Annotated in this window: 116 protein-coding genes and 1 pseudogene (1 of these 117 cut by a window edge); 43 read left to right on the forward strand and 74 right to left on the reverse strand. The window is 62.7% G+C overall.

The genetic code is table 11. The annotated features are described in order from the left end of the window. Positions 1–58: 58 nt before the first annotated feature. The gene (gene rpe, locus E5678_RS15700) at positions 59–742 is read right to left on the reverse strand and encodes a ribulose-phosphate 3-epimerase (RefSeq protein ID WP_136179392.1); all 684 of its coding nucleotides are present in this window, start codon (positions 740–742) and stop codon (positions 59–61) included. Between the two features lie 155 nt (positions 743–897). Here rpe and apaG point away from each other — a divergent pair, with 155 nt between their 5' ends. The 5 genes from apaG (at position 898) to E5678_RS15725 (ending at position 4,945) form a co-directional block, all read left to right on the forward strand. Next, positions 898–1,287, forward strand: coding sequence for a Co2+/Mg2+ efflux protein ApaG (gene apaG / locus E5678_RS15705; RefSeq protein ID WP_136179393.1), 390 nt, complete (start codon positions 898–900; stop codon positions 1,285–1,287). Positions 1,288–1,345: 58 nt separating this feature from the next. Next, a complete protein-coding gene (locus tag E5678_RS15710; protein WP_168708581.1) occupies positions 1,346–2,611 on the forward strand; it encodes a cation:proton antiporter in 1,266 nt (421 codons plus the stop codon). After that, the gene (thiL, locus tag E5678_RS15715; RefSeq protein ID WP_136179395.1) at positions 2,586–3,584 is read left to right on the forward strand and encodes a thiamine-phosphate kinase; all 999 of its coding nucleotides are present in this window, start codon (positions 2,586–2,588) and stop codon (positions 3,582–3,584) included. Before E5678_RS15710 ends, thiL begins: the two co-directional genes overlap by 26 nt. Before the next feature lie 62 nt (positions 3,585–3,646). Next, positions 3,647–4,186 carry a phosphatidylglycerophosphatase A gene (locus E5678_RS15720; RefSeq protein WP_136179396.1) on the forward strand — a complete coding sequence of 180 codons (540 nt, stop codon included), beginning with the start codon at positions 3,647–3,649 and terminating at the stop codon, positions 4,184–4,186. A gap of 192 nt (positions 4,187–4,378) precedes the next feature. Then, positions 4,379–4,945, forward strand: a complete 567-nt coding sequence (locus tag E5678_RS15725; RefSeq protein WP_136179397.1) for a CinA family protein — start codon at positions 4,379–4,381, stop codon at positions 4,943–4,945. 101 nt (positions 4,946–5,046) lie between these two features. On the opposite strand, the gene E5678_RS15730 is transcribed toward E5678_RS15725, so the two are convergent. Then, positions 5,047–6,210, reverse strand: coding sequence for a twin-arginine translocation pathway signal protein (locus E5678_RS15730; protein WP_136179398.1), 1,164 nt, complete (start codon positions 6,208–6,210; stop codon positions 5,047–5,049). 18 nt (positions 6,211–6,228) lie between these two features. Continuing rightward, positions 6,229–7,233, reverse strand: a complete 1,005-nt coding sequence (locus tag E5678_RS15735) for an NAD-dependent epimerase/dehydratase family protein (RefSeq protein ID WP_168708582.1) — start codon at positions 7,231–7,233, stop codon at positions 6,229–6,231. 64 nt (positions 7,234–7,297) lie between these two features. Between E5678_RS15735 and E5678_RS15740 the strand changes: the two genes are divergently transcribed. The 3 genes from E5678_RS15740 (at position 7,298) to E5678_RS15750 (ending at position 10,202) form a co-directional block, all read left to right on the forward strand. Beyond that, complete coding sequence (locus tag E5678_RS15740; RefSeq protein ID WP_168708651.1) at positions 7,298–8,179, forward strand: LysR family transcriptional regulator; 882 nt, start codon at positions 7,298–7,300, stop codon at positions 8,177–8,179. 8 nt (positions 8,180–8,187) lie between these two features. Continuing rightward, a complete protein-coding gene (locus E5678_RS15745; protein WP_136179401.1) occupies positions 8,188–9,333 on the forward strand; it encodes a DNA alkylation repair protein in 1,146 nt (381 codons plus the stop codon). A gap of 479 nt (positions 9,334–9,812) precedes the next feature. Then, positions 9,813–10,202: a CZB domain-containing protein gene (locus E5678_RS15750; protein ID WP_136179402.1), complete on the forward strand. Its 390-nt coding sequence runs from the start codon at positions 9,813–9,815 to the stop codon at positions 10,200–10,202. Between the two features lie 24 nt (positions 10,203–10,226). Here the strand turns inward: E5678_RS15750 and E5678_RS15755 are convergent, their stop codons facing one another. After that, positions 10,227–11,033, reverse strand: a complete 807-nt coding sequence (locus E5678_RS15755; protein ID WP_136179403.1) for a UPF0149 family protein — start codon at positions 11,031–11,033, stop codon at positions 10,227–10,229. Positions 11,034–11,172: 139 nt separating this feature from the next. Between E5678_RS15755 and E5678_RS15760 the strand changes: the two genes are divergently transcribed. Further along, complete coding sequence (locus E5678_RS15760) at positions 11,173–12,792, forward strand: FMN-binding glutamate synthase family protein (protein WP_136179404.1); 1,620 nt, start codon at positions 11,173–11,175, stop codon at positions 12,790–12,792. A gap of 32 nt (positions 12,793–12,824) precedes the next feature. Here E5678_RS15760 and E5678_RS15765 read toward each other — a convergent pair whose 3' ends face one another. The 12 genes from E5678_RS15765 to argS form a co-directional block, all read right to left on the reverse strand. Then, positions 12,825–13,217: a glutathione S-transferase N-terminal domain-containing protein gene (locus E5678_RS15765; RefSeq protein ID WP_136179405.1), complete on the reverse strand. Its 393-nt coding sequence runs from the start codon at positions 13,215–13,217 to the stop codon at positions 12,825–12,827. A 36-nt stretch (positions 13,218–13,253) separates the two neighbouring features. After that, positions 13,254–13,742 carry a DUF1993 domain-containing protein gene (locus E5678_RS15770; protein WP_247596799.1) on the reverse strand — a complete coding sequence of 163 codons (489 nt, stop codon included), beginning with the start codon at positions 13,740–13,742 and terminating at the stop codon, positions 13,254–13,256. A 222-nt stretch (positions 13,743–13,964) separates the two neighbouring features. Continuing rightward, positions 13,965–14,594, reverse strand: a complete 630-nt coding sequence (locus E5678_RS15775; RefSeq protein ID WP_247596800.1) for a DUF3592 domain-containing protein — start codon at positions 14,592–14,594, stop codon at positions 13,965–13,967. A gap of 427 nt (positions 14,595–15,021) precedes the next feature. Beyond that, complete coding sequence (locus E5678_RS15780) at positions 15,022–15,663, reverse strand: 2-hydroxychromene-2-carboxylate isomerase (RefSeq protein WP_136179408.1); 642 nt, start codon at positions 15,661–15,663, stop codon at positions 15,022–15,024. 253 nt (positions 15,664–15,916) lie between these two features. After that, positions 15,917–16,357, reverse strand: a complete 441-nt coding sequence (locus tag E5678_RS15785) for a putative toxin-antitoxin system toxin component, PIN family (RefSeq protein WP_247596801.1) — start codon at positions 16,355–16,357, stop codon at positions 15,917–15,919. Then, complete coding sequence (locus E5678_RS15790; protein WP_136179409.1) at positions 16,354–17,706, reverse strand: THUMP domain-containing protein; 1,353 nt, start codon at positions 17,704–17,706, stop codon at positions 16,354–16,356. Before E5678_RS15790 ends, E5678_RS15785 begins: the two co-directional genes overlap by 4 nt. A gap of 221 nt (positions 17,707–17,927) precedes the next feature. Then, on the reverse strand, positions 17,928–19,577 hold the full coding sequence (gene rpoN, locus E5678_RS15795) for an RNA polymerase factor sigma-54 (RefSeq protein ID WP_136179410.1): 1,650 nt from the start codon (positions 19,575–19,577) through the stop codon (positions 17,928–17,930). A gap of 138 nt (positions 19,578–19,715) precedes the next feature. Then, positions 19,716–20,465, reverse strand: a complete 750-nt coding sequence (gene lptB, locus E5678_RS15800; protein ID WP_136180814.1) for an LPS export ABC transporter ATP-binding protein — start codon at positions 20,463–20,465, stop codon at positions 19,716–19,718. A 38-nt stretch (positions 20,466–20,503) separates the two neighbouring features. After that, complete coding sequence (gene lptA / locus E5678_RS15805; RefSeq protein ID WP_247596802.1) at positions 20,504–21,145, reverse strand: lipopolysaccharide transport periplasmic protein LptA; 642 nt, start codon at positions 21,143–21,145, stop codon at positions 20,504–20,506. Positions 21,146–21,309: 164 nt separating this feature from the next. Beyond that, a complete protein-coding gene (locus E5678_RS15810) occupies positions 21,310–21,951 on the reverse strand; it encodes a thiol:disulfide interchange protein DsbA/DsbL (RefSeq protein WP_136179411.1) in 642 nt (213 codons plus the stop codon). Positions 21,952–22,023: 72 nt separating this feature from the next. Further along, complete coding sequence (locus E5678_RS15815) at positions 22,024–22,707, reverse strand: SPOR domain-containing protein (RefSeq protein ID WP_136179412.1); 684 nt, start codon at positions 22,705–22,707, stop codon at positions 22,024–22,026. Positions 22,708–22,724: 17 nt separating this feature from the next. Next, positions 22,725–24,422 (reverse strand): arginine--tRNA ligase, encoded by a 1,698-nt coding sequence (argS, locus tag E5678_RS15820; RefSeq protein WP_136179413.1) that lies wholly within the window; start codon positions 24,420–24,422, stop codon positions 22,725–22,727. 97 nt (positions 24,423–24,519) lie between these two features. On the opposite strand from argS, the gene E5678_RS15825 reads away from it, so the two are divergent. Beyond that, entirely contained in the window at positions 24,520–25,023 is a 504-nt protein-coding gene (locus E5678_RS15825; protein ID WP_168708584.1) for a DsrE family protein, read from the forward strand. On the opposite strand, the gene argP is transcribed toward E5678_RS15825, so the two are convergent. Further along, positions 25,008–25,928 carry an HTH-type transcriptional regulator ArgP gene (gene argP, locus E5678_RS15830; RefSeq protein ID WP_136179415.1) on the reverse strand — a complete coding sequence of 307 codons (921 nt, stop codon included), beginning with the start codon at positions 25,926–25,928 and terminating at the stop codon, positions 25,008–25,010. The two genes, E5678_RS15825 and argP, sit on opposite strands and share 16 nt — an antisense overlap. Before the next feature lie 157 nt (positions 25,929–26,085). Between argP and E5678_RS15835 the strand changes: the two genes are divergently transcribed. The 3 genes from E5678_RS15835 (at position 26,086) to E5678_RS15845 (ending at position 29,332) form a co-directional block, all read left to right on the forward strand. Then, a complete protein-coding gene (locus tag E5678_RS15835; RefSeq protein WP_136179416.1) occupies positions 26,086–26,733 on the forward strand; it encodes a LysE family transporter in 648 nt (215 codons plus the stop codon). Between the two features lie 86 nt (positions 26,734–26,819). Beyond that, positions 26,820–28,490 carry an NAD(P)/FAD-dependent oxidoreductase gene (locus E5678_RS15840; protein ID WP_136179417.1) on the forward strand — a complete coding sequence of 557 codons (1,671 nt, stop codon included), beginning with the start codon at positions 26,820–26,822 and terminating at the stop codon, positions 28,488–28,490. An 11-nt stretch (positions 28,491–28,501) separates the two neighbouring features. Further along, positions 28,502–29,332 (forward strand): carbon-nitrogen hydrolase family protein, encoded by an 831-nt coding sequence (locus tag E5678_RS15845; protein WP_210731929.1) that lies wholly within the window; start codon positions 28,502–28,504, stop codon positions 29,330–29,332. 37 nt (positions 29,333–29,369) lie between these two features. Here E5678_RS15845 and E5678_RS15850 read toward each other — a convergent pair whose 3' ends face one another. The 5 genes from E5678_RS15850 to E5678_RS15870 all read right to left on the reverse strand — a co-directional run bounded on the left by E5678_RS15850 (position 29,370) and on the right by E5678_RS15870 (position 33,462). Next, positions 29,370–30,161, reverse strand: a complete 792-nt coding sequence (locus E5678_RS15850) for a trypsin-like serine protease (RefSeq protein WP_136179418.1) — start codon at positions 30,159–30,161, stop codon at positions 29,370–29,372. A 115-nt stretch (positions 30,162–30,276) separates the two neighbouring features. Next, positions 30,277–31,215, reverse strand: a complete 939-nt coding sequence (locus E5678_RS15855; protein WP_136179419.1) for a LysR family transcriptional regulator — start codon at positions 31,213–31,215, stop codon at positions 30,277–30,279. Positions 31,216–31,348: 133 nt separating this feature from the next. Further along, positions 31,349–31,735: a DUF4189 domain-containing protein gene (locus E5678_RS15860; protein ID WP_136179420.1), complete on the reverse strand. Its 387-nt coding sequence runs from the start codon at positions 31,733–31,735 to the stop codon at positions 31,349–31,351. A gap of 101 nt (positions 31,736–31,836) precedes the next feature. Beyond that, entirely contained in the window at positions 31,837–33,027 is a 1,191-nt protein-coding gene (locus tag E5678_RS15865) for a CaiB/BaiF CoA-transferase family protein (RefSeq protein WP_136179421.1), read from the reverse strand. Between the two features lie 54 nt (positions 33,028–33,081). After that, positions 33,082–33,462 (reverse strand): thioredoxin family protein, encoded by a 381-nt coding sequence (locus tag E5678_RS15870; RefSeq protein WP_136179422.1) that lies wholly within the window; start codon positions 33,460–33,462, stop codon positions 33,082–33,084. 128 nt (positions 33,463–33,590) lie between these two features. Between E5678_RS15870 and E5678_RS15875 the strand changes: the two genes are divergently transcribed. The 3 genes from E5678_RS15875 (at position 33,591) to E5678_RS15885 (ending at position 36,900) form a co-directional block, all read left to right on the forward strand. After that, the gene (locus E5678_RS15875; RefSeq protein WP_136179423.1) at positions 33,591–34,289 is read left to right on the forward strand and encodes a haloacid dehalogenase type II; all 699 of its coding nucleotides are present in this window, start codon (positions 33,591–33,593) and stop codon (positions 34,287–34,289) included. A 34-nt stretch (positions 34,290–34,323) separates the two neighbouring features. After that, on the forward strand, positions 34,324–36,525 hold the full coding sequence (locus tag E5678_RS15880) for a malate synthase G (RefSeq protein ID WP_136179424.1): 2,202 nt from the start codon (positions 34,324–34,326) through the stop codon (positions 36,523–36,525). 75 nt (positions 36,526–36,600) lie between these two features. Then, the gene (locus tag E5678_RS15885) at positions 36,601–36,900 is read left to right on the forward strand and encodes a hypothetical protein (RefSeq protein WP_136179425.1); all 300 of its coding nucleotides are present in this window, start codon (positions 36,601–36,603) and stop codon (positions 36,898–36,900) included. 12 nt (positions 36,901–36,912) lie between these two features. Here the strand turns inward: E5678_RS15885 and E5678_RS15890 are convergent, their stop codons facing one another. From E5678_RS15890 to E5678_RS15915, 6 genes are all read right to left on the reverse strand, one after another. Next, positions 36,913–37,302 (reverse strand): VOC family protein, encoded by a 390-nt coding sequence (locus E5678_RS15890; RefSeq protein WP_136179426.1) that lies wholly within the window; start codon positions 37,300–37,302, stop codon positions 36,913–36,915. A gap of 10 nt (positions 37,303–37,312) precedes the next feature. Further along, positions 37,313–39,088: a phosphoenolpyruvate--protein phosphotransferase gene (gene ptsP, locus E5678_RS15895; RefSeq protein ID WP_136179427.1), complete on the reverse strand. Its 1,776-nt coding sequence runs from the start codon at positions 39,086–39,088 to the stop codon at positions 37,313–37,315. A gap of 94 nt (positions 39,089–39,182) precedes the next feature. Continuing rightward, complete coding sequence (locus E5678_RS15900) at positions 39,183–39,452, reverse strand: HPr family phosphocarrier protein (RefSeq protein ID WP_136179428.1); 270 nt, start codon at positions 39,450–39,452, stop codon at positions 39,183–39,185. Next, a complete protein-coding gene (locus tag E5678_RS15905; protein ID WP_136179429.1) occupies positions 39,421–39,867 on the reverse strand; it encodes a PTS fructose transporter subunit IIA in 447 nt (148 codons plus the stop codon). The genes E5678_RS15900 and E5678_RS15905 overlap by 32 nt, the downstream gene beginning before the upstream one ends. Positions 39,868–39,879: 12 nt before the next feature. Further along, positions 39,880–41,142: an MFS transporter gene (locus E5678_RS15910; RefSeq protein ID WP_136179430.1), complete on the reverse strand. Its 1,263-nt coding sequence runs from the start codon at positions 41,140–41,142 to the stop codon at positions 39,880–39,882. Positions 41,143–41,206: 64 nt separating this feature from the next. Then, a complete protein-coding gene (locus tag E5678_RS15915; protein WP_136179431.1) occupies positions 41,207–41,707 on the reverse strand; it encodes a hypothetical protein in 501 nt (166 codons plus the stop codon). A gap of 115 nt (positions 41,708–41,822) precedes the next feature. Between E5678_RS15915 and E5678_RS15920 the strand changes: the two genes are divergently transcribed. The 3 genes from E5678_RS15920 (at position 41,823) to E5678_RS15930 (ending at position 44,159) form a co-directional block, all read left to right on the forward strand. Continuing rightward, complete coding sequence (locus tag E5678_RS15920; protein ID WP_136179432.1) at positions 41,823–43,088, forward strand: CaiB/BaiF CoA-transferase family protein; 1,266 nt, start codon at positions 41,823–41,825, stop codon at positions 43,086–43,088. 34 nt (positions 43,089–43,122) lie between these two features. Continuing rightward, positions 43,123–43,542 carry a hypothetical protein gene (locus tag E5678_RS15925; RefSeq protein ID WP_136179433.1) on the forward strand — a complete coding sequence of 140 codons (420 nt, stop codon included), beginning with the start codon at positions 43,123–43,125 and terminating at the stop codon, positions 43,540–43,542. Positions 43,543–43,646: 104 nt separating this feature from the next. Next, positions 43,647–44,159: a TlpA disulfide reductase family protein gene (locus E5678_RS15930; RefSeq protein WP_136179434.1), complete on the forward strand. Its 513-nt coding sequence runs from the start codon at positions 43,647–43,649 to the stop codon at positions 44,157–44,159. 80 nt (positions 44,160–44,239) lie between these two features. Here E5678_RS15930 and E5678_RS15935 read toward each other — a convergent pair whose 3' ends face one another. Continuing rightward, complete coding sequence (locus E5678_RS15935; protein ID WP_136179435.1) at positions 44,240–44,692, reverse strand: cytochrome c; 453 nt, start codon at positions 44,690–44,692, stop codon at positions 44,240–44,242. Between the two features lie 208 nt (positions 44,693–44,900). On the opposite strand from E5678_RS15935, the gene E5678_RS15940 reads away from it, so the two are divergent. Both E5678_RS15940 and E5678_RS15945 read left to right on the forward strand, forming a co-directional pair. Further along, positions 44,901–45,563 (forward strand): cytochrome b/b6 domain-containing protein, encoded by a 663-nt coding sequence (locus E5678_RS15940; RefSeq protein WP_136179436.1) that lies wholly within the window; start codon positions 44,901–44,903, stop codon positions 45,561–45,563. A gap of 78 nt (positions 45,564–45,641) precedes the next feature. Beyond that, the gene (locus tag E5678_RS15945; RefSeq protein ID WP_136179437.1) at positions 45,642–46,157 is read left to right on the forward strand and encodes a GNAT family N-acetyltransferase; all 516 of its coding nucleotides are present in this window, start codon (positions 45,642–45,644) and stop codon (positions 46,155–46,157) included. A 99-nt stretch (positions 46,158–46,256) separates the two neighbouring features. Here the strand turns inward: E5678_RS15945 and E5678_RS15950 are convergent, their stop codons facing one another. The 21 genes and pseudogenes from E5678_RS15950 to E5678_RS16050 all read right to left on the reverse strand — a co-directional run bounded on the left by E5678_RS15950 (position 46,257) and on the right by E5678_RS16050 (position 60,990). Further along, a complete protein-coding gene (locus E5678_RS15950) occupies positions 46,257–46,763 on the reverse strand; it encodes a peroxiredoxin (RefSeq protein WP_136179438.1) in 507 nt (168 codons plus the stop codon). Positions 46,764–46,892: 129 nt separating this feature from the next. After that, positions 46,893–47,162 (reverse strand): 30S ribosomal protein S17, encoded by a 270-nt coding sequence (rpsQ, locus tag E5678_RS15955; protein ID WP_136179439.1) that lies wholly within the window; start codon positions 47,160–47,162, stop codon positions 46,893–46,895. A gap of 11 nt (positions 47,163–47,173) precedes the next feature. After that, positions 47,174–47,380, reverse strand: coding sequence for a 50S ribosomal protein L29 (gene rpmC, locus E5678_RS15960; RefSeq protein ID WP_136179440.1), 207 nt, complete (start codon positions 47,378–47,380; stop codon positions 47,174–47,176). Positions 47,381–47,396: 16 nt separating this feature from the next. Beyond that, positions 47,397–47,813, reverse strand: coding sequence for a 50S ribosomal protein L16 (gene rplP / locus E5678_RS15965; protein WP_066089098.1), 417 nt, complete (start codon positions 47,811–47,813; stop codon positions 47,397–47,399). 2 nt (positions 47,814–47,815) lie between these two features. After that, entirely contained in the window at positions 47,816–48,700 is an 885-nt protein-coding gene (rpsC, locus tag E5678_RS15970; protein WP_136179441.1) for a 30S ribosomal protein S3, read from the reverse strand. 15 nt (positions 48,701–48,715) lie between these two features. Further along, on the reverse strand, positions 48,716–49,051 hold the full coding sequence (rplV, locus tag E5678_RS15975) for a 50S ribosomal protein L22 (protein ID WP_136179442.1): 336 nt from the start codon (positions 49,049–49,051) through the stop codon (positions 48,716–48,718). Between the two features lie 9 nt (positions 49,052–49,060). Further along, a complete protein-coding gene (rpsS, locus tag E5678_RS15980) occupies positions 49,061–49,336 on the reverse strand; it encodes a 30S ribosomal protein S19 (RefSeq protein ID WP_136179443.1) in 276 nt (91 codons plus the stop codon). 12 nt (positions 49,337–49,348) lie between these two features. After that, positions 49,349–50,178, reverse strand: a pseudogene (rplB, locus tag E5678_RS15985) (50S ribosomal protein L2). A 2-nt stretch (positions 50,179–50,180) separates the two neighbouring features. Beyond that, entirely contained in the window at positions 50,181–50,495 is a 315-nt protein-coding gene (rplW, locus tag E5678_RS15990) for a 50S ribosomal protein L23 (RefSeq protein ID WP_136179444.1), read from the reverse strand. Beyond that, the gene (gene rplD, locus E5678_RS15995; protein ID WP_136179445.1) at positions 50,492–51,112 is read right to left on the reverse strand and encodes a 50S ribosomal protein L4; all 621 of its coding nucleotides are present in this window, start codon (positions 51,110–51,112) and stop codon (positions 50,492–50,494) included. Before rplD ends, rplW begins: the two co-directional genes overlap by 4 nt. Continuing rightward, positions 51,112–51,798 carry a 50S ribosomal protein L3 gene (rplC, locus tag E5678_RS16000; RefSeq protein ID WP_136179446.1) on the reverse strand — a complete coding sequence of 229 codons (687 nt, stop codon included), beginning with the start codon at positions 51,796–51,798 and terminating at the stop codon, positions 51,112–51,114. The genes rplD and rplC overlap by 1 nt, the downstream gene beginning before the upstream one ends. Positions 51,799–52,012: 214 nt before the next feature. Next, a complete protein-coding gene (gene rpsJ / locus E5678_RS16005) occupies positions 52,013–52,327 on the reverse strand; it encodes a 30S ribosomal protein S10 (protein ID WP_136179447.1) in 315 nt (104 codons plus the stop codon). An 11-nt stretch (positions 52,328–52,338) separates the two neighbouring features. Then, positions 52,339–53,529, reverse strand: a complete 1,191-nt coding sequence (gene tuf, locus E5678_RS16010) for an elongation factor Tu (protein ID WP_136179379.1) — start codon at positions 53,527–53,529, stop codon at positions 52,339–52,341. A 206-nt stretch (positions 53,530–53,735) separates the two neighbouring features. Further along, positions 53,736–55,838, reverse strand: coding sequence for an elongation factor G (gene fusA / locus E5678_RS16015; protein WP_136179448.1), 2,103 nt, complete (start codon positions 55,836–55,838; stop codon positions 53,736–53,738). A gap of 96 nt (positions 55,839–55,934) precedes the next feature. Beyond that, entirely contained in the window at positions 55,935–56,405 is a 471-nt protein-coding gene (rpsG, locus tag E5678_RS16020) for a 30S ribosomal protein S7 (RefSeq protein ID WP_066095399.1), read from the reverse strand. Positions 56,406–56,579: 174 nt separating this feature from the next. Then, a complete protein-coding gene (gene rpsL, locus E5678_RS16025) occupies positions 56,580–56,957 on the reverse strand; it encodes a 30S ribosomal protein S12 (RefSeq protein ID WP_056266875.1) in 378 nt (125 codons plus the stop codon). A 193-nt stretch (positions 56,958–57,150) separates the two neighbouring features. Next, complete coding sequence (locus E5678_RS16030; protein ID WP_136180817.1) at positions 57,151–58,317, reverse strand: D-alanyl-D-alanine carboxypeptidase family protein; 1,167 nt, start codon at positions 58,315–58,317, stop codon at positions 57,151–57,153. Positions 58,318–58,375: 58 nt separating this feature from the next. Further along, positions 58,376–58,999 (reverse strand): alpha/beta hydrolase, encoded by a 624-nt coding sequence (locus E5678_RS16035; protein WP_136179449.1) that lies wholly within the window; start codon positions 58,997–58,999, stop codon positions 58,376–58,378. A gap of 7 nt (positions 59,000–59,006) precedes the next feature. Further along, on the reverse strand, positions 59,007–59,348 hold the full coding sequence (locus E5678_RS16040) for a (2Fe-2S) ferredoxin domain-containing protein (RefSeq protein WP_136179450.1): 342 nt from the start codon (positions 59,346–59,348) through the stop codon (positions 59,007–59,009). Between the two features lie 84 nt (positions 59,349–59,432). Next, the gene (locus E5678_RS16045) at positions 59,433–60,536 is read right to left on the reverse strand and encodes a VanZ family protein (RefSeq protein WP_136179451.1); all 1,104 of its coding nucleotides are present in this window, start codon (positions 60,534–60,536) and stop codon (positions 59,433–59,435) included. Between the two features lie 25 nt (positions 60,537–60,561). After that, positions 60,562–60,990 carry a CopD family protein gene (locus E5678_RS16050; protein ID WP_136179452.1) on the reverse strand — a complete coding sequence of 143 codons (429 nt, stop codon included), beginning with the start codon at positions 60,988–60,990 and terminating at the stop codon, positions 60,562–60,564. Between the two features lie 76 nt (positions 60,991–61,066). Between E5678_RS16050 and E5678_RS16055 the strand changes: the two genes are divergently transcribed. Further along, a complete protein-coding gene (locus E5678_RS16055) occupies positions 61,067–61,246 on the forward strand; it encodes a hypothetical protein (protein WP_136179453.1) in 180 nt (59 codons plus the stop codon). 39 nt (positions 61,247–61,285) lie between these two features. Here the strand turns inward: E5678_RS16055 and E5678_RS16060 are convergent, their stop codons facing one another. Then, positions 61,286–62,419, reverse strand: coding sequence for a hypothetical protein (locus E5678_RS16060; RefSeq protein ID WP_136179454.1), 1,134 nt, complete (start codon positions 62,417–62,419; stop codon positions 61,286–61,288). Positions 62,420–62,750: 331 nt separating this feature from the next. Here E5678_RS16060 and hemB point away from each other — a divergent pair, with 331 nt between their 5' ends. Beyond that, complete coding sequence (gene hemB / locus E5678_RS16065; protein ID WP_136179455.1) at positions 62,751–63,752, forward strand: porphobilinogen synthase; 1,002 nt, start codon at positions 62,751–62,753, stop codon at positions 63,750–63,752. Positions 63,753–63,776: 24 nt separating this feature from the next. Further along, positions 63,777–64,901, forward strand: coding sequence for a magnesium transporter CorA family protein (locus E5678_RS16070; RefSeq protein WP_136179456.1), 1,125 nt, complete (start codon positions 63,777–63,779; stop codon positions 64,899–64,901). Between the two features lie 52 nt (positions 64,902–64,953). Here the strand turns inward: E5678_RS16070 and E5678_RS16075 are convergent, their stop codons facing one another. Beyond that, the gene (locus tag E5678_RS16075) at positions 64,954–65,637 is read right to left on the reverse strand and encodes a dienelactone hydrolase family protein (protein WP_136179457.1); all 684 of its coding nucleotides are present in this window, start codon (positions 65,635–65,637) and stop codon (positions 64,954–64,956) included. Positions 65,638–65,674: 37 nt separating this feature from the next. Further along, positions 65,675–66,274 carry a 2-hydroxychromene-2-carboxylate isomerase gene (locus E5678_RS16080; RefSeq protein WP_136179458.1) on the reverse strand — a complete coding sequence of 200 codons (600 nt, stop codon included), beginning with the start codon at positions 66,272–66,274 and terminating at the stop codon, positions 65,675–65,677. Between the two features lie 102 nt (positions 66,275–66,376). Here E5678_RS16080 and E5678_RS16085 point away from each other — a divergent pair, with 102 nt between their 5' ends. From E5678_RS16085 to E5678_RS16095, 3 genes are all read left to right on the forward strand, one after another. Continuing rightward, complete coding sequence (locus E5678_RS16085; RefSeq protein ID WP_136179459.1) at positions 66,377–67,123, forward strand: SDR family oxidoreductase; 747 nt, start codon at positions 66,377–66,379, stop codon at positions 67,121–67,123. Between the two features lie 14 nt (positions 67,124–67,137). Beyond that, a complete protein-coding gene (locus E5678_RS16090) occupies positions 67,138–67,626 on the forward strand; it encodes a MaoC family dehydratase (RefSeq protein WP_136179460.1) in 489 nt (162 codons plus the stop codon). A 90-nt stretch (positions 67,627–67,716) separates the two neighbouring features. Then, positions 67,717–68,340, forward strand: a complete 624-nt coding sequence (locus tag E5678_RS16095; protein ID WP_136179461.1) for a MarC family protein — start codon at positions 67,717–67,719, stop codon at positions 68,338–68,340. Positions 68,341–68,613: 273 nt separating this feature from the next. Here E5678_RS16095 and E5678_RS16100 read toward each other — a convergent pair whose 3' ends face one another. The 10 genes from E5678_RS16100 to hpaR all read right to left on the reverse strand — a co-directional run bounded on the left by E5678_RS16100 (position 68,614) and on the right by hpaR (position 76,980). Beyond that, a complete protein-coding gene (locus tag E5678_RS16100; protein ID WP_247596803.1) occupies positions 68,614–69,624 on the reverse strand; it encodes a 2-dehydropantoate 2-reductase in 1,011 nt (336 codons plus the stop codon). A gap of 4 nt (positions 69,625–69,628) precedes the next feature. Continuing rightward, on the reverse strand, positions 69,629–70,414 hold the full coding sequence (locus E5678_RS16105; protein WP_136179462.1) for a class II aldolase/adducin family protein: 786 nt from the start codon (positions 70,412–70,414) through the stop codon (positions 69,629–69,631). A 19-nt stretch (positions 70,415–70,433) separates the two neighbouring features. Then, positions 70,434–71,252 carry an aldolase/citrate lyase family protein gene (locus E5678_RS16110; RefSeq protein WP_136180819.1) on the reverse strand — a complete coding sequence of 273 codons (819 nt, stop codon included), beginning with the start codon at positions 71,250–71,252 and terminating at the stop codon, positions 70,434–70,436. Positions 71,253–71,262: 10 nt separating this feature from the next. Next, on the reverse strand, positions 71,263–72,090 hold the full coding sequence (gene hpaH / locus E5678_RS16115; protein WP_136179463.1) for a 2-oxo-hept-4-ene-1,7-dioate hydratase: 828 nt from the start codon (positions 72,088–72,090) through the stop codon (positions 71,263–71,265). 5 nt (positions 72,091–72,095) lie between these two features. Then, complete coding sequence (locus tag E5678_RS16120) at positions 72,096–72,545, reverse strand: 5-carboxymethyl-2-hydroxymuconate isomerase (RefSeq protein WP_136179464.1); 450 nt, start codon at positions 72,543–72,545, stop codon at positions 72,096–72,098. 14 nt (positions 72,546–72,559) lie between these two features. Further along, positions 72,560–73,486 carry a 3,4-dihydroxyphenylacetate 2,3-dioxygenase gene (gene hpaD / locus E5678_RS16125; protein ID WP_136179465.1) on the reverse strand — a complete coding sequence of 309 codons (927 nt, stop codon included), beginning with the start codon at positions 73,484–73,486 and terminating at the stop codon, positions 72,560–72,562. A 2-nt stretch (positions 73,487–73,488) separates the two neighbouring features. Then, a complete protein-coding gene (hpaE, locus tag E5678_RS16130; RefSeq protein WP_136179466.1) occupies positions 73,489–74,958 on the reverse strand; it encodes a 5-carboxymethyl-2-hydroxymuconate semialdehyde dehydrogenase in 1,470 nt (489 codons plus the stop codon). 74 nt (positions 74,959–75,032) lie between these two features. Continuing rightward, positions 75,033–75,827 carry a fumarylacetoacetate hydrolase family protein gene (locus E5678_RS16135; protein ID WP_136179467.1) on the reverse strand — a complete coding sequence of 265 codons (795 nt, stop codon included), beginning with the start codon at positions 75,825–75,827 and terminating at the stop codon, positions 75,033–75,035. Beyond that, positions 75,824–76,507 (reverse strand): fumarylacetoacetate hydrolase family protein, encoded by a 684-nt coding sequence (locus E5678_RS16140; protein WP_136179468.1) that lies wholly within the window; start codon positions 76,505–76,507, stop codon positions 75,824–75,826. The genes E5678_RS16135 and E5678_RS16140 overlap by 4 nt, the downstream gene beginning before the upstream one ends. Next, positions 76,504–76,980, reverse strand: coding sequence for a homoprotocatechuate degradation operon regulator HpaR (gene hpaR, locus E5678_RS16145; RefSeq protein WP_136179469.1), 477 nt, complete (start codon positions 76,978–76,980; stop codon positions 76,504–76,506). Before hpaR ends, E5678_RS16140 begins: the two co-directional genes overlap by 4 nt. Positions 76,981–77,084: 104 nt before the next feature. On the opposite strand from hpaR, the gene E5678_RS16150 reads away from it, so the two are divergent. After that, a complete protein-coding gene (locus E5678_RS16150; RefSeq protein WP_136179470.1) occupies positions 77,085–78,143 on the forward strand; it encodes a nitronate monooxygenase in 1,059 nt (352 codons plus the stop codon). Continuing rightward, positions 78,131–78,427 carry an antibiotic biosynthesis monooxygenase gene (locus E5678_RS16155; protein ID WP_136179471.1) on the forward strand — a complete coding sequence of 99 codons (297 nt, stop codon included), beginning with the start codon at positions 78,131–78,133 and terminating at the stop codon, positions 78,425–78,427. The genes E5678_RS16150 and E5678_RS16155 overlap by 13 nt, the downstream gene beginning before the upstream one ends. Positions 78,428–78,445: 18 nt before the next feature. Here E5678_RS16155 and E5678_RS16160 read toward each other — a convergent pair whose 3' ends face one another. After that, complete coding sequence (locus E5678_RS16160; protein WP_136179472.1) at positions 78,446–79,573, reverse strand: hypothetical protein; 1,128 nt, start codon at positions 79,571–79,573, stop codon at positions 78,446–78,448. 54 nt (positions 79,574–79,627) lie between these two features. On the opposite strand from E5678_RS16160, the gene radA reads away from it, so the two are divergent. Further along, positions 79,628–81,004 carry a DNA repair protein RadA gene (radA, locus tag E5678_RS16165; protein ID WP_136179473.1) on the forward strand — a complete coding sequence of 459 codons (1,377 nt, stop codon included), beginning with the start codon at positions 79,628–79,630 and terminating at the stop codon, positions 81,002–81,004. A gap of 68 nt (positions 81,005–81,072) precedes the next feature. After that, positions 81,073–81,483, forward strand: a complete 411-nt coding sequence (locus E5678_RS16170; protein WP_136179474.1) for a glycerate kinase — start codon at positions 81,073–81,075, stop codon at positions 81,481–81,483. Positions 81,484–81,844: 361 nt separating this feature from the next. Here E5678_RS16170 and E5678_RS16175 read toward each other — a convergent pair whose 3' ends face one another. Then, a complete protein-coding gene (locus tag E5678_RS16175; protein ID WP_136179475.1) occupies positions 81,845–82,564 on the reverse strand; it encodes a hypothetical protein in 720 nt (239 codons plus the stop codon). 125 nt (positions 82,565–82,689) lie between these two features. Here E5678_RS16175 and E5678_RS16180 point away from each other — a divergent pair, with 125 nt between their 5' ends. From E5678_RS16180 to E5678_RS16190, 3 genes are all read left to right on the forward strand, one after another. Then, positions 82,690–83,631, forward strand: coding sequence for a branched-chain amino acid transaminase (locus E5678_RS16180; RefSeq protein ID WP_136179476.1), 942 nt, complete (start codon positions 82,690–82,692; stop codon positions 83,629–83,631). Between the two features lie 13 nt (positions 83,632–83,644). Next, positions 83,645–83,851, forward strand: coding sequence for a zinc-finger domain-containing protein (locus tag E5678_RS16185; RefSeq protein ID WP_136179477.1), 207 nt, complete (start codon positions 83,645–83,647; stop codon positions 83,849–83,851). A 257-nt stretch (positions 83,852–84,108) separates the two neighbouring features. Continuing rightward, positions 84,109–84,402: a hypothetical protein gene (locus E5678_RS16190; RefSeq protein WP_136179478.1), complete on the forward strand. Its 294-nt coding sequence runs from the start codon at positions 84,109–84,111 to the stop codon at positions 84,400–84,402. Between the two features lie 431 nt (positions 84,403–84,833). On the opposite strand, the gene E5678_RS16195 is transcribed toward E5678_RS16190, so the two are convergent. Both E5678_RS16195 and E5678_RS16200 read right to left on the reverse strand, forming a co-directional pair. After that, the gene (locus E5678_RS16195) at positions 84,834–86,087 is read right to left on the reverse strand and encodes an ATP-binding protein (RefSeq protein ID WP_136179479.1); all 1,254 of its coding nucleotides are present in this window, start codon (positions 86,085–86,087) and stop codon (positions 84,834–84,836) included. Positions 86,088–86,242: 155 nt separating this feature from the next. Further along, the gene (locus E5678_RS16200) at positions 86,243–86,968 is read right to left on the reverse strand and encodes a response regulator transcription factor (RefSeq protein ID WP_136179480.1); all 726 of its coding nucleotides are present in this window, start codon (positions 86,966–86,968) and stop codon (positions 86,243–86,245) included. Between the two features lie 117 nt (positions 86,969–87,085). Here E5678_RS16200 and E5678_RS16205 point away from each other — a divergent pair, with 117 nt between their 5' ends. Beyond that, positions 87,086–88,621: an AMP-binding protein gene (locus tag E5678_RS16205; protein ID WP_168708585.1), complete on the forward strand. Its 1,536-nt coding sequence runs from the start codon at positions 87,086–87,088 to the stop codon at positions 88,619–88,621. On the opposite strand, the gene E5678_RS16210 is transcribed toward E5678_RS16205, so the two are convergent. After that, positions 88,611–90,194, reverse strand: a complete 1,584-nt coding sequence (locus E5678_RS16210) for an MFS transporter (RefSeq protein WP_210731930.1) — start codon at positions 90,192–90,194, stop codon at positions 88,611–88,613. The two genes, E5678_RS16205 and E5678_RS16210, sit on opposite strands and share 11 nt — an antisense overlap. A 135-nt stretch (positions 90,195–90,329) precedes the next feature. Here E5678_RS16210 and E5678_RS16215 point away from each other — a divergent pair, with 135 nt between their 5' ends. Next, complete coding sequence (locus E5678_RS16215; protein ID WP_136179482.1) at positions 90,330–91,196, forward strand: M48 family metallopeptidase; 867 nt, start codon at positions 90,330–90,332, stop codon at positions 91,194–91,196. 18 nt (positions 91,197–91,214) lie between these two features. Here the strand turns inward: E5678_RS16215 and E5678_RS16220 are convergent, their stop codons facing one another. Then, positions 91,215–91,847: an MBL fold metallo-hydrolase gene (locus E5678_RS16220; RefSeq protein ID WP_136179483.1), complete on the reverse strand. Its 633-nt coding sequence runs from the start codon at positions 91,845–91,847 to the stop codon at positions 91,215–91,217. Positions 91,848–91,927: 80 nt separating this feature from the next. Next, positions 91,928–92,395: an Lrp/AsnC family transcriptional regulator gene (locus E5678_RS16225; RefSeq protein WP_136179484.1), complete on the reverse strand. Its 468-nt coding sequence runs from the start codon at positions 92,393–92,395 to the stop codon at positions 91,928–91,930. A 146-nt stretch (positions 92,396–92,541) separates the two neighbouring features. Between E5678_RS16225 and E5678_RS16230 the strand changes: the two genes are divergently transcribed. Then, entirely contained in the window at positions 92,542–93,813 is a 1,272-nt protein-coding gene (locus E5678_RS16230) for a methionine gamma-lyase (RefSeq protein WP_136179485.1), read from the forward strand. On the opposite strand, the gene E5678_RS16235 is transcribed toward E5678_RS16230, so the two are convergent. Continuing rightward, a complete protein-coding gene (locus E5678_RS16235; protein ID WP_136179486.1) occupies positions 93,761–94,234 on the reverse strand; it encodes an Lrp/AsnC family transcriptional regulator in 474 nt (157 codons plus the stop codon). The genes E5678_RS16230 and E5678_RS16235 overlap by 53 nt on opposite strands. 102 nt (positions 94,235–94,336) lie before the next feature. On the opposite strand from E5678_RS16235, the gene aceE reads away from it, so the two are divergent. From aceE to E5678_RS16255, 4 genes are all read left to right on the forward strand, one after another. Beyond that, the gene (aceE, locus tag E5678_RS16240) at positions 94,337–97,087 is read left to right on the forward strand and encodes a pyruvate dehydrogenase (acetyl-transferring), homodimeric type (RefSeq protein WP_136179487.1); all 2,751 of its coding nucleotides are present in this window, start codon (positions 94,337–94,339) and stop codon (positions 97,085–97,087) included. Between the two features lie 175 nt (positions 97,088–97,262). Further along, entirely contained in the window at positions 97,263–99,731 is a 2,469-nt protein-coding gene (locus E5678_RS16245) for a response regulator (RefSeq protein ID WP_136179488.1), read from the forward strand. After that, the gene (locus E5678_RS16250; protein ID WP_168708586.1) at positions 99,721–103,023 is read left to right on the forward strand and encodes a transporter substrate-binding domain-containing protein; all 3,303 of its coding nucleotides are present in this window, start codon (positions 99,721–99,723) and stop codon (positions 103,021–103,023) included. The genes E5678_RS16245 and E5678_RS16250 overlap by 11 nt, the downstream gene beginning before the upstream one ends. Then, the gene (locus E5678_RS16255) at positions 103,020–103,391 is read left to right on the forward strand and encodes a response regulator (RefSeq protein WP_136179490.1); all 372 of its coding nucleotides are present in this window, start codon (positions 103,020–103,022) and stop codon (positions 103,389–103,391) included. Before E5678_RS16250 ends, E5678_RS16255 begins: the two co-directional genes overlap by 4 nt. A gap of 8 nt (positions 103,392–103,399) precedes the next feature. Here E5678_RS16255 and E5678_RS16260 read toward each other — a convergent pair whose 3' ends face one another. After that, complete coding sequence (locus E5678_RS16260) at positions 103,400–105,538, reverse strand: cation-translocating P-type ATPase (protein ID WP_136180821.1); 2,139 nt, start codon at positions 105,536–105,538, stop codon at positions 103,400–103,402. 189 nt (positions 105,539–105,727) lie between these two features. On the opposite strand from E5678_RS16260, the gene cadR reads away from it, so the two are divergent. Both cadR and E5678_RS16270 read left to right on the forward strand, forming a co-directional pair. Further along, positions 105,728–106,255, forward strand: a complete 528-nt coding sequence (gene cadR / locus E5678_RS16265) for a Cd(II)/Pb(II)-responsive transcriptional regulator (protein ID WP_136179491.1) — start codon at positions 105,728–105,730, stop codon at positions 106,253–106,255. 167 nt (positions 106,256–106,422) lie between these two features. Then, positions 106,423–107,010 (forward strand): HD domain-containing protein, encoded by a 588-nt coding sequence (locus E5678_RS16270; protein WP_136179492.1) that lies wholly within the window; start codon positions 106,423–106,425, stop codon positions 107,008–107,010. A 48-nt stretch (positions 107,011–107,058) separates the two neighbouring features. Here the strand turns inward: E5678_RS16270 and E5678_RS16275 are convergent, their stop codons facing one another. Then, positions 107,059–109,662, reverse strand: a complete 2,604-nt coding sequence (locus tag E5678_RS16275; protein ID WP_136179493.1) for a TRAP transporter permease — start codon at positions 109,660–109,662, stop codon at positions 107,059–107,061. A gap of 276 nt (positions 109,663–109,938) precedes the next feature. Next, positions 109,939–110,595 carry the end of a glycoside hydrolase family 94 protein gene (locus E5678_RS16280; protein ID WP_247596804.1) on the reverse strand. It continues 8,280 nt past the right edge of the window, so only the last 657 of its 8,937 coding nucleotides appear in the window; its start codon lies beyond the right edge, outside the window; the stop codon is at positions 109,939–109,941.

Below are 110,595 nucleotides of genomic sequence, written 5' to 3' on the forward strand. Positions count from 1 at the left end.
CCGGCTTTGCCATGCCGCTTGCACCGCCCCAGGGGGTGATGCGAAGCGGCGCAGGCGGTCATTTGGCCAACGCTGTCCGCATCTGGTCGATCACGCTCTTGTAATCGGGTTTGCCAAAAATCGCGCTGCCGGCCACAAAGGTATCGGCGCCTGCATCGGCGACCCGGCGGATGTTGTCGACCTTGATGCCGCCATCCACTTCCAGTCGGATGTCTTTGCCCGAGGCTTCGATGCGTTTGCGCGCATCTTCGATCTTGCGCAAGGCCGAGTCGATGAAGCTCTGGCCACCAAAACCGGGGTTGACCGACATGATGAGGATGAGGTCGATATCGTCGATCACCCAGTCGAGCACGTCCAGGGAATGGGCCGGGTTGAAGGAGAGCCCTGCCTTGCAGCCCTTGGCCTTGATGGCCTGTACGCTGCGGTGTACGTGAGCGCTCGCATCCGGGTGAAAGCTGACCAGATCAGCGCCGGCATCGATGAAGGCGCCGGCCAGGGCATCCACCGGCTGGACCATGAGGTGCACATCGATTGGCACCGGTGTGCCGTCGGACTTGCAGGCATGGGGTTTGAGCGCCTGGCAGATCATGGGCCCAAAGGTGAGGTTGGGCACGTAGTGGTTGTCCATGACGTCGAAGTGGATCCAGTCAGCGCCAGCGGCAATGACATTTTTCACTTCCTCGCCCAGGCGGGCGAAGTCGGCGGACAGAATGGACGGGGCAATGCAAAAAGAACGTGACATGGCTGAGCGGCGCTTTGGGAAACGAAAGTGATCGGTACCGGTATTTTCGCAGGCTCGCAACCGGCTTTGCGCACAAAGTGGGCTGTCCCTATGCCCAGATAAGGTCCGGAAACCTGCTCGGCAAGAATGCACGGCGGCAAGGTAACATGCCGGCCATGCCGAAACACCAGTTTTCCTGCGAAGTCGAACCCCAATACCTGAGCGAACAATCGTCTCCGGAAGAAGGTTTGTTCGCTTTCGCCTACACCATCACCATCACCAACACGGGTGAGGTGGCGGCGCAACTGATTGCCAGGCACTGGATCATTGACGACGCCGATGGGCGCACCGACGAAGTCAAGGGTCTGGGCGTGGTGGGCAATCAGCCCTTGCTCAGGCCCGGCGAATCGTTCCAGTACACCAGCGGTACCCAGCTGCGCACGGCCTCGGGCCAGATGCGCGGCAGCTTTTTCTGCGTGGGCGAGGATGGCGAACGTTTTGACTGTGCCGTCGCGCCTTTCGTCCTGAGCGGTGACGCCAGCAACATCGCCCGCACATTGCACTGATAGACCTCTCCCGCCATCGGCCTCAGACCGGGCGGGACTCCCAACTAGGATGAATTCGATGGATTTTTTGCCTGTCTGGCCCGTGGAGATGAACACCCTGTTCTTCTTCGGGTTCTTGCTGTTTTGCGGCGCACTGGGCGGCTTCCTCGCCCACCGCATGAGCTGGCTGCCCAGCATCACCGGGTTCATGCTGGTCGGCCTGATCGCCGGGCCCAATGTGCTGGGCATCTTCGACCATGCGTCACTGGCTCAGGCCAGCATCGTCATCGACATTGCGCTGGCGCTGATCCTGTACCGCCTGGGCTTGTCGCTGGATTTCAAAGCACTGATCCACGACAAAGCTTTGCTGCTGGTATCACTGGCCGAGAGCGCACTCACTTTTGGCGCAGTGTATTTCGCCATGGTGTTCATGGGGGTGGACCAGCTGGTCGCCGCGGTGGTGGCGGCGATTGCGATCTCGTCTTCGCCCGCGGTGCTGCTGCACGTTTCCCATGAGCTGGGCGCCCACGGCCCCACCACCAGCAAGGCGCAAGCACTGGTGGCCTTGAACAACGTCTGGGCCTTTATGGTTTTCGCCGCGCTGATGCCTGCGCTTTACAGCAAGAGTGCAGCGCCGGTTGAAACCATGATCTGGGCGCCGCTGTACCAGCTGGTTGGATCCACCGTGCTCGGCATGGTGCTGGGCTGGATCTTGCACCTCGTGGCGCGCCTCACCAAGCAGGCCACCCAGTACACACTGGCCCTGGTGGTCGGGGCGGTCTCCATGACCCTGGGCCTGGCCCTCACCTTCGGTCTCTCGGCCCTTTTCGCGCCGCTGGTACTGGGCGTGGTCGTGCGAACGGCTGAGAAACAAAACCTGATCGCCAAACTGGAATTCGGACCCGCCTTCGAGCTGTTTTTCGTGGCCCTGTTCGTCTATGCAGGCGCCAACCTGCACCTCCATGAAATGGTGGCGTTTGCACCCGCCGCAGCGGTGTATGTGATCGCCCGAAGCGCTGCCAAATGGATCGGTGTAACGGCCATAGGCTCCCTGGTGCGATGGCCCAAGCGCCGCAACATGACCGCCGGCCTGATGCTTTGGCCCATGGCGGGCATGGCCATTGGCCTGGCCAACAACATGACGGTGCAGTTCCCCATCCTCGGTGCTGAAGTGGCATCGATCGTGCTGGCGGCGGTCGCCGTGTTTGAAACCATCGGACCACCGGTGGTGGCCCGCGCCCTGCGCCTGGCCAATGAGGTGGGCGAGGGTGAAGACGAGCAAGACTGGAGCAAGCTCCACACCGGCACGGGAAACAAGGATGAGTCTGCCAACCACGCTGGCTGATCCCTCGCAAACGGGCGAGTTCGCGCTCATCGCGCGCCACTTTCAACGCCCGAATTCGCCGTTGCCAGCGTCCGTGGCGCTGGGTGTGGGTGACGACTGTGCCCTGCTCAGCCCCACCCCGGGCCACCAGATTGCGATTTCCAGCGACATGCTGGTCTCAGGCCGGCACTTTTTACCTGACGTGGCACCCGCCGCGCTCGGCCACAAAGCCCTGGCCGTTAACCTCAGCGATCTCGCCGCCATGGGCGCGCGCCCCCTGGGCTTCACCCTGGCCCTGGCTTTGCCCCAGGTGGACGACACTTGGCTGAGCGAACTGGCTCAAGGCCTGTTTTCACTGGCAGACGCCCAGAGGTGCCCGCTGGTCGGCGGGGACACCACCCGCGGACCCCTCAACCTGTGCATCACGGTCTTTGGCGAGGTGCCCCCCGGATCAGCGCTGCGCCGGAGTGCCGCACGGGTGGGTGACGACATTTACGTGAGCGGCGACCTGGGTGGGGCCTGCCTGGCGCTGAGCTGGCTGCAAAGTCCGACGGGCGCCCCACAGGAGGCCCTGGCCCGTTTGCGCGAACGCCTGGAACGCCCCACACCCCGCGTGGCGCTGGGCCAGGCCTTGCTGGGGGTTGCACGCGCAGCCATCGATATCAGTGACGGGCTCGCCGGCGATCTGGGACACCTGCTGCGCGCCAGCGGTGTCGGCGGCGAACTGGTGCTGGAGGCCCTGCCCCAACCGGATGCTGTGGCGGCACTGCCCGCCGCGCAGCGGCTGCGTTGTGTGCTGCAGGGGGGCGACGACTACGAGCTGGTGTTCACCGCGCCCCCTGGCGCACGCCTTGGGGTAGAGGCCGCCGCACGGCGCAGCGACACGCCCGTGTGGCGCGTGGGGCAGATCGTGGCGGGGTCGGGCTTGCACCTGATCAATGCACAAGGGGGCCGGCAGCGCTTTACCGGCGCTGGATTCGATCATTTCACCTGAAGACACCGCCGAGACGCTCCCCCGAGCCATCGCGCGCGCCGCTGGCGCCGATAATCGCACCCATGGCCGATCTGTCCTCCCCCCCCGAACTGGCGACCACTGAACCCGTGATTCAGCACCCGGGCCTGTCCTTCATGTTCGCGCACCCGGCCCATGCCATCGCGTTGGGCTTCGGATCGGGCCTGCCCCGCGTGGCCCCGGGCACGGTGGGAACGCTGTGGGGCTGGGCGGCTTTTGTGCTGCTGCAACCCTGGGTGTCTGACCGGGGATGGGCATGGATCATCGGGCTGGGCACGCTGGTGGGCTGGTGGGCCTGTACGGTCACCGCTCGCCACATGCGCATCGCCGATTCAGGCCACATCGTGTGGGACGAAATCATCGCCTTCTGGCTGGTGCTGTGGCTGGTCTCTCCCACCGGATTCTGGGGACAGCTGGTCGCATTTGCCCTGTTCCGCCTGTTTGACGCAGTGAAATTCGGCCCCATGGCCTGGGCCGACCGGCGCTTCAAGGGCTTCGGGCCACAGGGCGGCTTTGGCATCCTGCTGGACGACTTTGCCGCAGCGTTTTGTACCCTGCTGGCCATCGCGGCCTGGAGATACTGACCCCCCGCGCCGCACCTGCGGTGCGTCGTACCCCAAGGGAACGGCTTCTGCGGCCTGGCAAAGCCAGTTCCGTGGCGTTCTGAGCAAAGCCACACAGGGCGGGATGCTCTGCCACATCGCCTGCACGGAGTCCAACGGCTGTCTGGAGTCCGCCACGAGCGCACGCCTGTCCACTGCGTTACCCTGTCACCCATGCTAGCGCCCTACGACACCCAGACCACCGCCATCCTGGTTGGACAGCTCGCCAGCCGGCTCCGACAGCAGTCCCTCATGATGGCCACGGCCGAGAGTTGTACGGGCGGGCTCATAGCTGGTGCCTGTACCGATGTGAGTGGCTCCAGCGAATGGTTCGAACGGGGCATGGTCAGCTACTCCAACGAGGCCAAAACCGAGCTGCTGGGCGTGCCTGCCGAACTGATCATCGCCCAGGGCGCTGTGAGCGAACAGGTGGCCTGCGCCATGGCGGCCGGCGCCTTGACGCATTCCCATGCGCAATGTGCGGTGGCTGTGACGGGTATCGCCGGGCCCACCGGTGGCAGCGCCGACAAGCCCGTGGGCACCGTCTGGTTTGCCTGGGCCACGCCCCAAGGCGTGTTCAGCGAACTGCAACACTTCAGCGGCGATCGATCCACAGTGCGCCAAGCCACGGTGGTTCACGCACTGACGGGATTGCTCGCCAGGCTGGATTCCAGCGACGACCCCTTGGGCGGCAAAATCAGCACCCTCGCACGGTTTCCACCGCTCGGAGAAGTCGGCTGAACCCTGCGCGGTCTTTGCGCGGAACCCTCACGCACGCGACCTCATCCGCCGGCCCTGTTTGGCCCCGTGCTTCCATTGGCACGAAGCTGAGGCGATGCCGGTCAACCGCGCCCAGGCAGGATGAAGGCATCCAGCCTGCGGCGGGGGGCATGCCCCACTGCGGGTGCATAACCCAGGCGCGACCACATCTGCACGGTGAACCGGGGCGAAGGCGCTTCGAGCAGGCGGTGGATGTCTGCATAGGGCTCCGCTTGTTCCGGGTATTCCTGCAGCGCCTGCTGCAGTGGGTGCATCGACAAGCCATGCGCAGTGGCCACCAGCTGGGCCCGTGCATAGGCGCGGCCTGCGGTCACCTGGGTGGCGCGGTCATTGCCCTCGGTCACCATGAAGAAAAAGGCAGGTGTCGTCGCCAGCTTGGCATTGAAGTCTTTGACCTGCGACGTCACAGCCATGCTGTCGGGCGCCGGTGCTACCGTGCGGTCAAACAGCCCCAGCGCGTCGATGGCCCGCAACAAGGGGGCGTTGACGGCAATACCGTCCCGGTGCTGGGCGATTTCCTTCGGCCCGATGCGCAGCACTTTGTAGGACTCCAGGATCGTGCGCGATGTTTCCATTTCAATGCGCCAAGCATCCATGGCAATGGCGCGGTGCCGTCGCAAGAGCCCGGGTTGATCGGTGCCGACAAAGCCGACGCGGATGGGGTGAGGTTCCACACTCTTTTCGATAGAAGTCAGCGCGACCGCTTGTGGTGGCCGGTCCTCGTAGGCCTCACGGTTGGTGCGGCGCAGAAAAATCTGCTGAAACAGTGGCTCACTCTGGATGGAGGCGTCGGGCGCCAGACGCACACGGGCGGTCGGTCGCCCGTCGAGCGTCTTCGGACCGAAGGCACCCTCTGGAAACAACTCGATGTCCGCTCGCAGGCCCTTGTGGCGTGCTGCCATGTCGAGCAGCTCGAGGAACGTGCCCTGGCTCATCATCATCTGCCGTGAAAACGGATCGGTTTCAGGCAGCAAACGGTCCAGATCGATAAACAAAGTGATCTGATCGGGCACGCTCAAGTCGACCCGCCACGACTGCAAATTGTGCGAATGCGGCGCCAGGATCGCATGGGCCAGCAACCAGTGGCGCACATCGGGTCCATCGGCCGGTGGGCTCCACGCTTGCAAGGCCTCAGCGGGCAGGCTGGTATCGCAAGCGCTCAGACCCGCGGTAGCCCCCAGCACCACTCCGCCGCCCGTGAGTCGAATAAATTGTCTGCGTTGCATGATGTGTGCCTTCAGGGTTCAATGGTCGGAAACAAGCTGCGCTGCCAAAGTGGCGTCAATGCCTTTCGGATATGCCGTCGCCATCACGCCAAGCGCGCGCGCAATCTTGCTGCTGTCGAAGCGGTAGTCGAATTGCAACTGGTACATCATTTCGATGTTCTCGCGGATCGGTGGCGCCACCCAACCCAAAGGCTTCAGCAGCCAGTTGGGCAAAACCTGCAGCCGAAAGGTCTGCCTTGCTTGTTCGCAGGCCAGGCGCACGAAGCCTTCGCCGGTGATGTCTTCCTTGCAGGTGGGCAGGTGCCAGGTCTGCCCATACGCCGACTCGGTCTGACCGAGAAGGGCCAGCACCCGACCCGCGTCTGGCGTGTAGGTGAAGCTGTGCAATGCGCGGGGGTTGCCGATCCATTGCGGCGCTTTGCCAGCGCGCAAGCGATCGAACAGTGCGACGCGGAGAAAGCTGTTGACGGCACCTGGCCCGTAAAAATCCGCTGATCGGGCGATCAAGGCATTGACGCCCCCTTTCGCCATCGCATTCAGCAACTGAGACGCCACCGCCGCGCGCACTTCGCCTTTGCGGCTGCAGGGATTGAAAGGCGTCTCCTCGGTCATTGCACCCTTGACCCACCCATAGGCGTACACATTGTCAAAGAACACCAGCCGCGCTCCATGGCGCGCGCACGCATCGATCACGTGGCGCATAAGAACGGGCCATTGGACCTCCCATGTGGTGGTGTCATAGGGCAACCCCGCCACGAGGTACACCACATCGCTGCCGGCCACCGCGCCCGAGACCGCTTTTGCGTCGAGCAAGTCAGCCGCCAGCAGTTGGTCGGTCGGCTTCACCGCGCGGGGGTGTCGACTCACCTGGCGCACCGGCAGGCCTTTGCGCCCAAGTTCCAGCGACAGCTCGCGGGCAATCACGCCGTTGGCGCCCAGAACGGTGTGGAGGCCAGGCATGGTATCGACAATGGGGCCCTGTGGTGCGGTCATGGCGTGTTCCGTGTGGTGGAGTGTGTTCATTGTGTGGCTCAAGCATCTGCCGCACAATTCCCTATATCTGCACTTTTGATATGCATTTTTGAATATGTCAAACTTCGACTGGCAACTGGTTCCATCCTTCCTGGCCGCCCACGAGCAGGGCAGCCTAATGGGCGCGGCCCGCGTTCTGGGCATCAGCCAACCCACCGTGGGGCGGCATGTCGCGCTGCTGGAGTCACAGCTGGGCACCGCGCTGTTCGAGCGCACGGGCCGCGGTTTGATCGCCACCCCGGCGGCGCAGCGGTTGGCCGATGCTGCACGCGTCATGGAAGCGGGGGCGCAAAGTCTGCTGCGAGGGGCCCAGCAATCGCACTCCACGCTCTCGGGTAGTGTGCGGCTCTCGGCCAGCCAACCAGTTGCCTGCCACCTGTTGCCACCCTTGTTGGCCAGAATGCGCAGCGAGCTGCCGGGCATCCAGGTGGAGCTGGTGGCAAGCAATGCGGTGAGCGATTTGCTGCGTCGCGAGGCCGATATCGCCATCCGCATGGTGCGCCCCACCCAGGGCTCGCTGGTGGCACGGCGCATTGGCCAGGGCCAAGTGGCGGCTTGTGCGCACCGCGATTACCTGGCGCGCCGTGGCACGCCACATCAACCCGAAGATCTGTTGCAACACGACCTCGTGGGCAACGACCGGGTGGCTGACATCCGACAGGGTTTTGCCGCCATGGGCCACCCGGTACCACCTGAAAAATTCGGTTTCAGGACCGATGATTTGATCGCGTATTGGCAAGCCGTGCGCGCTGGACTGGGCATCGGTTTTGTGGCCTCTTATCTGCTGAAAGAAGACCCGGACATCATTCAGGTGCTGCCCAACCTGCCGATTCCCGCCCTGCCGGTCTGGCTGGTGGTACACCGCGAGATTCGGAGCAGCCGGCGCATCCGGGCCGTGTACGACTTTCTTGCCAGCGCGTTGCCGCAAACCTTTTAAAGTGCACCATGGCCGAAGCATTCAAAAACCTGATCAATGTCGACACCGCTGCCCACGCGGCACAACAGTTGGCGCGGGTCTGGCCCGGGTTCGACGGGAAAACCTTTGTGGCCATTGCGACGGCCGACCTCGAAAACCTGGCCTTCAAGGCGCGCGCCATGCAATGGGCCGATGCCCTGGAGGCTTGCCTGCCTGCCAACTTTGATTCGGCGGCTGGTGTGATCGAGGCCGCTCTGGTGCCGGCGCTGTCGCTTGACGACAAAGGCGAGCCGATCGGCCTGGCCGATGCGCTCAATGCAGACGGCCTGTCAGGTTGGGCGCTGTGGGGGACCGGCGAGTTCGTTACCCGGCGTGGCATGCAAGACGTGCCCCGCGCCTTGCAGTGCCTGCACGCGATCACACAACGCTTCACTGCAGAATTCGCGATCCGGCCGTTCATCGCCCGGTACCCGGATCAGGTCTATCCATTGCTTACCCGATGGACGCAAGATCCCAGCCCACACGTTCGCCGACTGGTCAGCGAGGGCGCTCGGCCCCGCTTGCCCTGGGGTCTTAGGCTGCAGGCACTCGTGGCCGATCCGGCACCCAGCTGGCCCTTGCTGCAAGCCCTCCAGGACGACCCCAGTGCCTATGTGCGCCGCAGCGTGGCCAACCACCTCAACGATATCGCCAAAGACCACCCCGATCTGGTGGCGCACTGGGTCACCCGCCACCTGGTCGGAGCCGATGCTCACCGGCGCGCCTTGCTCAAACATGCCAGCCGCAGCCTCGTCAAGCAGGGTCACCCACCGACCCTGGCGGCCTGGGGTCTGGGCGCCAAGTTCCAGGGGAATGTGCATTTCAACCTCTCAAGCGCACAAGTGTCGATCGGCGATTCGCTGACCTTGCAAGCCACACTGCGGTCCTCCAGCGACCGGCCGCAAAAGCTGGCCATTGACTACGCCGTCCACCATGTGCGGGCCAACGGCAGCACATCACCCAAAGTTTTCAAAGGCTGGGCGGTGGTCCTCGCGCCTGGCGAGCAGCGCCAGCTGGAAAAACGGCACAGCTTGCGGCCGGTGACCACCCGTCAGCTGTACCCCGGCCACCACCGCGTCGCCTTGCACGTCAACGGCGTGGAAACCACCAGCTCCAGCTTCGAACTCTCTGATTGACTCCAGGCAGTTCGCACGGACCACAGCCGGGTGTTCAAGGGTGGGGTCTGGGACGCGAATCCCAAAAGCAGACTGAATGGCTGACCCGCTCAAAGGCTGAAGCCGGCACGCGGCGTGCACAACTGCAAAACCATGGTCCACCCCACTCGAAAAAGAAAGTACGGAACGCAGGCATTTTGAGCACAGTCAATCGCGATCAACATTGCCATTGTGGTGACAAAAGTCGCACCTTTGATGCGGGATGGCGACGGCAGAGTTGCACGCTGCCGAAAGTCATCATTTTTCGGCGCACGAGCTTGGGCAAACACCCCGCAAGCCCTATGGTTCGGGTTGCTGGCAACCAAAGGCACATTGCCCACGGGTCAGCACCGCTACCGTCACCTGCCATGTCGCTCCAGCAACTGCTTCAGCTTCTCTCACGCCCGCGCAAAGGCGCAGCGCAGAGGACACCGCACGCGCCCCATACAGGCACTGCAGACATGGGCACCACGCCGGGCCGTCGCCCCTTGCTCGACCGGCTGGAACAGCAGACAGCCGTGATTCACCACCTTGAATGGTGCGTGCTGTTCAACGACCACCTTTCTGTGGACGCGCAAGAGGCCAGTCACCTGCCGCCGTTGCCCTCGGCCAGCGACAGCGAACTCGGCCGCTGGTTGTCCCGCATGAGCCAGGGCTCGGCCCAGGGAGACCCCCGCTTCGAAGAACTGGCTCTGGAAAACGACCGTTTTCACCAGCTCGCCCGCCAGGCCATTGACCTGGCTCACCAGGGCCGCATGGATCTCGCCAGCACCTTGCTCAACACCGATTTCGAGCGCAGCAGGTCTCGGGTACTGGAACTGCTGCGACAGCTTCGAAAAACTGACCCCTGAGCGCGCCCCAGCCACTCACCAGCCTCAGGCCCCGTGGCACTTCTTGAATTTTTTTCCGCTGCCGCACCAGCACGGATCGTTGCGCCCCGGCTCTTCGGTTTTGCGGGCGGGTTCGGTGCGTGGGCCCAGGCTCTGCCAGATCTGGCGCAGATCGTAAACCGCCCAGATCGCCGCGCCAAAACCGTTCAGGCGCTCGTCGCTGACGCTGGGTGGACCGTCTTCGCTGTGCATGCACACCGTGGGTTTTCCGGTGTCGTCTTCGGTCAGTTCGACAATGGCCTGCAAGGCCTCATCGATCATGCTGGCCACTTCCTTGTCCCGCGGCATGGCCCAGTCCTCGGGCCAATTCTCTACGATAAACATAAAGCCCAGCGCCCAGACCTGGCCGAATGCCGGCAGCTCCTGGTCGCCGATCTCGGCGCGCTCGGCCTCGGGCAAGCCCGCCACTGCGCCTCGCACATCCATGATTTCAGGGTGGTAACTGTCTTCGTCCTCCAGCGTTTCGACCTCTGCACCCAATGCCGACGCCACCTCAGTCCAGCGCCGTGTCCACAAAGTCAGAAAACGATCGTATTGGGCGGCATCTTTGAACGAGGTGTCTTCTGCGTCTTCGCTCGGCTGACCGGGCTGGCTGTCGCCCGTGCCCAGCAGCAAAGGGAAAAACTCGTCGGGTGGCACCATGCGGCGTGTGCACAGCAGGGCCGCCATGGCCCCCTCGCAGAACTCCCATTGCGGCACGTCTTCTCCACGGGAGCGCAGGTCATCCAGGATCTCGTCGAGTGCGTCGAAGTCTTCGTTGCCCAGGGGCGGGAGAGCGGTATCGGTGTTCATGTCGGATGCAAAAAAAGAAAGTTGCGTCGATTTGCGGCGGGGTGGATAACGGGCACCGCCCGGGTTCTTCACCACCCCGCCGCAGCGGGTTTTATGATGGCATCCAGTTTAGGGCAACCCCGCCTCACCGAAAGTCCGCATGCTCGACCGTCTCAATGCCCTCTACCCCGTGCGCTACACGGCACTTGCCCTGGCCGTGATCGGCTCCCTGCTCAGCCTGTTCACCCTGGTGGCCTTTGGAACGGGTGGCTGGGCTTTGCTGGTCTGTGGCGCCCTGTCCGGCGTGGGGTGGTGGGACGTGGCGCAGTCGCGCCGGGCAGTGCTGCGCAACTACCCCATCATTGGCCATATCCGCTACATGCTGGAAAAAGTTCGCCCTGAGCTGCGCCAGTATTTCCTGGAAAGCGATAGCGAGGCCACGCCCTTTTCGCGCAGCCAGCGCAGCCTGGTCTATGCCCGCGCCAAAGGTGAAACCGACAAGCGCCCGTTTGGCACCCAGCTCGATGTCAAAGCCGCAGGCTACGAGTGGATCTCCCACTCGCTCACCCCCACCACACTCAACACACAGGATTTCCGCACCACCATTGGTGGCCCAACCTGTGCCCAGCCCTACGAAGCCAGCATATTCAACATCTCGGCCATGAGCTTTGGCGCGTTGTCGGCCAATGCCATACAGGCGCTCAACGCCGGTGCCAAACGCGGCGGTTTTGCTCACGACACCGGGGAGGGCTCCATCTCAGCCTGGCACCGGGTACACGGTGGCGATCTGGTCTGGGAGATCGGTTCGGGTTATTTCGGCTGCCGCACCGACGACGGCCTCTTCAGCGAAGAACGCTTCAAGGCCAATGCACTGGACGCCCAGGTCAAGATGATCGAGCTCAAGCTCAGCCAGGGCGCCAAACCTGGTCACGGCGGCATGCTGCCCGGCGCCAAAGTCACCGCCGAAATCGCTGCGGCGCGCGGCATTCCCGAAGGGCAGGACTGCCTTTCTCCGTCCGCCCACAGTGCCTTCGCTTCCCCGATCGAACTGCTGCAGTTCATCGCCCGCCTGCGCGAACTCTCCGGCGGAAAGCCTACCGGCTTCAAACTGTGCATTGGCCAGCCCTGGGAATGGTTTGCGATTGCCCGCGCGATGCTGGAAACCGGCATCACACCCGACTTCATCGTCGTCGACGGCGGCGAGGGTGGCACGGGTGCTGCCCCAGTAGAGTTCACCAACCACGTGGGGGCCCCCCTGCAGGAAGGCCTGCACCTGGTGCACAACACACTCGTGGGACTGAACCTGCGCGACCGCATCAAGATCGGCTGCGCTGGCAAGATCATCAGCGCCTTTGATATCACCCGTGCGATGGCCCTGGGCGCAGACTGGTGCAACAGCGCACGTGGCTTCATGTTTGCCTTGGGCTGCATCCAGGCCCAGTCCTGCCACACCGGCAACTGCCCCACCGGCGTGACCACGCAAGACCCGATGCGCCAGCAGGCGCTGGTGGTGCCCGACAAAGCCACCCGCGTCTACAACTTCCACCACCAGACCATGCACGCCCTCAAGGGGCTGGTGCAGGCCGCCGGACTGCAACATCCGAGCGAAATCACACCCCACCACATCGTGCGGCGCGTCAACGAGAACGATGTGCGTCTGCTGGCCAAGCTGCTGCCCGGTGTCGCACCGGGCGCGTTGCTCAACGGCACCGACGATCTGCACGATGTCTACAAGCTGTACTGGGACCGCTCACAGGCCGACAGTTTTGCGCTGGCCTGAGGTGCTGAGCGCCAAGCGCTCAAAACCCGCGCTCAGGCGGCGGGGAAACGGGCGCGCAGGTAGGCAATGATGGCGCCGGAGTCGTAGAGCCACTGGCTCTGGCCCGCACCGTCGCTGATGCGCAGGCACGGCACCTTGATGGCGCCGCCGCCCTGCAGCAAGGCTGTGCGGTGTGCGGTGTCCATCTGGGCATCGCGTTGCTGGATCGGCAGCGACAGGCGCCGCATTTCCTGACGCACCTTGATGCAGAACGGGCAGGTCTTGAACTGGTAGAGCGCCAGGTTCTGGCACTGCATGTTGACCGTGGTTTGCGCCGCGGGATCGCGCTCGACGCCACGGGGTTGGGTCAGGCGCTCCTTGAGCAACATGACCGGACCCAGCACGGTGCGCAGGGTTCTGAAGAAGGCGCGGATAACGGATTTCATAGATACAGCATACCGGTTGAAGTCAAGCCCGGGCGCTCAGGCGCCGGCCTCTTCGCCCACCAGAAAATCAACCTTGCCCAGATCCACGCCGGCTTGACGCAACAGGGCATAGACGGTGGTCACATGGAAGTACACATTGGGGATGACCCAGTGCTTCAAATAGGCTTCGGCTGGCATGGTGCGGGTGGCATCTTTGCCGATGGGGAAGGTCACGTCTTGCGCCTCGCGCCCGTCAAACGCGTCGGCGGGCACGGTGTCCAGCCAGGCCAGTGTCTTGGCAATGCGCTCCTGCAACTGGACCAGGGTGGTTTCGTCATCGGCCATCCGAGGCGCTTCCAGGCCACTCACGCGCGCCGTTCCATTCTTGGCGGCGTCGCAGGCGATGCGCACCTGAGAGGCCAGGGGCAGCATGTCGGGCGCCAACCTCAACCCCACCAGCACATCGGGGCTGAAGCTGCGTGTTGCCGCATTGGCCTGGGCTTTCTTCAGGCAATGGCCGAGGTTCGCCAAAGCTGTTTGGAACACAGGCAGAGAGGCACTTGAAAGGGTGATCGGCATAGAAACCTGAAATGATGGGCGAGGCAGCAGAGTCTCGCACAGAGCGCACCGGCCCACGGCGAACGCTGCACAAGCCCCTCTTCGCCCTCGCTACAGCCCAGAAGGTCGTCCAGGTTGATTCCGTGGACCCTCCGACTTGTTACGAAAAACTACTTGTCGGGCGGGAGCCCCCCCGCTGGTGTCAACCCGTCATTCCGACAAATCCATGGCGTATTCGCGCGGGTTCCCACGGGCCACATAGACCCGGACTGGCTGCGATTCAAACCGGTCACCAGGGTCTTGCCAAAGCATTTCGCTTGAAAACACGTGCCGTTGTCCCGTGGTGGGATCCACCCAATGGGCATATACACGCCAGGGATGCCGATCGTTATAGGTGGTGCTGGTGTCGATTTCGACCCGGTCAAAGCTGGCCAGAACCAGATCACCCTGCTGTCGCAGCCGCGCCAGCTTGCGCCGGTTCCACAAACGGATGAATCCGAGGCTGGCCCCTATCAAAAAAAACACCGTGCCCACGCCACCTGTGCTGGCGGCAAAGCCCCACAGTTCGATGAACCCTTTCAACCGGATGTCTTCGGGTCTGGCTGGATCCAGGTAGACCGAAACTTTCTCCCCCATGCGATAAGCCGACGGACTGCTGCCCACTCGGCCAACAAACTCGACCGATTCACCGCTGGGCCGCTCAACCCGAACCCTCGGCTTGTAGTAAACCGAGCCCTTGCGTTCACCCGAGTGCACCAGTTCGACGACCACGCCAGACAACGATTCGGCCCGGTCAACAAACTGCCAAGTAGGCACAGACAAGGCCAAACCGGCACCCATGAGCAAGACGCCAACCAGAACAAGAATCCAACCAAATAGCTTCACTCTGCTCCTTTGCAACGGAATTGACCGTTGATGCATGGACTGCATGGCCATGAGCGCAATACGCTTCGTGCTCTGTTCCCTTGGCGCCATCCCCCTCTACCGGATCCATCTACCGGCCCCATTGACCGGCACACGAGGCGACGGCAAAACGGGTGTCCTCATCACCCATTCAGCGGCCAGTTCTCTAGGAAAAAGCCCCTCGCGACAGCAGCGCGAAACAGTCGAATCATCCCGTTTTTCCACGGCCATCCGCACCAACGGTACGCAGGGCGCTGGCCCTACAGCCGGCGCAAGGAAACCATCCCAGCCGGCAGTCTACGGCGTTCAAGAGGCGACGCCAACCGTTTTCGCTCAAGGGCGGGCAGCACGCGCAACGCGGGGGTTAGGCAGGGCCTCCCTGGTGTTCCTGCCGCAGCGCCCACTCCACCAGAGGCAGCTGATCATTGCCGAAATACAGCCGCTCGCCCGACCCAAATGGCACAAAGATGCTGGGAGACCCAAAGGCACCTCGCGCAACGGCCTCTTCTGTGTTGCGGCGAAGTTGCTCTTTGACACCGCCCTCCTGGGAGCGGAGCCGCAGCGTTTCGCCATCCAGGCCAGCTCCGTTGGCCACATGCACCAACACATCGGGGTCATCGAGGTTCAACTGGTGGGTGTAGTGCGCATCAAACCCAGCTTTGGCGAACTTCACCAGGTCGCTCTGGCGATCCTCCAGGGCGCAGCAAAAGCGCATGGCATGAACCGATCGCAACGGAAAGAATTTCGAGGGGAAATTCATGGGCACATCCGACTGAGCCGCCCAGTCATGAAGCGACTGCACCAGCTGTCGCCACTTCGGGCTGCCCTGGTTGTTGGCTCGGGATTCCACATAGGCCTCGTTGACCTGGTTGTGCACACCGCCGACCAGAAATGGGCGCCAGATGATGGTGGCTCCAGCCTTTTGGGCCAGGGGCTGGATGTTGTGGAAAGCCAGGCACGTCCAAGGCGACGCCAGATCAAAAAAGAATTCGAAGGATTGGCTCATCGAAGCGCTCCATGGACACACATGTTCAAGTGGAAGCTGGTGGCGCTTCAGCGGGCCCCAGGGAACAATGCCCCTGGTCCGCGCGAACCCCACAGCCCAGGCCGGATGGAATGTGCCACCTGGCCGGATCAATCGATGTGCTGGGTGCGACAGGGAAGATCACATCCACGTGCGCCGAAATGGCCGTTGCCACGCCACCTTGATCGGCGCATACGACGGGCACGCAAGATTTGCGGAGAATGCTTTTAGCGGCTCACGCGGGCGCCCAGATCCGCTGCACCACCACCCCCAGCCTGTCCAGCCGTCTGGCCATGCACAAGACCTCGGCATCTTTACTCACGAGCACGGCCTGGTGCGCCACCGCAAGGTCGATGAAGCGCTGGTCGTCGGGGTCTTTGCAGGTGTAGGGTGCCTTGAGCGCCGTGGCCACTATCTCGGCCTGCCGGTCAAACTGGGCCAGCACCGCCTGGGCGGGGATATCACGCGCCTTCAGGCCCTTGACGATTTGCGGATAGCCCAGCACCCGGTCCAGCTCTTCGCGCATGGCGGCGGTGGATAGCCAGCGCGTGCCCGGTTGCGCGAGTTGCTCGCGCAGAGCGGCAGTCGCGGGGTCTTGGTAGACAAAAAGATCCAGCACGATATTGGTGTCAAGCACCAACACCACAACGCCTTCGTCGGACCGTCCCGCCCTCACGGTTGGTGGGGGGCCTGGTCCGCGGGTGCGGTGCGGCGTGCCACCAAATCAAACCGGAACAAGCGGCATTCGATAGGGCCGTTCCACAGCGGCACACGGCGCGACTCTTTGAAGCGCATCTTCCCGGGCAGCTTCAGATCGGGGGTGAGCAACCACGCGCTCCAACCCGCGTAATGGCTCTTCCAATGAGCCGCGAGCTGGTTGAAGAAATCCGCACCGTCGCTGCCGTCCTCCATTTGGGCACTCTCGCGCCCCAGGCCTGGCGATGCCGGTGCCGGCCGACCGGCGGTGAAGGTGCGTGAGGCGCGGGGTGCAGCGCGCTCGGCGCGTGCGCTGGCACGCTCGCCCGCGTTTTGCCCGGCCACACCTGCAGCGGCTATGCGCTCGCCATAAGGGGGGTTGAGCAGCATGACGCCGGGCCGATCGCTGGGAGGCAATCGCTGCAACGCATCTCCCCCCCGAAAGTCCACCGCATGCATCACGCCTGCACGCTCGGCGTTGCGCTGGGCGAAATCGACCATGCGAAACGACACGTCGCTGCCAAACACGATGGGCGCATGGCCCTCGGGCCAGTCGCGCTGCTCGCTCACGGCGTTGTCCTTGATGGCCTGCCACACGTGGTCCTGAAAGGGCAGCATCTTTTCGAAGGCGAACCGGCGCAACAGGCCGGGCGCGATGTTGAGCGCGATCTGGGCGGCTTCGATCACCACGGTGCCACTGCCACAGCAAGGGTCGTACAGCGGCGTGATGGCATCGAGCGGTTGATCTGCACACTCGCCCCACCCGGTGGCAGCGATCATGGCCGCAGCCAGCGTTTCCTTGAGTGGGGCATCACCTTTGTCTTCTCGCCAGCCCCGCTTGAACAACGGCTCACCCGAGGTGTCGATGTACAGCGTGAGTTCATCGGTGGTGAGGTGGGCGTAAATGCGCACATCGGGCCAGGTGGTGTTCACGCTGGGGCGCTCCCCGCGCTTGGCGCGAAAGCGGTCACAAATAGCGTCTTTGACCTTGAGCGCGGCGAAGTTCAGGCTGGTCAGCGGACTGTGCTGCGCGGTGATTTCGACCTTGATGGTTTCCTGCGGAGAAAACCAGATTTCCCAGGCAACCTCGCCCGCTGCGTTGTAGAGGTCTTGCTCGTTGCGGTATTCACCGTGCCACAACTGCACCAGCACGCGCTGGGTGAGGCGGCTGTGCAGGTTCAGGCGCATGGCATCTCGCCAGGAAGCCTGCACACCCACACCGCCGCGTGCCTTGAAGGCCAGTGGTTCGTTTGTGATGCGCTTCACTTCGTCGGCGAGGAAGTCCTCCACGCCGGCAGCGCAGGGCAAAAAGAGGTTGAGTTGGTTCATGAATCTTTTTCCAAAAATGGTTGCGGCCACAAAAGCCACCGCGCTAACAGCCGTCATTCCTTCCAGTGCACACCACGGAACTGGATCTGGCAGGCCGGTTGGTGCAATCCCCGCGCGCAGGGACACAGGGGGCCTGCACCCTGAACACACCACAGAACTGGCTTCACCAGGCCGCAGGTGCAGCCCCCATCAGGGGGAAGGGGCGAAGCGGTGCAGGAGGGCTACAAGGTTTTTCGCAAATTGGCGGGCGCGATGCGCAACGCTTCCCGGTATTTGGCCACAGTACGGCGGGCACACTCAATACCCTGCGCTTTGAGCAGTTCGGAAAGCTGGTTGTCTGACAATGGTTTTGACGCGTTTTCAGCGGCAATGAGCTGTTTGAGCAAGGCGCGCACCGCTGTGCTCGATGCGTTGCCGCCAGTCTCCGTGCCCAGCGATGAGCCAAAAAAGTACTTGAGTTCGTAGGTGCCGAACGGCGTGGCCATGTACTTGGCGGTGGTCACACGGCTGATGGTGGACTCGTGCAAGCCCAGCTCGTCGGCGATTTCGCGCAACACCAGCGGCCGCATGGCGAGCTCGCCATGCATGAAAAAATTGCGCTGCCGTTCGACAATGGCCGAGGACACGCGCAGGATGGTGTCGAACCGCTGCTGGATATTCTTGATGAACCAGCGCGCCTCCTGCAAACGCTGCTGCATGGCGGCATGGCCTGCTTCGCCGCCACCCCCTTTCCCACCCCGGTTCTGACGCAGGGCGTTGGCGTATACATCGTGCACCCTCAACCGCGGCATGACGTCGGGGTTGAGCTGCACCTTGAAGCCACGCCCGGCGTGCGTGACCAGGACATCGGGCACAACGACATTGCGCTCCACATCCACAAACCGCCGTCCCGGCTTGGGCTCCAGCCCGATGATCAGGCCAAGCGCTGCGCGCACCGTCTCATCGTCCAGCCCACACAACGCACACAAGCGCTTCACATCGCGCTTGGCGAGCAACTCCAGCGGTTGTCGGCAAATCACCAGCGCAGCCTGGGCAACCGGCGTGTTGCGCAAGTCTTCGATCTGCAGACGCAAACACTCGCCGAGATCCCGCGCACCCACGCCGATGGGCTCCATGTTGTGCAGCCAGCCCAGCGCCATGCGCAGCTGCTCTTCCGCGACTTCAATCGCCGCAATACTGGGCGATGCAGCTTCGCGCCCGTGCAGCAGCCGCCAAAAGGCCAACGCCAATTCTGTCCAGTCGTCATCGAGATAACCATCGTCGTTGAGCGACTCGATCAGGAAATACAGTGCGGCCTGATCGGTTTCGCTCAGGCGCAAACAGCGGGCCTGCTCATGGAGGTGATCTTGCAGGCTGACCGGCGCTCGGGCCAGATCAGCCGCCGTTGCCGTTTCGTCGTCACCCCCGGAAGAGCCACTGTTGCGCGCGGGCGCATCACCGCCCCACTCGCCGTCGTCGGGCGCCATTTCCACGGAGCCGTCGCCGTCCCAATTTTCTTCCAACGCCCCGTCTCCATCGGCCTTGCGCTCGGCGGCTTCCCCAGCCGCACTCTCACTGGGCTCACTGGCTGTCGACGATGTGCCTTGGCTGAAGGGCAACTCTGAATCGGGGGCAACAGATTCGCCCTCGGGAGCCGCCGCCGCTTCGGCAATTTGCTCTCCTGCGCTGACCGGGACATCGCTGTGATCAAGCCCAAAATCTTCGCGGTCAGCGGTTTCATCCGCACGATCGAGAAACGGGTTTTCATCGAGCATCTGCTCGACTTCCTGCGCCATTTCAAGGGTAGAGAGCTGCAGCAAGCGGATCGACTGCTGCAGCTGTGGCGTGAGCGCGAGATGCTGCGAAACGCGCAGCGACAAACCTTGCTTCATGCCAAGGCGCCTAGCGACACGTCAAAACGCTGGAGCGGAACGTCACGCTGGAGCCACCAGCAGGTTCGCCCAAAGCCTCGCTCATTCCCATCAGGGAGCACCGAACCACAGCAGCATGGAACAACGGATTGGCCACCATCACATGCGGAAGTTCTCGCCGAGGTATACCCGGCGAACATCGGCGTTTTCCACGATCTCTTCACTGGTGCCACTCGCCAGGACATGACCATCGCTGATGATGTAAGCGTGGTCACAAATACCCAGCGTCTCACGCACGTTGTGATCGGTGATGAGCACCCCGATGCCTCTGGATTTGAGAAAACTGATGATGTGCTGGATTTCGAGCACTGCGATCGGATCGATACCGGCAAAGGGTTCGTCCAACAGGATGAACCGAGGGCGCGAAGCCAGAGCCCGCGCGATTTCCACTCGACGGCGCTCACCGCCCGACAGGGATGGCGCAGGCGAGTTGCGCAAGTGCTCCACGCGCAAGTCCTTGAGCAGTTCGTCCAGACGTTGGTCAATTTCGGGTTCGCTCAGCGGCTGACCGGCCGGGTTGCGCTGCAACTCCAGCACGGCGCGCACGTTTTGCGCCACAGTGAGCTTGCGAAAGATGGAGGATTCCTGGGGAAGGTAGCCCAAGCCCAAGCGCGCCCGGCGGTGAATGGGCAGCTCTTCGATGCGCTGTTCGTCGAGCAAGATCTCACCACCATCGGCCCTTAGCAAACCCACGATCATGTAAAACGAAGTGGTCTTGCCCGCCCCGTTGGGGCCCAGAAGCCCCACAACCTCACCTTTGCCGACCGACAGGGACACGTTCTTGACGACCTGCCGGCTGCCATAGGCCTTTTTCAAGCTGCGCACTTCCAGACGACTGCGCACCGCCATCGACTCCAGTCCCCCCGCAGAGGGGATCTCCGCTACGTTCACTTGCGTTTCTCGTTGATTTTGGAGCTGGGTCGCAACTTGGCGGGTTCAGAATTGGCGGGCGCCGGTGCCGGTGCATTGCGTACGGCATCGGGAATCGGCGTCAGCATGGCGCGCACACGGCCCGACGGGTTGGCCGGCGTGCTGCTGGCCGCGCCCCCTTTGACCGTGAACACTTCAGACACGCTGTTGTAGGTGATCTGGTTGCCCAGATTCTCGTCATTGATGGCAGTGCCGCGGTAGCGGCGCAACGCAGCGTTGCCCGTGAGCACCACCGTCTGGGCCTTGCTGTCGTATTCGATGCGGTCGGCCTCTCCTTCGACCCATTCGTCCAGCCCTTCGCGCTTCTGGCGAAAAAACCCGGGCTCGCCCAGCAACAACCCAAACTGGTTGCCCTGGGTGTCTTGGCGCACATCCATTTTGTTGCCGCGCATGATGATCGTGCCCTTGGTGATCACGACCTTGCCGGTGAACACACTGGTCAGGGTCGCGTCGTCGTAACGCAGAGAGTCGGCCTCGATGTTCATGGGCTTGTCCTTGTCGGCCAGCTCAGCGTGGGCAACGCCGACCGTCAACATCAAACCCGCGATTGCGGCCAGGAAACGGGGAGTCCGGGGAGAGCGAAGGTGGTGTTGGGGCATGGCTTTAGTGGGGCACAAATCTTGCATTCGCTTTCATTGTAGCGGTGCATGGCCCGTCGTGGCGGCTGGCACGCAGGAACGGCGCCGACCGGAAATAACACAACCCGCTGGCAGCGGGTTGTGTTTCGGTTCAGGTCCGGAAGGGCACTGCTGGGATCGAGGCGTCAGCCTTTGCGGGCCTGTGCAATCAGCGAGTCTGCGATGAGCAGCGTCTTGGGGCCCTGGCCGCCAATGTAGAACTGGCCGGCCACGCCCAGAGCAGGCGTGCCTTCCACCTGATAGGCGTCCTGTAGCTGGGTCGCTGCTTTGGCTTTTTCGATTGCGCTGCCGTTGAAGAAAGACAGAAATTGCGCCTTGTCCACGCCCTGCTTCTCCACCCATGCCACGATGGTTTCAGGCGAGGTGAGTTGCTGGCGCTCTTCGTGGAAAGCCTTGAACACTTTTTCGTGCAGCTTTTCAACCAGCCCCATGGACTCCAGCGAGAAATAGAAACGCTGCATGGGGCCGAAGGCCGGGCTGAAAGCCACTGGCATGCGGCGCAAAACCACGTCAGCGGGCAACGACTTGCTCCATTCGGTCATGAGCGGCTCAAAGCGGAAGCAATGGATACAGGAATAGGAGAAAAACTCCACCACTTCCACCTTACCGGCAGGCGTGGAGACCGCAGCGGCCTTGGCCAGGCGGGTGTAGTCGCTGCCTTCCTTGAAGGCAACGCGCTGTGCCAGGGCGGGGGTGAGGCTCAGTGCGCCAACTGCGGCAATGGTGCCTGTGGCGAACAGGGAGCGTGAAAAATCTCGGCGTTGCATGGGTTCGATCTCCTGGTAGTTGCCTGCTTGAGCAGAGAGAGGGGTTGAAAGTTCCGCGCCTGGGCGGCGTTCTCAGCGCTGGATGCGCACCAGCGCCGCATCCACGCTGTTGGCCTCGAGCTGGACCCGCGTGGCTTCGGCCAGCGGCTTTTGGTTGAAGGGACCGATCCGCACGCGGTACACCGTGCGGCCCGATTGTTCGCGCTCGGTGATTTCGGCCGCCATCCCCAACATGGCCAGGCGGGCACGCTGGGCTTGTGCGTCGTCAGGCGCGCGAAACGCCCCAGCCTGTACAAAGTAGATGGCTGCATCGCCCGTGGCTGCGCTGGCCGCCTTTGCCGGCGCAGCCGGCGAGGAGGCGGCGCCAGGGCTAGCCGGTGCCGCCGCGGGCACAGCCGGGGTATCACCGAGTTTGTCCCTCAACAGATCCCCCAGAGGATCACCATCGAGGCCCGAGCCCGAGGGCGCCTCAACAGCAGGCGCTCCCTCTGCACCAGGCGCAGCGCCTTCGGTCGCAGGCAGAGGAGACTGCTGACTCGACAACCCAGCGTTGGGGTTCCAGCCCTTGTTGCGCTCGGCTTCTTCAACGTCTTTCGCAGGCGACCTGGAAACGCCGCGGTCCACAAAAGGCACGGGGACGCGTGTCACATAAACGGCAACAGCCAGGGCAATGCCCAAGCCCACCAGCAGACCGATCACCAGACCGATCAAAGTGCCGCCCACCTGGGCGCGCAAGGGCGCAGAGAGTTGTTTCATAGTAGGGACGTTGGTTCTCACATCTTGGTCGGGGCACTCACGCCCAGAACCGCCAGGCCATTGTGCAACACCTGCGCGGTGGCACTGACCAGGGCCAGGCGCGCCCGCTTCACCGCTTCATCGTCCACCAGAATGCGCTCGGCATCGTAGTAGCTGTGGTAGCTCGCTGCGAGCTCACGCAGGTAGAAGGTGACATCGTGGGGGGCGAAATCGCGGGCGGCGTCGGCGAGCATGGCCGGGTACTTGGCCAGCAACAGCATCAAGGCCTGCGCGACCGGACTGTCCAATGCGGACAGGTCTGCTTCCTTGAGTGAGGCGGCATCGCCCCCGTCTTTGTCGCGCCACGCGGCGAGCACCGAACAGATGCGTGCATGGGCGTACTGCACGTAATAGACCGGGTTGTCGTTGTTCTTTTGCACCGCCAGATCAACATCAAACGTGTACTCGGTGTCGGGTTTTCGGCTGAGCAAGAAAAACCGCACAGCGTCTTTGCTGGTCCACTCGATCAGATCGCGCAAGGTCACGTAGCTGCCGGCCCGCTTGGAGATTTTCACCTCTTCACCACCCTTGACCACGCGCACCATGGTGTGGAGCACATAGTCGGGATAACCTTGCGGAATGCCCACGTTGGCAGCCTGCAATCCGGCGCGCACCCGCGCAATCGTGCCGTGGTGGTCGGTGCCCTGGATGTTGATGACCTTGGTGAAGCCCCGTTCCCACTTGGCGATGTGGTAGGCCACATCGGGCACGAAGTAGGTGAACGAGCCGTCGGACTTGCGCATGACGCGGTCTTTGTCATCGCCGTAATCCGTGGACTTGAGCCACAACGCACCGTCCTGCTCGTAGGTTTTGCCGGCTTCGATCAGCAGATTCACCGTGGCCTCCACGCGACCGCTGGTGTAGAGGCTGGACTCCAGGTAATAGTGGTCGAACTTGACGGCGAAAGCCTTCAAGTCCAGATCCTGTTCGTGGCGCAAATAGGCCACGGCAAACTGGCGCATGCCGTCGAGATCATTGATGTCGCCGCTGGCGGTGAACGTGCGGTCGTCGGCCTGAACGGTCTTTTTGGCCAGGAAATCGTTGGCGATGTCCTGGATGTAGTCGCCGTTGTAGGCGGGCGCGTTTTCACCGCTGGGCCATTCGGCATCGCCCGGCTTGAAGCCCTGGGCGCGCAGGTGGGTCGATGTGGCCAGGGTGCCGATCTGCACACCCGCATCGTTGTAATAGAACTCGCGGTGCACGTCCCAGCCCTGGGTCGCATACAGACTGCAGATGGCATCACCCAAGGCGGCCTGGCGGCCATGGCCGACGTGGAGCGGACCGGTGGGGTTGGCGGACACAAACTCCACCATCATGCGCTGGCCATTGCTGGGCGCGAAGCCGAAACGCTCACCGGCTTCCAGCACCTCGGGCACGATCTGCTGCTTCGCTTCGGGCTTGAGGCGGATGTTGATAAAGCCTGGGCCAGCGATGTCGATCTCAGACACCCATTGCTGGTACACGGGCTGCGCCAGCAGCACCTCGCGCAATTGCTCACCCACTTGGCGCGGGTTGAGCTTCAGGGGTTTGGCCAACTGCATGGCTGCCGTGACGGCGAAATCGCCGTGGGCGGCCACCTTGGGGGATTCGAAGGCGGCCTTGGCACCCGCGCCGGCCGACACCGACTCCAGGGCGGTGGCCAGGCCGGTCAGCAATTCTTGTTTGATCTTGAGCATAGGGGTAGGATTTTAGGCGGCCGCGGGCCACAACAGGGTGACGACCGCAACAGCACCGAGAATGACAAGCGTTCACTTTCTGGGTAACGTATCCAACATGACCTCCAACACACCCCCACGCCGGCGCCAATGGCTTGGCCAAGCCCTTGCTTTGACCGCCGCATCTGCCGCCCTGCCCGCGGCGGCAGCTGCGACACCCATGCCCGCCACCCTGGGGCCAGCGGCTCCCGGCGATGACGCCCCCCACAAAATCGTCTACCAGCTCAACCACCACGAGCCCGAATACCAGGAGGCCATCTTCAATTCCATCAGTGCCATGCTCAAGAAGTATGTGGACGATGTAGCGATTGCTGTGGTCGTGTGGGGGCCGGGCATCCATCTGCTGGCGAAAAAGCCGCAACGCCCGGTACCCGAAATCCTCCAGCAGCGCGCGCGCAGCATGGCCCAGGCCTACGGCGTGCGTTTCATTGCCTGTGGCAATACCATGCACACCGTGGGCTGGACCAACGCCGACATGCTCGACTTCGCCACGGTGGAAGACGTGGGCGCCGCTGCGGTCATGGAGTTGCAGGAAAGAGGCTACGCCTATCTCGCCTGGTGAGCCGCCAGCGGTGGCAGGCTCTTGCCCGCCGCAGCCTTCACCGCCTGGGTCAGGCGCTGCGCGGAAGGCGCCTCACGCGCCCAGTGCTGCCAATACAGTGCCACATCCACCGTGGCGCCCGGCAACACCTCGACCATGCCCGGATGCCCGGGCAGATGCTGCTCGGGCACCATGCCCCAGCCCAGCCCCAGCTCGATCGCGGCTTCAAATGCGTCGATGGCCGGGGCGAAATGGCGCGGATAACGCGGCTGTTGCAAGCCAAAATGCTGCTTCAGGAACGTGTCCTGCAAGGCGTCCTTGCGGTTGAAGATGATGGCCGGGACGGCCAGCAATTTGTGGGGTGACACGGCGCCAGCAGGCGTGCGGCAACGCTGCGCGACCTCGGGTGCGGCCATGCAGTGGTAGCGCATCACGCCCAACGGCTCGGCCACGCAACCCCGCATCGGTTCGGCCAAGGCCGTCACGCAGCCCATCACGTCGCCGCTCTTCAACAGATCATGGGTGTGATCCTGGTCGTCAATCACCATCTCCAGCAGCAAATGGTGCTGGAGCAGCAGCGGCGCCACGCCTGGCAGGAACCAGCTCGCCACCGAATCTGCGTTGAGCGCCACAGACAGGCTTTGCCAGCGCTCGCCTGCGCGCACACCTGACCCGCCCTGCAAACCGCTCAGCAGATCGGACTCCATCAGGCTCACTTGCTTCACATGGGCCAGCAGCGCCTGGCCAGCCGCCGTCGCCCGCACGCGCTTGCCCCGCACCAGCAGGCGCTGGCCCAGATGATCCTCCAGCGCCTTGATCCGCAACGACACTGCCGCCAGCGTCAGCGACAGGGACTGGGCGGCCGGTCCGAAGCCGCCGTGTTCAAGCACGGCGACCAGCGCTTCGAGTTGTCGGGCATCGAGCATGAGCAAGGCACTTTCATTAAATTTTATTTATGCGATTGGAGTTTAATTTATCTTGATTTAATTTATTGTCCGCAACGCGCACACTTGGCTCCCCCGGGTTGCGACCGCACCGCCACGGCCCAGCCCCCTCCCCTTTCTGCGCTTCAACGCCTCGGCCATGACCCTCGCTTTCCCTACCTTCACCGCCGGCCTGGTTCTGAGCATGTCGCTCATCATGGCCATCGGGCCGCAAAACGCCCATGTCTTGCGCATGGGGCTGACCCGACAACACGTCTGGCTCACCATTGCCATTTGCATGGTGTCCGACATGGTTCTGATCGGGTTGGGCGTTTTGGGCCTGGCGCAGCTGGGCGGCTTGTCGGACAAGCTCATGGGCGCCTTGGTGGGCGCAGGCGCGCTGTTTCTGGTGGTGTACGGCTGGCAAGCTTTTCAACGCTTCCTCAAACCCGTCGCCTCATCGGCAGGCTTGCCTGGTGACCTGCCCGAAACACCGCTGGCGGCAGGCTCCACCATGTCCCGGAAACAAGCCGTCCTGTCGGCTCTGGCTTTCACCTGGCTCAACCCACACGCCTGGATCGACACCGCCGTGTTGATCGGCACGGCCTCGTTGGCTTACGGCAGTGAAAGCACCGTGTTCGGCATGGGCGCCGCCGCAGGCTCCGTGGTCTGGTTTTCCGTATTGGGTGTGGCCACGTTCTGGCTGGGTCGCCGGCTGAACTCGGTCGTCGTGTGGCGAGCGCTAGACGGCCTGGTTGCCCTCATGATGTGGGGCACCGCCGCCTTCCTGGTGAAGGGCCTGGTTTAGAGGCATTCAAGCTTTGCCACGCCGATCCGTCCAAACCACCGCGCCCGCCATCGATTGGGTTTGCTCCACTGCGTCATAGGTGTCTTGTGAATCCACTCCATCCCGTCAACGCCCCGGTCACGGTCTTCGGCCCCGACTTCCCGTTCCCCTATGACGACTGGCTGTCCCACCCGGCTGGCCTGGGCACGCTGCCCACCGCAGCGCATGGGCAGGAAGTGGCCATTGTGGGCGCAGGCATGGCTGGACTGGTGGCCGCTTACGAGCTGATGCGCCTCGGCTTGAAGCCCGTGGTGTACGAGGCTTCACGCATGGGCGGCAGGTTGCGCTCCCAGCCTTTTGCCGGAGCACCCGGCATCGTGGCCGAATTGGGAGGCATGCGTTTTCCCGCATCGAGCACCGCATTTTTCCACTACGTGAACCTGCTGGGCCTCAAGTCCCAGCCCTTCCCCAATCCGCTCACCCCTGCGGCCGGCAGCACGGTGGTCGACATCGAAGGCCAGACCCACTACGCCCGCACCCTGGCCGATCTGCCCACCCTGTTCCACGAAGTGGCCGCCGCCTGGGCACATGCCCTGGAAGACGACGCGCGCTTTTCCGACATGCAGCAAGCCCTGCGCGAGCGCGATGTGCCACGCCTCAAGGCGCTTTGGGACGCGCTGGTGCCCTTGTGGGACGACCGCACTTTCTACGATTTTGTGGCGCAGTCAGACGCATTCGCCAAGCTGTCTTTCCACCACCGCGAAGTGTTTGGTCAGGTCGGGTTCGGGACCGGCGGGTGGGATTCGGATTTCCCCAACTCCATGCTGGAGATCTTGCGCGTGGTGCTCACGGGTTGCGATGAAAACCAGCATCTGATTGAAGGCGGTGTGCAGCAAGTGCCCATGGGTTTGTGGGCGCACGCCCCAGACCCCATGGTGCATTGGCCACAGGGCACATCATTGGCATCGCTGCACCAAGGCGCTCCGCGCCCGGGTGTGACCGCCATCGCTCGCGATGCCAGCCAGCAACTGGCCATTACCGACACCTGGGGCACCACCCGCAGCTACCCGGCCGTTCTGGTGACCTGTCAGAGCTGGTTGCTGACCACCCAAATCTCGGTGGAAGAATCGCTGTTTTCCCACAAGCTCTGGATGGCGCTCGACCGCACGCGCTACATGCAATCGAGCAAAACGTTTGTCATGGTCGATCGTCCGTTCTGGAAAGACATCGACCCCAAGACCGGCCGCGAAGTCATGAGCATGACGCTCACCGACCGGCTCACGCGCGGCACCTACCTGTTTGACCACGGACCCGATCAGCCTGGCGTCATGTGCCTCAGCTACGCCTGGATGGGCGACGCGCTCAAGATGCTGCCCCACAGCAGCGAGAAACGTGTGCAGCTCGCGCTGTCGGCGCTCAAAAAAATCTACCCCACAGTCGACATCGCCAGCCACATCATCGGCGAACCCATCACCATCTCCTGGGAGGCCGACCCGTATTTCCTCGGCGCTTTCAAAGGCGCATTGCCCGGTCACTACCGCTACAACCACCGCATGTACGGACATTTCATGCAAGCCAAACTGCCTGAAGCAGAGCGCGGTATCTTTATCGCCGGAGACGACGTGTCCTGGACCCCCGCCTGGGTCGAGGGCGCAGTACAAACTTCACTCAATGCGGTGTGGGGGATCCTGCACCAGTTCGGCGGCCACACGCATGCAGGGCAGCCCGGCCCAGGTGATGTCTACGCTGAACTGGGCCCGATGGCCCTGCCCGACTGACGCCACGACCCATGCCCCGGAATCCGCTGACCCTCGCCTTGTGGCAAGCCACCTATGTCCCGGTTGAAGCGGGTGCAGCGGAGGCTCTTCGCCAGCTGGAGGCCGAAGCCCGACAGGCCCATGCGCTGGGTGCCGATCTGCTGATCTGTCCGGAGATGAGTCTCACGGGCTACGCCATCGGTGCTGAGCGTGCGCACGCGCTGGCCGAAACCCCTGAGGGGAAGCTGGCCCAAGCGGTAGCCGCATTGGCCATGCGCCATCAGATCGCCATCGTTTATGGCTACCCCGAACAGCATCCAGATGGCCATGCACCGTTCAATGCGGTCCAGGCCTTCGCCGCCTCAGGGCAGGTCCTGGGCCGGTACCGCAAGACCCATTTGTATGGCGACATGGACCACCAGCAGTTCAGTGCCGGCGACGCTGCGCCCCAGGTGTTTACCTACCGCGGCTGGCAGCTGGGACTGTTGATTTGCTACGACGTGGAGTTTCCCGAGCCCGTCAGGGCGCTGGCGCTGCAAGGCGCAGATGCGGTGCTGGTTCCCACGGCCAATATGCTGGGGTTTGACGAAGTGCCTCGCCTGCTGGTCCCCGCGCGCGCTTGCGAAAACCGGGTAGCTGTCGCTTACGCCAACGCCTGCGGCCAGGAGGGAGCGCTGCACTATGGAGGGCTCAGCACCGTGGTGCAGGCCGATGGCACACCCCTGGCCTGCGCCGGTCGCGACCGTCAGACCCTGCTGGTTACCCTGGCCCCGTCAGCCCTTGCCCAGGCAAGGCTTTCGTCCCCCCTGCCATGGCGCCGACCGGATCTGTACGGCGCGCTGACCCAGTCAAAGCCCACCTGACACGGCCAACCCACCCGACGCGGGATGCCCCGGCAACTCAAATCTCGGCCAGGCCGGGCGCCTGAGCGCGGATGAAGTCCAGCACGCGAGGCGTCTGAATGTTGGTGAAAAGCGAGTTGTCGCCATCGCCGCAACCGTCAACCGACCCCGAAGAAGTCACCCCCACGATGCCGACTGGTCCACCCGCGCTTCGGTAGGCTGGTCCCCCAGAATCACCGGCGCACGTGTTGCTGGCTTGGCCTTTGTAGACATAACCGAGGTGGGATTCAGTGACTTTGGTAATCCGCGCATAGCCCACCGCAAGGCTTTGGCCTGGATCGCCCCAGCCAGCGATGAAGACCTCATCACCCTTCGTCGAAGTTGAGCTCACCAACAGTGGCATGGTGGGATTGGACATGGCCGATTTCAGCGTTATCACCCCGGCATCGTTTTGCAACCCATCGCCATTGGTCGTGTAGCCTGGATGGGCAACCCATGCCGTGGCGTACACCAGCGCGCTGTTGCCATTGGTCTGCCATTGCACAACCGCCATTCTTTGGGTGCCGGAAAGCATGCAATGGGCGGCCGTCAGAACGCGGGTCGGGGTCAGCATGGTGCCCGTGCAACTCTGGGTCTGCCCCTCGCTGCCGAGCGACAAGACAAGAACCACGGGCGAGCTTTCGGGTTGCACGCAGTCAGCTCCGTTGATGATCTTGGGCTTAACCCCCACGCTGGAACACAAGGTATTGGCATCGGGCAAAACCAGCTCACTGGCGCCATCTCCGCCGCCACAAGCCGCCAGCAAAGTCGCGGTCAACGCCATGCTGGCCCATTTAATAATTGGAAACATCCACTTACCCTGTCCTATGTTGTGCTGCACACCGCAGCAAAGATCTGTTCGTAGGCGCACCGCCGATGCATGGCATTGGACAATGAACAAGCGCCTGCCAGAAATATAGCCGCACTCAGTCTCCCTCTTGCCAAAAATCGGTTTGTGCGTAGTGGTGTTTCAAGAAATCGATCCACAGCCGCACACGCAGCGCCAAATGCTTGCGTTGGGGGAACACGGCATATATGCCATTGGGCGGCGCGGCATAGGTATCGAGCACCGTCTCCAGGCGCCCGGCCGCGATGTCCTGCTCCACCTCCCAAGTGCTGCGCCAGGCAATGCCGTAGCCAGCCAAACACCACTCATGCAACACCTGTCCGTCCGAACAATCCAGCGGCCCGCCTGGACGCAGGTGAACAATGGATGTTTCCCCTTCGGCCCCGGCCCCTTGCGCCGGCACCGAAAAAGCCCAGCCCCGGGTCTGCGACGCATCGCTGGACAGGGTGAGACAGTCAAACTTGGCGAGATCCGCCGGCACTTCAGGGCGGCCACGCTGCTGCAGGTACCGGGGTGTCGCCACACACAACCGGCGGTTCTCGGCCAGGCGCACACTGACCAACGACGAATCGGGCAAGTCACCTACCCGCACCGCGCAATCATAGGCCTCCCCGGCCACATCCACCACACGGTCGCTGAGGTTGAGCGAAATCGTCACCTCGGCATGCAACTCGCGAAAGCGCGGGACCAACGGTGCCACATGGCGGCGGCCAAAACCCGCTGGCGCGGTGAGGCGCAGATGGCCACTGGCCTTCACACCGCCAGCGCTCACACTGGCTTCCGCATTGGCGAAATCCACCAGCAACCGCTGGCAATCTTCCAAAAAGGCGCTGCCCTCGTGGGTGAGCGTGATCCGCCGGGTGGTGCGCACCATGAGCTTGACACCCAAACGGGACTCCAGCGCGTCCAGCCGGCGTCCGATGATGGCCGGCGCCACGCCTTCGGCCCGTGCCGCCGCTGTGAGGCTGCCACGGGTGGCCACCGAGGCAAAGGTTTCCATCTGTTTGAGCTTGTCCATGGCGTGGCAGATTACCCCATTTCTCAGGGGTTAATCAACGCCGATCTCCGGTTATTTTTGACAATAACCAGCGCAATACCGGTTCTGGGCCCAGCGTCACTGCAAACCAGCGCCCGCACCACGTTCGCTCTGCTCAGGTGCATTTGGCCGGCAAATTGGGGATGGCGGTACAACCCACCCCGCCTTTGTCGGTGCACACGTTGTTGGCCGCGGTTTGGGCGTCAAACGCCGAGCCACCGGCCGCAACTCCATAGACGCGCACACCACCGGTGGTCAGTGCAGACGACGCAGCGCCACAACGCTCAAACTGCAAGACCACCGTGCAATCCTTGGCATCGCACTCATCGCGCGCCTCATCGTTGGCGATCGATTGGGTGAGCCCGTCGGTCACGATGGCCACACGGGCGTTGGATTCACTGATGGCGATCGAGCCGTACCCGCCATCACCCCCGCCGCAAGCAGCCAACAGCAAAGCAGCGGCCAGCGCCGCAAAAGCATGGATCCATCGAACGGTTGTCATGTTGTTTCCCTTTCAGTATCAAAACAGGGCCCCTTGAGGACATTTCCGCCCCGCGCAATGAGTTTACGACCAGGCGGTCGCACAGACCACCCCTGCTGCGTTCATCGCCGGCTCAAACGGGCGATGGCGGCCTCGTCGTAGCCCAGTTCCCGAAGCAGCGCCTCGCTGTGGGCGCCCAGTTCCGGCGGGCTCAGGCGCACGCCAGGGCGCTCACCATCGAGCGTGAATGGAAACAGCACCGTCGACGCCTGCTCGCCCGCCCGGGCTCCGTCCGGCAAGGTGATGGGGGCCAGAGCGCCGGTGGCCAGCAGGTGCGGGTCGTTGAGCAAGTCGTGCGGCCGGGTGATGGGCGCAAAAGGCAACCCCACCGATTCAAACTTCTCCACCAGCTCGGCCACCGAGTAACCCGTCAGACGCTCCCGCAACGCCGGCAGCATCCACTCGCGGGACAGCACCCGCCCATTGTTGGTGGCCAGGCGGTCATCGCTCTTGAAGTCTTCAAACCCGAACGCCTGGCAAAAAATGGCCCATTGCGTATCGCTCACAACAGCCAGGAAGATCTGACCGTCGTCTCTGACTCTGAACACATCGTAGATGCCCCAGGGCGAAATACGCTCGGGCATGGGATTGGCCGGCACCCCGGTCATGGCGTACTGCATCATGTGCTGTGCCACCAGAAACACGTTGTTCTCAAACAGCGCGCTTTCCACCTTCTGACCAAGCCCCGTGGTCTCCCGCTGCTTCAACGCAGCCATCACACCGATGGCGCCAAACAGGCCTCCCATGATGTCGTTGACACTGCTGCCAGCGCGCAAGGGGTCGCCGGAGCGGCCGGTCATGTAGGCCAGGCCCCCCATCATCTGCACCACCTCATCCAGTGCCGTTCGGTGGTCGTAAGGGCCGGGCAAAAACCCCTTGTGGCTGACATAGATCAGGCGCGGGTTAAGGACTTTGAGGCGCTCGTAGTCGAGGCCCAGCTTCTGCATGGTCTCGGGCTTGAAGTTTTCGCTGAACACGTCGGCCGTGGCGATCAGCTTGAGCGCAGCCTCCTTCCCTTCAGGCGTCTGCAGATCCAGCACCAGGCTCTTTTTGTTGCGGTTGAACATGGGGAAGAACCCCGCACCAGCGCCCAGCAGGCGACGCGTGTTGTCGCCCTTGGGCGGCTCAACCTTGATTACTTCCGCGCCGAGGTCGCCCAGCACCATGCCGCAGGTGGGTCCCATGACCATGTGGGTGAATTCAACAACTCGCAAGCCGTTGTACGGCAAAACTTTGGGGGCATGGATGCTCATGCCGGCAATGGTAATCGGCGGACCTCGCCCTCAACTGTCCGGTCGGTGGCGGCCTCAGGTCGAAGCAGGTTGAAACGCCTGCACGTTTTCCACCAGCGCCCGCACATCGGCGTCGGCCCGAAAAACCGCCAACTCCCCGGCCAGGGCACCCTGCACCAGGCGCTGCAGCGTTTGGGCATGGGGCGTGATCGTGCCAAAGAACAGCGCATCCTTGCCCCGCGCGATCAGCAGGGTGGGAAAGCTTTGCACATCGAGGTCACCCAGCACCTCTTCGTGGTCTTCAATATCCACCCACTTCACCACCAGCCCGGCGGCGTCAAAAACCGCCAGCGCAGCCTTCATGAGCGGCGCGTAATCGCGGCACACCCCGCACCATTGCGCACACAGGCAGGCCACCAGCAAGGGCGCAGTGGAAGGATCGGAAGGCTCGGTCATGGGCGATAGTGTGCACCGAGACACCCAGGTGCGCCTTGGCAGCGTCCGCCATTACCCACTAAAAACGCACAGATAAAACACTTTCAATCGAATCAATGACATCAAAAGGATGCAATACACTGAAACACATGGAAAAACCCCGCGCCGTCCTTTTTGACGCCTATGGCACGCTGTTCGACGTGTACAGCGTCGGCCTGCTCGCCGAACAGCTGTTCCCTGGTCAAGGAACTCGCCTGTCCACCGTCTGGCGTGACAAACAGATCGAGTACACCCGCCTGGTCACCACGAGCAACCAAGGGGCGCACTATCAGCCCTTCTGGGAGCTCACACGGCAGGCACTCACCTATGCCATCAAACTGATCGAGCCCGCCGCGCGCCAAGACTGGCCGGCCTTTTCTGCGCGCGCCGAGCAGTTGATGAACCAGTACCGGCACCTTTCGGCCTTCCCTGAAAACAAGGCCGTGCTGCAAGCGCTGCGCGATCGCGGTGTCGCCACCGGCATCCTCTCCAATGGCGACGCCCAGATGCTGGGCGTGTCCACCCGCAGCGCCGGCTTCGACGGGCTGCTGAACCACCTCATCAGCGTGGACCCGATCCGCCTGTACAAGACCCACCCCGAAGCCTATGCCTTGGGCGAAAAAGCCTGCGGGCTGCCGGCCAGCCAGATCCTGTTTGTCAGCAGCAATGCCTGGGATGCCCTCGCGGCCACCTGGTACGGCTACCAGACCCTGTGGGTCAACCGCCTGAACCTGCCGTTCGAAGAGCTGGGCACGCAACCGCACCGCATCGGCAGCAGCCTGCGCGACGTGCTGGCGTTCTTCGACTGACCTGTATAAATTTTTTGATTGAAGGAGCCCCATCATGACCACCTCACGCACCAACATTCACGGCCTGCAAGTCGCCACCGAGCTGTACGACTTCCTCAACAGCCAGGTGTTGCCCGGCACCGGCGTGACCAGCGAGACTTTCTGGAAAGGTTTTGACGCCATCGTCACCGACCTCGCGCCGAAAAATGCCGCCTTGCTGGCCGAGCGCGATCGCCTCCAGACCGAGCTGGACACCTGGCACCAGGCCAACCCGGGCCCCATCAAGGACATGGCGGGCTACCGCAAGTTCCTTGAAACCATTGGCTACCTGGTGCCCACACCCGCCGACACGCAGGCCACCACACAAAATGTGGACGCCGAGCTGGCCATCCAGGCCGGCCCGCAACTCGTGGTGCCCATCCTGAACGCCCGCTACGCCCTCAACGCCGCCAACGCACGCTGGGGCAGCCTGTACGACGCGCTCTACGGCACCGACGCGATCTCCGAAGCCGACGGTTGCGAAAAAGGCCCGGGCTACAACGAAAAGCGCGGAGCCAAAGTGGTGGCTTTTGCACGCAAATTGCTCGATGACTCCGCACCCTTGGCTGGCGCGTCCCACGCAGACGCCACCGTGTATTTCGTCAAAGACGGCGCGCTGCAAGTGGCCGTCAAAGGCGGTCAGGTCGTGGGCTTGAAAGACCCCGCGCAGTTCGTGGGCTACCAGGGCGACGCCGCTGGCGTGTCCAGCGTCTTGCTGGGGCACAACGGTCTGCACATCGACATCCGCATCGACCGCAGCAAGCCCATCGCCCAGCTCGACGCCGCCGGCATTGCCGACGTGGTGATGGAAGCCGCCCTGTCCACGATTCTGGATCTGGAAGACTCCGTGGCCGCTGTGGACGCAGAAGACAAGACCCTGGCCTACCGCAACTGGCTGGGCATCCTGAAGGGCGACCTGACAGAAGACGTACCCAAGGGCGACAAGGTCATCAAGCGCGGCCTGAACCCTGACCGCATGTACACAGCCCCCAAGGGCAATGGCGACGTGCGCCTGCATGGCCGCAGCCTCATGTTCGTGCGCAACGTCGGCCACCTGATGACCAATCCGGCGATCCTCTGGGGCGCGGAAGGCAAAGAGATCCCCGAAGGCATCATGGACGCGGTGGTCACCACCACCATCGCCCTGCACGACCTGCAAAAAGACGCCAGCGCCGGCATCCGCAACAGCCGCACCGGCTCGGTCTACATCGTCAAGCCCAAGATGCACGGCCCCAAAGAAGTGGCCTTCGCCGCCGAACTGTTTGGCCGTGTGGAACAAGTGCTGGGCCTGCAAGACAGCACCGTCAAGCTCGGCATCATGGACGAAGAGCGCCGCACCAGCGTCAACCTCGCCGCCTGTATCGCCGCGGCCTCCACCCGCGTGGCATTCATCAACACCGGTTTCCTCGACCGCACCGGCGACGAGATGCACACCGCCATGATGGCCGGCCCCATGGTGCGCAAAGGCGACATGAAAACCAGCGCCTGGATCCAGGCCTACGAGCGCAACAACGTGCTGGTGGGGCTCAACTGCGGCCTGCGCGGCAAAGCCCAGATCGGCAAAGGCATGTGGGCCATGCCCGACCTCATGGCCGCCATGCTTGAGCAAAAAATCGGCCACCCCAAAGCCGGCGCCAACACCGCCTGGGTACCCAGCCCCACCGGCGCCACACTGCACGCACTGCACTACCACCAAGTGCTGGTCAGCGACGTGCAAAAGGAGATGGAAAAGATCGATTTCAACGCCGAGCGCGACAATCTGCTCACCGGCTTGCTGACCGTGCCCGTGAGCGCCAACCCCAGCTGGACCGACACCGAAAAGCAGCAGGAGCTGGACAACAACACCCAGGGCATCCTGGGCTATGTGGTGCGTTGGGTTGACCAAGGCGTGGGCTGCTCCAAAGTGCCTGACATCCACAACGTGGGCCTGATGGAAGACCGAGCCACACTGCGCATCTCCAGCCAGCACATGGCCAACTGGCTGCTCCACGGCGTGGTCACACAAGACCAGATCAAGGAAACCTTCGAGCGCATGGCCGCCGTGGTCGACGGCCAAAACGCAGGCGATCCGCTGTACAAAAACATGGCCGGCCACTTCGACACCAGCATGGCCTACCAAGCCGCGCTGGATCTGGTGTTCAAAGGCAAGGAGCAGCCCAGTGGCTACACCGAGCCCCTGCTGCACGCCTGGCGCCTGAAGGTGAAAGCCGCGGCCTGATCAGGCAAAGAGGAACCGGGGAGACAGAGAGCGGCGCCTGCGGGCGCCGTTTTTTTTCGCCCCGACAATAGCCTGATGCAGCTGCACTATTTGATTTTCGACGCCAGCGACGATGGCGAGGGCACCGGCACTTGGGAAGCCATGGCCAGTGTGCGGTCGCCTGACCTGCGTGCGGTAATGGCGGAGGTACAAGCCGTGCTGAGCTGTGCACAGGCCAACGAGCCGGGACCGAGAGGTCCGCTGGACGACGGCGGTGACTGGGACGCTGATCAGCAAAGCAGCCGCTCGGGCGAATGGACCACCGTCACATTGACGCTGACGGGACCATGGGCGTGGGGCGAAGCGTTGATGCACGAACTCGGCTCCAACAACTGACCTCCCCACAGATCAGGCCGCGGCTTCGTACAACTCCAGCGGCAAACCATCGGGATCGGCGAAAAACACAAACCGCTGGCCGGTGTATTCGTCCACGCGAATGACTTCCGTGCTCACACCCAGCGATTTGAGTCGCTGCTGGAAATCGGCCACATCCGCCACGGCAAAGGCCAAATGGCGCAGGCCTTGGGCCTCCGGGTAGGAGGGCCTCGATGGCGCCTCCGGAAATGAGAACAACTCAAGCTGCGAGCCATCGGGCAACCCCAGATCAAGCTTCCAGGAATTGCGCGCAGCGCGAAAGTGCTCGGCCACGATACTCAGGCCCAACACCTCGGTGTAAAACCGCTTGGATCGCTCGTAATCCTTGCAAATGATGGCGGCGTGGTGGATGCGTAAAAGCATGACCCCGGCGTCAATCCGACATCAGCGCCGCTGGATCGTCTGCGGTCAATACGCTTTGGGCCCAGACACCCAGCTTGCTGGTGTCGCTGCGCAGGATCTGCTGCTTGACCGCCAGAATTCGAGATGGGTGCATCGAAAAAGAGCGCAAACCCAAACCGAGCAGCAATCGCGTCATCGTGACATCTCCCGCCATTTCCCCACACACGCTCACCCCTTTGCCCTGTTCGCGACACTGCGCAATGGTGGTCGCCAGCAGATGCAGCACCGCAGGATGCACCGGGTCATACAAATGCGCCACGGCTTCGTCCGCCCGGTCAATCGCCAAGGTGTACTGAATCAGGTCGTTGGTCCCAATCGACAGGAAATCAAAATGCCGCAGAAAGAGGGGGATGCTCAGCGCCGCGGCTGGAATTTCGATCATCGCACCCAGACGCACCGTGCCATGGACCTTGCCTTGGGCATCCAGCTGGCCACCGGCTTTTTTCACCAATGCCAGGGTCTGACGGATCTCACTGGCATGGGCCAGCATGGGAATGAGCAGATTGATCGAACCATGCGCAGCTGCACGCAAAATCGCACGCAGTTGCACCAGGAACATGCTGGGATCGGCCAGGCTCCACCGGATGGCACGCAGTCCCAAAGCCGGGTTCAAGTGCTCCTCTCCCGATCGGACGGCACCGCGGTCCAGGGGTTTGTCCGCACCGATGTCCACCGTCCGGATCGTCACGGGCAACCCACGCATGCCCTCCACGGCCCGCACATAGGCCCGGTATTGTTCTTCTTCGTCAGGCAGTTTGCCGTCACGCCCCATGAAGAGAAACTCGGTGCGAAAGAGCCCCACCCCCACGGCCCCGGCCCTGAGCGCAGCCGCGGTGTCCTCGGGCTGTTCGATGTTGGCGATCAGCTCGATGCGCTGGCCGTCCAGCGTGATGGCGGGGGTGCTGCGCAGCCTTGACAAGCGTTCGCGCTCCACCTCGCCCTGGCGCTGCTTGGCGCCATACTCGGCCAGAAGAATAGGCGAAGGATCGACCACCACCACACCGGCATCGCCATCGATGATGACCCAATCGTCCTGCCCGATCAGGTGGCTGGCCATGCGCGCACCCACAACCGCCGGGATGTCCATGCTCCGCGCCACAATGGCGGTGTGGCTGGTTTTGCCCCCTACATCGGTCACAAAGCCGGCGAACACGCTTTGTTTGAACTGCAGCATGTCCGCAGGCGACAGGTCGTGCGCGATGAGAACCAGCGGCACGTCCACAGTGGGCTCGTGCAGCTCCTCGCCAGCCGTGTGTCGTGTGGTGGCAGGGCGCGCCGCAGCCACTGGAGAGGCCACCCCCCGCATGAACCGCAGCATCCGCTCGACCACCTGCTCCAGATCGGCCTTGCGTTCACGCAAGTAGGGGTCTTCCATTTCGTCAAACTGGCGCGCGATGACTTCCAGCTGCGACGTCAGTGCCCATTCGGCGTTGTAGTGGCGCTCCACAATCCAGTGTTTCACGCCACTGGTGAGCTGCTCGTCCTGCAGCAGCATCAGGTGCACATCCAGCAAAGCGCTCAGCTCGGGATGGGCATCCTTGGCACTCAATTCACCGAGACCTAGCTGCACCTTTTCGATCTCAGCCGCCACGGCATCGCGCGCCTGCCGCAAGCGCTCAATCTCAGCATCCACCTGCTCACTCTTGATGAGGTAGTGCGCCACGTCCACGCGGCTGGACGCGACGATCACGGCCCGCCCGATGGCGATGCCGCGCGAAACGGTGAGGCCGTGAACGCTGAAAGTCATGCTGGTTTCAAACCTCTGGGGCGACGCGGCGAAACAGCGGCGCACAGGACACCGGGCCTGCCGCCGGCAAAAGGGGCCGAGAGGGCTTCATGCTTCATTCGCCCTCGCCAAACTTGTCGTTGATCAGGACCAGGATGGCGTCCATGCATACCTGCTCGTCGTCACCATCGGTTTCGATCTCGACCTCGCTGCCCTGCCCGGCCGCGAGCATCATCACACCCATGATGCTTTTGGCATTGATGCGGCGATCGGCGCGCGACATCCAGACTTCGCAGCGGTGGCTGCCGGCGATTTTGGTGAGTTTGGCTGAGGCGCGCGCATGCAGGCCCAGCTTATTGCTGATGGTCACGTTCGTTTTGATCATGAGAGCTTCTTCGAGCCTGGTTTTGAGGAGCGGTAATGGCCACCTGGATCACCCCCTGGGTGGCACCAATCATGGCGCGCGAAACCAGGGCCTCCAGCGATTCGTGGCGGTAAGACACGGTGCGCAACAGCATCGGGAGATTCACCCCCGTGATCAGGCGAGAGCTCACGCCGTCCACCAGCTTCTGCGCCACGTTACACGGGGTGGCTCCAAAGATGTCGGTGAGCACCAGGGTCTGAGGCATGCCCGTCTGGCGCACCAGCATCTGGGCCTGTGCCAGCGTTTCTTCTGGCGGCACATTCGGCTGCACATCGAGGGCAAGCACGGCGTCTGCGCTGTCGGGGAAGACGTGCAGCACACAGTGACGCAGGGCCGAGGCCAGCGGTGCATGGGCGACGATCAGGATGCCATTCATATATTCTTGAGTTTAGGGCAATGCAGCCTTTAGCAGCGCACGTCGTTGGCCACGCCAAAAGCCCGCATAAGCACCGGCCGCCAACAGGCCGAAAACCCCTATCGCCGCCCTGAAGCTTGCGACTGTGTCCCAACCCAGTGCCTCGCCTGCATCCACCAGCAAGCCGATGCCCCACTGCACCACAAAAATGCCCACAAAAATCACGAGGTTGAAGGCCGACATCGCACGGCCGGCGGTTTCGGGCGGCAACGCCTGCGCCACCGCCGGCTGACACAACGAAACCACCGTGCTGCTGACACAAAACAGGGCCCACATCGGCCAGCCAGCGGCCGGGCCCATGGTGACAATGCACGCCAACACCACCAGGCTGATCGGCAAACCCCAAAAAATCAGCCGCTCTGGCGCCACGCCACGGTGGACCAGGTGGGGGTTGACCATTCCCCAGGTCCAGAACGCCGCCAGCATGCAAACGTTGATAGCAAACAGGCCCCCAGCCGATTCCTGCGGTGAATACCCGGCCACCCGCACCATCCAGGGCGCAGCCCAAAGGGTTTGTACCGCCACCATGCCGCCGTAGTTGAAGAATCCGATGGCCACCATCTGGCGAAAGTAGGGATGTTTCGCAACCTGCCGGTAGCCCACCTGGGGCACATCAGGCACATGCGCGGGTCGCCGCCAGGCCGGTACCTGCCAGGCCAGCAAGGCCATCGACACGGCGATCAGCCCGGCCAGCCCCCAGAACAAGCCGCGCCATCCCACCAGCGGCACCAGCCACTGCACCGGCAAAGTGGCCGCCACCATGCCCATCGAGCCGGTCATCAACATCCAGGAATTGGCGCGCAGCAAGGCCGCAGGCGTGAGCCAGCGGCGGTAGCCTGTGAGCGGTGCCATCAAGCAGGCGCTCACGCCCATGCCAATCAGCACCCGCGCGACCAGCAAACCGGGGAAACTGGTCGCCAGCGCAAATGCCACACACCCCAACACCGCCAGACTCAAAAATGCCACACTGACCCGGCGCGGGCCATATGCGTCCAGCCAGGTCCCCAACGGCAATTGCATCAGGGCAAAGCCGAAGAAGTAGCCGCCAGCCAACAAACCCAGGTCGCTGGCACCCAGCTCCAGTTCGGCGCTCAGGATGGGCGACAGCGTTGCGGTGATGGCGCGCAACAAGGCTGAGATCAGGTAGGCGAGGGCAAACGTGAGAAACACGTTCATCGCGGTGCGGCGCCCCAACCGCTCGGCAGCGACAATTGAAAAGTCTTCCCGCTGCTTCATGTGCGCACTTGTGTCCTCACGCCTCTCGGTCGGATCCACACGACCGAACGGCCCGGTGGGGGGCTCAAGGCAGTTCCAGCCCGTCGAAGAACGTCGCACTCACTGTGCTGTCGACCTTGGCTCCATAGATCGCAGCCTGGTAAATCTTTCGGTCTTTCCAGAAATAGGCCATCTGCGAATGCAGCTTCTGGCCCAGGTGATCGATGCCTTGGGCTTTCACGCCCTGCACCTCTGCGGCACCAGCCACCTTCACAGCCCAGTTTTCATGGCGCTCGCTGTCGGTGGGCTTCACCTGGATGGCCGCCAGTGACGCTGTTTGCCATTGGCTCAGGGCCGCTCGAACCTGCCCAGCTTCGGCCAACTCGGCCCAAGCAATGGCAAAGGTCAGTCCCCCGGTCTCACAGCTGTACATGTGCAATTGAATGGGCGCCCCCAACAGGGGGACCGGCCTGGTAGCCGACTCGGGCTTGCAAGGCATCAGCGCCTCCAGCGGCGTGTCTTCTGGCCTCAGCTCGCGCCAATTGAACGTTGGACTGCAGGCCGCCACACCGATCAAAGCCAACATAACCCCTGCCCAACGGCGGCAGTGTCGCAAAACTACACCCGACAATTCGAACTCCCCGCAAAAATGATCCGCTTCCGCGACGCGCCCCAGAGGCGGCGTCGGAGACAATGGCGGCATGAACGCTCTGGATGGTATCCGCATACTCGATTTGTCCCGCGTGCTCGCCGGCCCCTGGTGCACGCAAACCCTGGCCGACCTCGGGGCCGACGTTGTCAAGGTCGAACGCCCGCCCAGCGGCACCCACCCTGGCGGTGACGACACCCGCGGCTGGGGGCCCCCGTTCCTGTGCGGGCGAGACGGAGCCGATACCGCAGAGGCCGCCTACTACCTGGGCGCCAACCGCAACAAACGCTCCATCACCTGCGACATCGCCCAACCCGAAGGCCAGGCACTGATCCGGGAGCTGGTTCAACACGCCCACGTCTTTGTTGAAAACTACAAAGTCGGCGACATGGCCCGCTACGGCCTGGATTTTGAAAGCCTGCGGGCCATCAACCCGGGCCTGGTGTACTGCTCCATCACCGGCTTCGGCCAGACCGGTCCTTACCGGGAGCGCGCCGGCTACGACTACGCCATTCAGGGCATGGGTGGCTTGATGAGCATCACCGGCGAACGTGACGACCTGCCCGGCGGCGGGCCCCAAAAAGTCGGGGTGGCGGTGGCCGATCTGTTCACGGGCCTGTACGCCACAGTGGCCATACAGGCCGCGCTGCGCCACGCCGAGCGCACCGGCGAAGGACAACACATCGACATGGCCCTGCTCGACACCCAGGTGGCCATGCTCGCCAACCTCGGTGCCAACTATCTGGTCCGTGGCCAGGATGAGGGCAAGGTCCCCGGGCGGGCCGGCAATGCCCATGCCAATATCGTGCCATACCAAGTGTTTGAGACCGCGCCCGACAGCGCAGGCACGCCGCAACACCTCATTTTGGCGGTGGGCAACGACGGTCAGTTTGCCAAATTTTGTGGGGTGGCAGGCTGCCCTGAGCTCGCCAGCGACGAACGTTTCGCCCGCAACCAGAACCGGGTACGCCACCGCGAAGCGCTGGTGCCTTTGCTCGAATCGATCATGAAGACACGCAGCAAGCCAGACTGGCTCGCCGCGCTCGAAGCCGCCAAAGTGCCTTGTGGCCCGATCAACAACCTGGCCGAAGTGTTCTCCGATCCCCACATACAGCACCGCGCCATGGTCCACACCTGGACCCACCCCCTCGCAGACGCTGTCAATCTGGTGGCCAGTCCGATGAAACTCAGCGCCACGCCCGTGCGCGCCGACCTGCCGCCACCCCTGCTCGGGGAACACAGCGCAGAGGTCCTGAAAGACTGGCTGGGCGCTGGCGCCGATCGCTTGTCGGAACTGCGGCAGCGCGGTATCGTCTGAAACACCCCCTCGCTCACGCACCTGCCCCGCGTTCATGACCACCACCATCGCACCTCTGCCCCTTGCGCTGCCGACCCCCAGCTCCTTGCGTGCGTCCGCTCAGGCGGCGGCCCGACGAGGTGAACCCCTGGTGATCATGACCACGCTCACCGGATGTCCCTACTGCGATCTGGTCCGGAACCACCACCTCTTGCCCCTTTCCCGGGCAGGTGAGGTGGTGGCGGTGCAACTCGACGTGCGCGATCGCCGCAGCATCCTCCAGGGTTTTGGGGGAGAATCGACCACGCCGGCCGACCAGATCGCCGAGTGGAAGGCAAAGTTTGCGCCCACTGTGCTGTTCTTTGGCCCTCAGGGCCAAGAACTTGCGGAGCGTCTGGTCGGGGTGGCGGTGCCTGATTTTTTTGGGGAATACCTGGAAGCTCGGTTACAGGAAGCCCGCAAACGGCTGAAGTAGCCGCCGGCGATCGCTGCCCGTCGGGGCAATTGCGCTACCCGCAGGAACTTCAAGACGATCCTGTCCTCACAAAGAAACCGCCTCACACCGTCTGCTTGCCCCTTATGTCCGCCTTGTTCACGTCTACCCGTCGCGCCCTGTTGAGCATTGGTCTTGCGACCTCTGCCTTGTTCATTCTGGCGGCTTGCGGCACAAAAGAGTCCGCTCCGGAATCGACCTTTGTCTTGCTCGACGGCAGCAAAACCAGCACCAGCCAGCTCAAAGGCAAAGTCACTCTCGTCAATTTCTGGGCGACGTCCTGCGTCAGCTGTGTCAAGGAAATGCCCGCCCTGGTCGACACGCACAACAAGTTCAAAGACCGGGGCTACGAAACGGTGGCGGTCGCCATGAGTTACGACGAGCCCCGATTTGTCGTCAACTTCGCTCAAACGCGGCAATTGCCCTTCAAAGTGGCGATAGACAACACCGGCGAAATTGCCCAGTCCTGGGGCGATGTGAAACTCACCCCCACCACCTACCTGCTCGACAGGCAGGGGATGATTGTGAAACGCTTTGTGGGCGAGCCCGATATGACCGCCCTCCATCAACTGATTGAACAGCTGCTCACGCAGGGCTGAGGCCGGCTTGTACCCGCCCCCGCCCAGCCTCAGGGGTGGAGGGATCACTGCAGGAAGCAGCAAGGGCCGGTGTTTCCCGCTCAGTCTTTCCGGTAGTCGTCGTGGCAAGCTTTGCAGGTCTGGCCCACCGCCCCAAATGCGGTTTTGACGGCATCCAGATTGCCGGTCTTGGTCGCGGAAGTGAGCTTGCTCACCTCGGATTGCAGCTTGTCTGCCCCCGCTTTGAAGTCGGCGGCCTCGGTCCAGATCTCGGGCAGTGCGCGTGTGTCGCCCTTGTCTGTCCCCGCCACAAATCCCGGCCAGGGCAGCTTGCTCATGGTTTCGACCACCGCCATGTTGTCGGCGGCTACCTTGGCGTCAAAGGGCACCTTGCCATTGGCCATGGCGCCCACACGTCCAAAATGCGCGCCCATCACGGTCATCGCGGCTTTGCGGTACTTCACCGCATCTTCTGGTTTCTGGAATTGCGCATGCGCGGGCGAAGACAAAGTCACAACAGCAAGAGTCAATGCCAAAGGGGCGAACAATTTCATGACGGCTCCTGATCGGGGGGTTGAACAAAAGGGGCGGCGGCCCGCCACCTTCGCTGGAGTTTAGAACGAAAGACGAAGTTCCATGGCGATCCTTGTCTGGACGCCGCCTTGCCCCTTGAAGCGACGGGCGGCTCCATGGCCCTGTGTTTTCCAGAAAGTACGCCCTGCCCCCTGTTGCAACGGGCGCGTTTTGAGGCAAACTTGAGCCATGCACACCGTCCGCGTCTGGGATCTCCCTACCCGTTTGTTCCATTGGGCTCTGGCGGTCTGCGTCATTGGTCAGGTGATCACCGCAAACATCGGTGGCAACTGGATGAACTGGCATTTCCGACTGGGTTACAGCGTGCTCACCCTGCTGCTGTTCCGCCTGGTCTGGGGTCTGGTTGGCGGCCATTGGTCTCGCTTCAGCAGCTTCATTTACCGCCCCTCGAGACTGCTGGCCTACCTGCGCGGCCATGCACGGCCCGAGGAAGGCGTGGGACACACCCCGACAGGCGCCCTGTCTGTCTTTGCGTTGCTTCTGGTGTTGTTTGTGCAGGTCGGCAGCGGCCTGTTCAGCGACGACGATATCGCCTTTGCCGGGCCGCTGACGGCGCTGGTGGCTTCCGATTGGGTGGGTGCAGCCACCAGTTACCACAAGAATGTCGGCAAGTTCCTGGTGATTGGGTTGGTGGTTTTGCACCTGTTGGCGATCGCTTTTTACCGGTGGGCCAAAAAGAGCGACCTGGTCCGGCCCATGCTCACCGGGGACAAACGCCTCGCTCAAGCTGCACGCTCCAGTCGAGACACGGCGGCATCGCGGATCAGCGCCCTGGTGGTCCTGGTGCTGTGTGCAACCGTGGTGAACCGCCTGGTGGCATTGGGTGGGTAACGAGCCCCTGCAGCCAGATAGGGGCCTCGATCACTCCCTGTGTATAGTCATACCACACCCACCTTCGCTCCATCCTTCATGACCGAGAACGGCCCAGCCCACATTGAATGGCGCCTGGTTCGCACGCAGGAAGACACCGACACCGTCCGCGCCCTGTTTGTTGACTACCAGGCGCAGCTGGGGATTGATTTGTGCTTTCAGGGCTTTGATGAAGAAGTGCGCGGGCTGCCGGGTGTCTACACAGAGCCCCTGGGTGAATTGCTGCTGGCCTTCGTAGACGGCTTGCCTGCGGCCTGCTGTGCATTTCGACCCTTGGTCAATAGCGATCACCTGAACGCTTGCGAAATGAAACGGTTGTTCGTTCGTCCTGCCTACCGTGGTTTGGGCCTGGGCCGTCAAATGGTCGATCGCACCATGGCCCAGGCCCAGGTTGCGGGCTACGCAACCATGCTGCTAGATACCCTGAGTGACATGGAAACCGCCCGTGGCCTGTACCACGAAGCCGGTTTTGTCGAGGTCGCACCCTACTACCTCAACCCGATTCCCGGGGCGCACTACCTGATGGCGAATCTGGCCAACCGGCCTCTCCTTTGACGTCGGCGAAAAAAAACCACGGATCGCCTGAGCGTCGTGGTTTTTTTGGCCCAACTGGGTGCGGATGGATCACCCGCAGCCCAGCATCATCAACAGCTATCAGCCTTTGACCTGTCCCAGCAGGGTGGTCGCGTCGCTGACCTCGAATTTCCCAGGGCCTTCAATGTTCAGCGTCGTCACCACACCGTCTTTGAGCAGCATCGAGTAGCGGTTGCTGCGCAATCCCAGGCCCTTGCCAGTCAGATCGAGCGTCAGGCCAGTGGCTTTGGCGAATGCCGCATCGCCGTCGGCCAGCATGCGCACCTTGGTGCCGGTCTGCTGATCACGCGCCCAGGCACCCATCACAAACGCATCATTCACGCTCAGGCACCAGATCTCGTCCACACCAGCGGCCTTGAGAGCTTCGAAGTTCTGGATGTAGCCAGGCACGTGCTGTGCCGAGCACGTGGGCGTGAAGGCGCCAGGCAAGGCAAACAAGGCAATGGTCTTGCCCGCAGAGGCCTTGGTGGTGTCCACCGGATTGGGGCCGATGCTGCAGCCATTGCCCTCCACTTCAACGTATTCCATCAACGTCGCTGCGGGAATCTTGTCGCCAACCTGAATCATGCAAAGCTCCTTGTGTGTGCGGCCTTTCGGCCTGTTTGGAGGCCCTGAAACACCAGGGCCAGAAATAGAAAAAGCGACCGAGATTGTCGGTCGCTTTTCAATGGCGCGCTGTCAGCAGCGCAAAGGTCATCAGACCAGTGCGGCCTTTTGCACCAAGCGGGTCGCAACCCAGTTCTTGGTTTTGGACAGTGGACGGCTTTCAGTGATCTCGATCACGTCGCCCGTCTTGTACTCGCCAGTTTCGTCGTGTGCATGGTACTTGCTCGACTTGGCAACGATCTTGTCGTAGAGCTCGTGTTTCACACGTCGCTCAACGAGAACCGTTACGGTCTTCGCACGTTTGTCACTGACCACCTTGCCAATCAAGGTGCGCTTGAGGGAGGTTTTTGCTTCCGTCATGGGTTCGCTCCTTATTTGCCGGCGGCCGCAGCACGCTGTTGCTCGGCAAGAATAGTCTTGGCGCGAGCAATGTCACGGCGGGTATCGCCGAGCGTTGCGGTGTTGTTGAGTTGTTGCGTGGCTTTTTGCATGCGAAGGCCGAAATGGGCCTTTTGCAGCGATTTCACTTCGGCTTCGAGGCCGGCCACATCCTTTTTGCGCAGATCAGCAGTTTTCATTTGATAGTCTCCTGAATCACTGACCCAGCATGCGCGTCACGAATGTGGTGCGCAAAGGAAGTTTGGCGGCTGCCAGCGTGAAAGCTTCACGGGCCAGCTGTTCTGGCACACCGACGATTTCGTAGAGCACTTTGCCTGGCTGAATTTCAGCCACGTAGTACTCAACCGAACCCTTACCGTTGCCCATACGGACTTCGGCAGGTTTTTGGGAAATCGGCTTGTCCGGAAACACGCGGATCCAGATACGGCCGCCACGTTTGACGTGACGGGAAATCGCACGGCGTGCGGCTTCGATCTGACGGGCCGTGAGGCGACCGCGATCGGTGGACTTCAAACCGAAGTCACCGAATGCCACGGTTGCGCCGCTGGTAGCGACGCCCGTGTTGCGGCCTTTTTGTTCCTTACGGAACTTGCGACGTGCAGGTTGCAGCATGTTTATTCTCCTTTGCCGTCCGCAGATGCCTCTGCGGGTGCGTCTTTACGAACGCGCTTAACGGCGGATTTCGTATCTGCATCAGCACCAGCGGTGGCTTCTGCAGGCTTGTCGCTGCCATCGGCCGGAGCGGCGTTGGCACCGGGGCGACGCACTGCGGCGCGAGCTGGCGGACCAGCTGGACGCTCACGGCGCGGGCCACGAGGGCGACGATCTTCCTCTGGACGAGGCGTATCGGCTACCGCAGGCGCATCGTTGCGACCCAGGTAATCGCCCTTGTAAACCCAGACCTTGACACCGATGATGCCGTAGGTGGTCTTGGCTTCGGACGTACCGTAGTCGATATCAGCACGCAGGGTGTGAAGTGGCACACGGCCTTCGCGGTACCACTCGCAACGAGCGATTTCAATACCGTTCAGACGACCAGAAGACATGATCTTGATGCCCTGGGCACCCAGACGCATGGCGTTCTGCATCGCACGCTTCATGGCGCGACGGAACATGATGCGCTTCTCGAGCTGCTGCGTGATGCTGTCGGCGATCAGTTTGGCATCGATTTCAGGCTTGCGCACTTCTTCGATGTTGACCGCGACAGGCACGCCCAGCTTGGCAGCCAGTTCTTTCTTCAGGCGCTCGATGTCCTCGCCCTTCTTGCCGATCACCACGCCCGGACGTGCCGAGTAAATGGTGATGCGTGCGTTCTTGGCAGGGCGCTCAATCACGACGCGCGAAACGGCGGCGTTCTTCAGCTTGCCCTTGAGGTACTCACGCACCTTGATGTCTTCGGCGAGCATGCCCGCGAAATCACGGTTGCTTGCGTACCAGCGGCTGGCCCAGTTGCGGGAGATCGCGAGGCGGAACCCCGTAGGGTTGATTTTTTGTCCCATATTCCTGTGACCTCTTCAGTTTCCAACCGTCACATAAATGTGACAGGTGGGTTTGCTGATGCGGTTGCCGCGGCCTTTGGCGCGGGCCGAGAAACGCTTGAGCGTGGTGCCTTGCTCGATGTAGATGGTTGTGACCTTCAATTCATCGATGTCAGCGCCGTCATTGTGCTCGGCGTTGGCAATAGCCGACTCCAGAGCTTTCTTGACGATGCCAGCGGCTTTTTTCTGCGTGAACGCAAGAATGTTGAGCGCTTGGTCAACTTTCTTGCCGCGAATCAGATCAGCGACGAGGCGGCCTTTGTCAACCGACAGGCGCACACCGCGAACGATGGAGCGAGTTTCTGTACTCATGGTTGGTCCTTACTTCTTCGCTTTTTTGTCAGCCGGATGGCCTTTGAACGTACGCGTCAGCGAAAACTCGCCGAGCTTGTGTCCAACCATCTGATCGGTGATGAAAACTGGAATGTGCTGCTTGCCGTTGTGCACGGCAATGGTCAGCCCGATGAAATCGGGCAAGATCATGGAGCGGCGCGACCAGGTCTTGACAGGTTTCTTGTCTTTGGTGGCAACAGCCTTTTCAACCTTGGCCATCAGATGATGGTCAATGAAAGGGCCTTTTTTAAGTGAACGACTCATTTTGTCAGCCCTTTACTTCTTGCTCTTGCGACGCGAGACGATCATCGACTGCGTGCGGCGGTTGTTGCGGGTGCGGTAGCCCTTGGTCAGGTTGCCCCATGGATCCACTGGTGCACGGCCTTCGCCGGTCTTGCCTTCGCCACCACCGTGTGGGTGATCGACTGGGTTCATCGCGGTACCGCGCACGGTTGGGCGGATACCCATGTGACGCTTGACACCGGCTTTACCCAGGCGACGCAGGCTGTGTTCCTGGTTGGACACTTCACCAATGGTTGCGCGGCAATCCACGTGGATTTTGCGAACTTCACCCGAGCGCATACGCACCTGGGCGTAGATGCCTTCGCGGGCCAGCAGCACAGCGGAAGCGCCAGCGGAGCGGGCGATTTGAGCGCCTTTACCGACTTGCAGTTCGATGCAGTGGATGGTGGAACCGACTGGGATGTTGCGGATGGGCAGCGTGTTGCCAACGCGAATTGGCGACTCGGAACCCGACAACAGCGTGGCGCCCACTTCAACGCCACGGGGGGCGATGATGTAGCGGCGCTCGCCGTCGGCGTAGCACACCAAGGCAATGTGAGCCGTGCGGTTCGGGTCGTATTCGATACGCTCGACCTTCGCAGGGATGTTGTCCTTGATGCGACGGAAATCAACCACGCGGTAGTGGTGCTTGTGACCACCGCCTTTGTGGCGAACCGTGATGTGACCGTTGTTGTTACGGCCGGCCTTCTGGAATTGTGGTTCCAGCAGGGTGCGTAACCCTCACCTTTGTGGAGGTGGTCACGCGTGACCTTCACCATGCCGCGACGGCCTGGTGAGGTTGGTTTCATCTTAATGACAGCCATGATTACGCAGCCTCCCCACTGAAGTTCAGTTCTTGACCGGGCTTCAGCGTCACATAAGCCTTGCGAACGTGATCGCGGCGGCCCATGGATTTACCAAAGCGCTTGGCCTTGCCCTTTTGGTTGAGCACGGACACGCCTTGAACTTCAACCTTGAACATCAATTCCACAGCGGCCTTGATCTCGGGCTTGGACGCATCGCGCAAGACCTTGAACAACACAGCGTTGGTTTGCTCGGCCACTTGCGTGGCTTTTTCGGACACGATGGGTGCAACCAGCACCTGCATCAAACGGCCTTCGTCGTATTTTGTGACGTTCATGCGAACATCTCCTTCAACTGGTCAAGGGCACCCTTGGTGACAATCACCTTCTTGTAGTGCACCAGCGACAGCGGATCAGCGTAACGCGGCTCAACGATCAGGACGTTGGGCAGGTTGCGCGAAGCCAGGTACAGGTTCTCGTCCACTTCGTCAGTGATCACGAGGACCGACTGCATGTTCAGGGCTTTGAACTTGGCTGCCAAAGTTTTGGTTTTTGGGGAGTCCAGTTTGATGGAATCCACAACCGCCAGACGGCCTTCGCGAACCAACTGCGAGAAGATCGAAGCCATACCGGCGCGGTACATCTTCTTGTTGATCTTCTGGGTGAAGTTTTCGTCGGGCTTGTTTGGGAAAGCACGGCCGCCTCCGCGCCAGATGGGCGAGGAAGTCATACCAGCACGAGCGCGACCCGTGCCTTTTTGCTTGAACGGCTTCTTCGTCGAGTGATTGACTTGGTCGCGGCCCTTTTGAGCACGCGTACCCTGGCGGGCGTTGGCTTGATAAGCCACCACCAGCTGGTGAATCAGCGCTTCGTTGTAGTCGCGGCCAAACACGGTTTCGGGCAGGTCCATTTTGGACGCTGCTTGACCTTGGTCATTCAGGAGTTCAACTTGCATCAGTTTGCTCCCTTGTCGGCCGCATTGGAGGGCTTGGCCTTGATGGCAGCACGAACGGTCAGGAAACCGCCGTTGGCACCAGGCACAGCGCCACGGATCATCAGCAGTTGACGGGCTTCGTCAATGCGGAAGATGTCCAAGTTTTGAATGGTTTTCGTTTGATCGCCCATGTGGCCGGTCATCCGTTTGCCAGGAAACACGCGGCCAGGATCCTGAGCCATACCGATAGAGCCGGGCACATTGTGCGAGCGGCTGTTACCGTGCGACGCACGCTGCGAGCGCATGTTGTGGCGCTTGATGGTGCCGGCAAAGCCTTTACCGATCGAAGTACCTTGCACGTCCACCTTCTGGCCAGCCGCAAAGACTGCAGTAGCAGTCACCACAGCACCCGCAGGGTACTGGGCAGCGACGTCAGAAGCGACGCGGAATTCTTGGATGATCTCACCCGCTTCAACACCGGCCTTGGCCAGGTGGCCTGCGATAGGCTTGGTTACGCGGGACGCACGGCGGGCACCAAAGGTGACCTGCAACGCATCGTAGCCATCATTGGCTTGAGTTTTGACTTGCGTCACACGGTTGTTGGACACGTCGACCACCGTGACAGGAACTGAATCCCCATCATCGGTGAACAGGCGCATCATGCCAACCTTGCGACCCAACAACCCGAGGGAGTTGCTAAGACTCATTTTTTTCTCCGTTCCCGACTGCAATTGGCCGGGGCTGATGATGCGGGGACCTCCTGAAAGGCCTCCGCGGCGAATGGCGCAGCCATTGAAATGACTTGACGCCCCCTACTTGTCTCTTCCTGCCAAAAGACAGGAAAGCCTGCGAGTATAACCAGCAGGCGTTTTTTCCGCAAGTCCCACCAACCACAGATTGGCGGGACTTACACAAGCGGCATTACTGCAGCTTGATTTCGACGTCCACACCTGCAGGCAGGTCGAGCTTCATCAAGGCATCCACCGTCTTGTCGGTAGGGTCCACGATGTCCATCAGACGCTGGTGCGTGCGGATTTCGAGCTGATCGCGGCTGGTCTTGTTGACGTGCGGCGAACGCAGGATGTCAAAACGCTTCATGCGGGTCGGCAGTGGCACGGGGCCCTTGACGATCGCACCGGTGCGCTTGGCAGTTTCAACGATCTCGGCGGCCGAGGTATCGATCAGTTTGTAGTCAAACGCTTTGAGGCGGATGCGGATTTTTTGCTTGGTGGCCATGCGACTTCCCCTTAAGCAATGATCTTGGCAACCACACCGGCGCCGACGGTACGGCCACCTTCGCGGATAGCGAAACGCAGACCTTCTTCCATGGCGATGGGGTTGATCAGCTTCACAGTGATCGACACGTTATCACCAGGCATCACCATCTCTTTGCCTTCTGGCAACTCGATCGCACCCGTCACGTCCGTTGTGCGGAAGTAGAACTGGGGACGGTAGTTGTTGAAGAAAGGCGTGTGACGGCCACCTTCGTCTTTGGACAAGACATAGATCTCGCCCGTGAAGTGGGTGTGGGGCTTGATGGAGCCGGGCTTGCACAGCACTTGGCCGCGCTGCACGTCTTCACGCTTGGTGCCGCGCAGCAAGATACCGACGTTGTCGCCCGCTTGACCCTGGTCCAGCAGCTTGCGGAACATTTCCACGCCCGTGCAGGTGGTCTTCTGGGTGTCAGCGATACCGACGATTTCGATTTCTTCGCCGACTTTGACGATACCGCGCTCGATACGGCCGGTCACCACAGTGCCGCGACCGGAGATCGAGAACACGTCTTCCACTGGCATCAGGAACGCGCCGTCAACAGCACGCTCTGGCAGGGGAATGTAGTTGTCCAGTGCATCGGCCAGCTTCATGATGGCCTCTTCACCCAATGGGCCCGTGTCGCCTTCCAGGGCGAGCTTGGCGGAACCGTGGATGATGGGGGTGTCGTCACCGGGGAAGTCGTACTTGGACAAGAGCTCGCGCACTTCCATTTCGACCAGCTCCAGCAATTCGGCGTCGTCCACCATGTCGGCCTTGTTCAGGAAGACGATGATGTAAGGCACGCCCACCTGGCGGGACAACAGAATGTGTTCGCGGGTCTGGGGCATTGGGCCGTCAGCGGCGGAACACACCAAAATGGCGCCGTCCATCTGCGCGGCACCGGTGATCATGTTTTTCACATAATCGGCGTGGCCTGGGCAGTCAACGTGAGCGTAATGGCGGTTGGCCGTTTCGTACTCAACGTGGGCGGTGTTGATGGTGATGCCGCGGGCCTTCTCTTCGGGCGCTGCGTCGATCTGGTCGTAGGCCTTGGCCGAGCCACCAAACTTCTTGGCCAGCACGGTCGTGATGGCCGCCGTCAGGGTGGTCTTGCCGTGGTCAACGTGACCAATGGTGCCCACGTTGACGTGCGGCTTGGTCCGTTCAAATTTCTCTTTTCCCATTTCAATTACCTCTGTAAAGAACAAAGCCCGTGTTGGTTTTACGTTTCCGGCACTGGCCGCCACGGGCAGCAGACCAACCGCTTGCGCGGCGCCGAAGACAAAAAAATTCCCCCACCCCTGGGCCGCGCAGTGCGCGGCACTCCCTCAAGGGGGCCTCGCTGACAGGCCGGCATAGCCGGACCTGCTGCGACCTGGGCGGGAGGTGCTTACTTGGCTCGCGAAGCGACGATGGCTTCTGCCACGTTGCGCGGTGCTTCGGCGTAGTGCTTGAACTCCATGGAGTACGTGGCACGGCCTTGCGTTGCGGAACGCAGCGTGGTTGAGTAGCCGAACATTTCGGACAGTGGCACTTCGGCCTTGATGGCCTTGCCACCACCGACCATGTCTTCCATGCCCTGCACCATGCCGCGGCGGCTGGACAAATCGCCCATCACGTTGCCGGCGTAGTCTTCTGGCGTCTCAACTTCCACGGCCATCATGGGCTCGAGGATCACCGGGCTGGCTTTGCGGCAACCTTCTTTGAAACCAAAGATGGCAGCCATCTTGAAGGCCATTTCGGAAGAGTCCACGTCGTGATACGAACCGAAGTGCAGCGTGACCTTGACGTCAACCACAGGGTAGCCGGCCAACACACCGGTCGTCAGGGCTTCGATCACACCCTTTTCCACCGCAGGGATGTATTCGCGAGGAACCACACCACCTTTGATGGCATCGACGAATTCGAAGCCCTTGCCGGGCTCGTTTGGCTCGATCTTGAAGACGACGTGGCCGTATTGACCTTTACCGCCCGATTGACGAACAAACTTGCCTTCGGAGTCTTCGATGGTCTTGCGAATGGTTTCGCGGTAGGCCACTTGTGGCTTGCCCACGTTGGCTTCCACGCCAAATTCGCGCTTCATGCGGTCGACGATGATTTCCAGGTGCAGCTCGCCCATACCGGCGATGATGGTCTGACCCGATTCTTCGTCGGTCTTGACACGGAAAGATGGATCTTCTGCAGCCAGACGCTGCAGGGCGATACCCATTTTTTCCTGGTCAGCCTTGGTCTTTGGTTCCACGGCCTGTGCAATCACGGGCTCAGGGAAGACCATGCGCTCGAGCATGATGATGTCGTCAGGATCGCACAGGGTTTCACCCGTGGTCACATCTTTCAGACCCACACAAGCAGCGATGTCGCCGGCACGAATTTCTTCAACTTCGAGGCGGTTGTTGGCGTGCATCTGCACGATACGGCCGATACGCTCTTTCTTGCCCTTGACGGGGTTGAACACCGAGTCGCCCTTTTTCAGCACGCCGGAATAGACGCGCACGAAGGTCAACTGGCCCACATAGGGGTCGGTCATCAACTTGAATGCCAGAGCAGACAGCTTCTCGTCATCCGCAGGACGGCGGGTGACAGGCTCTTCGTCTTCGTCGGTGCCACGAACAGGCGGGATATCCACAGGCGAAGGCAGGAAATCAACAACAGCGTCGAGCATGCGCTGCACGCCCTTGTTCTTGAAAGCCGTGCCGCACAGCATGGGCTGAATCTCAGCAGCCAGCGTGCGGGTGCGGATACCCAGCTTGATTTCGGCCTCGGTCAAGGTACCTTCTTCAAGGTACTTGTTCATGAATTCTTCGCTGGCTTCGGCGGCTGCCTCGACCATCTTCTCGCGCCACTCTTCGGCTTGCGCCTGGAGTTCAGCGGGAATTTCGCGGTACTCAAACTTCATGCCCTGGGAAGCTTCGTCCCAGTAGATGGCCTTCATCTTGATCAGATCAACCACGCCCTTGAAGTTTTCTTCGGCGCCGATTGGGATCACGATCACGACTGGGCTGGCCTTCAGGCGCAGCTTCATCTGCTCGACGACCTTGAAGAAGTTGGCACCGGTGCGGTCCATCTTGTTCACAAAGGCCAGACGAGGCACCTTGTATTTGTTGGCCTGGCGCCAGACGGTTTCCGACTGGGGCTGCACGCCGCCCACAGCGCAGTACACCATGCAAGCACCGTCAAGCACCCGCATGGAACGCTCGACTTCAATGGTGAAGTCGACGTGGCCGGGGGTGTCGATGATGTTGAAGCGGTGCTCTTCGTAGTTGAGATCCATGCCCTTCCAGAAACAGGTCGTGGCAGCGGACGTGATCGTGATGCCACGCTCCTGCTCCTGCTCCATCCAGTCCATGGTGGCAGCACCATCGTGCACTTCACCGATCTTGTGGTTCACACCCGTGTAAAACAGGATGCGTTCGGTGGTGGTGGTTTTACCAGCGTCGATGTGCGCAGAAATACCGATATTGCGGTAGCGCTCAAGGGGCGTGTTGCGAGACATGCAAATACTCCAAAAGGGGATCGAGCCCGCCGCCCTTTTTCAAGGGACGCGGGCTCTCAGGTCAGGTTAAATGAGACGGAGCGGACAGCGCCCGAATCAGAAACGGAAGTGGCTGAACGCCTTGTTGGCTTCGGCCATGCGGTGAACTTCGTCACGCTTTTTCATGGCACCACCACGGCCTTCAGTGGCTTCGATCAGCTCGTTGGCCAGGCGCATGGCCATGGACTTCTCGCTGCGCTTGCGGGCGGCTTCCTTGATCCAGCGCATGGACAAAGCCAGACGACGGACCGGGCGCACTTCAACAGGCACCTGGTAGTTGGCACCACCCACGCGGCGGGACTTGACTTCCACCATGGGCTTCACGTTGTTGATGGCAACGGAGAACGCCTCAACCGGGTCTTTACCGGTCTTCTTCTCGATCTGCTCCAGGGCACCATAAATGATGCGCTCGGCGACAGCTTTTTTGCCGCCTTCCATGATCACGTTCATGAACTTGGAGAGCTCGACATTGCCGAACTTGGGATCCGGCAGGATTTCACGTTTAGGGACTTCGCGACGACGTGGCATTTTTTCACCTCTAAATTTGCTTCAGTTGGCGCCTTGGCAGACACCGCGAGAGACAAGCCTGACTCTCACTTACTCGACCCACCCACGACATTGCAGGCTCCGGGTCACTACGCCGATTTCACCGCGCCACGCGGCAAACAGCACCGAAAATCTCTTCTTACCAGCAGACCAGAATTACTTGGCTTTTGGCTTCTTCGCACCGTACTTGGAGCGCGACTGCTTGCGGTCTTTCACGCCTTGCAAATCAAGCGAACCACGGACGATGTGGTAACGCACACCGGGCAAGTCTTTGACACGACCGCCGCGAACCAGCACGACGCTGTGTTCCTGCAGATTGTGGCCTTCACCGCCGATGTAGGAAATCACCTCAAAACCGTTGGTCAGGCGCACTTTGGCAACCTTACGCAGAGCGGAGTTAGGCTTCTTGGGAGTCGTGGTGTACACACGGGTGCAGACACCGCGACGCTGTGGAGAATTCTCCATGGCCGGGCTCTTGGATTTGGTCTTCTCGACCTCCCGGCCGTGGCGCACGAGTTGATTGATGGTTGGCATGAACGTCCCTAAACGTCTAGAAAAAAAGCGAAAACGAATGCTTCTCGGAAGTTTCCGAAAAGCCCTCGACTGTAGCACGACACCTGGAAACCTGCAAAGCATTTTCTGGCCGCATGCCTCAGCGCGCCTGAAAAGCCGCCCGGCAGGCGGCTTTTCAGGGAGCAGGCCCGGGCAATCGGGCGCCGCCCGCCTCCTACTGAATCCAGAGGCGCAGGGCATCCCAGGCTCGGCCGACGATGCCGCTTTCTTCCACAGTCTCCAGCACGGTCAAGGGCACCTCGGTCACGGGCTCGCCGCTGGCCAGCATCACGCGGACGGCGCCGAGGCTCTGACCTTTGAGCAAGGGGGCGACGAGCGGCTCGGGGCGCGAGATTTCGGTCTTGATGCGCGCGCCTTCACCAGCGGGCACGGACACCACCACACCTTCGGAACGGCCCAGCTTGACCACGGGTGACTTGCCTTTCCAGACCTTGGGCGTGGCCACGGGCTCACCGGCTTGGGCCAGGCGAACCGCGTCAAATGCGGTGTAACCCCAGTTCAGCAGTTTCTGGCTTTCCGTGGCCCGAACGCTTTCGCTTGAGCCACCCAGCAACACGCTTAAAAGGCGGCGTTCACCTGCCGCGCCTTCACCCAGTCCAGGGACCGGGCGGTGGGCGGTGGCGACCAGGCAATAGCCGGCTGCATCGGTGTGGCCGGTTTTCAGGCCGTCGACCGTAGGGTCACGGAACAGCAACAGGTTGCGGTTGGTGTCGTTGGCCTTGGGAGTACCAGGATAGCGGTAGTGCTGGATGGCGTAATAGACCACGTACTCCGGGAAATCTTTCATCAACCGGGTCGCCAGGCGCGCCAGGTCGTTGGCGGTGGTGGTGTGGCCGGCCACGGTCAGGCCTTCCGGGTTCTTGTAGCTGGTGTTGGTCATGCCCAGCACCTTGGCTTGCTGGTTCATCAGCTCGACGAAACGCTCCTCACTGCCACCGATACCTTCGGCCAGCGCCATCGAGGCGTCGTTGCCGGACTGCACGATCAAGCCCTTCAGCAAATCTTCGACGGGCACTTGCATCTTGGGATCGATGAACATGCGCGAGCCGGGCATGCGCCAGGCTTTTTCACTCACAGGAAAAGTCTGGGTGAGGGTGATCTTGCCGGCCTTCAGGGCATCGAAGGCGACGTACGCCGTCATCAACTTGGTGAGCGACGCGGGCTCGACAGGTTTGTCGGCATCGCGGGAAGCCAGCACCTGACCCGAGGTCACATCCATCAGCAGGTAGGCACGGGCAGCAATTTCAGGAGGCTTGGGGGGTTGGGCGGCGGCAGAGAAAGCCACCGTTGCGCTCAAAACCAGGGCCACTCGGGCCAACAGACGACGAAACAAAATCGATTCCTGACAGTAGAAAAGTTAAAAAACCAGGGGCCTGCGCTCAAGCCCGCAAATGACGCACGACCATTTCCCGCAGCAGCGGCAATTGGCCATGGAAAAAATGTCCGCCGCCCGGGATCACCAGAACGGGCAAGGATTGGGGCCTGGCCCAGTCCATCGCCGAAGCCAGCGGGACGGTGTCGTCCGCTTCGCCATGGATGACCAATGTGCACGGATGAAGTTCCGGAGCGACGGGCGCGGTGTCGAAACGGCTGGTCGCGGTACCGACCAGCACCAGTTGCTGCAGATCGCGGCTGGGGTGAAGGCGCGCTGCGGCGTTGCTGGTCACAAATGCGCCAAACGAAAATCCGGCGAGACACAAGGGCCCTTCGGGCGCAAAGGCCTCCACAACGGCCAGCAGGTCGTCACATTCGCCACGCCCTTCATCCCAGAGACCAGCGCTCTGCCCCACACCGCGAAAATTGAAGCGCACGGCGGTCCACCCGGTGAGCACACAGGCACGGGCCAGGGTCTGAACCACTTTGTTGGTCAGGGTGCCGCCGTGCAAGGGATGGGGATGGGCCAGGACGGCTGTGCCGCGGGAGATGCCTGCGGGGCGGTCGATCGCGATCTCGATAGCACCCCAGGGGCCGGGGTGGATGAGGTTTTCGGTTTGTGCGTTCATTGCGTGATCAGCGGCCCACGTCTGGGGGCGTGACCAGGCGCTCAACCACCACGCCGTCGCGCAGATGGGATTGCACGATCTCGTCGATGTCGCTCTCGTCGACGTAGCTGTACCAGACCGCTTCGGGATAGACCACGGCGATGGGGCCGCCGGCGCAACGGTCAAGGCAGCCCGCCTTGTTGACCCGCACCTTGCCCTGCCCCAGCAATCCCAGCGATTTCGCCTGGGACTTACACCGATCAAACGCGGCCTGGGCCTTGTGCTGCGCGCAGCAGTTCTCACCGCCTTCGCGCTGATTGAGGCAGAAGAAGATGTGGCGCTGGTAGTAAGAAGAAGGGTCCTGGTCCATGGCTTGATTCTAGGAGACTGCCGGTTATGACAACGTTACAGATGAAAAGCCACTGTCGATCGCCAGACCCGGGGCTGTGCTTCCTCACGCCGATGTGGGCGCAGGCGGACGCGCCAGGGCCCGCAGACCGAGGAACAGTGCGACAAAGGGCCAGATCCAGCCCAGCCACTGGGACAAGCCATGAAAGCGGATGAAACGCCCCTGCTCCCACAGATGGAGGGATTCTTCAAAATAGGGGCTGTCGGGCGCACTGTTGAGCAAGGTGAGGAACGTGACCAGGAAAAGCAGCATCAGCAACTGACACCATCGTTCGGGCAGACCCAGGGTTAAAAGACCACCCGCCAGGGCCATGAGCAAGCCCAGCTCGGCTTGCGGCGTGAGCCAGGCCCAGGCTTGTGCCGGCCCGAAGGTCAGGGCCGAGGACAGGGCGGCCGCGCCCAGCGCGCACACAAAGAACAGGCACAAGAACACGCCCCGGCGCCAAGCGGTGCGCACGTCTGCGTAGCCCATCAACAAGGGCGTCAACAACGCCAGCCCCACACAAAAGGCCTCGGCCAACAGGCTCAGGGGCGCTGGCGGGGCGGGTCGCACAGGCAGCCAAGCCAGGAATGGCGTGCCATCCAGCAATCGAACCAACCCCGTCTCCACCCGGGTCCAGACCTGCCCCAAGCCATAAGGCACGGATACCGGGTACAACAAAGCCATTGGCCACAAAGCCAGCAGCACCAGCGATCCCTGGGCGTGCGGCACCAGCCAATCGGCCCGGAGCTGGCTCCAGCGCCGCAACCCACCCAAGCGTTCCAAAAGCACTGCGGCGGTGGCGCCCATCACCGCACCGCCAGCGTTCAACGCCAGATCGAGGTTGGACGGCACGCGCATGGGCAGGTACGACTGCACCGATTCGATGAGCAGCGAGAGGATCGCGGGCACCCCGGCCGCCACAGGCCAGGACCAGCGACCGGCTCCCGAGCGCAGCATGGCCAGTGCGACCAGAAAGCCCAAAGGGGCATAACCCAGCAGGTTGGCTACCACGTCAAAACGGGTCCAGTATTTGGGCCACGGCTCATTGATGAAGTGCAGGGGCTGCGCGCCCTGGAACCGCCAGCCCTCAAATGGATACAGGCTCGCATACAGCACCAGCGCGGCAAACACCAGCGCCAGCGGCCAGGCAGAGGAGCGCTGGTTCATGTCCGTCCGGGGCCTGTTGACCCGCTCAGAAAGGTTTGACCACAACCAGCACCACCACGACCACGAGCATGATCACCGGCGCCTCGTTGAACCACCGGTACCACACGTGGTTGCGGCGGTTGTTGCCCAGCTCAAACTTGCGCAGCATCACGCCACAAGCGTGGTGATAGCCCAGCACCAGCAGCACGGTCAGCAATTTGGCGTGCATCCAGCCATTGCCGGGGCCCAGCCCAATCCCGTAATACAGCCACAACAGCAAACCCAGGATCAATGCCGGCACTGCCAGAAGGGTCGTAAAGCGCATGAGCTTGCGCGCCATGAGCAGCAGTCGCTCGCGCTCTGCCACGCTCTCTGACGGCACCATCGCCAGATTGACAAAGATGCGAGGCAAGTAAAAGAGGCCAGCAAACCAGCTGGCTACAAAGACGATGTGAAAGGATTTGACCCAAAGCATGAGGGGCAGTGTAGTGCGCTACCGAGACACTTTCACGACGATCCCCCGCAAAGCAAGGGCATCTGAAAACCAGCGCATGAAAAAACAGCAGACGAAAAAAAACCCAGCCTTTGAGGGGCCGGGTCAGGAAGCCTTTTTGCTGTCACACACTAAGGCACCCGCTCAGGGAGGAAAAGCGGGGAGCCGCCCAGAAGGACAGCCCGGTGCAATGTTACAACAAAAATCGGTTTTCCGACGTGAAACCTGTCAAATCTGACAGGGTGTCCGCACAAATCAAAATCTGAATACCTCCAACTTACATCATCTTCGCCAACTCAAACATCACGGCGGTGCCCAGGGCCTCCCGAATGTTGCCGCGACCGACCTTGGCCATTGAAAACTCACCGAATCCGGACATGTCAAAAGAACTGTCATCAGGCGAAATTTCCACGAAGGGGAACTCAAACACCTCCCTCAACAGCTCATCGCGGAATTTTTCGAAGTCTTCGTCTTTGATTTCTGAGTCCACAACGATGAGGTTGGGCATGCGGCCTTTGAGAGCGTCGCGGGCTTGTTGGAAGTCCACCACACTGTCAGAGGAAATACCAATCTCCCGCAGGGCATCGCGCACATCGGCACGGATCTGCAAGCTGGGGGAAATGGTCAGAACGTAGGTGCCAGCCAAGGACTTGAACATCGACGAATGCTCGTCGGACAGGTCCACCGCCGAAATGCCATCAACAGCTTGGACTGTGCGGGTGAACATGGCGGTAAAACTCACGCCTTCGCTGGTCTGATCGCGCTCGATCTCGATGCCACCGGCGCCCAAAGCGATCTGGCGAATCAGCATCCAGCTGAGGCTGTCAGACGTTGCCGCGCTTGAGGGTGGCACACCGTCGTTGGAGACCCGCATCTGCAGGCGGGCATGTTGAGGCCAGGCGTTGAGATCGAGGCGCAGGTCAACGCGGTTGCCAAACGGCAAGCCCCAGTCGAGCACAGCATTGAGGAAGGTATGGGCCACGGTGGGATCGATCAGCACCTCGACCGGCTTGAACTTGCGGCGCAAGGCAATGCCCAAGATGCCGAGCTCCTGCTTGCGCTCCTGCAAAACGCCTTCGGCCAGCTGGGCCATGTCCACTTTTTCGTGGGACTGGCGGATGCGCCCGGCGTAAAAGCGGTGGATTTGCTGTGCGCTGACCCCGGCGAGCTTGATGCGTTCGGCGGGGATGCTGAGCGCGCGATGCTCCAGCTTGTTGATTCGGCCTTTGGCCAGCAACTGGTCGGCCTGATTTTGCAGGCTGCTGACGCCCTCGGTGAACTGGTCTGCCAGCGCAGCGACCAGCTCGGGCCAATGGTCATCCAAGGACCAGCTCTCTGCGTCAGGCGTTCCGGCGGCGGCCGTGCGGGTCGCGCCAGAGGGAGGGTTGTTGGTTTTTTTGGTGGGCAGCATGGCGGGACTCTTGAGATGAAGGGCAAGAACCGGGACGCCGGGCGCAAAATCCCTCGGTTGAGGCCACCGAACGGCTCTCAGCAACACAGGGACTTGAGCCCATTTGACGTTCGTTCAGAGAATGCCTGCAAAAGCCACGCCGCGCTCAGCGCGGATTGTGCAGGGTGTTTCCCAGCGTATCGCAGTTTTCCTGCGAAAGCTGAGTTCAACACAAATGCTTGAGATTTTCAATCACCACCATCTTTTTACGTATTGAAACAACAAACCCGCATCCCAAAACAAGCCAAAGGACCTCACCTCCCGGTGGCCCAAGCTTTGCCACAATAGCGATATGCACGCTCCTGCCCCCTTCCCACTTTCCCGCCCGCGGCGTTTGCGCCGCGATTCGTTCACCCGCGACCTGGTGCGAGAGCACCGCCTGACCCCGGCCGATCTGATTTACCCGGTGTTTGTGCTCGACGGTACTCAACGCCGAGAGGCCGTGGGCTCCATGCCCGGCGTCGACCGCTTGAGCCTGGACCTGCTGCTGCCCGTGGCCGAAGAGTGCGTGAAGCTGGGCATTCCGGTGATGGCGCTGTTTCCGGTGATTGATGCATCCCTGAAGACGCCCGACGGGCGCGAAGCCACAAACCCCGACGGCCTGGTGCCGCGCGTGGTGCGGGCCTTGAAAGAGCGCTTCCCCGAGCTGGGCGTGATGACGGACGTGGCGCTGGACCCGTTCACCAGCCATGGGCAAGATGGCCTGCTCGATGAGCACAACTACATCCTCAACGACCCGACGGTCGACATTCTGGTGCAGCAGGCGCTGACCCAGGCCGAGGCAGGCGTGGACATGGTGGCCCCCAGCGACATGATGGACGGCCGCATCGGCGCCATCCGCCAGGCTCTGGAAGCCCGCGGGCTGGTGCACACGCGCATCATGGCGTACAGCGCCAAATACGCCAGCGCGTTTTACGGGCCCTTCCGCGATGCGGTGGGCTCGGCGGCCAATCTGGGCAAGGCGGACAAAAAGGTGTACCAGATGGACCCGGGCAACAGCGATGAGGCCTTGCGCGAGGTGGCGCTGGACCTCGCTGAAGGCGCCGACATGGTGATGGTCAAGCCTGGCATGCCTTACCTGGACATCGTGCGCCGCGTGAAGGACGAGTTCCGCGTGCCCACCTTTGCCTACCAGGTGAGCGGTGAATACGCCATGCTCAAGGCCGCGGCCCTGAACGGCTGGCTGGACCACGACGCGGTGATGATGGAAAGCCTGCTGGCGTTCAAGCGAGCCGGCGCCGATGGCGTGCTGACCTATTTCGCGCGTGATGCAGCACGCCTGCTGTCGCGCTGATCCGCACCGTCCGAGAACACCCACTTGCGTTGCTTCCACATCCAGCCCCATGGCGTCACCGAGCTCCCCGGGTGCCCTGAGCGAGCGCCAGCCCACGGTTTTATCTGGATCGCCTGTGGGCGGCGCGAGTTCGAAGTCGAGTTGACCCACATCCAGAACACGTTGCAGGCGGTGACCGGACGGACACTGCTCGATCTGCACACGTCGGACCTGCTGAACAACCAGCTGCCATCGCACTTTGACTACACATCGGACTACGATGTGCTGGTGTTTCGGCGCCTGACGGCAGGCCAGACCGAGGCCGATCTGGCTGCCCCAGGCACCCCGCTCAACCAGCCTCTGCGTCGCGGTGGCCCCCCGGTTTTGCGGCGCATTGACACCAGCCCGGTGGGATTCGCGGTCTTCGACAAGGTGGTTCTTTCCGTGCATCCGGCGGGTTGCGCGGTGCTGGAACATTACGCGCAGCGCATGCTGTCGGCGCCCAGTCTGGCGACCCCTCACGCGGGTACGCGCAGCGCGGGGAACCACTTGCCCGCCAGCCCGGCCGATTTGATGTTGCGTGTGGTGACCCACATGGTGGACGGCTACCTGGATTTGCGCCGCGAACTCACGCGGCAACTCGACCACTGGCAAACCGAGCTGCTCAAGCCCCGGGCGAGATTCCTGAACTGGTCTGCGCTGCTCGACGCCCGCATGTCGTTGCACCAGCTCGACGACATTTGCGAAGACCAGCACTCGGCGGTGCTGGACTGGATTGAATCGCTCTCGAGCTGGGAAGCCGATGACGACACGGGTGGCCAGCGGGGCCTGGAGTTGTTGCGCGTTCGCAGCCGCGATGTGCTGGAGCACATTGAACGGGTGGTGCACCATGTGCGCCGGCTGGAGCAGAACGCCGAGGCTGCGGTGCAAATGCACTTTTCCCTGCAAAGCAACCGCACCAACGACATCATGCGCACGCTCACGGTGCTCACGGCCGTCTTTCTGCCGCTGAACCTGATCGCCGGCATTTTCGGCATGAACTTTGAGTTCATTCCCCTGGTTCACCGCCAGGGCGGCTTTTGGTGGGCCATGGGCACCATGGTCTTTACCGCAGCGGGACTGAGCGTGTTTTTCTGGCGCAAGCGTTACCTGGAACGCTCGGCTCGTTGATCCGGAGGGCCGCGCGTGAAAGGCAAAGACGGCCCCTGCCCGCTTCGGTCGCTCAAGCGAGGTGCTGTTTGAAGAATGCCAGCGTGCGCTGACGTGCCAACTGGGCCGCAGCTTCGTTGTAGGACTTCCGCTGGTCACAGTTGAAACCATGGTTGGCGGCGTACACGTGAACCTCGACCTGGGGCTTCGCCTGTCGAAACGACTCCACGGTTTCCAGGGGAATCCAGTGATCCTGATCGCCGAAATGCGCCAGCACGGGGACCTGCGGCTGGCGCACGGCTTCGCCACCCGCCGTCATGCCGCCGCCGTAGTACGGCACAGCGGCTGACAAGCCAGTCAATGTACAAGCCGAGCGCCACGTCAACAGGCCGCCCCAGCAATAGCCTACGATGCCCACTTTCCCCGCTTTGGCCGCCTCCACGATGGCGGCCTGGATATCTTGCAGGACACCAGGTGCAGGCAGGGCTTCCACCGCCGTCTTGAGGCCCATCCCCTCCCCCATATCAGCCTCGGTGTACCCCAGGGCCACATCGGGCCGGACGCGGTGGAAGGTGGCGGGCGCGACCACTCGGTAGCCTTCGGCGGCATAACTATCCGCCACAGCGCGGATATGACTGTTGACACCAAAGATCTCCTGCAACAAGACGATGCCGCCCTTGGGCGACCCAGCGGGCTCAGCCACGTAGGCAGGAAAAGAAAAGCCGTCGGCGGCGGTGAGCGTGGTGGGGTGGCCCATGGTGGTCTCCTGTCGGCGATGAAATGAAAACGGATGATCAGGCGTGCAAGCGGCGCTTCACAAAGTCCAGCCGGTCCTGGCCCCAGAAGAGCTCACCGTCGATCACGTAGCTGGGCGCGCCAAACACCCCGGCGTCTTTGGCGGCCTGGGTGTTCTGTTCATAACGGGCCTGCACATCGGCCTCCTGCGAGCGCTGCAGCAAGCCAGCGTCCAGCCCGCACTCGGCCAGCAATTCGCCCAATACGGCGGCATCGGCGATGTTGCGCTCCTGAACCCAGACAGCCGTGCATATGGCACCCGTCAGCGCCATGGCGGCGTTGCTGCCTTTGGTCATTTCGGCGGCGACGATGAGGCGCGCCGCGTCGTCAGCGGCCACCGGGAAGAACTGGGGCTGCACGTTCAGCGGCATTTCCAGTGCTTCGCTGAAGCGTTTGAGTTCCACCAATCGGTAGGCTTGGCGCTGCGGCGCACGCTGGGGCAAGGGCAAGCCGCCCGAGGTTGAAAACACATCGCCCAGGTTCACCGGCAAAACCCGCACGGTGGCGCCGCGGGCGGCCGCCATCTTTGCCAGCCGCGCGTGGCCCAGGTAAGTCCAAGGGCTGTTGGGGGCGAAATAGTAGTCCACTGTGTGACGCATGAGATTCTCCAATTGGGGTGAGGGACGGTAAGCTGGAGCTTGAACAACGTCGCCGCGCCCTAGGTTGTAACCGGTGAGCGCGGCTTTTGCAGGAGACGGGTTATGAATAAAACACTGTTGGTGACCGGTGGCAGCCGAGGCATTGGCGCGGCCACAGCCCTGCTGGCGGCGCGCTCGGGCTGGTCCGTGGCGGTGAATTACGCAACCAACTCGCTGGCGGCCGACGAAGTGGTGCGCTCCATTCGTGGCGATGGCGGGACCGCCATGGCCATTCGGGCGGACGTGGCCGACGAGGCGCAGGTGCTGGCCATGTTCAAAAAGATTGATGCCAAGCTCGGTCCGCTGAGCGGTTTGGTCAACAACGCGGGCGTGGTGGATGTGAGCGCGCGCATCGATGAAATGAGCGTGGCGCGCTGGCGCCGCATGTTCGACATCAACGTGATCGGCTCCATGCTCTGCGCGCGCGAAGCCGTGCGGCGCATGAGCACCCGCCATGGCGGCCAAGGTGGCGCCATCGTCAACGTGTCCAGCGCCGCTTCGCGCCTGGGCTCGCCTGGCCAATACGTGGACTACGCGGCGGCCAAAGGCGCGGTCGATGCCTTCACCATCGGCCTGGCCAAAGAAGTCGCGGCCGAAGGCATCCGCGTCAATGCCGTGCGCCCGGGCTTGATCGACACCGATATTCATGCCTCTGGCGGCTTGCCGGATCGGGTGAAAGACTTGCAACACCTGGTGCCCATGCAACGCGGAGGTACCGCAGACGAAGTGGCGCAGTCCATCGTCTGGCTGTTGTCGGACGCCGCCAGCTACACCACCATGAGCCTGCTCGACGTGTCGGGCGGCCGCTGATCTGGAGACATCCAATGACCGCCACCACCCCTGAACAAAGCCCCCACATCAAATTCTGGTGGGAAGACCTTGAAATCGGTCAGACCCGGGACCTCGGCACGGTTTCGCCCACCCGCGAAGAGATCATCAGTTTCGCCAGCCAGTTCGATCCACAACCCTTTCACCTCAGCGATGAAGGCGGCAAGGCCTCGGTGTTCGGCGCCTTGAGCGCCAGCGGCTGGCATACCTGTGCCATGGCCATGCGCTTGATGGTGACCAACTTCTTGCATGAAAGCTCAAGCCTGGGTTCGCCGGGATTGGAAAACTTGAAATGGACCAAGCCGGTCTACCCCGGCGACGTATTGCGTTTGCAACACACCATCACCGAGAAGCGCGCCATGAGCAAAAGGCCTGATGTGGGCCTGGTGCGCACGGTGTGGGAGATGTTCAACCAGCAGGGCGACAAGGTGTTGCACATGGAGGGTTACGGCATGTTTCGCCGCCGTTCACCGGACAAGCTTTGATAGCCGCAATAACCGCCGACTGAAAAGTGCGGGCAACAAACCCGCTTCATTGAGGCACCCCATGCACCGCGATGCCCCACAATCGCGCACATGGATTTTAAGCCCCTCATCACCCTGCTGGCCATCGTCAACCCGTTGGCGATCGTGCCGTTCTTTATCCACTACACGCAGGGATTCAGCTCCGCGCAGCGCAAGCGCACTATCCTCACCGCCTCCTTCAGCGCCTTCGTCGTGATCGCGATCTGCGCGATTCTTGGTCTGCAAATTCTCGAATTTTTTGGCATTTCATTGGCCAGTTTTCAAGTCGGGGGGGGCCTTCTACTGCTGACCTCGGCACTCTCCATGCTCAACGCGCAGCCTGCGGAAGCCAAGGTGACCCAGGAAGAAATGGACGACGCGTCCGCCGCCCGCACCTCGGTGGCCGTGGTTCCGCTGACCATCCCTTTGCTCACCGGACCTGCCGCGATGTCCACGGTGGTGATTTACGCCGACCAGGCCAAAACCTTCTTCCAGCACGCCGCTCTGGTGGGCTACGGGGTAGTGATTGCGCTGGCGACTGCGGTGTGCTTCGCGCTGGCCAAACCCATCGCCCGATTTCTGGGTCAGACCGGGATCAACGTGATGACGCGTCTGATGGGTTTGATTTTGGCTGCGCTATCGGTCGAGGTCATGGCCGCTGGACTGATGAAGCTCTTTCCGGCGCTGGCCGGATAAACACCCCCACGCTCCACCGCGTTGCGGGTCGCTGCCCCCCGAGGGGGCTGGGCCTGCCTTGGGGCGGCCCGGCGGCTGGCCCGTTTGAGCTAACACCCACACGCTCCACCGCGTTGCGGGTCGCTGCCCCCCGAAGGGGCTGGGCCTGCCTTGGGGCGGCCCGGCGGCTGGCCCGTTCTAGCTAACACCCACACGCTCCACCGCGTTGCGGGTCGCTGCCCCCCGAAGGGGCTGGGCCTGCCTTGGGGCGGCCCGGCGGCTGGCCCGCTGGCCTCAGGCGCTGGGACTCTTCGGGTAAAGACCCAGCGTCTGTGCCTGCAGGCGGCTCAAACCCAGCAGGGCGTCGGTGAACGGCGTGGCCACGCCGGTGAGCTGGCCCAACTCGCGCACAGCACTCACCAATCCATCGAGCTCCAAGGCCTTGCCGGCCTCCACGTCCTGCAGCATCGAGGTTTTGAAAGCCCCCAGCTTGCGGGTCACCGCGTGCCGGTCTTCAGGTTGCTGATCGATCGGTATGCCGATGTGCTCGCCGATCGCCTTGGCTTCCAGCATCACGGCAGACACAAAGCCCCGCACCAGGTCGTCACCCAGGATGAGATCGGTCGTGGCACCGGTCAACGCGCTGATGGGGTTGACGGTCATGTTGCCCCAAAGCTTGTACCAGATGTCTTTTTGAATTTGCGGGGAAGCCGTGGCCTTGAATCCGGACTTCTGCAGCAATGCAGCCAACGCCTGCGCCCGATCGCTGACACCGCCGCCAGGCTCGCCCACGATGAGGCCATCACCAAAGTGGTGGCGCACCACACCGGGCGCGTCCAAGGAGCAGCTGGCGTGCACCACGCAGCCCAGCACATGCTTCGTGGGAATCGCCTTCGCGATTTCCCCGGAAGGGTCAACCGAGGCCAAGGCCTTGCCGGCGAGTGCGCCACCAAAGCCATCGAGGAACCACCAGGGCACACCGTTCATGGCGGTGAGCACGATCGTATCTGGCCCCACCAGGGGTGCAATTTGTGCCGCCACGGATGCCAGTGAAGGGGCCTTCACGGCGATCACGACCAGATCTTGAACACCCAATTGAGCCGCATCGTTCGACGCCCGAACCGGTACCGAAACGGTGGCCTCGCCCGAGCGAAGCTCCAGACCATCACGTTGCAAACTCGAGAGTGTTTCGCCACGCGCCAGCACGCTGAGCTCACACCCGACCTGCGCCAGATGCACGCCCATCCAGCCGCCAATGGCGCCAGCGCCCACGATCGCGACGCGATCCAGTTTCAATTCACTCATCGTTTCAAACCTTGTAACTGGCATCAATGCGGTCGACTTGCCGCACCAGTGCATTGAACACATCACGGCCTGCACCGTGTCTTGGATCGAACTGCAGGGAATCCCGCGTGCATTTCGATGCGACGTTTTCGGGCACTTCGATGGGCGCGCCCATGGCCAGGGTTGCGGACTGGATTTCGCAGGCGCGTTGCAACGTCCACAAAATCGCGAAGGCGTGTGGCACGCTGGAACCCCAACTCAACAACCCGTGGTTGCGCAGTATGACCGCGGGTTTTTTGTCTATGCTTGCGATCACTCGCGGGCCTTCTTCTGCATGGATGGTGATGCCCTCGAAGTCGTGGTACGCCAGCATGCCGTGCAGTTGTGCACTGTAGAAGTTCGTTTGCTGCAAGCCCCCCTGCAAACTGGCCACCGCGACCCCCGCGGTGGTGTGGGTGTGCATGACACAGTGCGCGCCCTCGATGCCGCCATGGATGGTGGCGTGCAACACAAAGCCCGCCGGGTTGACCGGGTGCCTGGAACCGTCCAGCACCTCACCTTGCAGGTTGATCTTGACGAGGTTGCTGGCGGTGACTTCCGAGTAATGGAGCCCAAACGGATTGATCAGGAACTGCTTGTCATCCCCACTCACGCTGTCGGGCAGCCGCAGTGTGATGTGGTTGTAGATCAGCTCGGTCCAACCCAGGTGATCGAACACACGGTAGCAGGCGGCCAGCTCCAGGCGCGTGGCCCATTCATCGGGGTGCATACCCGTTGGCGCAGGGGTTTCAATAAGCTTCGGTGCATTCATGTCGATCTCCGTTCTCAGTTCAGTACACGCTGCCCTTGGGCAGTTCAGCAGCAAGGCGGGCTTCTGCCTTGAAGCGCGCAGCCAGCGCGCTGGTCTGGCGCGCAAGGATCTGCGTATCCAGACCCACGGCCACAAACACCGCACCCAGTGCCATGTAGTGTTTGGCCTGGGCTTCGTCGCTGGTCAAGATACCTGGCGCTTTGCCCGCATGCAGGATGCGCGCGATCGCGTCTTCGATGGCCGCTTGCACATCGGGGTGCCCCGGATTGCCCACGTGGCCCATGGAGGCGGACAAATCGGCGGGGCCGATGAAAACGCCGTCGACACCTGGCGTGGCGGCAATGGCATCGAGGTTGTTCAGGGCTTCGGTGGTCTCTGCCTGCACCAGCAGACACACTTGCTCATTGGCCTCTTTGGCGTAGTTCGGGAAGCGCCCCCAGCGCGAGGCCCGGCCTCCCGCCATGCCACGGATGCCGCCTTGGCCATCGTCTTGCGGATAGCGGCAAGCCCGCACCAACTGAGCCGCCTCTTCGGCCGTGTCAACCATGGGAACGAGCAGGGTTTGCAGGCCCACGTCGAGGTATTGCTTGATCAGGACCGCGTCGCCGGTCGGGACACGGGCAATCGCATTCGTCTCCGGGTAGGCGGCAATCGCCTGCGCCTGGCCGAGCAAATCTTGCAGGCCATTGGGTGCGTGTTCACCGTCGATCAGCAACCAGTCAAAACCAGCGCCCGCGCAGATCTCGGCGCTGAGGCCACTGGCCAGTCCGACCCACAGGCCGATTTGGGCACGGCGCTGAGCCAGAGCCTGCTTGAATGGATTGATTGGGGTTTTCATCATTAGGCTTTCAAACAAATCGAAACTTCAGGCAGCCGAGGGGGCCGTAGTCGGCCTCGAAAGCGTCACCGACTTTGGCCGCCACAGGGCGGGTAAAGCTGCCGGCGAGCACGATTTCACCCGCCTCCAGCCGTTCGCCCCAGGGCGCGAGCTTGTGGGCCAGCCAGGCGATGCCAATGGCCGGGTCACCCTGCACGCCCGCCGCCAGACCGGTTTCTTCCACCATGCCGTTTTGCCGCAGGATGGCGCCACACCACGGCAGGTTGATGGCCCGTGGATCAACCCTGAAAGCCGGGTCCCCCGTGCCCACCACGATGCCGGCGTTGGCCGCGTTGTCGCTGATGGTGTCGTAGACCTTGCGCATGGCTTTGCTGTGGCGGTCGAACTGCTCGATGCGAGCATCGATGATTTCGATGGCCGGTGTGATGTAGTCGGTGACATCCAGCACATCTTCCACCGTCACATTCGGCCCGCCCAGCGGCGCCTTGAGCACAAAGGCCAGCTCCACCTCCACGCGCGGCGCGATGAAGTTCGCCATGGGAATGTCCAGCACCTGGCCCGCCTGCGCGGTGTAAAGCATGTCATCCAGCAGCGTGCCGTAATCGGGTTCGTCGATCTGACTGCTGATCTGCATGGCGCGGCTGGTCAAACCGATCTTGTGGCCGATGACCTTTCGCCCGGCTGACTTTTCCAGCTCGACCCAGGCGCGGCCAATGCGGTAGCCGTCTTCAATGCTCATGCCGGGGTGGCGTTTGGAGAAATGCTCGACCGGGGTGCGCGAACGTTGCGACTGTTGCAACTCGGCGGCGAGTTCGGCGATGAGTTCGGGGCTGAACATGGGGGTCAATCCTTCTTCTGAAATAGCGGATGCAGGGAGCTGTTTTTGGTATCAGCGACTTCATGGCCTTCGTCCACCTGCACAGTGATGCCGATGGGCCGTTCAGCGAGCTGTGCGCTGAATCGCGCTTTGACACAGGCGTCGAGCACCTCGCCCACGCGCTGGTGCACCGCCGCGCTGCGGCCCTTGGCCATGCGCAGGTTCATGTACACGAAAGCGTAGTCACCGCCCTTGCCCGCAGCCTCACCGGCCGCACCGCCATCGGCCAGCGCAAAATGTGCGGCCGGGTAGGCCAGCACCCGTGTGCCGCCTGTGGGGAAGACCTGACGGTCTTGCTCATCGCGCACCGAGAGCATGGCATCACACAAAGCACGACACAAACCGCTCATGTCAACGCCGCCCTCTGCTGCAGGCTTGTCCAGGTTGGGGGTGTAGAGGATGACGAGATGGGGCATGGAAGGCGTCGCTTTCAGAGCCGGGTGGCGACTGAGGTGTACCCGTCGGCACGCGACGCTTGGGCAGGCGGAATGGCCGAGCCGCTGACCGGCTCGACGGGAAACACCGCGTTGATCTGCCCTGTACCCGACGCGCCGAAGTACGGGGTGAGCACTTCACCTTTGCCTTGGTACTCGCTCCACCCAAGCGCGCCCAACATCATGGCGGTGTCGTGCATGAAGCCTTCGCCGTGGCCCTTGGCCGCGTATTCAGGCAGCATCTCGCAGAAGTCTTTCCACTCACCCTGCTCCCACATCTCCACCACACGTTTGTCCAAGGTTTCGAGAAAGGGGCTCCAGATGCGGTGTGCGAAATCGGGTGCCAGGCCATTCTGCGCGAAGCGGTGGCTCAATGAGCCACTGGCGAGGAAAGCCACGGTGCCGTCGTAGTGATCTTCCACCGCTTTGCGCATGGCCCAGCCCAAACGCGCGCTGTCGTTGAGGTAGTGCACAGTGCAAAGGGCCGACACCGAGACCGCCTTGAAATGTTGATCGGCGTTCATGTAGCGCATGGGAACCAGGGTGCCGTACTCGGGGGCGAGTGTGGTGGCATCGTGGGCCAGCGTTTCAACACCATGCTCGTTGCACACCCGCGCAAGCAGCTTGCCGAGCACCGGGTTGCCCGGAATTTCATAGGCCATGTTGCTGATGAAATGCGGCAACTCGTTGCTGGTGTAGTTGCCCTTGAAGTGCTCGGCGCAGTTGATGTGGTAATTCGCATTGACCAACCAATGGGTGTCAAACACCACGATGGTGTCCACGCCCAGCTCCAGACAGCGGCGGCGAATTTCCAGATGGCCATCGATGGCTGCTTGCCGCGTGCCGTGGCGTGGGCCAGGCAGCTCGCTCAGGTACATCGAAGGAACGTGGGTGATCTTGCCGACCAGTGCGAGCTTGCCCATGTTCAGACTCCCCAATGTGGAATATGGTGTGAACCCATCGACACCGCAATGTTCTTGGGTTCCAGAAATACCTCGTAGCTCCAGGTGCCGCCTTCGCGCCCCGTGCCACTGGCTTTGGTGCCGCCGAAGGGTTGGCGCAGATCGCGCACGTTCTGGCTGTTCACAAAGCACATGCCGGCTTCGACAGCGGCAGCCACGCGGTGGGCCTTGCCGATGTTTTCGGTCCACACGTAGCTGGACAGTCCGTAGGCGATGTCATTGGCCTTCGCGATGGCATCGGCCTCGTCTATGAAAGGAATCAGGCACGCGACGGGGCCGAAAATTTCTTCTTGCGCGATGCGCATGCGGTTGTCGACATCGGCGAACACGGTCGGCCAGACGAAATTGCCTTTTTGCACGCTGGCCGCCAGTTCCGGCGCATAGCTGGGCCGGTCGATGCCGCCGCACACCATCGTGGCGCCCTCTTTCGGACCCAGCTCGATGTAGCTGCGCACCTTGGCGAGGTGGGCCGGGCTGATCATGGGCCCAACGGTGGTGGACTCGTTCATCGGATCGCCCACCACGATGCGCTTGGCGCGCTCGCTGAACTTCGCCACAAAGTTTGCGTAGATGCTTTGCTGCACCAGGATGCGGCTGCCCGCCGTGCAGCGCTCACCGTTGTTGCTGAAGATCATGAAGATCGCAGCATCCAGCGCGCGGTCCAGGTCGGCGTCGTCAAAGATCACGAAGGGGCTCTTGCCACCCAGCTCCATGCTGAATTTTTTCAGGCCCGCGGCTTGCACGATGCGGTTGCCCGTGGCCGTGGAACCGGTGAAAGAAATGGCACGCACATCAGGATGGGCGCAAAGCGGTTCGCCCGCTTCTTTGCCCATGCCGTGCACGATGTTGAGCACGCCGGCCGGGATGCCCGCCTCCAACGCCAGCTCGCCCAAGCGTGCTGCGGTGAGCGGCGAGAGCTCGCTCATTTTCAACACCGCCGTGTTGCCGAAGGCCAGACACGGTGCGACCTTCCAGGTCGAGGTCATGAAAGGCACGTTCCACGGACTGATGAGCGCGCACACACCGACCGGGTGGAACAGCGTGTAGTTCAGGTGCGTGGGCGTGGGGTAGGTGTGACCGTCCACGCGGGTGCACATCTCGGCGAAGTACGAGAAGTTGTCGGACGCGCGGGGAATCAGTTGTTTGCCGGTTTGGGAAATCGTTTGCCCGGTGTCTTGCGTTTCGGTTTGCGCGATTTCGGGCACGTGTCGGGCGATCAAGTCACCGAGCGCGCGGATTTTTTCGGCGCGCTCGGTGGCGGGCAGGCCCGCCCAAGCGGGGAAGGCGTCTTTCGCAGCTTGTACAGCGGCGTTGACTTCTGCCTCGGTGCCTGCAGCGACCTCGGCGAGCACCTCCTGCGTAGCGGGATTGACGGTTTCGAAATAGCTGCTGCCGGCAACCGATTTTCCATTGATGAGGTGATTGATTTTCATAGGATGTCTTTCTCCGTTCAGGCCGAAAACGGGGTCAGAGCCCGATTTCGATGAGGGGGTTTTCTCCGTCCGGGTCAGTTTCTTGAAGTGAGACCCGACCCCATTTGCGCCGACGCAATGGTGTTGAGCAAAGCCCCAATGCCGTCGATTTCAGTCACGACCACGTCACCTGGCAGGCAATCGACCACGCCGTCCGGTGTACCTGTCAGGATCAGGTCCCCGGGCATCAGCGTCATGAAGGCGCTGAAGTATTCGATCAGCGTCGCCACATCGAAAATCATGTCATTCGTTTGACCTTGCTGCGTGAGTTGGCCGTTCACCGTGGTCTTGAGCGCCAGCGCTTGCGGATCGGGAATGTCGGCCGCGTCCACCAGCCAGGGGCCAAGGGGGGTGCAGGTATCGCGGTTCTTTACGCGCAGGTTGGGCCGGTACCAGTTTTCCAGGTAGTCGCGAATCGCGTAGTCGTTGGCCACGGTGTACCCGGCCACAAAGTCCAGCGCGGTGGCCTTCTTCACGTTTTTGGCTTCGCGCCCCATCACCACGGCGAGTTCGCATTCGTAGTGCATGAACTTCACGCCATCGGGCCGCACCGTGAAGGCGCGGTGACCGATCAAAGACGCTTCGCCCTTGAGGAAAGCCAAGGGCTCAACCGGCGGTTTGAACTCGAGCTCTTTGGCGTGGTCGGCGTAGTTGAGCCCCAACGCAAGGATGGTGCGCGGGCGCGAAACTGGCGCGAGAGGTGGCAGCCAGACCACATCATCAAAGTTCACACGGCGCCCCGCAAACGCAGGGGTAAGCAATTCGAGTTGCCCATCCTTTTCGACCGCGTTGTGCACAGCACCGGCCCAGGCAATGCGTGCGCGCTTCATGCGGTCTCTCCCAAGGTTTTTGCCACGGTGTGCACCACCGGCTTGAATCCGGCTGCAGAAATTTCGACGGTGTCACCGGCTTTTGCCAACGGACGGCCGCCGTCTTCCAGACAATCGGTTCCGAGCATCAACACGTCGCCTGGCAGAAGGATCATGAACTCGCCGACATCGGCCAACAGTTGAGCGGCCGGTCGCACCAGATCAGCCAGGGTCACCGTCTGTTTCCAAACCCCATTGATGCGCACCTCGATTTGCAAGGCATCCAAGGCCACCGGCATGCGGACCAACGCTGGCCCCACGCCAAGCAGGCCATCGGCGCACCGGGTCTTCACCGGTGGTCGGAAGTAGCTGTCGTGCGGCACACACCAGTCGTTAAGCAAAACACAGCCGGCCAGCGCACTCAGGCTCGGCCTGGAACAGCCGGGCAGGGGCTCACCCATCACCAGCCCGATCGTGGCGCCCACGGCCAATACATCGGCGCCCGGTGGCAGCACCACCAGACCACCTGACGGCAAAAAAGTGTTCGCGGTCTTGACGTACAGCACCGGCGCCTGAGGGGGTGCTTTGTACGGCGATTCCTGCATGCGGGGAGCCCACAGCGCGTGTTCGCGCTGGAAATTGAGCAGCGTTCCGTAAACGGTGCCACTGGGGCTCCAGTGGTGGGCCAGGTGGGTGTTCATTCGGCGGGCTCACTTTCTATTTCGAGGGGTTGTTCCAGCGCAATCACGCGGTCAAGCAAAACATACAGCCGCGCCAGCTGCGCTTCACCCAGGCGCTCTTCCATCCAGGCGTAGTGGGCTTCGATGGTGGTGGAGAGGTTGCGCACCAGCTTCAGCCCCGCGGTGGTGGCGCGCACCACGGTGCGCCTCGCGTCTTGCGGGCAACGCTCGCGCTGAATCAATCCGTCGCGTTCCATGCGCGCGAGCACCCCCGTGAGGCTGGGCCCGAGCAGCAAGGCTTCGCGTGCAATGCGCCCGGTTTCGACCCCTGCGGGATCGCCGGCGTGCTCGCCCAACACACGCAACACGCGCCACTGCTGATCCGACAGCCCATGCTCGCGCAGACTGGGCCGGGTGTGCTGCATCACGGCCTCACGCGCTTCAAGCAGCAGGCGCGGCAGGTTGCGGTGAACAAAGGGGGTTGCAGCGCTCATATTATTTAATATGTTAAATGATTTTCTGAAGCCAGTCATACGGGGGTTTTCCCGTGGGAAACCCTGTTGCCCCGAGTCCATCGCTCGCCCGGCACAATGGCGACATGAGGACCCCTTTGACCACCCTGCTCGACATCGAGCACCCCTTGATCCAGGCGCCCATGGCGGGCGTGCAGGGCTCAGCGCTGGCCCTTGCCGTGTCCTCCACCGGCGCCCTGGGCTCCCTGCCTTGCGCCATGCTCACGCCCGACGCCCTGGCGCGCGAGTTGGCCGCCCTGCATACCGGCACATCGCGGCCGGTGAACCTCAATTTTTTCTGCCACACACCACCCGAACCTGATGCGGCGAGAGACAGCCGGTGGCGAGCGGCACTCGCAGCCTTCTATGCAGAAGCCGGGTTGGACGTTGGCGCTGTGCCTGCGGGGCCGGGCCGCGTGCCCTTCAGCCATGCGGTGGCCGCCCTTATCGAACCCTATCGGCCCAGAATCGTCAGCTTTCATTTCGGCTTGCCAGCGCAGGATGTGCTGGCCCGCGTGAAAGCCTGGGGCGCCCGGGTGCTCGCCAGCGCCACAACCGTAGAGGAGGCCCGGTGGCTTGAAGCACACGGTGCAGACGCCGTGATCGCCCAAGGCCTGGAAGCCGGCGGCCACCGCGGCATGTTCATGACCACCGATGTGACGACCCAGATCGGCACTTTTGCACTGCTGCCGCAAGTGGTCGCGGCGGTCCAGTTGCCGGTGATTGCCGCCGGCGGCATCGCAACCGCGGCCGGCGTGCGCGCGGCCATGGCACTGGGGGCCAGCGGCGTGCAAGTGGGCACAGCCTATTTGTGCAGCCATGAAGCCACCACCAGCGACCTGCACCGCCAGGCACTGCAAAGCCCTGCCGCGCGGCACACAGCACTCACCAACGTGTTCACGGGCAGACCAGCGCGCGGTATCGTGAACCGCGTGGTTCGCGAGCTGGGTGGCATGTGTGCAGATGCTCCGGCCTTTCCGTTGGCCACCGCAGGGATGGCCCCGCTGCGAGCCCATTGGGAGGCGAAAGGCAGCGGTGAGTTTTCACCGCTCTGGTCGGGTCAAAATGCGGTGGGTTGCCACAGCCTGAGCGCCGCAGCCATCACCGAACAACTGCTGAAGGGATTTGCGCCATGTTCGTCGTGATTTTTCGTGCACATATCCGCCAGTTGGATGCCGAGTACAACAGCATGGCCGCACGCATGCGCGAGCTGGCCCTGTCGCAATTCGGTTGCCTGAGTTTCACCGCCGCCACAGAAGGCGATCATGAAATCGCTGTGTCGTACTGGCCCGACGAGGCCAGCATATGCGCCTGGAAACAGCACGCGGAACACCTTGAGGCGCAGCAACTCGGACGCGATCGCTGGTACGCGGGCTACGACGTGGACATCGCTGAAGTGAAGCGCAGCTACAGCCGCCCAGCGGCCTGAATGCGACCCACCGCTCGATCAATAGCCTTGGCGTGACAGGTGTTTGGTGGCTGCCTGTTGTTGCTTGACCCACCGCTTGAAGCCGGCGTCTTCCTGCACCTGCCGCAGGTCTAGCTTCATCAAAGCCAAGGCCATCTCCAGCTCTTCGACCTGCTCCATGACCACCCGCTGCAAGTTCTTGGGGGTGGCCCCCAACCCATAGGGCAACTGGAACTCGTGGCACAGCGCGTCCTGGCGCCCGGCGCGTTCCCGCTCCAGATCGGCCACCTGGGCTTTCAGCAACAGCGTCATGGTCACCAGTTTGTCGTCCGCCCAATTCGCGCTGGAATCGGCCCCCTGCAAGGCGGCCGATTGCTGCAACTGCATCAAAGCCACCAGGTCTTTGCGCGCATAGGCGGCATTGGCCTCGCCCATGAGGTGGGTTTTGCGCTCGCGTGCAGCTTCATCGACCTCACGGTCTGGATGCAAAACGCTCGCCAGTCGCCGAAACAGCGCGCGCAACAATTCGCTGGCATCGGTCTGTTGTGCCTGCGCTTTGCCCTGCTCCACCCCCACGGGCTTGTTCTTGCGCGCCTTTTTCCGAGCGGCCGCCGCCTCACGCTCGGCCGCCTCGTCTTCTTCCTGCTGTCGCAGCCGCGCCCTGGCAGCAGCCATCACGGCTTCCGGGCTGGCGTCTGGAGGAAGGTCGTCCATCCGTTCGCCCAACGCTGCTTCGAACTCAGCGCGCATCGCCTGCGCCCGGCGCGCCTGGAGAGCGCTCAGGCTCAGAGGTGCGTGTCGATCATGCAGGGTAGCCATGGCGGCATCCCCATCTTTCGCCAAGGTCAGCGCCATAGAGCACAGCATCGATTGCGCTGCCGCGCGCAAAGGTGCACTCAAGGTCTTGCCCGCCAGGCGCTCATCAAGCACCAGCACCATTTCGCGCAGCGAGGCGCGGTGGGCGGTTTTCAAGGGCACCACCTGCTCGCTCAAGGCCAGGCGGTGTTGCTGCCCCAGCGTTTCGAGGTCCACCAGCTGGGTTTTGAGCTTTTCAATGCGGGTGAGCTGGATTTGAAAAGCCCGCGCAGCAGGCGTGCGCTGGGGTTTGGCAGGTGTCTGAGGCGTCAACGCCAGGGCCGGCTGGGGAAATCGGGGATCAAAAGTCATGAAGGTGCGCGAGAGGGGCCGGGAAAGGATCAGGGAGCACGGTATTCTCACCCCATGGCCAAAGACAAAACCAATTACGTCTGCAACGAGTGCGGCGGCACCAGCCCAAAATGGTTGGGCAAATGCCCCAGTTGTGGCGCCTGGAACACATTGATTGAATCCGTGGCGGAATCCAGCGCGCCCACCAAAAACCGGTTCGCCTCCTTGGCCAAGACCGCTGAAGTGACCGTGTTGGCCAACATCGAAGCCTCCGATGTCGAGCGCACGCCCACTGGACACGACGAGCTGGACCGCGTGCTCGGGGGCGGTATCGTGGAAGGAGGCGTGGTCTTGATCGGTGGCGATCCTGGCATCGGAAAATCCACGCTGCTGCTGCAAGCGCTGGATTCGCTGCAACGGTCTGGGCAAAAGACGCTGTACGTCACAGGTGAAGAAAGCGGCGCCCAGGTGGCACTGCGCTCACGCCGCCTTGGGCTGGAAGGCTCTCAGGTCAGCGTTCTGGCCGAAATCCAGCTGGAAAAAATCCTGGCCACACTGGATACCACCCACCCCACGGTCGCCGTGATCGACTCCATCCAGACCGTGTACTCCGACCAGCTCACCAGCGCACCGGGCTCGGTGGCGCAGGTGCGCGAATGCGCGGCGCACCTGACCCGCGCGGCCAAAGCCAGCGGCACCGCCATCGTGCTCGTGGGCCATGTGACCAAAGAAGGTGCGCTGGCCGGCCCCCGTGTGCTGGAGCACATGGTGGACACGGTGTTGTATTTCGAGGGCGACACGCATTCCAGCTTCCGCCTGATCCGCGCCATCAAGAACCGCTTTGGCGCAGTCAACGAAATCGGCGTATTTGCCATGACGGAAAAGGGCCTCAAAGGGGTGTCCAACCCCAGTGCCATCTTTCTTTCCCAACATTCGGAACCCGTGCCCGGCAGCTGCGTGATGGTCACCCTCGAAGGCACCCGTCCCATGCTGGTGGAAATTCAGGCGCTGGTCGACAGCGGCGGACCGTCCCCCAGACGCCTGAGCGTGGGACTGGACCGCGACCGCCTGGCCATGTTGCTGGCGGTGTTGCACCGGCACGCCGGCGTCGCCTGCATGGACCAGGACGTCTTCGTCAACGCCGTGGGCGGCGTGCGCATCAGCGAGCCCGCCGCCGATCTGGCCGTGATGCTGGCCATCACCAGCAGCCTGCGTGGCAAAGCCCTGCCCAAGGGCTTCATTGCCTTTGGAGAAGTCGGTCTGGCGGGCGAGGTGCGCCCGGCACCACGAGGCCAGGAGCGGCTGAAGGAGGCCGCCAAACTCGGCTTCAGTGTGGCGGTGGTACCCAAAGCGAATGCGCCCAAAAAGAACGACAAAGCCTTTGAGGGTCTGACGATCCATGGGGTCGACCGGATCGAAGACGCTATGGAACTGGCCCGCAGCCTGGCCTGAATGGCTCACTGAACACCGAGCGACTCTCTTCTCGACAAGCTTGCGCCGACGATCGGCCCAGCACGCAAATGAAAACAAAGATCTGGATTTCCGCCCTGTTGATTCTCACAGCCACAGGCGTCGCGTGGCGACTATGGGGAGGGGTCGCGGTGGCCACCGTAGCGGGTGCGCTTCTGATGTGGTTGCTCCTGCACTACACGCGCCTGATGAAAGTGATGCAGCGTGCCGCACACCACCCCGTGGGATCCGTGGACAGTGCGGTGATGCTGCATGCCAAGCTGTCCAAAGGCATGAGCCTGCTGCATGTCACGGCCTTGACGCGGTCCCTCGGTCGGTCTTTAGAGCCGCAAGCGCCTGGGCCGCGCAGCGGGTCTGAAACGTTTGTATGGACCGATGCTTCGGAGGCTTCGGTTCGCATCGAGTTCCGGCACGGCAAAGCGCAAAGCTGGGAGCTGACCCGTCCACAGAGCGGTTCGTAAGCTTGGGCAAACGCACGGGGCGGTGTGCGCATGACGGGCGGCGGCTTCGGTGGTTGTGTGGTCGCGCTCCGGCCCCATGCCCTGGTCGCCCCCTGCCAAGCCGCGCTGGCCGAGCATTACCGTGCGCCCGGCGGGTCGCCCGCCGAGGTTTACCTGCCCAACCTCAGCGCCGGCGCATCCCACCGCACCCTCACCACCCAGAGTCGGTTGTTGAACGCATGGCGGGACGCTGGCCTGGGCCCTCAAGGGGTGGTTCGGCGGGCCTTGAGATGGATGTGCAAGCGCAGTTCCCCCCCGGCGTTGAGCGCCACCAAACCATGCTCCAAGGGCTCGGCTTGCTGGACCGCGTTGTTCAAGTGGGTCACTGGTTCGACACAGAAAAACGCTGCGCCCATTGGGGTGTACACCACCCAATACCGGCTGTCGGCTTCCAGCGCCACCTGCAAATCGGCATCGAACAGCTGGGCCACCGCGCCAGCCCCGTCAAAACAATGGTCCAGCCGCATGTCAGCGACAGCGCCGCGCAAACCCTGCACCGCCTGGGGGGCGCGCGGCAGAACATCATCACCGGCAAGTCCAGCGCACTGCCAGACCGCCGCACGAAGTACGGATGCCAACCCAAGCCCATGGGTTGGACGCGCGCATCGGTGTTGCGAGCACTCATCGTGAGCCGAAGCCCGTCAGGGCCTAACTCGAAGCGCTGCTCGGCCTCAAATGCAAACGGCCAGAATTCGTCGGGCGCATGCACCAATCGCAAAACCAGTGTTGCCACCTGTTGCTCCACCACCGTCCAGGGACGCATGAACCCCACGCCGTGCAGGGCATGGGCTTCGCCATTGAACCCGTTGCGCAAGCTGTAGCGTTCGCCCCGCCAATCCATCTGCCCCCGTCCAATCCGGTTTGAATCAGGCACCAACGGATAGGCTGCGCTCTGGCCCGCATGCGTTGCCGCCTCGAGGGTGGGCCGCAGCACCGGCGTCCCACCCAGCCACAGGCCCAGCACGCTGCCGCCCAGCGCGGGATCCACCTGCAGTCTCCAGTTGGCATGGTGGAGTTCAATGGGGGGAGAGGGCATTGGCATGGCGGATCACCGGGAACAAGTATCTGTTCAAACCGCAGGATACGAGTCCCAAGCCCCGCCAGACCGTAAAATGAGGGCTCACGTCAGCGCTGGCGCTGGCGGCACCCGATCCCAAAGGAAACCGCATGACCCCCGTAGCCCCCTCGATGTCCGACCGCGACGGCAAAATCTGGATGGATGGCCAGATGGTTGACTGGCGAGACGCCAAGATCCATGTGCTCACCCACACGCTGCACTACGGTTGCGGTGCCTTTGAAGGTGTGCGCGCCTACAAAACAGCCGACGGCGGCACGTCCATCTTCCGTCTGGAAGATCACACCGAACGCCTGTTCAACAGCGCCAAGATCCTGCGCATGGCCATCCCCTTCACCAAAGAGCAGGTGAACGAGGCGCAAAGAGCCGTGGTGCGCGAAAACCAGCTTGAAAGTGCCTACTTGCGCCCCCTGACCTGGATCGGTGACAAGCGGCTGGGCGTCTCGCCCAAGGGCAACACCATCCACCTCATGGTGGCGGCCTGGTCCTGGGGCGCCTACCTGGGTGAAGAAGGCCTCAAGCGCGGTATCCGCGTCAAGACCAGCAGCTACACCCGCCACCACGTCAACGTCACCATGACCCAGGCCAAGGCGGTGAGCAACTACACCAACTCCATCCTGGCCAACATGGAAGTCACCGAAGAGGGCTACGACGAAGCCCTGCTGCTCGACAGCTCGGGCTTTGTCTCCGAAGGTGCGGGCGAAAACATCTTCGTGATCAAGAACGGCGTGCTCTACACACCCGACCTGTCAGCCGGCGCCCTGAACGGCCTCACCCGCAACACGGTATTCCACATTGCCAAGGATCTGGGCCTGGAGGTGGTGCAAAAACGCATCACCCGCGACGAGGTCTACATCGCCGACGAAGCCTTCTTCACCGGTACCGCCGCCGAAGTGACCCCGATCCGCGAGCTCGACCGCATCGAGCTGGGCGAAGGCTCACGCGGCCCGATCACCGAAAAGATCCAGAGCGCCTTCTTCGACATCGTGGGCGGCAAAAACCCCAACTACGCCCATTGGCTGTCCAAAGTCTGAGAATCCCCCCACCATGAGCACCCCCCCCATCGAACTCAAAGCCAGCGAACTCAACCCCCAAGGCGGCGTGTTCTGCCCGAACCCCAAAGCCGACATGAAGCTCTGGAACAGCCACCCCAAGGTCTACCTGGACGTCGCCCACACGGGTGAGGCCAAGTGCCCTTACTGCGGCACCATCTACCGCCTCAAAGCCGGCGAAACCGTCTCGCACGCGCACTGAGGCACGGCATTGCCGGACTGTGTCGAGGTGGTTGTATCGACCGACAGCTTCCGCATCTGCGAGGCCAACAACGGCGCCAACCAGGCAACCCGGACCTTGGTCGACCGGTGGTTGACCGTCCTGGGTGATCAGCTGCGCCACGTCTGGCAGGCCGATCACGGTTTTCGAAGAATCGCATCCTGCACCAGGCCATCGCCAGCCCAACTGCTGACGACCTGGTCTTTCTGGATCGCGACTGCCTGCGCGGGGCAGGCTGCGTGATCCGCCTGAGCCAGTCCGCCAGCGACTCGGTGGCGCTGGAGCAAGTCACTTCTGGCGAAATGGTCACGGCTGCCTGGCTGCAGGAGCGACAAGCCTTGGGCACTTTCAGCAACCGGCGCATCTGGAACAGCGGCAACAGCTCCACCCGGCGCCTGAATCTGATCAAGGTCAACGGTTTCGACGAGACCCTTGGCTACAGAGCCGAAGACGTCGGGCTCGGCTTTCGCATCAACAACGCGGGCATGCGCAGACGGCACTTGCGCTGCACCAATCCCGCTCTGCACCTGTAGCACCCCCGCGAACAGGCCAACCAGCAAAGCCGCGAGAAAAACAGGGACCCCGCGCTGAAAGCGCGCAAAGATGGCAAGACCGTCACCGATGGCGGCATTCTGTACCACTGAACAACCACGCCCTGCCCCGAAACAACACTGCTGACGCAAGCCAGGGGTATTGCCAAAAAAAAAGCCACCTCGTGGTGGCTTTAAGTCCTTGGAAGGACGTCGTTGGGAGACCCTGTTCAAACGTTGTACCAACGTATGCTGTACGCCCTTGGGCAAATCCAGTTCTGTGTTGTGACAGCAACTTAAGTATTGTGCAGCGCGTCATAGAAAACAGCTATCCCCCATTTGGGGGAGATCGTCTCAATGTGTTGCAGAGACACCCAAAAAGGCAACACCAGTCACCCCCTAAATGGAGCCGAACGGCGGTTGTTCTCCCGAAATCAGACCGGCAGTTCAAGCACAAAACGGGCACCACCGCCCGGACGGGCTTCACAGCGCACCAGACCCCCGTGGCGCACGGCAATCGACCTGACCAACGCCAGACCCAGACCGACACCGCCTTCTTTTTCGCTGGCCCCCGGCAGGCGGTAAAACGACTCGAAAATGCGCTCTCGCAATTCGGGGGGTACCCCCGGGCCCCGGTCTTCGACATGCACCACGGCCCAGGATCGTCCACCGGAAGGCCGCAACGCCAGATGCAGCCGGACTGCGGCCTCGTCGCTGCCCGACGCCCCTGCTGGCCCCTTGTCGGCATGCCCATACCGTCGGGCGTTTTCCAGCAAGTTGCGCAACACCCGGCGCAACAGCCTCGCATTCCCATGCACCAAGACCGAGCCCGCACCGGGCTCGATGTCCAGATCGGCGCCTGTGCGTGCACACTCCTCGGCCGCCAAGCCCACGAGATCGACTTCTTCGGTCGGTCCCAAGGCCGACGCGTCGTTCACATCGCGCATGTCCAATCGACTCGCCAACAGGATTTCATCGATCAGCTGGTCCAGCTCTTCAATGCTGCGGGCCATCTCACGCCGCCGGGGTGCCTGGGCAGGGTCGTTGCCCATCAGCTCCAGACCCATGCGGATGCGGGCCAACGGCGAGCGCAACTCGTGCGAGGCGTTGGCCAGCAGGGTCTTGTGTGACGACAGCAGCGACTCCACCCGCTCGGCCGCTTCGTTGAAGCGCCGGGACAAGAGGGCCACTTCGTCGTGTCCGTTGACGTGCAACCGTGTCGAGAGATCACCCCGGCCCCAGCGTTCTACGCCGGCTTGCAAGATCTCAAGGCGTTTGGTCAACCGCCGCACGATGGGGTAAGCCCCCAGGGCCACTGCCACCGCCACCATGCCCAGCATCCAGAGGAAGCCAAACGTGCCATTCAGATCGCGCCGGCTGGGCACCCCGCCTGGCGTCCGCCCAACCCGGGGCAGCTCGACGTACAAGGTCTGCCCGTCGTTCATCACCACCTGAAACTCCAGGCCCTGGCCTGGAACACGCACCGCACGCGCCGGCGCTTGCCCCACCACGTCGCCCACACTGTTGCGCAGCACAATCTCACGGGCCACCCGCCCGTCGCGCTCTTCGCGATCCCGGCTCAGCGCCTCGCGCCACAACCAGCCCACCACCAGCGACAGCACCATCACCGCCACCACCACGGCCAGCCAGATGCGCAAGTACAGGCGCTGCCCCAGGCGACCGATCATGTGCACCTCACGGAGGATAGCTGTGCGATCAACTCAGTCGGCGAGAGGCCCACGCGAAGGCGTGCCTTCAGGGCACCGCCGGTCCGGCACTGCCGGTCGGCCAGTCCCGCATCCTTGAGGGGGTCACGCTGAGCGTGGCAGGGGTGGGCCATCTTCTAATCTTGTTGCTTGGCAAAAACATAACCCACACCCCGTACTGTCAGAATGCGTTTGGGGTCTTTGCTGTCGGCTTCGATGGCGTTGCGGATGCGCCCGATGTGCACGTCAATGCTGCGGTCAAAGGCTTCCAGTTCCCGGCCCCGCACCGCTTCCATGATCTGGTCGCGGGTGAGCACACGACCCGCGCGCTCGGCCATGGCCACGAGCAGGTCGAACTGGTAAGAGGTGAGCTCGCAGACGGCATCGCCCACTTGCACCGTTCGGGCATCTCGATCAATCTCCAGCGAACCAAAACGCAAGGTCGGCGTGGTGCGGGACACAGTCTGTCCAGGCTCGGTGCGCCGGCGCAAGACGGCGCGGATGCGCGCGAGCAGTTCCCGGGGTTCAAATGGCTTGGGCAGGTAATCATCGGCCCCCAGCTCCAGACCAATGATGCGGTCCATCGGGTCGCCCTTGGCTGTGAGCATCAGCACGGGCACGCGCGCATTCTCGTTGGGCAACGCACGAATGCGCCGGCACACTTCCAGCCCGTCAATGCCGGGCATCATCAGATCCAGGATGACCAACTCGGGTTGCATCAACTGCAAATGCTCCAGCCCCGCTTCGCCATCGCTGGCATGGGTGACCGTGAAGCCGGACTGGCCCAGGTAATCGGTGACCATCTGCGCGAGGCGCGCGTCGTCTTCGATCATCAGCAATCGGGAGGGGTTGGATGAACTCATGGTTTCAGTGTAGCGGTCTTGAGGGGCGAGGCCCGAGCTTGGCAGGATCGCATGAAGCAATTGCGTGCCTCGCGTAAAGTTACATGAATGTCGCCCTCCGCTCCACCCCCCCTTTGCGTGCCTGACCGCTCACTCGACGCCATGTTGCGCCGCGTGTCCCAGGACCACTTCAAGCGCGACGCCTGGCGATGGACCGATCCCGGCGAGCCCGGGCAAACGCCTCTGGTCATGCGGTACGGTCAATGGGCCGCCCACAGTGACGCTGTCGCGGCCTATTTGCAGGGGACGCAGGGCATACGGGCGGGAGACCGCGTCGCCTGGCTGGGTTTGAACCACCCGGCCCAGATGGTGTTGCTGTTTGCGCTGGCGCGGCTGGGGGCCCTGCTGGTTCCGCTGAACCACCGCCTGGCCCCTGCCGAGTGGACGGGCGTCTGGGCCGATTGCCAGCCTCGGCTGCTGGTGCACGACACCCACTTCGCGCCAGCGGCTCAAACGCTGGTTCACCTGGTTTCTCCCATCGGGTCTCCCGCTGTGCCCGCCCTCGCCGCCACCGATCTGCCGACCGAAGCGTTGCAGCCGCTTGAAGCGGCCACAGCCGACGCCTGGGACACCCCCGCCCTGCTGGTCTACACCTCGGGCACCACCGGCCGGCCCAAGGCGGCAGTTCACACCCAGGGCAACCTGCTGACCAACATGGCCATGGCGGCGCAGGTACAGGCGCTGACACACAGCGACAGCGTGCTGACCGTCTTGCCCCTGTTCCATGTGGGCGGCCTGTGCATCCAGACCCTGCCTGCGCTGTCGGTGGGGGCCACGGTCTTGCTGCACGCCCGCTTTGACGCGTCGGCCACATTGACGGCGCTGGAGACCGAGCGCCCGACGCTCACGCTACAGGTACCGGCCACGCTCAAGGCCTTGAGCGAACATCCCCGCTGGGAGCAGACCGATCTCAGTGCGCTGCGAGCGGTGTGGGCCGGGTCCAGCATCCTGCCGCCGGGCCCTGTCGCCGCGTTTCACGCGCGCGGCATTCCGGTGTGCAACGTGTATGGCAGCACCGAAACCGGCCCCTTTTCAATCGCTCTGCCTCCCGAGCATGCGATCGACCACGCAGGCTCGTGCGGCTGGCCAGCGCCGGGCGCGGCCGTGAAACTGTGCAACGCCATCGGCGCGAAGGTGCGTTCGGGCGACATCGGCGAGCTCTGCATTCGCGCCGCCAATGTCGCCCGCCACTACTGGCCCGACACCCCGGCCCTGGACCCGGAGGGCTTCTTCCATTCAGGCGACCTGGCGCAGCAAGCGGCCGATGGCAGCTTCACCATCGTTGGCCGCGCCAAAGACATGATCATCTCCGGCGGGGAGAACATTTACCCCGCCGAGATTGAAAACCTGTTGCTGGCCCACCCTCTGGTGAGCGAATGCTGCGTCGTCGCGCAAGCGGATGACCGCTGGGGCGAAGTGGCGGTGGCCGTGGTGGTGCTCAAACCAGGCACGCCGCCGCCCGATGCCGCCTGGGCCGCACCCTTGCAAGCCTGGCTCGACAGCCGGTTGGCGCGCTACAAATGGCCACGGCGCTGGTTGCGCGTTGAGGCCTTGCCCAAAACAGCCCTGGGCAAGGTGCAAAAGGCGGAGCTGCTGAAGCTGCTCAGCGTTTGACCGGGTCGCGCAATTCCAGCCGGCGCGCGGCCAGCCACACCAGCACAATCACCGGCAAGCCCATCAACGTGGTGGCCACAAAAAAGCCCGGGTAGCCGATGGCGTCCACAATGCCGCCCGAATAGCCCCCCAACGATTTGGGCAACAAGGTCATGAGCGAGCTGAACAAGGCGTACTGCGTGGCGGTGAACGACACGTTGACCAGGCTGGAGAGAAAGGCCACAAATGCCGCGCTGGCGAACCCGGCCGCCAGGTTGTCGGCAGAGACCACCAGGTACAGCATCGGCAGGCTGTAACCCACCTTCGCCAGCACCACAAACACCAGGTTGGTCAGGGCCGCCATGACCGCACCCCACATCAGGCAGCGCATCACGCCATAGCGTGTGGCGAGAATACCGCCCATGAAACCGCCCCCGATGCTGATCAGCACACCAAAGGTCTTCACCGCGTTGGCGATCTCGATCTTGGAATAGCCCATGTCCGCGTAGAACACGTTGGAGATCACACCGAGCACGATGTCCGAAATGCGGTACAAGCCAACGAGCGCCAGCACCAGCCAGGCGGTAGAGGCGCCGTAGCGATCGAAGAAGTCACGCACGGGCACGATCCAGGTGTCACGGGCCACCGCCGTGTCGGCCAGCCCCAGGCTCACCAGCACCCAGCCGGCGCCCCCGGCCACCGCCAGCGCACCGCCCAGCCTCAGGGCCTCCGTCAGCAGTGTGGCCATCGGCCCACCGCCCAGCGCACCCTGCAGGACCGCAGCGAACGGACCTGCATAAAAGAATGCAAGAACAAAGGCGCTGACCGCACCCAGGAACACCAGGAACAGGCGCAGATTGCCGCGCAATGCGCCCTGTGCGGTCGCCGGGCGGCGTTGTTCGGGCATGAACAGCGCCGTCAGCACCCCCACCCCCATGGCCGCGGCCATGACCCAATAGGCTTTTTGCCAGGCGGCATACACATAGAGCTCTTTGGTCGAACCCCAATAAGAAGCCAGATACAAGGCGCCTGCACCCGCCACGATCATGCCCACCCGGTAGCCCGCGATATAGGCGGACGACAGCAAGGCCTGCATCTCGGGCGGCGCCAGCTCGATGCGGTAGGCGTCAATCACGATGTCTTGCGAAGCCGACGAAAAACCCAGCAACACGGCAAAAGCTGCCATCAGGGTCAATTGATCCGGCGATCCGGCGGGATTGACATTGGCCATGCCCACCATGGCAGTGATGACACCGGCCTGGGCCAGCAACAACCAGCTGCGGCGCTGCCCCAGGAGGCCGGTGAGCACCGGCAGCGCCATGCGGTCCACCAGGGGAGCCCACACGAATTTGAAGGAGTAGCCCAGCGCCGCCCAGCTGAAGAAGGTGACCGCCTTGCGCTCCACCCCTGCCTCCACGAGCCAGAGCGAGAGCGAAGAGAAGATCAGCAGAATGGGCAAGCCAGCTGAAAACCCCAGCAACACCATGAGCAAGACACGCCGCTCCCACAAGGCCGCCAGGCTGTCGTGCCAGCTCGGCTTGCGGGCTTCAATGGCGAGGTTGCCAGCGTCGATGGAAGATGTAGGTTGGGACATGCAGAGGGGAAATGCAGTGGGTCAATGTGGTGGGTCAGGCGCGTTTGAGCGGCGAAACAATCCTTTGCCAAAGCCAACGCAGGGCCATGGGCACGGAAGCCGCTCAGCGGTCACAGGTGTGACTATTATTGAGCGATGTGCCTGCTCTGCGATCTGAAGTCTCCCTCCCCCTCTGAATCCGTCCATTCGACCCGGTGGTCGTCACGGCGCGCCTTCCTGCTGGTCGGGGCGGCCACGGTCGGCACGGCTGCTGCGCCGGCCATGGCCCAGGTCGACGTGGGCAAAGCCTCCTCCATGCGAAAGCTGGTGCCCGCCGCCGAACTGGAAGGCGCCGCCACCCAGCAATACGGTGAGTTGATCCAGGAAGCGCGGCAAAAAAGGGTGTTGCTGCCGGCCAGTCATCCACAAGTCAGGCGGCTGCGCAACATGGCCCAGCGGCTGATCCCGCAAAGCACGCCCTGGAATGGGCGGGCCAGTGCCTGGAATTGGGAAGTCAATCTGATCCAGAGCGACCAGATCAACGCGTTTTGCATGCCCGGCGGCAAAATCGCCTTCTACACCGGCATCCTGGACAAGCTGCGCCTGAGCGACGATGAGGCCGCGATGATCATGGGCCACGAAATGGCCCATGCCTTGCGCGAACACGCGCGGGAGCGGCTGGCCAAGACCCAGGCCACTGGCCTGGGTCTTTCGGTGCTGTCCAGTCTGCTGGGGCTGGGCAATCTGGGCGACGCGGCGGCAAGCCTGGGTACGCAGCTGCTGACCTTGCGCTTCAGCCGCGAGGACGAAACCGAAGCGGATCTGGTGGGCCTGGAGCTGGCTGCTCGCGCTGCTTATGCGCCTTCGGCCAGCGTGAGCTTGTGGCAAAAAATGGCCGAAGCCAATGGCAAGAGCGGCCTGTCTTTCCTTTCCACCCACCCCAGCGGGCCGGACCGGATCCGGCAGCTGCAGGCGAATGTGCCCAAGGTGATGAAGCTGTACGAGGCGGCGCGCAAAAGCTGACGCCTCCCCCAATGGTCCTCAGCGCACGTACGGATTGAACCGGCGCTCTTCGCCGATCGTGCTCTCGGGTCCGTGCCCAGGGATGAACACGGTGTCGTCGCCCATGGGCCACAGGCGCTCTTTGATGCTGGCGATCAGCTGCTGCTGGTTGCCCTGGGGGAAGTCGGTGCGGCCGATGCCGCCGGCGAACAACACGTCGCCCACGAAAGCGCGCTTGGCTTCGGGCGAGTGGAAGACGACATGACCGGGCGTGTGGCCAGGACAGTGGCGCACGTTGAGCGTGCTCCGGCCGATCTGCACCGTATCGCCATCGTCCAGCCACTGCGTGGGCGTGAAGGGTTCACAGCGCGGGAAACCAAACATCTTGCCTTGCTGCACCATGCCATCGATCCAGAACTGGTCGCCAGGGTGCGGACCGATGATGGGCAGGCTCAAACGCTCGACGAGCTCGGCGGTACCGCCTGCGTGGTCGATGTGGGCGTGGGTGAGCCAGATGGCTTTGAGCGTGACACCCAGGCGTTTGACTTCGGCTTGCAGCCGATCCAGATCACCACCGGGGTCGATGATGGCGGCGTCCAGGGTCTGGTCGCACCAGACGATGGAGCAATTCTGGGCGAACTGGGTAACGGGAACGGTGAGGTATTTCAGCATGAACAATCCGTGGCAAACAGCGAGGGCGATGGGCCGCACAACCGCCATTGTCGGGGCATAGCGCAGCCGCCGCTGGGGTGTCAGTTCACAGGCACTTCATAAGACCGCTTCACTTCCTTGAGCGAGAAGCTGGTCGAGATCTCGCGCACCCCCGGCAATCCCCGGATGTTGTTGCGCACAAATTCGGCAAATGCCTCCAGATCCTGCGCGACCACTTCGAGCTGGTAGTCGAAGCGGCCCGAGAGGTTGTGGCACGACAGGATCTGCGGCAAGGCCACCACTTCGCGCTCAAAGGCATCGCCCTTCTCAGGGGTGTGGTCGTGCATGGCGAGGTGCACAAAGCCCAACACACCGTAACCCAGCAGCTTGCGGTCCAGGCGGGCGTGGTAGCCCGCGATCACACCGCGGTCTTCCAGCTGACGCACACGCCGCCAGCAAGGCGATGGCGACAAAGACACCAACTCGGCCAGTTCGCCCACGGTGGTGCGCCCGTTTTTTTGCAGGGCGGTGAGCAGTTGGCGATCAACAGCGTCGGGCTTGAATGACATGGGGTTGAAAATACTTATAAATTAATGTTTATGGGCAGTTTTTACCTCAAATAGTCAAATCACAACACAAATGAAGAAAATATTGCCGCGCACGAAGGATCAAAATTTTAGGCGCAGCAGCCCAAAACCTTCTTGAGGAACCTCACATGAGCCAGCACACATCCGGCGGTTTCAGTACCCGCGCCATCCACCACGGCTACGACCCGCTCGACCACCAAGGTGCGCTGGTGCCGCCGCTGTACACCTCGGCCACGTTTGCCTTCCCCGACACCGGCTACGGCGCCCGCTGCTTCTCAGGCGAAGAATCGGGCTACTTCTACACGCGCATCGCCAACCCCACCCTGGCCCTGCTCGAAGGCCGCCTGGCCAGCCTGGAGCAAGGCGCCGCGGCCGTGGTGTTCGGCTCGGGCATGGGCGCCATCACGGCCACGCTGTGGTCCATGCTGGCACCGGGCGACGAGGTGCTGGCCGACCTTACTTTGTACGGCTGCACCTTTTCTTTCATGTCCCACGGCCTGACGAAGTTTGGGGTGAAAGTGCGCCATGTCGACATGCGCGATCTGGCCCAACTGCAAGCGGCCATGAGCCCCCAGACCAAGGTGGTCTACTGCGAATCCCCGGCCAACCCCAACATGCGCCTGGCCGACATCGCAGCCGTGGCCAACATTGCCCACGCCGGCGGCGCCAAGCTGGTGGTCGACAACACCTATTGCACACCCTACCTGCAGCAGCCCCTGTTGCTGGGCGCCGATGTGAGCGTGCACTCCATGACCAAATACCTGGGCGGCCACGGTGATTTGACGGCAGGTGCCGCCATCTTTGCCGACGCCGAACTGGCCAAACACGTGCGGCTCTATGGCCTGAAAGACATGACCGGCGCGGTGATGAGCGCCCCCGACGCCCAGCAAGTGATGCGCGGCCTCAAGACGCTCACGCTGCGCATGGACCGCCATTGCCAGAACGCCCAAAAGATTGCCGAGCTGCTGGAGCGCCACCCCGCCACCAGCGCTGTGCATTTCCCCGGCCTGCCCAGCTTCCCCCAGCACGCGCTGGCCAAGCGACAGATGCGCCAGTTCGGCGGCATGGTGGCGTTTGAGCTGCACGGCGGGCTGGAAGCCGGTGTGCGCTTCATGGATGCTTTGCGCCTCATCACCCGCGCCGTCAGCCTGGGCGATGCCGAGAGCCTGGCCCAGCACCCGGCCAGCATGACCCACTCCACCTACACGCCTGAAGAGCGCGCGGCTCACGGCATCAGCGAAGGCCTGGTGCGCCTGTCAATCGGTCTGGAAGACCTCTGCGACATCGTGGCCGACATCGAGCAAGCGCTCGACTTGGTCACGGCCATGGGCGCGATCAACGGCGCGGTCAGCGAGCGGGCACCGGTAGCGGCAACGCCGTCTTGTAACGCACCTGCTTGAGTGCGAAGCTGGAGCGGATTTTTTCAATGCCTGGAATCGGCGACAGCTGCTCCAGGATGAAACGCTCCAGCGCGCCGATATCGGCCACAGCCACACGGATCAGGTAGTCGCTGTCACCCGACATCAGGTAACACTCCATCACCTCGTCGTGTTCGGCGATGCGCCGCTCAAATTCGGCCAGCGCTTCTTTGGACTGTTCTTTCAGGCTGATGGAAATGAACACGCTGAGCCCCAAGCCCAGGGCTTTTGGGTCGGCCAGCGCCACATACCCTTGGATCACTCCCTGGGTTTCCAGCGCCTTGACCCGCACCAGGCAAGGCGAAGGCGACAGGTTTACCCGCCGTGCCAACTCCACGTTGCTGAGTGAGCCGTCTTGCTGCAACTCAGACAATATGTGGATATCAATCGCATCCAAAGACATAAACACTTTCAAAAACGATATTTGAAGCAGTTTATGCCGTTTCATACTAAAAATCAGCAAGATTCAAATGCACATTTGGTGCTCAAACCTCTACAGTTACACATGACTGACGCCAGCCAAGCCCGCTACCTCAATACCCCAGAAGGCGATGCCGACCCCTCCGAAACAGCGGAGTGGCGCGAAGCGTTCAACGCGTTACTGGCCTCACAAGGGCCAGAACGTGCACGCTTCATGCTCGACGAGATGGCGCGGCTGGCACGGGCACAGCGTGTGGGCTGGCAGCCCGAGCTGAACACCCCCTATGTCAACACCATTGCGGTGGACCAGCAGCCCGTGTTCCCTGGCGACCTGGCGATCGAAGAACGGCTGGGTTCACTCATGCGCTGGAACGCCTTGGCCATGGTCGTCAAGGCCAATCAGGCCTACGGCGAGCTTGGCGGCCACATCGCCAGTTACGCCAGCGCGGCCGATCTGTTTGAAGTGGGCAACAACCACTTCTTCCATGGCCGCACAGAGAGCGCCAGTTTCACCGCCGGGCCGCCCCAAGGTGAAACAGCCCCCCTGGGGGGCAGCGCAGCACACGCCGTGGCCAGCGTGGGGGCCAACCATTTGGGCGATCTCGTTTTTTACCAGCCGCACAGCGCACCCGGCGTCTACGCCCGCGCCTACCTCGAAGGCCGCCTGAGCACCGACGACCTGCTGCACTACCGCCAGGAACTCACCTCGCCAGCCGCTTTGGCCGGCGCCGCTCAAGCGCCCGAAACCGCCGCCGCCAGCGGCCTGGCGCGCGGCCTGTGCAGCTACCCGCATCCGTACCTGATGCCCGATTTCTGGCAGTTCCCCACCGGCTCCATGGGCATCGGCCCCATCAGCTCGATCTACCACGCGCGCTTCATGCGCTACCTCTCACACCGCCAGCTGCTCAACAACGAAGGCCGCAAGGTGTGGGGCGTGTTCGGCGACGGCGAGATGGACGAGCCCGAGAGCATGAGCGCGCTCACCCTCGCCGCGCGCGAAGGCCTGGACAACCTGGTCTGGGTCGTCAACTGCAATCTGCAACGCCTCGACGGCCCGGTGCGAGGCAACGGCCGCATCATCGACGAGCTGGAAAAACTCTTCGCCGGCGCCGGCTGGAACGTGATCAAACTGGTGTGGGGCTCCGACTGGGACGGCCTCTTCGCCCGCGACACCACCGGCGCCCTCACCCGCGCCTTCGCCAACACGGTGGACGGCCAGATGCAAACCTTTGCCGCCAAAGACGGCCGCTTTAACCGCGACAACTTCTTTGGCCAGAACGAAGCGCTGCAGCGCCTGGCCCAGGGCATGACCGACGAGCAGATCGACCGCCTGAAGCGCGGCGGCCACGATCTTGTAAAAATCCACGCCGCCTACGCGGCTGCGGCCGCCCACAAGGGCCAGCCCACGGTGATCCTGGCCCAGACCAAAAAGGGCTACGGCATGGGCAGCGCCGGTCAGGGCAAGATGACCACGCACAGCCACAAGAAATTCGACGAAACCGACCTCATCGCGTTTCGCAACCGTTTCAACCTGCCCTTGACCGATGAGCAGGTGAAGCATCTGGATTTTTACAAACCCGCTGACGACAGCCCCGAGATGCTGTACCTGCACCAACGGCGCCAGCAACTGGGTGGTTTTGTGCCCAAAAGGCACACCGCTGCCGAGGTCGTGAACGTGCCGCCCGTGGCGCAATATGCCCATTTCGCGCTGCAGGCCGACGGCAAGGAAATGAGCACCACCATGGCCTTCGTGCGCATGCTGGGCACCCTGCTCAAAGACCGTGAGCTGGGCCCGCGCATCGTGCCCATCGTGGCCGACGAAGCGCGCACCTTCGGCATGGCCAACTTGTTCAAGCAGGTGGGCATTTACTCGAGCGTCGGCCAGCGCTACGCGCCCGAAGACATCGGCTCGGTGCTGAGCTACCGCGAAGCCATGGACGGACAGATCCTCGAAGAAGGCATTTCAGAAGCCGGCGCGCTCGCCAGCTGGACGGCCGCCGCCACCAGCTACAGCGTGCACGGCATGGCCATGCTGCCCTTCTACATCTATTACTCGATGTTTGGCTTCCAGCGCGTGGGCGACCAGATCTGGGCCGCCGCCGACCAACGCGCCCGCGGCTTCCTGCTGGGCGCCACCTCGGGGCGCACCACGCTCAGTGGCGAAGGCCTGCAACACCAGGACGGCACCAGCCACCTGATCGCCGCCACTGTCCCCAACTGCAAAGCCTACGACCCGGCCTACGCCGGCGAGCTGGCCGTCATCATCGACCACGGCATGCGCGAGATGCTGGTTGAGCAGAAAGACGTGTTCTATTACGTCACCATGATGAACGCCAACTACGCGCAGCCGAGCTTGCCAGCCGGCGCCGAAGAAGGCGTGGTGCGCGGTTGCTACAAGCTGGGGGTCTACCCGCCCACAGGTCGCAAGAGCGATCCAACCAAAAAACACGTCACCCTCATGGGCTCGGGCGCCATCCTGACCGAGGTGGTGATCGCCGCCGAGCAGCTGGCTCAAACCGGTTTTGAGGTGCACGTGTTCAGCGTCACCAGCTGGAGCGAGCTGGCCCGCGACGGTGCAGCGAGCACGGACCGCACAGCCTATGTCGCCCGACAACTGGCCAGCAGCCAAGGGCCCATCATCGCGGCCACCGACTACGTGCGCGCCGTGCCCGAGAGCGTGCGGGCCTGGCTGCCTGCCGACCGTGCGTACACCACGCTGGGCACCGACGGCTTTGGCCGCAGCGATACCCGGGCGGCCCTGCGAGCCTTCTTTGCCGTGGATGCCGCCAGCATCGTCCGTGCGGCCCTGGCACAAATGCACTCGCCATCCACCTGAATGCATCAATGCGTTCCAGACCTTGAGCAGCCCACCCCGTGACCTGTTTCTGACACGGGTCAGGATTCAAAAAACGTAAACGGACGTAATATGCGTTGGGTATCACCTTGTGAACCCCGGCAAGTCAGCGCTGAAGCTTTTCTCGCGCATTTGCCCCGCCAGCTTCGGGAGCGTCATGAAACGTGTTTTGGTTGTCGACGATAACGCGTCCAACCTGTATTTGTTGCGCCAGCTGCTGGAGAGCAGTGGCTATGCCGTTGATGAGGCACAACACGGCGTTGAGGCCCTGGTGAAGGCACGCCAGTGCACGCCAGACATCCTCATCACCGATTTGCTCATGCCCGAGATGGATGGCTACGCCTTGCTGCGGCAATGGAAAGCCGACCCAACGCTCAAAGGCATTCCCAGCATCGTCTACACCGCCACCTACACCGACCCCGAAGATGCCCGCCTGGCGCGCGACATCGGAGCCGATGCCTTCATCGTCAAGCCCATGGAAGCAGACGATTTGCTGGCCTTTGTGGACAAGACCATCGTCGAAGCACGCGAGGGAGCCCCGAGCACAGCCCCAACGCCAGCGCTTGAGCCCGAGCAAGGGCTGACCATCTACAACGCTTACCTGGTTCGAAAACTGGAAAAGCGCTCGCAAGAGATGGAGGCTCTGGCGGCCGAGCGGGAACAGGCGATCCGCGCCCTGCAAACAACCGAGAGGCAGTTCCGCGCCCTGGCCGACCACAGCCTGGACATGATCCTGCAAACGGAACCGGGCAGCGTCGTGCACTGGGCCAACCGAGCGGCCTGCGAAGGCTTTGGACGCACGGAAGCGGAAATTCTCTGCGTCCGTCGCTCCGATCTGTTCGATGAGTCCGATGCCCGCCTCCATGCCCTGCTGGCCGTTCGGGAAGCCACCGGTCGCATGCGAGGCGAAGCAACGGCTCTGCGCAAGGACGGCACCCCTTTTCCCGTCGAACTCAGCAGCGTTGTGTACCGCACGGCAGCAGGCGAAACCCTGGCCAACGTCACCCTGCGCGACCTCAGTGCGCAAAAGGCAGCAGAGGCTGCGTACCAAACCTCACAAGCGGTGGTGGCCAGCCTGCAGACGGCGATGAACGCCCATGCCCTGCTCTCGACCGCCGACGAGGCAGGCAACATCACCTATGTCAACGACCGCTTTTGCGCGGTGTCTGGCTACAGCCGCGCAGAGCTGCTGGGCCAAAACCACCGCCTGCTGCGCTCGGGCCTGCACGGGCCAACGACCTACCAGCACCTGTGGAACACCCTGCGTACCGGTGATGTCTGGAAAAGCGAGGTGTGCAACCGTGCCAAGGACGGCTCGCTGTTCTGGGTGGACGCCACCATCGTCCCCATGAAAGGGCCGCACACCCCCGTCACACAGTACGTGGCCATCTACACCGACATCACCCGGCGCAAGCTGGCCGATCAGCGCAGGGACGAGCTGGAAGCGCAGTTGCGGGAGACCCAGAAACTCCAGGCTGTCGGCACGCTGGCCAGTGGCATCGCCCACGACTTCAACAACATCGTGGCGGCCATTCTGGGCTTCTCGCTGCTGATGCGCGAAGAGATCCCGCCCACAGGCGACGCGGCCGAATACCTGAATCAGATTCAGAAGGCCGGCAAGCGCGCACGCGAACTGGTGCAGCGCATTCTGAGCTTCAGCCGCCCTCAGCCCACGGCACGCAAAGATGTGGTCTTGCAAGATGTGGTGCAGGAAGCCCTGGCCATCGCCACCGCCACGCTGCCCGCGAGCATCTCGCTCCAGCAGGCACTGCAAGAAGCGCCCGTGCACGTGAGCGCCGACGCCACCCAACTGCAACAGGTGCTGATCAACCTCTACACCAACGCCTGGCATGCGGCGCCGGCCGAGGCCGCCCGCATCGAGACCGGTCTGGATATCCGGGTGTTTGAACTGAAAGACCTGGCACGCCCGGCGGACCTGCCGCCCGGCCAGTTTGCCCATCTCTGGATCAAAGACAACGGCATGGGCATGGCGCCCGGTGTACGGGCCCGCATCTTCGAGCCCTTCTTCACGACCAAGCCCACGGGTCAGGGCACGGGCCTGGGTCTGTCTGCCGTGCGCAGCATCGTGGGCGTGCACCATGGCGCCATCGTGGTAGAAAGCCAGCCCCAGCTGGGCACCACCTTTCACCTCTACTTTCCGGTACTAGAGGCGCGCGGCCTGGCAGCGCCCACGGCCACGTCAGCGGTGCGCCCGGCGGCGCTGAGAGGCTCTCCACGGGTCTTGTACGTCGACGACGACGAGCCTGTGGCCCTGCTGGCGCAGACCTTGTTGTCCCGCGAAGGGTTCCGGGTCACAGCGTTCACACACGCCGAACAGGCCCTGGCGGCGGTTCGGGCGCATGCCCACGACTTCGACCTGATGGTCACCGACTTCAACATGCCCGGCATGTCCGGCCTGGAGCTGGCCCGCCGGGTGCAATCGATTCGCGGAGATCTGCCCATTGCCATTGTCTCGGGCTACATTGATGCCGAGCTCACCCGGCAAGCCCACGCTATCCAGATCCAGACCCTGGTCCACAAGGAGCGGGTACCGGAAGAGCTCGCGGACCGCCTGCGCCATTTGCTCGCCCCCCTTGAGCCCGCCCCGCCCAGTCATGCCCCTTGAATCCTCCGCGCTCACCGCCCCGGTGGCTGGCGCGTTGATGAAAAAAATGGCACACCTTCGTCTGCGCGGGAAGGGCTGGATGGCCATGCTCTTGCTCGGCTGGACTGCTGCATGGGCGCAGGCGCCAGGCACACCCGCCCCTGTGACGGCGTTGCCCCCCCTTTTGCTGGGTGCCGAAGAACAGGCATGGCTGGATCAACACCCGGTGATCCGCATCGGCGTTGACCCAGCCTACGCCCCCTATGCATTCTTCGGCCCCGACGACCAGCCTGCCGGCATTGCCGCAGAAATCAGCGCGTTGGTGGCGCAACAACTGGGCGTGCGCTTTGAGCCCGTGCGCAACCTGAGCTGGCCCGACATCCTGGAGGCGGCCCGCCTGCGCAAGCTGGACCTGATCACCACCGCCAACCGCAGCCCCGAGCGCGAGGCCTACCTGGCTTTTTCGAAGAAGTACCTGCCCACGCCCACCGTCATCATGACCCGCAGCGACGCCGTTCGGTTGCGGAATACCGAGGCCCTGAGCGGTCAGCGGGTGGCGCTGGTCAAGGCCTACTCATCCACCCGGGCCTTTTTGGACCGGGTGCCCGGCGCGACGCCGGTCTTCGTTGACACCCCGCTGGCCGGTTTGCTGGCCGTCTCAGCGGGCACGGCCGAGGCCTACGTGGGCGTGGTGGGTATCAACACCTACCTGGCCAGCCAGAGCGGTTTGTCCAACCTGGCGGTCAACACCGTTTTTGATCCAGACAACGGGCAAAATTTTGCGGTCCGCAGCGACTGGGCACCGTTGGCCCCGCTGCTCGACAAAGCCCTTGCCAGCATCCCCCCCGATCGGATGCAAGCCATCTTCGCGCGCTGGATTCCGATCACACACGATCAACTGATCACGCCCACCGCAACCCTGACCCCGCACGACCGCACCCTGCTGGCCAAGCTGCCCGAGCTGCGGGTGGGTGTGTTGAGCAACCGCCCCCCGTTTGACTTCATCAACCCAGACGGCAAACATGTCGGCGTGTCAGAAGACACGCTCACCCTGATCCGCCAGCGCACGGGCCTCAAAACCCGGCTGGTCGTCGCGGATCACATGTCGGACCTGATACAGCTGTACCAGCAAGGGGACGTCGACCTGATTGCCGCGGTCAACAGCGCCACGCCGGCGGCCCTCGCTGCCGACCTGACTGAGCCCTATTTCGTGACGGCACTGGGCGTTTTTGTCCCGCGCGGAGAAGTCTTCCTCGGCGATCTGAGCGGGCTGCTCGACAGCCAGGTCGCCGTGAGTCAGGAGGGCTACGCCAACGAAGTGTTGAGCGGCTTCCCACGCATTGTGCGCGTACCACGCGCCTCCATCGCGCAAGCCGCACAAGCCGTGCTCAGCCGCGATGCCGTCTACATGGTGGCCGAAACCTCATCGGCGCTGCGCTCCATCGAAGAGGCGGGTCTGCATGGCCTGAGCTACGCCGGGCCGCTCTCAGAGCTTCCGATGAAGCTGCACATTGCCGTGTCCCCCCGCTATGCGCCGCTTCGACCGATCTTGAATACGGTCCTGTCCAGCATCAGCAACGAAGAGGCGGCCCGGGTCCGACGCCAATGGGTGGGCGCCCACGTCGAAGGAGGGATAGCCACCCGGTGGGTGCTGATGTGGGGCTTGCTCCTTGCCGCGTTCGCCAGCGCTGGCTACCTGGCGTTTTACGGGCACAACCGCAGGCTGCGACAAGAAATCACGCTCAGAACCCAGATGAGCCGTCAGCTGGCCGATGCCCACGCCGAGCGCGACGAAGCTGCGCAGCGCTTTCGCACCATGGTCGACACCTCCCCCAACGCTTTGCTGCTGGTCGATCAGCAAGGGCGGATCGCGCAGGCGACGGCGAACGCGGTGGCGCTGTTCGGGTACACACAGAATGAGCTGTTGGGGCAACCCATCGAGCTCTTGCTACCCGAACACAGCACAGCCGCTCACATCAAATTGCGCGACGACTACATCGCGTCGCAATCGCCTGGCCGGCAGATGAACCTCGCTCGAGACGTGGTGGCCCGGCACCAGACAGGGCGCCCGATTCCAGTGGAGATTCGACTGAGTCCCCTGGCTTTTCCCGAGGGCCGCTACGTATTGGCCTCGGTGCTGGACATCACCGAGCGCCACGAAACCCAGCGCCAGCTGCGCGAAAGCGAGGAACGCTTCCGGGACCTGTTCGACCACGCCAGCGATCTGATCTACGTGCTCGATCTCTCGCAAGAGTTTGTGTATGTCAACGCGAGCTGGTGCAAAACCCTGGGTTACACGGCCCAAGAGGCCAACGCCAAGCCTTTGATGGAGGTGATCGCTCCAGAATGCCAGCCCTATGCCGCAGCCTTGCGCGAGAAGAGCATGCAGGGCGAGAATCATGCTCTGGTGCAAATGGTGCTGCTCACCCGAGACAAGGAGCGCATCGAGGTGGAAGGCAACATCACCCAAAAAATGGTTGATGGAAAATCCGTGTCCAGCCGGGGCATCTTTCGCGATGTGACCGCGCGCAACCGGCAAATCGCTGAACTTGCGGTGGCCAAACAGAAAGCCGAAGCCGCAGACCACATCAAGTCCGCGTTCCTGGCATCCATGAGCCACGAGTTGCGCACACCACTGAACTCTGTGATTGGTTTCACCGGCATCTTGCTCAAGCGCCTGGCGGGGCCGCTCAACGACGAGCAGGCCTTTCAAATGGGCATCGTGCGCGAAAGCGCTCGCAACCTGTTGGCCCTGGTGAACGACGTGCTCGACATCTCACGCATCGAAGCGGGCGAGCTGCGGGTGGCCCACGAGCCCTTTGACCTGAGGGCCTCCATCGAGAAAACCGTGGCCACCGTCCAGCCCCTCGCTGACGCGGCATCCCTCAGCCTGACGACCGACATCATCGGCCCCGTTGACATCACCACGGGAGACATGCGCCGCACAGAGCAGGTGCTGCTCAACCTGCTGGGCAACGCAATCAAATTCACCCGCATCGGCGGCATCCAGCTGCAGGCCGAGGCCGTCGATGAACAGTGGTTCAAGGTCTCGGTGACCGACACCGGCATCGGCATCGCTGAAGCCGACTTGCCCATCTTGTTTCAGCCGTTCCGCCAGGTCGACAACCGCCTCGCCCGACAGCACGAAGGCTCAGGCCTGGGCCTCGCCATTTCGCTCAAACTGGCCGAACTCATGGGCGGGCGTCTGGAGGTGCAAAGCGAACTGGGCAAAGGCAGCACTTTCACGCTTTGGTTGCCCCGCACCGCCCCTGCTTTCGGCAACGCCACACCTACCTTGAAAAACCCCGCATGAACAAGCGCATCCTGCTGATCGAAGACAACCCCAACAACCGCTACCTGGTGAGTTTTCTGCTCGAAGCGCAAGGTTGGCAAATGCACCATGCAAGCGATGGTGCCACCGGCCTGGCGCTCGCCGCCAGCTGCGATCCCGCGGCCATTCTGCTGGACATTCAGCTGCCGGTCATGGACGGCCACGAAGTGGCCCGTCGCCTGAAAGCAGACCCCCTGCTCGCCAACATCCCCATCATGGCGATCACCTCATTCGCCATGCATGGCGACCGCCAGGCTGCGCTGGCTGCGGGCTGCGAAGCCTACATGGAGAAGCCCATCGATCCCGACACCTTTGTCGACTCCGTGGAGGCCCTGCTCCTGCGCGCCTGAGCCAGCATTCAAGGTCGGTGTCGCAGCAGACGCAAGCCGTTGGCCACCACCAGCAGGCTCGCGCCCATGTCGGCAAAAACCGCCATCCACATGCTGGCGTTGTCGAAAACCGCCAGCCCCAGAAAAATCACCTTGATGCCCAGCGCCAGTGCGATGTTCTGGCGCAAAACGGTGTTGGTCCGCCGGGACAGGCGGATGGTCTCGGGAATCCGGCCCAGGTCGTCGTTCATGATCACCACGTCGGCCGCTTCCATGGCAATGTCGGTTCCCGCCCCACCCATGGCGACGCCGATGTCGGCCTGCGCCAAGGCCGGTGCATCGTTGATGCCATCACCCACCATGGCCGAATACCCATAACGCTGCTGCATGGCCCCGATGGCGGCGAGTTTGTCTTCGGGCAACAGATCCCCGCGAGCGTCGTCGATCCCCGCTTCCAGGGCAATCGCCTTCGCGGTGGTCTGGTTGTCGCCCGTGAGCATGACCGAGACCACGCCGAGCCGACGCAGTTCGGCCAGGGCATCGCGCGACCCCGGCTTGATCGTGTCGGCCACGGCAAAGAGCGCCAACACCTCGTGTTCGCTGGCCAGCAATGTGACGGTTCGGCCCTGGGCTTCATGCGCGGCCATCTTGGCCTCCAGGTCTGCGCTGCACAACCCGCGCTCTTCGATCAGGCGGTGGTTGCCGAGCAGCAGGCGCTGCCCATCCACCACGGCAGCCACACCGCGCCCCGGCCAAACCGTGAAGGCCTCAATCGATGCATCCGATGCAGGCAATCCAGCGGCAATGGCTTGTGAAACAGGGTGGTCAGAGTGGCCCGCCAGTGCCGCGGCCTGGCGCTGGACCAACGCTGCGTCAGCCGATAGCGAAACGGCTTCATTCGCCACCAGTCGCGGTCGACCCTCTGTGATCGTGCCCGTCTTGTCAAAAGCAATGGCGCGGATGCGGTGTGCGTCTTCCAGATACACGCCGCCCTTGATGAGAATACCGCGCCGCGCCGCCGAGGCCAGACCACTGACCACGCTCACCGGGGTCGAGATCACCAAGGCACAAGGGCAGGCAATCACCAGCAACACCAAGGCTTTGTACACCGCTGTGAGCCAAGGCACATTCATCAACAAAGGCAAGCCCAGCACCACGGCCACGGCCAGGCCAAACACGGCGGGCGTGTAGATGCGGGCAAACCGGTCCACAAACTGCTGGGTCGGCGCGCGACTGCCCTGGGCCTGTTCGACCGCTTCGATGATGCGGGCCATCAGCGTGTTGCTCGCCTCGGCTTCTACGCGCATTTCCAGTGTGCTGCTCAGGTTCACGGTGCCCGCAAACACGGCATCACCCACCGTCTTGTCCGCAGGCAAGCTCTCCCCCGTCACCGCGCTCGTGTCCAGAGTGCTGCTGCCCGTGGTGATCACGCCGTCCAGCGGAAACCGGGCGCCCGGCTTCACGCGGATGGTGACGCCCAGCGCGACCGACGCGGCGGGCTGCTCCACCCACCCGCCATCGGCCTGCCGCACCTCGGCGGTCTCAGGCGTGAGACTGAGCAAACCCTGGATGGCGTTGCGCGCGCGGTCGACAGCCCGGGCCTCGATCCACTCCGCAATCGCATACAAGGCCATCACCATCGCCGCCTCAGGCCACTGACCAATCAGGAACGCCCCCGTCACCGCCACCGTCATCAGGGCGTTGATATTCAACCGCGCATGGCGCAAAGCGGCCAGCCCCTTGGCGTAGGTTGAAAACCCCGCCAGCGCAATCGCCACGGCGGCGAGGGCCATGCCCAGAATGTTCCACGCCAGCGTCTCTGGCGCGAAGAAGTGCAGCAACTCGGCCCCCACCGCGAACGCCAGTGCAGCCGCGTAGCGGGTGAGGCCATGGCCACTGTCCGCCACCGGCATCACCCCATGATCGGGCCCATGCCCATCTTCAGGGTGGTGAGGGTCATGGGCCTCCTGCGTTTCCAGCCCCTCCCCGGGCATCACAGGCTTGGCCGGATACCCCGCCCGGTTCACGGCGTCGATAGCGGCGGGCATCACTTCGGCAGGCGCGTCGATGGTCAGCGTGCGCTGGGTCAGGTGAAAACGCAGACTGCGGATGCCGGCCACGCCGTCCAGCGCATGGCGAATGTCGGACTCTTCGGCCGCGCAATCCATCAAGGGAATGCTGAGCACCACGGCACCGGGGGATGTCGGCGTTTCTGGCTGGGCGCTGAGCGCGATGGGTGCAGCGCAGACCGAGCTGCAAGCGCCGTCGGCAGGCGAAGCAGGGGAAGGGGTTCGGGTTTTCATGGGGCTATTAAAAACCCTGGACCGACTCCAGAGTCAACCCCCTACACTGGGCGCATGAAAATCGGTGCCTTGTCTGCTTCCACCGGTGTGCCCATCGACACCATCCGCCACTACGAGCGCGAAGGTTTGCTGCCCGAGGCAGCGCGCACCGAGGCCAACTACCGCATCTACGAAACGGCCCACGCGCAGCGGCTGAGCTTCATCCGCCATTGCCGCGGGCTGGACATGACGCTGGACGAGATCCGCATCCTGCTGCACTTCAAGGATGCCCCCAGCGAAGACTGTGGCGAGGTCAACGCCCTGCTGGACGAACACATCGGCCACGTGGCTCACCGCATCCGCGAGCTGCGAGCGCTGGAGAAGCAGCTGCGCGAACTGCGCGAAACCTGTCGCACCGCGCAAGACGCCCGGCACTGCGGCATCCTGAACCAGCTCGACTCGATGGCGCGCCGGGATGGGCCCAAACCACGCAAAGCCACAGGCCACGTGCACGGCGCGCACACCGGCGGCGTTCAGCCGCCCTTGGCCCCGGCCCCACCCCAGGCACACACACCGAAACCGGCGACGGGTGCGGCGCCATAGCGCAAGCACCCATGCCCAAAACAGCCCAGACCATCGGGCAACGGCCGCAAGGGGACGAGGGCCGACTGTCACCCAAGGGATGGCCGACATTCCCCGGGGGTCTCAGAATGCCTGAGAGCATTCACAGAAGTGCCTGGCAAGCCCACCACCCACCCACTGGAGACACCATGGATCATCGCGCCACCTTTACCCGCATGGAAGACAGCACCGCCGCCGACTGGAAAACCATCGGAGGCGAGTTCATGCGGTTCGCCGGGCAATTGCCCGACCGCGTCATCCAGCACCTGCGGCTCCTGGAAAACGACTACGGCGGCTTCCCGGTTGACCGCTACACCCACTGCCTGCAAACCGCCACCCGGGCACTCAAGGATGGCCGAGACGAAGAGTACGTGGTGTGTGCGTTGCTGCATGACATCGGCGACACCCTGGGCAGCTACAACCACGCCGACATCGGCGCAGCTGTCCTCAAGCCCTTCGTCAGCGAAGAGAACCACTGGATGGTCATGCACCACGCGATCTTTCAGGGCTACTACTTTTTCCAGCACATTGGCCTGGACCGTGATCTGCGCGACAACTTCCGCTCAAATCCGGCCTACGAGCGCACCGCCGAATTTTGTGCGCTCTACGACAACCCCGCATTTGACCCCAAAGGCGAGACGCTGCCGCTGGCCGAGTTTGAGCCGATGCTGCGACGCGTGATGGCCAGCCCCAAGCAGTCGCTGTACAAATCGGCCAGCGTGCTCAAAGCGGCCTGAAAACACCAGGCCCCACCGACCACCCCGACGCGTGCAGCCCGGAGCGGCTTACGCCGTGCGGACTTCAGGCGTGCGCCGCCGCCGTTGCCGCCACACCACCCACCCGATCAAGGCGAGTGCGGGCAAAAACATCCACTCCTTGGACAGCCGGTCGGTGGGCACTTCAACCGCATCGATGCGAAAGCCCTGCTCGATGCCCAGCTTGGCCGCGTGGCTGCCGAACGCAACGCTGTGGACCCGAAACCCCTCAGCAGAACGTTCAGCGCTGATGCCACTGTGTTCCAGTCTCAACGGCGCGTTGCTGGCCTGTGCGCCCAGGGGCAGCAACACGCCGCGCTCCACGCCCTCACCTTCCAGCGTCGACCCGCTGAAAAACACCCGCATCTGCGCACCCTTGGGGGCCTCTACCAGCGCCGCCTCGGCCGCATCCCCCACCAGCTGCCGGTAGGGCGCCACCAGCGGATCCATGAACAGGCCGGGGTGGAACAGCATGAACACGGCCACCAGCATCACCAGCCGCTCTGACGTGGTGCTGCGCACCAGCAGCCAGGCCTGGTTCACCGAGATGAATGCAAACCCGGCCAACGTCGCGCTGGCGAGGGTCAACAAGGTGTGGGCCACACCATTCACACCAATGAGCAACAGCTGCGGATTGAGCACGAACATAAAAGGCAACAGCACCATGCGCATCGAGTACCGGACAGCCACCCAGCCGGTGCGCATCGGGTTGGCAATGGCGATGCTGGCCGCTGCATAAGACGCCAGCCCCACGGGCGGCATGATGTCGGCCATGAGGCCGAAATAGAACACAAACAGGTGGGCGGCGATCAGCGGAACCAGCAAGCCGTTTTGCGCACCGATCGACACGATCACCGGCGCCATCAGCGTCGACACCACGATGTAGCTGGCGGTGGTGGGCAGCCCCGTCCCCAGGACCAGGCAGATCATCGCCACCAACACCAGCATGACAATGATGTTGCCCCCCGAGAGCGCGGTCACCAGATCGGTCATGACCAGGCCCACGCCCGTCAAGGTGAGTGTGCCCACCAGGATGCCTGCGGTCGCCGTGGCGATGGCCACCGTGACCATGTTGCGGGCGCCCGCGGCGAGCCCCTCCAGCAGATCCTGAGCGCCTTGCCAGCCGGCATTCTTGAGCGAGCCCACACCGCGAAACCAGGCCAGCAGCGGTCGCTGGGTGACCACGATGAAGCCCAGGAACACCGTGGCCCAGAACGCCGCGCGGGTAGGCGCAACCTGCTCGATCACCAGATTCCACACCAGCGCGCCCACGGGCAACAGGTAGTGCATGCCGGAGCGCAAGGTGGGGCCCAGCTCGGGCATGCTCGTGATCGGCACATCGGCCGAAGCCACCGCTTCGGCGTGCGGCGCGCTCAGCCACAGCAACAACACGTAGGCCAGCAACAGCACAATCGCCATCACCGCAAACGAGCGCTGGGGCATCAGCATGTGCACGACGGCCCCCACGATGGACACCAGCGCCAGCACCGACACCACACCCACAAAGCCGATCGAAAACTGGCCCAACGTGTGCTGCCACCGGGCCACCCGCCGACGCGGCAGTCCATGCAGATCGGCTTTCACCGCCTCCAGGTGCACGATGTAGAGCAGACCCAGGTAAGAGACCATGGCCGAGATCAACGCGTGCTTCAGCACATCGATGTAGGGCACACCGACATACTCCACCATCAGGAATGCAGCGGCACCCATCACCGGCGGCATGACCTGCCCGTTGACCGAAGCGGCCACCTCGATCGCCGCCGCTTTCTCGGGGGCGTAACCCACCCGCTTGATCAAGGGAATCGTCAGCGGACCGGTCGTGACCACGTTGGTGATGGACGAACCCGAAATCATGCCCGTGGCGGCCGACGCCACCACCGCCGCCTTGGCGGGGCCGCCCCTGAAATGCCCCAGCAATGCCACCGCACTGCGGATGAAATAGCTGCCCGCACCCGCAGTCTCCAGCAAGCCCCCAAAGAGCACAAACAGGAAAATCAGATCAGCGGACACCCCCAGCGCCACCCCAAACACCCCTTCCGTGGTGAGCCAGAGGTGGTTCATGGTCTTGCTCACCGAGGCACTCTGGTGGGCAATCATGTCGGGCATGTGTTCACCCAGCAAGATGTAGTTGAGCAACAGCAGGGCCAGCAAGACCATGGGCAGGCCCAGCACCCGCCGCGTGGCTTCCAGCAACAACGCCACCCCCAGGCAGGCGATCCCGACTTCCACTGCATTGGGGTTGCCCGTGTGGGCGCTGACCGAGTCGTAGAAGACCGCCAGGTACCCAGCGCTCAGGCCGGCCAGCACGGCCAACACCCAATCGCCTGCCGGCACACGATCGGTGGGCGAGCCGCGAAACGCGGGATAGGCCAGGAATGCCAGCACCACGGCGAACGCCAGGTGCAGCGAGCGGATCCGGGCCTGGTTGAACACCGCCACACCCAGCATTTCCGGCAACGGCGAGGCGATCCAGAGCTGGAAGCAGGCCCAGGCCAGACCGAGCATCACCAGCCAGGCGGCCATGTGCCCATTCGGCAGGCGCACACCCATGCGGACGCGGTCGATATGAAGGCGCGCGGAGTGGCCGGCCACAGGCGCAGGGTTGGGGTGAACGGCGTCGTTGCGCTCTTGCATCAGGGGTCCGGCGTCAGGCCATCACGGTGGGTCATCGGGCATAAAGCCGCCACAGGCCCGGAAGCCCAGATCGTATTCGAAAGTCAGCGAGCGGCGCATGGTCTCTGAAGCGCTGGTCAAGATAGATTTTCTCGTGCGTGGTGGCAGCGCCTGGCGCGGCCAGGTGATAGAGGTCGGTAAAAATGACCCGCAATTCAGTGCGGATCGATTGATTGCCTCCTCGGCTCGGTCAGCGTCAATGCACCGCTGCGCTGCGCCAGCGCTGAATCCCGACCGTCAGGTGGTCCGGCTTGCGGCTGGCAACCTGGCTTCCACCCGATGAGGGCGCCCGTCGTCCAACAGGGTCACCGAGCCATCAAGCGACAACTCGCCATCAAGACGCACCCCTGTCGCTCCGTCGTCTTGGCTGGCCTGGACAACCTCGATGCGGTACAGCGTCTGCCGATACCGGTACTCAAGCGAATAGCCCGGCCATTGAGCCGGCAGGCAAGGCGAGAGCATCAGGCGCACGCCGTCGGGTGACGAGACCAGGCGCAGGCCCAGCAGCGACTCGACGATCAGACGGTACATCCACCCGGCCGAGCCCGTGTACCAGCTCCAGCCGCCGCGCCCGGTGTGTGGCGCCACGCTGTAGACATCGGCAGCCATCACATACGGCTCGACCTTGTAACGCGCCACGCCCTCGGGCGTGCCCGCATGGTTCACCGGGTTGATGATGTCGAACAGCGACCAGGCGCGTTCGGATTGGCCGAGCTTGGCGAAGGCCATCGCTGCCCAGATGGCCCCGTGGGTGTACTGCCCGCCGTTTTCGCGCACGCCCGGCACATAGCCAGCGATGTAGCCCGGGTTCGGGCCGTTTTGGTCGAACGGTGGGTCGAGCAAGAGCACCAGGCGCGACGGCGCATTCACCAGGCGCGCGTGCATCGAATCCAT

Source organism: Hydrogenophaga sp. PAMC20947, assembly GCF_004795855.1.
Taxonomy (GTDB): domain Bacteria; phylum Pseudomonadota; class Gammaproteobacteria; order Burkholderiales; family Burkholderiaceae_C; genus Hydrogenophaga.

What these genes read in the sequence shown, in the direction of transcription:
- rpe (WP_136179392.1), bottom strand. Translation starts at nt 742, where the DNA reads ATGTCACGTTCTTTTTGCATTGCCCCGTCCATTCTGTCCGCCGACTTC.
- apaG (WP_136179393.1), top strand. Translation starts at nt 898, where the DNA reads ATGCCGAAACACCAGTTTTCCTGCGAAGTCGAACCCCAATACCTGAGC.
- E5678_RS15710 (WP_168708581.1), top strand. Translation starts at nt 1,346, where the DNA reads ATGGATTTTTTGCCTGTCTGGCCCGTGGAGATGAACACCCTGTTCTTC.
- thiL (WP_136179395.1), top strand. Translation starts at nt 2,586, where the DNA reads ATGAGTCTGCCAACCACGCTGGCTGATCCCTCGCAAACGGGCGAGTTC.
- E5678_RS15720 (WP_136179396.1), top strand. Translation starts at nt 3,647, where the DNA reads ATGGCCGATCTGTCCTCCCCCCCCGAACTGGCGACCACTGAACCCGTG.
- E5678_RS15725 (WP_136179397.1), top strand. Translation starts at nt 4,379, where the DNA reads ATGCTAGCGCCCTACGACACCCAGACCACCGCCATCCTGGTTGGACAG.
- E5678_RS15730 (WP_136179398.1), bottom strand. Translation starts at nt 6,210, where the DNA reads ATGCAACGCAGACAATTTATTCGACTCACGGGCGGCGGAGTGGTGCTG.
- E5678_RS15735 (WP_168708582.1), bottom strand. Translation starts at nt 7,233, where the DNA reads ATGAACACACTCCACCACACGGAACACGCCATGACCGCACCACAGGGC.
- E5678_RS15740 (WP_168708651.1), top strand. Translation starts at nt 7,298, where the DNA reads ATGTCAAACTTCGACTGGCAACTGGTTCCATCCTTCCTGGCCGCCCAC.
- E5678_RS15745 (WP_136179401.1), top strand. Translation starts at nt 8,188, where the DNA reads ATGGCCGAAGCATTCAAAAACCTGATCAATGTCGACACCGCTGCCCAC.
- E5678_RS15750 (WP_136179402.1), top strand. Translation starts at nt 9,813, where the DNA reads ATGGGCACCACGCCGGGCCGTCGCCCCTTGCTCGACCGGCTGGAACAG.
- E5678_RS15755 (WP_136179403.1), bottom strand. Translation starts at nt 11,033, where the DNA reads ATGAACACCGATACCGCTCTCCCGCCCCTGGGCAACGAAGACTTCGAC.
- E5678_RS15760 (WP_136179404.1), top strand. Translation starts at nt 11,173, where the DNA reads ATGCTCGACCGTCTCAATGCCCTCTACCCCGTGCGCTACACGGCACTT.
- E5678_RS15765 (WP_136179405.1), bottom strand. Translation starts at nt 13,217, where the DNA reads ATGAAATCCGTTATCCGCGCCTTCTTCAGAACCCTGCGCACCGTGCTG.
- E5678_RS15775 (WP_247596800.1), bottom strand. Translation starts at nt 14,594, where the DNA reads ATGGGTGCCGGTTTGGCCTTGTCTGTGCCTACTTGGCAGTTTGTTGAC.
- E5678_RS15780 (WP_136179408.1), bottom strand. Translation starts at nt 15,663, where the DNA reads ATGAGCCAATCCTTCGAATTCTTTTTTGATCTGGCGTCGCCTTGGACG.
- E5678_RS15790 (WP_136179409.1), bottom strand. Translation starts at nt 17,706, where the DNA reads ATGAACCAACTCAACCTCTTTTTGCCCTGCGCTGCCGGCGTGGAGGAC.
- rpoN (WP_136179410.1), bottom strand. Translation starts at nt 19,577, where the DNA reads ATGAAGCAAGGTTTGTCGCTGCGCGTTTCGCAGCATCTCGCGCTCACG.
- lptB (WP_136180814.1), bottom strand. Translation starts at nt 20,465, where the DNA reads ATGGCGGTGCGCAGTCGTCTGGAAGTGCGCAGCTTGAAAAAGGCCTAT.
- lptA (WP_247596802.1), bottom strand. Translation starts at nt 21,145, where the DNA reads ATGCCCCAACACCACCTTCGCTCTCCCCGGACTCCCCGTTTCCTGGCC.
- E5678_RS15810 (WP_136179411.1), bottom strand. Translation starts at nt 21,951, where the DNA reads ATGCAACGCCGAGATTTTTCACGCTCCCTGTTCGCCACAGGCACCATT.
- E5678_RS15815 (WP_136179412.1), bottom strand. Translation starts at nt 22,707, where the DNA reads ATGAAACAACTCTCTGCGCCCTTGCGCGCCCAGGTGGGCGGCACTTTG.
- argS (WP_136179413.1), bottom strand. Translation starts at nt 24,422, where the DNA reads ATGCTCAAGATCAAACAAGAATTGCTGACCGGCCTGGCCACCGCCCTG.
- E5678_RS15825 (WP_168708584.1), top strand. Translation starts at nt 24,520, where the DNA reads ATGACCTCCAACACACCCCCACGCCGGCGCCAATGGCTTGGCCAAGCC.
- argP (WP_136179415.1), bottom strand. Translation starts at nt 25,928, where the DNA reads ATGCTCGATGCCCGACAACTCGAAGCGCTGGTCGCCGTGCTTGAACAC.
- E5678_RS15835 (WP_136179416.1), top strand. Translation starts at nt 26,086, where the DNA reads ATGACCCTCGCTTTCCCTACCTTCACCGCCGGCCTGGTTCTGAGCATG.
- E5678_RS15845 (WP_210731929.1), top strand. Translation starts at nt 28,502, where the DNA reads ATGCCCCGGAATCCGCTGACCCTCGCCTTGTGGCAAGCCACCTATGTC.
- E5678_RS15850 (WP_136179418.1), bottom strand. Translation starts at nt 30,161, where the DNA reads ATGTTTCCAATTATTAAATGGGCCAGCATGGCGTTGACCGCGACTTTG.
- E5678_RS15855 (WP_136179419.1), bottom strand. Translation starts at nt 31,215, where the DNA reads ATGGACAAGCTCAAACAGATGGAAACCTTTGCCTCGGTGGCCACCCGT.
- E5678_RS15860 (WP_136179420.1), bottom strand. Translation starts at nt 31,735, where the DNA reads ATGACAACCGTTCGATGGATCCATGCTTTTGCGGCGCTGGCCGCTGCT.
- E5678_RS15865 (WP_136179421.1), bottom strand. Translation starts at nt 33,027, where the DNA reads ATGAGCATCCATGCCCCCAAAGTTTTGCCGTACAACGGCTTGCGAGTT.
- E5678_RS15870 (WP_136179422.1), bottom strand. Translation starts at nt 33,462, where the DNA reads ATGACCGAGCCTTCCGATCCTTCCACTGCGCCCTTGCTGGTGGCCTGC.
- E5678_RS15875 (WP_136179423.1), top strand. Translation starts at nt 33,591, where the DNA reads ATGGAAAAACCCCGCGCCGTCCTTTTTGACGCCTATGGCACGCTGTTC.
- E5678_RS15880 (WP_136179424.1), top strand. Translation starts at nt 34,324, where the DNA reads ATGACCACCTCACGCACCAACATTCACGGCCTGCAAGTCGCCACCGAG.
- E5678_RS15885 (WP_136179425.1), top strand. Translation starts at nt 36,601, where the DNA reads ATGCAGCTGCACTATTTGATTTTCGACGCCAGCGACGATGGCGAGGGC.
- E5678_RS15890 (WP_136179426.1), bottom strand. Translation starts at nt 37,302, where the DNA reads ATGCTTTTACGCATCCACCACGCCGCCATCATTTGCAAGGATTACGAG.
- ptsP (WP_136179427.1), bottom strand. Translation starts at nt 39,088, where the DNA reads ATGACTTTCAGCGTTCACGGCCTCACCGTTTCGCGCGGCATCGCCATC.
- E5678_RS15900 (WP_136179428.1), bottom strand. Translation starts at nt 39,452, where the DNA reads ATGATCAAAACGAACGTGACCATCAGCAATAAGCTGGGCCTGCATGCG.
- E5678_RS15905 (WP_136179429.1), bottom strand. Translation starts at nt 39,867, where the DNA reads ATGAATGGCATCCTGATCGTCGCCCATGCACCGCTGGCCTCGGCCCTG.
- E5678_RS15910 (WP_136179430.1), bottom strand. Translation starts at nt 41,142, where the DNA reads ATGAAGCAGCGGGAAGACTTTTCAATTGTCGCTGCCGAGCGGTTGGGG.
- E5678_RS15915 (WP_136179431.1), bottom strand. Translation starts at nt 41,707, where the DNA reads ATGTTGGCTTTGATCGGTGTGGCGGCCTGCAGTCCAACGTTCAATTGG.
- E5678_RS15920 (WP_136179432.1), top strand. Translation starts at nt 41,823, where the DNA reads ATGAACGCTCTGGATGGTATCCGCATACTCGATTTGTCCCGCGTGCTC.
- E5678_RS15925 (WP_136179433.1), top strand. Translation starts at nt 43,123, where the DNA reads ATGACCACCACCATCGCACCTCTGCCCCTTGCGCTGCCGACCCCCAGC.
- E5678_RS15930 (WP_136179434.1), top strand. Translation starts at nt 43,647, where the DNA reads ATGTCCGCCTTGTTCACGTCTACCCGTCGCGCCCTGTTGAGCATTGGT.
- E5678_RS15935 (WP_136179435.1), bottom strand. Translation starts at nt 44,692, where the DNA reads ATGAAATTGTTCGCCCCTTTGGCATTGACTCTTGCTGTTGTGACTTTG.
- E5678_RS15940 (WP_136179436.1), top strand. Translation starts at nt 44,901, where the DNA reads ATGCACACCGTCCGCGTCTGGGATCTCCCTACCCGTTTGTTCCATTGG.
- E5678_RS15945 (WP_136179437.1), top strand. Translation starts at nt 45,642, where the DNA reads ATGACCGAGAACGGCCCAGCCCACATTGAATGGCGCCTGGTTCGCACG.
- E5678_RS15950 (WP_136179438.1), bottom strand. Translation starts at nt 46,763, where the DNA reads ATGATTCAGGTTGGCGACAAGATTCCCGCAGCGACGTTGATGGAATAC.
- rpsQ (WP_136179439.1), bottom strand. Translation starts at nt 47,162, where the DNA reads ATGACGGAAGCAAAAACCTCCCTCAAGCGCACCTTGATTGGCAAGGTG.
- rpmC (WP_136179440.1), bottom strand. Translation starts at nt 47,380, where the DNA reads ATGAAAACTGCTGATCTGCGCAAAAAGGATGTGGCCGGCCTCGAAGCC.
- rplP (WP_066089098.1), bottom strand. Translation starts at nt 47,813, where the DNA reads ATGCTGCAACCTGCACGTCGCAAGTTCCGTAAGGAACAAAAAGGCCGC.
- rpsC (WP_136179441.1), bottom strand. Translation starts at nt 48,700, where the DNA reads ATGGGACAAAAAATCAACCCTACGGGGTTCCGCCTCGCGATCTCCCGC.
- rplV (WP_136179442.1), bottom strand. Translation starts at nt 49,051, where the DNA reads ATGAGTACAGAAACTCGCTCCATCGTTCGCGGTGTGCGCCTGTCGGTT.
- rpsS (WP_136179443.1), bottom strand. Translation starts at nt 49,336, where the DNA reads ATGAGTCGTTCACTTAAAAAAGGCCCTTTCATTGACCATCATCTGATG.
- rplW (WP_136179444.1), bottom strand. Translation starts at nt 50,495, where the DNA reads ATGAACGTCACAAAATACGACGAAGGCCGTTTGATGCAGGTGCTGGTT.
- rplD (WP_136179445.1), bottom strand. Translation starts at nt 51,112, where the DNA reads ATGCAAGTTGAACTCCTGAATGACCAAGGTCAAGCAGCGTCCAAAATG.
- rplC (WP_136179446.1), bottom strand. Translation starts at nt 51,798, where the DNA reads ATGAGTCTTAGCAACTCCCTCGGGTTGTTGGGTCGCAAGGTTGGCATG.
- rpsJ (WP_136179447.1), bottom strand. Translation starts at nt 52,327, where the DNA reads ATGGCCACCAAGCAAAAAATCCGCATCCGCCTCAAAGCGTTTGACTAC.
- tuf (WP_136179379.1), bottom strand. Translation starts at nt 53,529, where the DNA reads ATGGGAAAAGAGAAATTTGAACGGACCAAGCCGCACGTCAACGTGGGC.
- fusA (WP_136179448.1), bottom strand. Translation starts at nt 55,838, where the DNA reads ATGTCTCGCAACACGCCCCTTGAGCGCTACCGCAATATCGGTATTTCT.
- rpsG (WP_066095399.1), bottom strand. Translation starts at nt 56,405, where the DNA reads ATGCCACGTCGTCGCGAAGTCCCTAAACGTGAAATCCTGCCGGATCCC.
- rpsL (WP_056266875.1), bottom strand. Translation starts at nt 56,957, where the DNA reads ATGCCAACCATCAATCAACTCGTGCGCCACGGCCGGGAGGTCGAGAAG.
- E5678_RS16035 (WP_136179449.1), bottom strand. Translation starts at nt 58,999, where the DNA reads ATGAACGCACAAACCGAAAACCTCATCCACCCCGGCCCCTGGGGTGCT.
- E5678_RS16040 (WP_136179450.1), bottom strand. Translation starts at nt 59,348, where the DNA reads ATGGACCAGGACCCTTCTTCTTACTACCAGCGCCACATCTTCTTCTGC.
- E5678_RS16045 (WP_136179451.1), bottom strand. Translation starts at nt 60,536, where the DNA reads ATGAACCAGCGCTCCTCTGCCTGGCCGCTGGCGCTGGTGTTTGCCGCG.
- E5678_RS16050 (WP_136179452.1), bottom strand. Translation starts at nt 60,990, where the DNA reads ATGCTTTGGGTCAAATCCTTTCACATCGTCTTTGTAGCCAGCTGGTTT.
- E5678_RS16055 (WP_136179453.1), top strand. Translation starts at nt 61,067, where the DNA reads ATGAAAAAACAGCAGACGAAAAAAAACCCAGCCTTTGAGGGGCCGGGT.
- E5678_RS16060 (WP_136179454.1), bottom strand. Translation starts at nt 62,419, where the DNA reads ATGCTGCCCACCAAAAAAACCAACAACCCTCCCTCTGGCGCGACCCGC.
- hemB (WP_136179455.1), top strand. Translation starts at nt 62,751, where the DNA reads ATGCACGCTCCTGCCCCCTTCCCACTTTCCCGCCCGCGGCGTTTGCGC.
- E5678_RS16075 (WP_136179457.1), bottom strand. Translation starts at nt 65,637, where the DNA reads ATGGGCCACCCCACCACGCTCACCGCCGCCGACGGCTTTTCTTTTCCT.
- E5678_RS16080 (WP_136179458.1), bottom strand. Translation starts at nt 66,274, where the DNA reads ATGCGTCACACAGTGGACTACTATTTCGCCCCCAACAGCCCTTGGACT.
- E5678_RS16085 (WP_136179459.1), top strand. Translation starts at nt 66,377, where the DNA reads ATGAATAAAACACTGTTGGTGACCGGTGGCAGCCGAGGCATTGGCGCG.
- E5678_RS16090 (WP_136179460.1), top strand. Translation starts at nt 67,138, where the DNA reads ATGACCGCCACCACCCCTGAACAAAGCCCCCACATCAAATTCTGGTGG.
- E5678_RS16095 (WP_136179461.1), top strand. Translation starts at nt 67,717, where the DNA reads ATGGATTTTAAGCCCCTCATCACCCTGCTGGCCATCGTCAACCCGTTG.
- E5678_RS16100 (WP_247596803.1), bottom strand. Translation starts at nt 69,624, where the DNA reads ATGAGTGAATTGAAACTGGATCGCGTCGCGATCGTGGGCGCTGGCGCC.
- E5678_RS16105 (WP_136179462.1), bottom strand. Translation starts at nt 70,414, where the DNA reads ATGAATGCACCGAAGCTTATTGAAACCCCTGCGCCAACGGGTATGCAC.
- E5678_RS16110 (WP_136180819.1), bottom strand. Translation starts at nt 71,252, where the DNA reads ATGAAAACCCCAATCAATCCATTCAAGCAGGCTCTGGCTCAGCGCCGT.
- hpaH (WP_136179463.1), bottom strand. Translation starts at nt 72,090, where the DNA reads ATGTTCAGCCCCGAACTCATCGCCGAACTCGCCGCCGAGTTGCAACAG.
- E5678_RS16120 (WP_136179464.1), bottom strand. Translation starts at nt 72,545, where the DNA reads ATGCCCCATCTCGTCATCCTCTACACCCCCAACCTGGACAAGCCTGCA.
- hpaD (WP_136179465.1), bottom strand. Translation starts at nt 73,486, where the DNA reads ATGGGCAAGCTCGCACTGGTCGGCAAGATCACCCACGTTCCTTCGATG.
- hpaE (WP_136179466.1), bottom strand. Translation starts at nt 74,958, where the DNA reads ATGAAAATCAATCACCTCATCAATGGAAAATCGGTTGCCGGCAGCAGC.
- E5678_RS16135 (WP_136179467.1), bottom strand. Translation starts at nt 75,827, where the DNA reads ATGAAGCGCGCACGCATTGCCTGGGCCGGTGCTGTGCACAACGCGGTC.
- E5678_RS16140 (WP_136179468.1), bottom strand. Translation starts at nt 76,507, where the DNA reads ATGAACACCCACCTGGCCCACCACTGGAGCCCCAGTGGCACCGTTTAC.
- hpaR (WP_136179469.1), bottom strand. Translation starts at nt 76,980, where the DNA reads ATGAGCGCTGCAACCCCCTTTGTTCACCGCAACCTGCCGCGCCTGCTG.
- E5678_RS16150 (WP_136179470.1), top strand. Translation starts at nt 77,085, where the DNA reads ATGAGGACCCCTTTGACCACCCTGCTCGACATCGAGCACCCCTTGATC.
- E5678_RS16155 (WP_136179471.1), top strand. Translation starts at nt 78,131, where the DNA reads ATGTTCGTCGTGATTTTTCGTGCACATATCCGCCAGTTGGATGCCGAG.
- E5678_RS16160 (WP_136179472.1), bottom strand. Translation starts at nt 79,573, where the DNA reads ATGACTTTTGATCCCCGATTTCCCCAGCCGGCCCTGGCGTTGACGCCT.
- radA (WP_136179473.1), top strand. Translation starts at nt 79,628, where the DNA reads ATGGCCAAAGACAAAACCAATTACGTCTGCAACGAGTGCGGCGGCACC.
- E5678_RS16170 (WP_136179474.1), top strand. Translation starts at nt 81,073, where the DNA reads ATGAAAACAAAGATCTGGATTTCCGCCCTGTTGATTCTCACAGCCACA.
- E5678_RS16175 (WP_136179475.1), bottom strand. Translation starts at nt 82,564, where the DNA reads ATGCCAATGCCCTCTCCCCCCATTGAACTCCACCATGCCAACTGGAGA.
- E5678_RS16180 (WP_136179476.1), top strand. Translation starts at nt 82,690, where the DNA reads ATGACCCCCGTAGCCCCCTCGATGTCCGACCGCGACGGCAAAATCTGG.
- E5678_RS16185 (WP_136179477.1), top strand. Translation starts at nt 83,645, where the DNA reads ATGAGCACCCCCCCCATCGAACTCAAAGCCAGCGAACTCAACCCCCAA.
- E5678_RS16195 (WP_136179479.1), bottom strand. Translation starts at nt 86,087, where the DNA reads ATGATCGGTCGCCTGGGGCAGCGCCTGTACTTGCGCATCTGGCTGGCC.
- E5678_RS16200 (WP_136179480.1), bottom strand. Translation starts at nt 86,968, where the DNA reads ATGAGTTCATCCAACCCCTCCCGATTGCTGATGATCGAAGACGACGCG.
- E5678_RS16210 (WP_210731930.1), bottom strand. Translation starts at nt 90,194, where the DNA reads ATGTCCCAACCTACATCTTCCATCGACGCTGGCAACCTCGCCATTGAA.
- E5678_RS16215 (WP_136179482.1), top strand. Translation starts at nt 90,330, where the DNA reads ATGTGCCTGCTCTGCGATCTGAAGTCTCCCTCCCCCTCTGAATCCGTC.
- E5678_RS16220 (WP_136179483.1), bottom strand. Translation starts at nt 91,847, where the DNA reads ATGCTGAAATACCTCACCGTTCCCGTTACCCAGTTCGCCCAGAATTGC.
- E5678_RS16225 (WP_136179484.1), bottom strand. Translation starts at nt 92,395, where the DNA reads ATGTCATTCAAGCCCGACGCTGTTGATCGCCAACTGCTCACCGCCCTG.
- E5678_RS16230 (WP_136179485.1), top strand. Translation starts at nt 92,542, where the DNA reads ATGAGCCAGCACACATCCGGCGGTTTCAGTACCCGCGCCATCCACCAC.
- E5678_RS16235 (WP_136179486.1), bottom strand. Translation starts at nt 94,234, where the DNA reads ATGTCTTTGGATGCGATTGATATCCACATATTGTCTGAGTTGCAGCAA.
- aceE (WP_136179487.1), top strand. Translation starts at nt 94,337, where the DNA reads ATGACTGACGCCAGCCAAGCCCGCTACCTCAATACCCCAGAAGGCGAT.
- E5678_RS16245 (WP_136179488.1), top strand. Translation starts at nt 97,263, where the DNA reads ATGAAACGTGTTTTGGTTGTCGACGATAACGCGTCCAACCTGTATTTG.
- E5678_RS16250 (WP_168708586.1), top strand. Translation starts at nt 99,721, where the DNA reads ATGCCCCTTGAATCCTCCGCGCTCACCGCCCCGGTGGCTGGCGCGTTG.
- E5678_RS16255 (WP_136179490.1), top strand. Translation starts at nt 103,020, where the DNA reads ATGAACAAGCGCATCCTGCTGATCGAAGACAACCCCAACAACCGCTAC.
- E5678_RS16260 (WP_136180821.1), bottom strand. Translation starts at nt 105,538, where the DNA reads ATGGATTGCGCGGCCGAAGAGTCCGACATTCGCCATGCGCTGGACGGC.
- cadR (WP_136179491.1), top strand. Translation starts at nt 105,728, where the DNA reads ATGAAAATCGGTGCCTTGTCTGCTTCCACCGGTGTGCCCATCGACACC.
- E5678_RS16270 (WP_136179492.1), top strand. Translation starts at nt 106,423, where the DNA reads ATGGATCATCGCGCCACCTTTACCCGCATGGAAGACAGCACCGCCGCC.
- E5678_RS16275 (WP_136179493.1), bottom strand. Translation starts at nt 109,662, where the DNA reads ATGCAAGAGCGCAACGACGCCGTTCACCCCAACCCTGCGCCTGTGGCC.